Below are 115343 nucleotides of genomic sequence, written 5' to 3' on the forward strand. Positions count from 1 at the left end.
GGGCGCCCGGGTGGTGCGGGTCCCGGGGGCGCCCGGGGGGGGGGGGGCCGCCGGGGGCCCCCCCGGGGCCGGGGGCCCCGTGCCGGCCGCCGCCGGCGCGGCCGCCGCCGGCGCCGGCGCCGCCGGCGCGGCCGCCGCCGACGATGCCTGGGCCCACGTGCCGAATCGCGCGTAGGAGGTCGAATCGCGCGTAGGAGGTCGGAAGTTCCGACTGCCTACGCGCGATTCCACTTTCCAGCGCGCGCGTGATGGGAACCTTCGCAACCACCCGACGGGAGGCGCGGTGCCAGCCGGCACCGAGCCTCCCGTCAGCCGTTTGGCCGCGCCCACCGCGTCTGCTACAGTTCTCGAAGCCAAAGACCGCCGGATGTCGTCATGCTCGCATGACGGTCGAAGGTCCTCACTCGTGAGGCATCCCGCGCAGGTGTTCAGAACGACTCCCGCCATTCTGGTGGAAGCAGCTCCGAGCCTCTGCGCCGGAGCTTTTTTCATGTGTGCGGACCTGGGGCTACCGGCAAGACCCCCAAGGAGAACCATGGCGAACAAGGAAGCTGCGGTCGCCGAGCTCACGGAGTCCTTCCGTAGCTCGAACGCCGTTCTGCTCACCGAGTACCGCGGTCTCACGGTCGCGCAGCTCAAGGAGCTCCGCAACTCGATCCGTGAGCACGCCACGTACGCCGTGGTGAAGAACACGCTGACCAAGATCGCGGCGAACAACGCCGGCATCTCGTCGTTCGACGACGAACTCGCCGGTCCGTCCGCTCTCGCCTTCGTCCACGGTGACACCGTCGCCGTCGCGAAGTCGCTGCGTGCATTCGCCAAGGCGAACCCCGAGCTCGTGGTGAAGGGCGGTTACTTCGACGGTAACCCGCTCACCGCGACCGAGGTGGACAAGCTCGCCGACCTCGAGTCCCGTGAAGTTCTGCTCGGCAAGCTCGCCGGCGCCTTCAAGGCCTCGCTGTTCGGTGCTGCGTACCTGTTCAACGCACCCCTCTCGCAGGCCGTCCGCACGGTGGACGCCCTCCGCGAGAAGCAGGAGTCCGCGGCCTGATCAGGCACGCGTTCCACAACCACATCACGTACTGAGTAGTAGGAGAAAATCATGGCGAAGCTTTCGCAGGACGAGCTCATCGAGGCCTTCAAGGAGCTCACGCTCATCGAGCTCTCGGACTTCGTGAAGAAGTTCGAAGAGGTCTTCGAGGTCACCGCGGCCGCCCCGGTCGCCGCTGCCGCTCCGGCCGGCGCTGCCGCTCCGGTCGAGGCCGCTGAGGAGAAGACCGAGTTCGACGTCATCCTCAAGTCCGCTGGTGACAAGAAGATCCAGGTCATCAAGGAGGTCCGTGGCCTCACGTCGCTCGGCCTGGGCGAGGCCAAGGCGCTCGTCGAGACCGCCGACGCGAAGATCCTCGAGGGTGCGAACAAGGAGACGGCCGACAAGGCGAAGGCTGCCCTCGAGGCCGCTGGCGCCACGATCGAGCTCGCGTAGTAGCTCTGCTACTGTCCACGCTCGCTCGCGCACGGGTTGCTCCGTCAGGATCGCCCATCGTGTGAGAGATCGCGCAAAGCGACAGTGCTCGGCCGGATTCCGGTCGGGCACTGTCGCTTTTCCGTACCCGTTGACGCCTGAGCCGCGTCGCGGCTGGGTTGTGGACGGAGTGCGTTGTCCACAGGCACGGTGGCCACGCCCCGTGAGACGGGGCCGGGCGGCAGGGTGCTCGTGTGCATCCCGCGAACGCGATCCTCCTGGTCCGAGTCGACGAGCTCGATCGTGCTGCGGCACGCCGGCATCAACGCCGTCGATCCGCCGGTGAGCTCGAGCGCGTGCGACACGGTGTCTACGTCCCGCGCGCGGAGTGGGAAGCGCTGGGGCCCGCTGCACGGCACCTCGTGCGGATGCGAGCCGCTGCGCCGGCGCTCCCATTCGGAGCAGTGTTCTCTCACGACTCGGCGGCGGCGGTGCTCGGAATCCCGCGGCTGTCGGCGTGGCCGTCCCGGGTGCACGCGACCCTTCCGTCGGCAGCAGCGGACAGTCAACGCGTCGGACTGACGCTCCACGCCGGCCCGGTCGACCTCGACGGAGGAGCCTTCCACGGCGTGCCGTTCGCCGCGCTGCCGGTGACGGCGGTGATGCAGGCTCGGCGCGCCGACTTCGCCGAGGCGGTCGTCGTGCTGGACCACGCCGTGCGGAGGGGCGTCGATGCCGACGCGCTCCGGCAGCTGCTGGACGACGGGCCGCGGTGGGGGACCGCTCGCGCGCTCGAGGCGCTGGACGTGTGCGACGCGGCCCACGAGTCGGTCGGGGAATCCTTCGCCGCCGCGCGGTTCCGGCAACTGGGCATCCCGCCGGTGGTCCCGCAGGCTGAGTTCGTGATCGGCGGGTCGGTGCACCGCGTGGACTTCTGGATGCCCTCACTCGGCGTCGTCGTCGAGTTCGACGGGCGGCAGAAGTACGAGGACGCCTCCATGCTGCACGGACGAACGGGAGCGGATGCGCTCTGGGCGGAGAAGCTGCGGGAGGACCAGCTCCGCGCGCTCCCGGTCGTGCGGGGGTTCATCCGCGTGACCTGGTGGCACCTCGTCGAGCCGGAACGGCTGCGCGCGCTGTTCCGCGTGCACGGGGTGCCGTGCCGGTGACAGCGGACGGTGCTCGCACTGGTCGGAAGGTCGGGCCTGGCTCGCGCTGGGCGGCGCAAACGGAGAAGTCCAGGAAAGCGACAGCGGTGAGGTGGGCAGCACGGGAGGACTGTCGCTTTGCCGCACCGCTTCCGGACACTGCGGAGGGCGGCAGGGTCAGGGCAGCGTGCTGTGGCGGCGGCCGTAGAGCGCGTAGAGGGCGGCGCCGGCGAGCATCCAGATGGCGAATGCGATCCACGTGCCCGCGCCGAGGAACACCGCGAGCAGGGCGCAGCTGAGCGTGCCGAGGATCGGGACGACAGGGAAGAACGGGACGCGGTACGAACGCTCGAGCCCGGGCTGCGAGCGACGCAGGATGATCACGGAGACGTTCACCAGCGCGAAGGCCACAAGGGTGCCGATGCTCGTCGCGTCCGCGAGCTCGCCGAGGGGCACCAGCGCGGCGACGATCGTCACGACGACACCGACGATCAGGGTGTTCGCGATTGGGGTCCCGGTTCGGTGCGAAACCCGGCCGAAGACCTTCGGCACCAGTCCGTCGCGCGCCATCGTCAAGAGGATCCGTGTCTGGCCGTAGAGCACGGTGAGCACCACGCTGGCGATGGCGATCACGGCGCCGATCGAGAACACCAGCGCGACGAGCGGCTGCCCCGTGACGTCGACGACGATGCGGACCAGCGACGCCTCGGTGGAGGAGAACGACGTCCACGGCCGGGCACCGATCGCGGCGATTGCGACCAGGATGTACAGCGCCGTGATGAGCGCGATCGAGCCGATGATCGCGCGGGGGAGGTCACGGCGGGGGTTCTTCGCCTCTTCGCCGGCGGTGGACGCGGCGTCGAACCCGATGTAGGAGAAGAAGAGCCGGGACGCGGCCGCGGTGACGCCCGCGGCACCCATGGGTGCGAGCGGCTCGAAGTTCCCCGCGCGGAACGCACTGAACGCGACGATGACGAAGAACACGAGGAGCGCGATCTTCACCATCACCATCAGGGTGTTGACCCAGGCGCTCTCGCGGGCTCCCGGCAGCAGGACGGCGGTGGCGATGAGCACGAGAGCCGCTGCTGGCAGGTTGACGACGCCGCCGTCACCCGGGGGCGCCGAGAGCGCGGCCGGCAGGTGCAGCCCGAACACGCGGAGAGTCTCGTCGACGTACTCGCTCGCGCCGACGGCGACCGCGGCGACGGACACCGCGTACTCGAGCACGAGGCACCAGCCGCACACCCAGGCGATGCCCTCGCCCATGGTGGCGTAGGTGTACGAGTAGCTCGACCCGGACGTCGGGACGGCTCCGGCCATCTCGGCATAGGACAGTGCGGAGAGCAGGGCGGCGACCCCGGCGACGACGAACGAGATCCAGACTGCGGGCCCGGCGAGCGGGACGGCGGTACCGAGGACCACGAGGATGCCGGTGCCGAGCGTGGCACCCACGCTGATCATCGTGAGGTGCCAGACGCCCAGGGTCCGTCGGAGCGGCTCGCCGTCCACACCCGAGGCCGCTTCGCTCTGCAGCTGGTCGATCGGCTTGCGGCGCGTGAGCTGGTGCCGGAGCGACGTGACGGTGGACGGGTCGGGGCGGGACGGCGCGGACGGCATGGGACCTCGTGGTGCGTGGAACGGGACGGGTCATGCTCGCACGGCCCCGAACAGGGGTCAATTCCACAGATCGGTCCAGCGGAGGGGCCGATGTCCCACGGCGGGGCTACATTTGCTCGGGTGAGCGGACCGTCCGGGTCGCGCCGGGCGGAAGGAGCTCGCATGAGCATGCCGGGGATGCGTGGCGGTGGCGGTGGTGGCCGCGGCGGCCGGATCTCGAGCGGTGACTTCGACGCGCAGAAGGCGGCGAACGCCGAAGCTCCGCAGATCCCGCACCTGCTCAAGCGGATCGCCGGGCTGTTCGTCCCGCACCGTCGGGCGATCATCTTTACGACCGTGCTGGTGCTCATCGGTGCCGCGCTGTCCGTGATCCCACCGCTCCTGACGCAGAAGGCGTTCGACCTCGGGCTGTTCCCGAAGTCCGGCACGCCGGACGTCCCGGTGCTCGCCGAGCTCGTCACCGCGATGGTGGTGCTCTGGATCGCGAGCGCCGGGGTGGGCGTGTGGCAGACCTACCTGACGGCGACGGTCGGCAACAAGGTGATGGGCGCCATGCGGATGCGGCTCTTCGCGCACCTGCAGCGCATGGAGCTGGCGTTCTTCACCCGTACGAAGACCGGCGTCATCCAGTCCCGCCTGCAGAACGACGTCGGTGGGGTCGCGAGTGTCCTGAACAACACGATCTCCTCGGTGCTCGGCAACACCGTGACGGTCATCGCCGCGGTCGTCGCGATGCTGCTGCTGAGCTGGCAGATGACCCTCGTCGCGGTGGTCCTGCTGCCGCTTCTCGTCATCGCCCAGCGGAAGGTCGGGCAGGTCCGCGCCAAGATCGCCGGACAGACGCAGGAGTCGCTCTCCGACATGACCGCGATCACGCAGGAAGCCCTGAGCGTCTCGGGGATCCTGCTCGCGAAGAGCTTCAACCAGCAGCGCAGTGAGACGCACCGGTACGGCGACGAGAACCGGAACCAGATCGCGCTGCAGGTGCGCCAGCAGATGTCCGGGCAGTGGTTCTTCGCGATCGTGCAGATCTTCCTGTCGATCATCCCGGCGATCATCTACCTCGTTGCCGCGTACCTGATCCTCGGCGGCATCCCGATAACGGCCGGCACGATCGTGGCGTTCACGACCGTGCAGTCCCGGCTGCTGTTCCCGACGGTGGGGCTCCTCCGGGTCGTCCTCGACCTGCAGACCTCGGGTGCACTCTTCGCCCGCATCTTCGAGTACCTCGACCTGAAGCCGGCGATCACCGACTCGCCGACCGCGCGCAAGGTCGACGAGTCCCGGGTGGGACACGTCGCCTTCGACGACGTCACGTTCACCTACCCGGACGGCGAAGCCGACAAGCCGACGCTCCGCGGGGTGTCCTTCGAGCTGCAGCCGGGCCAGTTCGCGGCGTTCGTCGGACCCTCCGGCGCGGGCAAGACGACGGTCTCGTACCTCGTTCCGCGACTCTACGAGGCGACGCGGGGCTCGGTCCGCTTCGCCGGCGCCGACGTCCGGGACCTCGAGCACGAGGACCTGATGCGGCACGTCGGCATCGTCTCCCAGGAGACGTACCTGTTCCACGCGACGATCGGTGACAACCTCCGGTACGCCAAGCCCGGCGCCACGCTCGAAGAACTCGAGCGCGCCGCGCGGGCGGCGAACATCCACGAGACGATCGCGTCCTTCCCCGACGGGTACGACACGATCGTGGGGGAGCGCGGCTACCGGCTGTCCGGCGGCGAGAAGCAGCGGATCGCCATCGCGCGCGTGATGCTCAAGGACCCACCCGTGCTCGTGCTCGACGAGGCGACGAGTGCGCTGGACTCGATCTCCGAGCGCGTCGTGCAGACCGCGCTCGACGCGGCCGCACGTGGGCGGACGACGATCTCGATCGCGCACCGGCTCTCGACGATCCGCGATGCCGACGTCATCTTCGTGCTCGACCACGGGCAGATCGTGGAGCAGGGCACGCACGACGAACTCATCGCACGGGACGGCACGTACGCGACGCTGCACCGACAGCAGAACGCACCGGTCGACGCCCTGGACGCCTGACGCGCCGGGGGAAGGGGCGGGGCGGGCGCGGGCCGAGCCTCCAGGCCGAGCCGGACCCGACCCGGCGGACCCGGACCCGCGGACCCGGACCGGCGTATCCGGACGCGCGGACCCGGACCGGCGGATCCGGACCGGCGGACCCACCTGCGGACCCGGACCGGCGGATCCGGACCGGCGGATCCGGACCGGCGGACCCGGACCGGCGAGCCCGGACCTCCCCGCCACCCGCGTCGAGGCCGGCGACCACATCGGGCAGACGGCACTCACCCGGGAGGCACTGCTCACCACCGCCGTCGCCCTCACCGAGGTCGCGGCGCTGGTCGTGCCCGCCACCGCCCTCGACCAGATCGTGCGGTCCACCCCCGCGCTGGCGCGCGACATGGGCGACGTCATCGACCGGCGTCGCGCCGAGGTCTCGGCAGCGGTGACGGCCCACGTCGCGCCCACAGGGGCGCCCTCCTCGCTCGCGTCGTAGCCGCCCGTCACGCTCCGGAGGGACTCGGGTGCGCCGCCTAGACTCGTCCGCGTGCGTTACGCGAACTCCGTCGTCGACCTCGTCGGCGACACCCCGCTGGTCAAGCTGAACCGTGTCACCGAGGGTGTCCGGGCCACGGTGCTCGTCAAGGTCGAGTACCTGAACCCCGGTGGCTCCTCGAAGGACCGCATCGCCACGCGGATCATCGACGCCGCCGAGGCGTCGGGTGACCTGCGTCCGGGCGGCACGATCGTCGAACCCACGTCGGGCAACACCGGCGTCGGCCTGGCGCTCGTCGCCCAGCAGCGCGGCTACCGGTGCGTCTTCGTGCTGCCGGACAAGGTCGGCGAGGACAAGCGCAACGTCCTCACGGCGTACGGCGCCGAGATCGTGGTCACGCCGACCGCGGTCCCGCCGGAGCACCCGGAGTCCTACTACTCGGTGTCGGACCGTCTCGTGCGGGAGATCCCGGGGGCGTACAAGCCGAACCAGTACGCGAACCCGAACGGGCCGCGCAGCCACTACGAGACCACCGGTCCGGAGATCTGGCGCGACACCGAGGAGCGCATCACCCACTTCGTCGCGGGTGTCGGCACGGGCGGCACCATCTCGGGGACCGGCAAGTACCTGAAAGAGGTCTCGAACGGCGGCGTCCGCATCGTCGGCGCGGACCCGGAGGGCTCCGTCTACTCCGGTGGCACCGGTCGCCCGTACCTCGTCGAGGGCGTCGGCGAGGACTTCTGGCCGACCGCGTACGACCCCGAGATCCCGGACGAGATCATCGCCGTGTCGGACGCCGACTCGTTCGCGATGACCCGGCGGCTCGCCCGCGAAGAAGGGCTGCTCGTCGGCGGCTCCAGCGGCATGGCGGTCGTCGCGGCGCTCCGAGCTGCACGCGACCTCACGGAGGACGACGTCGTCGTCGTGCTCCTGCCGGACGGCGGCCGCGGGTACCTCGGCAAGATCTTCAACGACCGGTGGATGCGCTCCTACGGCTTCGCCGAGACCGACGACGCCCGCACCGTCGGGTCGCTCATCGCCGGCAAGGACGGCCGCCTGCCGGACCTCGTGCACGCGCACCCGTCCGACACGGTGCGCGAGGTCGTGGACATCATGACCAAGTACGGCGTCTCGCAGATGCCCGTCCTCAGCGCCGAGCCGCCCGTCGTCATCGGTGAGGTCATCGGCGCGGTCGCCGAGAAGGACCTGCTCGAGCAGGTCTTCACCGGGGCGGCGAAGATGGCGGACGCGCTGACCGGCTTCGTCGGCGACCCGCTGCCGCTCATCGGCGTCGGCGAGTCGGTGTCCGCCGCTCGTCGCGCACTGGAGAGCGTGGACGCGCTGCTCGTCGTCGAGGACGGCAAGCCGGTGACCGTGCTCACCCGCCACGACCTGCTCACCTACCTGTCCGAGTAAGCCGACCAGTCCGAGTAAGCCGACCTGTCCGAGTGAGCGCGGCAGCGCACCCAGCGAGCGGTGCGCGACCGACGCGATCCGAGCCTCCCGTCCGACCTGGAGAACGCACCATGACCGAGTTCAGCACCCGAGCCGTCCACGCCGGACAGGAGCCCGACGGCGCCACCGGCGCCGTGATCCCGCCGCTCCACCTGACGTCCACGTACGTGCAGGACGGCATCGGGGAGATGCGGGGCGGCTACGAGTACTCCCGCTCCGGCAACCCGACGCGGGACTCGCTGCAGACGATGCTCGCGGACCTCGACGGCGGCGTCGCCGCGTACTCGTTCGCCTCCGGCCTCGCGGCCGAGGACGCACTGCTCCGTGCCACCCTGTCACCAGGTGCCCGCGTCGTGATGGGCAACGACGTCTACGGCGGCACGCACCGCCTGGTGAACCGGCTGCACGTGCCGTGGGGCGTCGAGCTCGTCGTCGTCGACATGAGCGACCTCGACCTGGTCCGCGCCGCACTGCAGGACGCACCGGCGCAGACCGTGCTCTGGGTCGAGACGCCGACGAACCCGCTCATGAAGATCGCGGACATCGAGGCGCTCGCCGCCCTCGGGCACGACGCCGGCGCGCTCGTGGTCGTCGACAACACCTTCGCCTCGCCGTACCTCCAGCAGCCCCTGTCGCTCGGCGCCGACGTCGTCGCGTACTCCACCACGAAGTACCTGGGCGGCCACTCGGACGTCGTCGGTGGCGCAATCGTCCTGCGCGACCAGGAGCTCGCCGACAAGGTGGCGTTCCTGCAGTTCGGCGGCGGGGCGATCTCGTCCCCCTTCGACGCCTGGCTGACGATCCGCGGCATCAAGACGCTGCCGATCCGGATGGAGCGGCACTCGCAGAACGCGCAGGCCGTGGCCGAGGCGCTCGTCGGCGACCCCGCCGTCGAGCGCGTCTACTACCCGGGCCTCAGCGACCACCCGGGGCACGACGTCGCGGCGAAGCAGATGCGCGGCTTCGGCGGGATGCTCTCGGTGGCGCTCGCCGGCGGGCCCGACGCAGCCAAGCGGTTCGCGGAGTCCACCGAGCTGTTCGCGCTCGCCGAATCGCTCGGCGGGGTTGAGTCGCTCATCGGGTACCCGAGCGAGATGACGCACGCGTCGGTGAAGGGCACCGAGCTCGCCGTCCCGGAGAACGTCGTGCGGCTGTCGGTCGGCATCGAGGACGCCGGCGACCTGGTCGAGGACGTGCGACAGGCGCTCCGCCGCTAGCCTCGTGCGGTGGAACCGGCGGGCGCGGCGGCCCGCTCCGCCGCTAGCCTGATGCGGTGACCACGACGGCGACGAGGACGACCCTGTTCAGCAGGGGGTACGCCCTCCCGACCATCGGGATGGTCGCCATCGTCGCCGTCGCCGCGTTCCAGAACCTCGCCATGACCACGGTCATGCCGGAGATCAGCCGGGACCTGCACGGCGAGACCCTGTACTCGCTGAGCTTCGCCGCGCCCCTGGCCGCCGGCGTGCCCGGGATGGTGCTCGCCGGCAACTGGACGGACCGAGCCGGAGGCCGGGTGGTCGCATGGGTGTCCGCCGCGCTCTTCGCCGTCGGCACGGCGATCGTGATGCTCGCCCCGACGATGCCGGTGTTCCTCGCCGGGCGTCTGGTCGAGGGCTTCGGCGCCGGCGCGATCGACGTCGTCCTCTACGTGCTGGTCGCCCGGATCTTCCCGGAGGACCTGCACGGCCCGGTCTTCGCCGGGTTCGCCGCCGCCTGGGTGGTGCCCGCTCTGATCGGTCCGGCGCTCGCCGGCTTCGTCACCGAGCTCGCGAGCTGGCACTGGGTGTTCGCGGGGGCCCTCGTGATCGCCGTCGTCGCGTTCTCCCTGCTCGTCCCGACGCTCCGGCACCTGCACGCGCCGGCCGCCGCGCTCCGGCCACCGTGGCAGCGGAGCCGGATCGTGTGGTCGGTCGCTGCCGCCGTGGCCGTCCTGCTCCTCAACGTGGCGCCGGACCTGCCCGTCGCCCTGGGTGCCGTCGCGATCGTCGTCGGGCTGGTCGGCGCGTGGTTCGCACTCCGTCCGCTGCTGCCACGCCGCACGTTCACCGCCGGCCCCGGGCTGCCGTCCGTGGTCCTGCTCCGTGGGGTCCTCGCCGCCGGGTTCTTCGGCAGCGAGGCCTACGTTCCCTTCCTGCTCCAGGCGCAGCACGGGCTCTCACCGTCCGCCGCCGGGCTCGCGCTCACCGTCGCCGCGCTCAGCTGGGCCGGTGCGAGCTGGGTGCACGGGCGGATGGGGGAGCGCCGGCTGACCGCCGCCCGTGCCTTCGGCGTCGGACTCGGGCTGGTCCTGGTCAGCCTCGTCGCCGCTCTGGCCGTGGCAGTCGCGGACCTGCCGGTGTGGGTGCTCGTCGCGGGCTGGTTCGTCGGCGGTGCCGGGATGGGCGTCGCGTACCCGCGGACGTCGATGCTGACGCTCCGGTTCTCCAGCGAGGGCGACGACGGGTTCGCCAGCTCCGCCCTGACCATCGCGGACGCCTCCGGCAGCGTGGTCGGGCTCGCGGTCGCGGGGATCCTGTTCACGGCGGTCGGGGGCCGTGAAGACGCGCTCGCGTTCGCGTCGGTCTTCGCCGCGATGATCGTCATCGCGCTCGTCGGGCTGTTCGCGGTGCGGCGGCTCGGGCCGGTGCCGCCGCCGTCGTCGGGCGCGCCGTCGTCGGGCGGGCCGTCGTCGGGCGGGCCGTCGTCGGGCGCGCCGTCGTCGGCCCCGCCGTCGTCCGCTGCGACGACCGGGTAGCGTGGCAGACCCGTATCGAGGAGGAACCGTGCGCCGCATCCTGGCCGCCGCCGCACTGGCGGTGAGTGCCGTCGCCGTGCTGGCCGGGTGCACCGGCACCACGTCGCAGGCGCCGACGCCGGTCAAGAGCACGGACCTCACCAGCTCCGACGGCGGGTTCGACCAGCACGCCGTGGTCGGTGTGGTCCTGCAGGCCTCGGACGCGGACACCCTGCCCGCGGAGTTCCGCACCGAGCTGACCGAGGCCGGCTTCCGCCCCGACGTGCGCGTCGCCACGGCCGCCGACCCGGTCGCGTCGCAGCGCACGGCCGTCCGGGAACTCGTCCGCACCGGCGCGAAGGCGCTGCTCGTCCAGGCCGAGGACGCCTCGGCACTGACCGGGGAGCTCCAGACAGCGCACGACGCCGGAGTCGTGGTCGTCGGGCTCGGAGACCGGTTGCCGGCGAGCGGCACCGGCGGGGACGGCGTCTCCGCGGACTACCGCGTCACGGGGGACACCGACGCGGCGCTCGTGGAGCACTCCGTCGACGCGGTCACCGCACTGCAGCGGGGCGAGAAGCCGGCCGACGGCTGACGCGACCCGGGTGCACTGGTCGCGCCCCGGGCTGACGCGACCCGGGTGCACTGGTCGCGCGCCGGGCTGACGCGACCCGGGTGCACTGGTCGCGGTCCCACCGGACGGGAGGCTCGTGTCGGCCCGGCACCGCGCCTCCAGGCCGCTGACCACGCGCGTTCGCACCCATCACGCGCGCGCTGGAAAGGGGATTCGCGCGTAGTCGGTCGAAAGAAGCGACTGCCTACGCGCGAAACAACTGCCTACGCGCGGAAGGACTTCCTACGCGCGGAAGGACTTCCTACGCGCGGAAGGACCGCCTACGCGCGGAAGGACTGGCTACGCGCGGAAGGACTGCGCGCGGGTCAGCTCCACCAGGCGGGGAAGGACCGCGTGATGGTGTCGACCAGGGCCTTCCGGGAGCGCCGCGTGCCCGCGAGCCAGGCCTCGATCGCCCCGACGAAGCCCTGCGCGACGAAGCCCGCGGCGACGTCGTCGAGGAGCTCGGGCCGGGAGGCCGCGTCGAGCTCCCGGATGTGCAGCGCGCTCGACACCGTGAAGTGCTCCACGAGCAGCCGGTGCAACGAGGCGTCGTTCGGGTCGGGGAGTGCCCGGACGTAGATCTCGCGGTGCAGCACCACGTGTTCGACGACGGCGTTGATGCCCTTGCGGGTGATCGCCGCGAGTTCGTCACGGTCGGCGCCGCGCTCGTACGCCGCCCGGCGTGCCTCGGAGTCGTCGTCACGGATCCGGTCGAGTTCCGGGGTGAGCACGTCGGCGAGGAGCGACCCCGGCGACACGGCGTGGGAGTAGAAGGTCGCACGGTTGATCCCGGCGGCGCGCGTGACGTCCGCGACCGTGATCTCGGAGACGGGACGGTCCGCGGCGAGCCGGAGGATCGCCTCGCGCAGCGCTGCCGTCGTGTGCAGGATCCGAGCGTCCACCATGACGCCCACCCCCTCTTCCGTGCTGATCCGCCCGGAGCCCCGAGCCCTCCGACGGTACCGCAGGTGCACGCCCCGCGAGCAAGCCGGGGAACCGACACGCGGCAACGCCCGGCAACGGGTGTCGGCGCGGCTCGCTGTGGCCCGTAGGATGATCGCGCGGACGAATCGATTCGAGCGATCCCGCGATCACCCCTCCCCACCGCCCCTCATCGTCGAAGGACCCTGTTGTGACCGCGCCCGCGACCACTGGTTCGCTCACCGTCATCCTGCACCCCGGGGACTCCCTGTCCCGGGCGCAGCGCCTCGTCTACGTCTTCGTGCTCGGAGCGCTCACCGCGCTCGGTCCGTTCACGATCGACCTGTACCTGCCGGCGTTCCCGTCGCTGAAGGAGCAGTTCGGCGTCACTGACGGCGCCGTCCAGCTCACGCTCACTGCCACCACGCTCGGCTTCGCGGTCGGGCAGCTGCTCGTCGGCCCGTGGAGCGACAAGGTCGGCCGGCGGCTGCCGCTGATCATCGCCACGTCCGTGCACGTCGCCGCGTCGATCTGCGCCGCGATGGCCCCGAACATCGAGGTCCTCGCGGTGTTCCGCGTGCTGCAGGGCATGGGCGCAGCTGCCGGCGGTGTCGTCGCGATGGCAACGGTCCGCGACCTGTTCGGCGGCAAGCCCCTCGTGCTGATGCTGTCCCGTCTGGCGATGGTGAACGGCCTCGCGCCGATCCTCGCCCCGCTCATCGGCTCGCAGATGCTGCGGTTCGTCAGCTGGCGCGGCATCTTCGTCTTCCTGGCCTGCTACGGCCTGGCGGTCGTCATCGCGTCCATCCTGCTCATCGTCGAGACGCTGCCGCCGGCACGCCGCCACGAGGCCGGGCACGCCACCATCGGCCAGCGGTACCGGGCGCTGTTCTCGGACCGGATCTTCGTGGGGGTCGCGCTCATCGGGGCGATGGTCTTCAGCGGACTGTTCTCGTACCTCAGCGCGTCACCGTTCCTGTTCCAGGACGTCTTCGGGCTCGACGCGCAGCAGTACGGGCTGCTCTTCGCCGTGAACTCCGTCGGGGTCGTGGTCGGGGTGCAGATCTCCTCCCGGCTGGCGCAGCGCGTCGGGCCGCAGTGGATCCTGGCGTGCTCGACGGCGACGCTGTTCCTGGCCGCGACGGCGATCATCGTGCTGGACCTGCTCGGGGCAGGGCTCGTCGGGGTCCTCGTGCCGCTGTGGTTCTTCATCGCGGCGTGCGGGTTCTCGTTCCCGCTGGTCCAGGTGATCGGCCTCGCGGCGCACGGGAAAGAGGCCGGGACCGCCGCATCGGTGCTCGGCGCGCTGAACTTCGGCGTGGCAGGGCTGATCTCGCCGATCGTCGGGTGGCTCGGCATCTCGCAGGCGGCGCCGATGGCCGCGGTGATGGCGTGCACCTCGGCGGTCGCGATCCTGCTCCTGTGGTTGGTCGTCCGCCCGCGGTCGGTGCCGGCGCTGACGCACTGACGCGGGGCGCGGCGGTGACTGACTCGGAACGACGAGGTCGCTGTCGTACGACGACGATGTCGTCGTTCCGAGTCGGTCGGTCTCGTGGTGGACCCCGGACGGGGAGCGTCCGCGTCCATAGGCTGTGCCCATGAGCGACGCGGTGGAGCAGGCACGGGCGGCAGCCGAGGCAGCACGGGTCGCCGCCGAGGAAGCGCGGCGCCTCGCGGACGAAGCCGCCGCGCGCGCCGAGGAACTCGCCGCGGCACTGGCGCAGACACCCCTCGTGCCCGACGCGGAACCGGCGGTCGCAGCGTCGCCGGCTCCCTCCGGCCAGGAGGCACCACTCGCCCCCGTCGCGGAACCCGCCGTCGCGGACGTGGCGGCAGCGGGGCCGGCTGACGCGACCGCCCCGGGGCCGGCGGCGGCTTCGACGACCGGCACCGAGCCTCCCGGCGGCGTGGAGGCTCCCAGCGGCGTGGAGGCGACCGGCGGCGCGGACCCGACCAACGGCGTGGAGGCGACCGGCGGCGCGGACCCGACCAACGGCGTGAGCGGCCCACTCGGGGATGCGGCGATCGCCGCGATCCGGGACGGCTACGCCGTGGAGGGCAGCGCCCTCGAACTCGGCGCCCTGGTGAACGGGGACGCACGCCCCGACGTGCAGGTGCGGATCCCGCTCGGGATGCTGAACCGGCACGGGCTCGTCGCCGGCGCGACCGGCACCGGCAAGACCCGCACGCTCCAGGTCCTCGCCGAGCAGATCGCGGCGAACGGGGTGCCGGTGTTCGCCGCGGACATCAAGGGGGACCTGTCCGGGCTCGCCGTCGCGGGGCAGGGCAACGAGAAGCTCCTCGCCCGCACCGCCGGCATCGGGCAGGACTGGACCCCAGCCGCGAGCGAGGCAGAGCTGTACTCGCTCGGCGGGCAGGGCACGGGCGTGCCGATCCGGGCGACCGTGTCGGGCTTCGGACCGCTGCTGCTGTCGAAGGTCCTCGGGCTGAACGACACGCAGGAGTCCTCGCTCGGGCTGGTGTTCCACTACGCCGAACGGGCCGGACTGCCCCTCGTCGACCTCGCGGACCTGCGGAGCGTCCTGACGTTCCTGGTCAGCGACGAGGGCAAGCCGGAACTGGCGGAGCTCGGTGGCCTGTCGAAGCAGACGGCGGGGGTGATCCTCCGCGAGCTCATCACCTTCGCCGACAAGGGCGCCGACGCGTTCTTCGGCGAGCCGGAGATCGACACGCAGGTGTTCCTGCGGACCGCTCCGGACGGCCGCGGGATCGTGAGCCTGCTCGAGGTGCCCGGGGTCCAGGACCAGCCCGAGGTGTTCTCGACGTTCCTGATGTGGCTCCTCGCGGACCTGTTCAACGAGCTGCCGGAGGTCGGCGACCAGGACAAGCCGAAGCTCGTGTTCTTCTTCGACGAGGCGCACCTGCTCTTCAGCGGGGCGTCGAAGGACTTCACCGAGCAGATCGTCCGGACCGTGCGGCTCATCCGGTCGAAGGGCGTCGGGATCTTCTTCGTCACGCAGACCCCGAAGGACGTACCGAACGACGTGCTGGCACAGCTCGGCTCCCGGATCCAGCACCAGCTCCGCGCGCACACCCCGGACGACGCGAAGGCGCTCCGCGCGACCGTGTCGACGTACCCGACGAGCGACTACGACCTCGGCGAGGTCCTCACGTCCCTGGCCACCGGCGAGGCGATCGTCACCGTGATGAACGAGAAGGGCGCACCCACCCCGGTTGCGTGGACCCGGCTGCGCGCGCCGCAGGGGTCCATGGACCCGATGCCGTCGGCCGCGATGGAGGCCCGGGTCGCCTCGTCCCCGCTGCTCGCCACCTACGGCACCCGCGTCGACCCCGACTCGGCGCACGAGATGCTCGCCCGCCGGATGGAGGCCGCCGCCGCGCAGTCCGCCGCCGCCGAGGCGCAGGAGGCCGCCGCGACCGCAGCGGCGGACGCCGAGAAGGAGGCTGCGCGTGCCGCCGCCGCGGCCGCGAAGGAAGCGGCAGCGCAGGCGAAGCAGGAGGAGCGGGAGCGTGCGGCGGCCCAGAAGGAGTACGAGCGGACGCAGCGGGAGTTCGAGAAGGCCGAGCGCGCGGCGCAGTCGCGGCGGTCGCGGACGACCTCGACGCGGCGGACGACGTCATCGCGGAAGGCGGACGACCCGCTGTCGGACCTGCTCGGGGGAGGACTCGGCGGCACCATCGCGAAGGAGGTCGTGCAGGGGATCTTCTCCACCCTGCGACGGCGACGGTAGCGCGCTGCCCGGCGCAGCGTGGCGGCGACGGTTCGTGGGTGCGACGGCTAGTGGGTGCGGCGGCCGGGGAGGTACCGGCGGGCGAAGTCCCGCGCCGGCATCGGCCGGGTGATCTCGGTGACCTGGACGCCGAGGGCGTCGACGACACGGTCGAGCCCCTGGTCGCCCCAGACGTCGCCGCGCATCCGGAAGAGCACGTGCTCATCGGCGTCGAAGGCCACGAGCTCGCGGGCGGTGCGGTCCACGGAGCTGCCGAACGTGGTCGCGAGGACGATGCTCGACACCTGCTCGCGGGAGAAGGTCCGGCGTGCCGCGACGACACCGCGCACCGTGACGCCGTCCGGGCCGAGGCCGACGAAGGCCGACCGGAGCCGGACGAACACCAGGCCGACGACGATCGCGATGACGACCACCACGGACGCGACGAGCGCCCACAGCCGCAGCGGGAACGACATCCAGACGAGGGCGACGGCGAGCGGCACGGCGGAGAAGACGATGCTCAGCGCAGTGGAGCGGACCAGCGCGGCACGAGGGCGCAGGACGACGTCGTACGTCATCCGATCACTCCTCGCCGTCGCCGGCGCGGTCGCTTCCCCCACGGCCGTCTCCTCGTCCCCTCGGGTGCCCGGGCACGCCGAAGGACGTCCCACAGGACGGCGCCCCTGCCGTCGATGCACTCGGCTCGACCGTCGTTCGGGCGTGCCGTGCGGTCAGCATAGGGGACCTCGGGGCGATCGCGACAGGTCTGTCCACCCTTTCGGGTCCGTCCACGGCGAACGGGGTGCAGACGGGTCCGCAGGGTGGGGGACCGGTGACGTGTCAACCCGGCGGATCCGCTCAGGAACGGCGAAAGCGCACGGTCCGGGGGACTCGTGCGCTTTCGGGTGGTGCTGGTTTCGATCGGGCCGTTGTGCTTGGTTTCGATCGGGCCGTTGTGCTTGGTTTCGATCGGTACGCGGAGAATGGGGGATTCGAACCCCCGAGGGCTTGCACCCAACACGCTTTCCAAGCGTGCGCCATAGGCCACTAGGCGAATTCTCCTGGTGCCATCTCTCGATGACGACACCCCATGGTACAGGTCTTCGCGGGTGTGGATGACCACGGTCGTCCACAGGTGTGTCCGTTCCCAGTGGGCGCGACGTGGCCGTGGCTACCCTGGAACCGTGTCGACCCGCATCTACATCACGTCAGCAGAAGGACACACGGGCAAGAGCACGGTCGCGCTCGGTGTCCTCGAGACCCTCGCCCGCACGGTCGGACGCGTCGGCGTGTTCCGCCCCGTCGCCCGCTCCGTGGAAGAACCCGACTACGTGCTCGAGCTGCTGCTCCAGCACACCGGCGCGAACCAGTCCTACGACGACGCCGTCGGGGTGACCTACGACGACGTGCACGCGGACGCCGACGCAGCACTCGCCACGATCGTGAGCCGCTTCGCCCAGGTCGAGCGGCAGTACGACGCGGTCGTGGTGCTCGGTTCGGACTACACCGACGTGGGCAGCCCCACCGAGCTCTCGTTCAACGCCAAGGTCGCCACGAACCTCGGGGCGCCGGTGCTGCTGGTGCTCGGCGGTCGGAACGCCGCCGACCGCGCCGCCCGCAGCGCGGAGGAGATGGGCCAGGTCGCCGACGTCACCACGAGCGAACTCCGGAGCGCGCACGCCCAGCTGCTCGGCATCGTGGTGAACCGTGCCGACCCGGACGCGATGCCCGCCATCTGCGCCAGCGTCTCCGCCGCGGTGCAGGACGACCACCCGGACACCCCGGTGTGGGCCATCCCCGAAGACGCCGTGCTCGTCGCACCGACCGTGCGGGCGCTGCTCCAGGCCACGGACGCCACGTTCGTCCGCGGCGACGAAGCACTGCTCGACCGTGAAGCCCTGGGCACCGTCGTCGCCGGCATGAGCATGGAGAACGTGCTCCCGCGGCTGATCGAGGGCGGGATCGTCGTGGTCCCCGGTGACCGCAACGACGTCCTCATCGCCACGCTCCTCGCCAACCAGTCGGAGACGTTCCCGAGCCTGGCGGGCGTCATCCTGAACGGCGGGTTCGAGACCGCGCCGCAGATCACCCGCCTGCTCGAGGGCCTGTCGAGCTCGCTCCCGATCGCGACGAACCACCTCGGCACGTACGACACCGCGCTCCGCATCACCCAGACGCGCGGTCGGCTCGCGGCGGACTCCCCGCGGAAGGCCGACCTCGCGCTGTCGCTGTTCGAGCGGCACGTGCAGGCCGACGAGCTCCTCGCACGCCTGCAGGTCACCCCGTCCGGCGTCGTCACGCCACTGATGTTCGAGCACGGGCTGCTCGACCGGGCGCGCGAGTACGGCAAGCGCATCGTCCTGCCCGAAGGCGACGACGACCGCATCCTCCGTGCCGCGTCGACGCTGCTGCAGCGGCAGGTCTGCGAGCTCACGATCCTCGGCGACCCGGCCGCCATCCGCGCCCGGGCGACCGAGCTCGGCCTCGACCTCGACGCCGCACAGCTCGTCTCGCCGTTCGACTCGGACCTGCGGGAGCGCTTCGCCGAGGAGTACACGAAGCTCCGCGCCCACAAGGGGATGAGCATCGAGCTCGCCCGCGACACCGTCACCGACGTCTCCTACTTCGGGACGATGATGGTCCAGCTCGGGCTCGCGGACGGCATGGTCTCCGGCGCGAAGCACACGACCGCGCACACCATCCGACCGTCGTTCGAGATCATCAAGACCCGTCCGGACACGTCGATCGTGTCGAGCGTGTTCCTGATGGCACTCGCCGACCGCGTCCTGGTCTACGGCGACTGCGCGGTCATCCCGGACCCGACGAGCGAGCAGCTCGCCGACATCGCCATCTCCTCCGCCGAGACCGCGACACAGTTCGGCATCGACCCCCGCGTCGCGATGCTCAGCTACTCGACCGGCGACAGCGGCTCCGGCGCCGACGTGGACAAGGTCCGTGCCGGCACCGCGTTCGTCCGCGAGCGTCGCCCCGACCTGCTCGTCGAGGGCCCGATCCAGTACGACGCCGCCGCCGACCCGACCGTGGCGAGCACGAAGATGCCGGACTCGCCGGTCGCCGGGCACGCGACGGTGTTCATCTTCCCGGACCTCAACACCGGCAACAACACCTACAAGGCCGTGCAGCGCTCCGCCGGCGCGGTCGCGATCGGCCCCGTCCTGCAGGGCCTCCGCAAGCCGATCAACGACCTGTCCCGCGGGGCGCTCGTCAGCGACATCGTGAACACCGTCGCGATCACGGCCATCCAGGCCGGCACCGCGTCCGACGCGGCCTGACCGCCGGACGCACCCCGAGCCTCCAGACCGGCTCTCCCGAGCCATCCACAGAAAGCGAGCCACCGTGACCGCCGCACTCGTCGTGAACTCCGGATCGAGTTCGTTCAAGTACCAGCTCATCGAACTCGAAGGGGAGCGCACCCTGGCGTCCGGACTCGTCGAGCGGATCGGTGAGTCGAACGGCGCCTGGAAGCACACGAACGCGCTGACGGGGGAGTCGTCGTCGAACGACGCCGCATCGGTGCCGGACCACGCTGCCGGGTTCCAGGCGATGATCGACGCGTTCGCGAAGGTCGGGCCGTCCTTCGACGAGCACCCGCCGGCGGTCGTCGGACACCGCGTCGTGCACGGCGGGACCACCTTCGACACGGCCACCGTCGTCACCGACCAGGTCGAGCAGCAGATCGACGACCTGTCGAGCCTCGCGCCGCTGCACAACCCGGCGAACCTCGAGGGGATCCGCGCGGCGAAGCAGGTCTTCTCCGACGTGCCGCACGTGGCCGTGTTCGACACCGCGTTCCACCAGACGATGCCGCCGCACGCGTACACCTACGCGATCCCGGCGGACCTCGCCGCGAAGTACGGCGTCCGCCGGTACGGCATGCACGGCACCAGCCACAAGTACGTTTCCGAGCAGGCCGCGGTCTTCCTCCAGCGTCCGCTGTCCGAGCTGAAGACGATCGTGCTGCACCTCGGCAACGGTGCGTCCGCCGCGGCGATCGACGGCGGTCGCTCGATCGAGACCTCGATGGGACTGACCCCGCTCGAAGGGCTCGTGATGGGGACCCGCTCCGGCGACCTCGACCCGGCCGTCCTCATCCACCTGCACCGCGAAGCCGGACTCTCGTTCGACGAGCTCGACGACATGCTCAACAAGCAGTCCGGGCTCCTCGGGCTGACCGGCAACGGCGACATGCGGGACGTCCAGGCGAACGCGATCGACGGCGACGAGACGGCGGAGGCGGCGCTCGCCGTGTACCGGCACCGGATCCGTCGCTACGTCGGGGCGTACACCGCGCAGCTCGGCGGGCTCGACGCCGTCGTGTTCACCGCGGGCGTGGGGGAGAACAACGCGCTGCTGCGTCGGCGGGTCCTGGCGGGCCTCGGGCACCTCGGGATCGAGGTCGACAACGACCGCAACGAGCTGCACTCGAAGGACGCCCGGCTCATCTCGACGGACTCGTCCCGGGTCGCGGTGCTCGTCATCCCCACCAACGAGGAACTCGAGATCGCCCGGCAGTCCGCCGCGGTCGCGCTGTAGCAGGGCGGGGCGGGCTGGCGCTTGCGCGGAGAGGTCCCGGAAAGCGACAGTGCTGCGACGTCTGACCGCCGCGAACTGTCGCTTTCGCCGAGTTCTTCCCGCGCGCTGGTCAGCCGAGGGCGCCGAGGGCCGCCGGGATCGGGGTGTTGCCGCTCGTCACCTCGAACTGCGCGCTGAGCGCGGTCTCGTCGAGGAGCGCGTGCATCACGACCGCCGCCACGTCGGCGCGGGGGATCGAACCGCGCGGGACCGTCGTGCCGACGGTGACGGTGCCCTGCGGCGGGGTGTCGAGGAGGCCACCCGGGCGGACGATCGTCCACCGGAACCGCCGCGACCGGATGCTGGCGTCCGCTTCGGCCTTGGCACGCAGGTACACCTGGAACACGGCGGCGTCGTTCTTCGCCGGGACGACGGCGAGCTCCGGGTCGTACGCGTCCGCACCCATCGCGGAGATCATCACGTAGCGGTCGATGCCGAGGCGCACGGCGGCGTCGGCGAGCAGGATCGCCGCGTCCCGGTCCACCGAGAGCTTCCGCTCGGCGCCGCTGTTCGGGCCGGCCCCGGCGGCGAACACCACGGCGTCGACGCCACGCAGCCGGAGCGCGAGCTGGTCGTCGTCGAGCTGCTCGAGGTCGGCGACGATCGCGGTCGCACCGGTCTGCTCCACGTCGGAGACGTGGGCGGGGTTCCGGACGATGCCGACGGCTTCGTGTCCGGCGTCGACGATGAGACGGGCGAGGAGGAGGGCGATCTGGCCGTGTCCTCCGGCGATGGCGATCTTCATGTGTTCGATGATGCTCCTCGTGTCCGGTAGACTCTTCCGCGGCTCCTCACGTGACGCCATCCAGGCCAACTCCCCCAGGGCGGAAACGCAGCAAGGGTAACCGGGCTCTGGCGGGTGCGTGAGGAGTCTTTTCGTTGTGCGGGTAACCGGGGCAGCGCTGATCCACGCGGGGTGCGTGAGGAGTCTTTTCGTTGTGCGGGTAACCGGGGCAGCGCTGATCCACGCGGGGTGCGTGAGGAGTCTTTTCGTTGTGCGGGTAACCGGTTCCGCTGCGGGAGAGTTCCGGACGGCGGTGTCGGCGGTCCCGGCTACCCTTGTCGCGTGGTCACCGCCCTGTATCGCCGTTACCGGCCTGAGAACTTCGCCGAGCTCATCGGGCAGTCGCAGGTCACCGACCCGCTCCGCACCGCCCTCCGGACCAACCGGGTCAACCACGCGTACCTGTTCAGCGGGCCGCGCGGCTGTGGCAAGACGACCTCGGCGCGCATCCTCGCGCGCTGCCTGAACTGCGCAGAGGGACCGACCGACACCCCGTGCGGCGTCTGCCCGAGCTGCGTCGAACTCGCGCGCGGCGGCAGCGGCTCGCTCGACGTCATCGAGATCGACGCCGCCAGCCACAACGGCGTGGACGACGCGCGTGACCTCCGCGACCGCGCCGTGTTCGCCCCGGCGCGCGACCGCTACAAGATCTTCATCCTCGACGAAGCGCACATGGTCACGCCGCAGGGCTTCAACGCGCTGCTCAAGCTGGTCGAGGAACCGCCGGAGCACGTCAAGTTCATCTTCGCGACGACCGAGCCCGAGAAGGTCATCGGCACGATCCGGTCCCGCACCCACCACTACCCGTTCCGGCTCGTCCCGCCGGCCGTGATGCTCGAGTACGTCGAGCAGCTCTGCGGGCAGGAGTCCGTGTCCGTCGCGCCGGGTGTGCTGCCGCTCGTCGTCCGTGCCGGCGGCGGGTCCGTCCGCGACACCCTGTCCCTGCTCGACCAGCTCATCGCGGGCAGCGAAGACGGCGCGATCGCGTACGACCGTGCCGTCGCGCTCCTCGGCTACACGGACAGCGCGCTCCTCGACGACGTCGTCGACGCGCTCGCCGTGGCCGACCCGGGTTCCGCGTTCGCGGCGATCGACCGTGTCGTGCAGACCGGCCAGGACCCGCGGCGCTTCGTCGAGGACCTCCTCGAGCGTCTCCGCGACCTCATCGTCGTCGCCGCCACGAACGAGAGCGCCGGCGCGGTCCTGCGTGGAGTGTCCCCGGAAGAGCTCGACACGATGACGCGGCAGGCCGGGGTCTTCGGCGCGAACGGGCTCTCCCGCGGTGCCGACATCGCGAACCGTGCCCTCACCGACATGGCCGGAGCGACCTCGCCCCGGCTGCACCTCGAGCTGATGATCGCGCGGATGCTCGTCCCCGAAGCGGACGACACCCAGCGCGGCGCACTCGCCCGGGTCGAGCGGCTCGAGCGTCGCGTGGGCGTCGGCGACGCCGGTGGGCACCACGAGACGGCGCCGTCGCGTCCGGTCGAGTCGACGCAGTCGGCGCGCACGGCTCCTGCGGCGCAGGCACCGTCGCCGATCGCAGCCACGGCACCGCGAACCCCGGCGCAGACGACGTCCGCGCAGGTTCCGGCGGCCCAGGCACCGGTGACGCCCGCGCCGACGGTGAACGCACCGGCCACGAACGCGCCGGCGACGAACGCGCCGGCGACGAACGCCCCCACGAAGAACGCCGCGCAGGACGCAGCAGCCTCCTGGGCGGCCGTCGCGCCGAGCGCTCCCGAAGCCCCGGAGAGCCCGGAACGCCAGCAGCCGGCTCCGGAACGGACGGCGTCCGAGCCGAGCGAGCACGCGGCGGCATCCTCGACCGGGCAGGGCACCGTCATCGGTTCCGAGCCCGTCGTGCAGCCGATCGCCGCCGTCGGGCTGCAGCAGATGCGGGACACCTGGCCGCAGGTGCTCGAACACGTCCAGCGTGCCAAGCGCTCCGCGTGGACCGTGGTCGTGACGGCGCAGGTCACCGCGCTCCGCGACGACGTGCTCACGCTGACGTTCCCGAGCCAGCAGGACGTCGCCTCCTTCAAGGAGATGTCCGACCCGACCACGAGCGTCAGCGAACTGGTGCGCGCCGCGATCCAGGACCTCCTCGGCTTCCGCGTGAAGTTCGTCGCGCGCGGCCCCGGTGGTCCGGGGGGAGCAGGCCAGCAGCGTCCGGCCGTCCCGCAGAACGACGCCCCGAGCCAGCCCGCGCCGCAGCAGGCCGCGCCGACGACGACCGCGCCGAGCCAGGACGCCCCGGTGACGGCCGCGCCGGATCAAGCCGCGCCGACGCCGACGCGGGTAGCCGCAGACCAGGCGCCGCCGCGCCAGTCCGCCGCGCCCGAGGACGCGCCGAAGCAGGACGCCCCGAAGCAGGACGCACCGAAGCAGGACGCGCCGAAGCAGGACGCGCCGAAGCAGGACGCACCGAAGCAGGACGCACCGCAGCAGCCCGCGCCGAGCCAGGCCGCGCCGAACTCGGACGCGCCCCAGCAGGACCGTGCGCCCGCACCGGAAGCACCGGCCCCCGCGCCGAGTGCCTCCTCGGGTCCCGTCACCGAGTGGGCCGTCGCCACGATCCCCGCGACCGACCCCACCGCGGGCGCCGTACCGGACGATGTGGAGCCCACCTGGGCTGCACCGATGGGCTCGACCGCCCCCGGCGACACCGTCGCTCCCGCGGGTGCACCCGCCCAGACCCCGGTCCCGACCTCGGGCCCGGTGGCCGACGTGCAGGCGGCGATCGACGCCCTGCAGGCCGGCAAGCGCCCGGCGCAGGTTGCACCGCCGGCGCGGGACGAGCCTCCCGTCCCGATCGACGACTACCCGCTCGACGACGCACCGTTCGACGACGGCGCCCCGTTCCCCGATCCCGGCCCCGGCGGCGCCCCCGCGCCGACGCAGCCAGCGCAGCAGCAGCCTGCCCAGCAGCAGCAGCAGCAGCAGCAGCAGCAGCAGCAGCAGCAGCCTGCCGAGCGGCAGCAGCAGCAGCCAGCCCGGCAGCAGCCGCCGTCCCAGCAGCAGCAGGTCCGCCGCGCCCCGGTCCCCGGCCGCTACGGCGAGGCCGTGGTGCGTGAGATCCTCGGCGCGCAGTTCATCGAGGAGACCTCCCTGAGCGAGGGCAGCTGATGTACGACGGCATCGTCCAGGACCTCATCGACGAGTTCGGCCGCCTCCCCGGCATCGGCCCGAAGTCGGCGCAGCGCATCGCGTTCCACATCCTCCAGAACGAGTCGTTCGACCCGTCCCGGCTCTCCGAGCTCCTCGCGGACGTCAAGGAGCGGGTCCGCTTCTGCGAGATCTGCGGCAACGTGACCGAGTCGGAGCGCTGCAGCATCTGCCGCGATCCCCGCCGCCAGCCGGCCACCATCTGCGTGGTCGAGGAAGCGAAGGACGTCGCCGCGATCGAGCGCACCCGCGAGTTCCGCGGGCTGTACCACGTGCTCGGTGGCGCGATCAGCCCGATCGACGGCGTGGGCCCGGACGACCTCCGCATCCAGCAGCTGATGACGCGTCTGGCCGACGGCACCGTGGAAGAGGTGATCATCGCGACCGACCCGAACCTCGAGGGGGAGGCCACGGCGACCTACCTCAGCCGGTTGCTCGTGCCGATGGGCATCCGGACCACGCGTCTCGCGTCGGGCCTGCCGGTGGGTGGCGACCTGGAGTACGCGGACGAGGTCACCCTCGGCCGTGCCTTCGAGGGCCGCCGGCTCGTCGGCGGCTGAGGCAGCGCCGACACCGGAGCGAAACCGGAGCCGAGGACCCCACGCAGGATCGTTGCGTGCAGGGCCGCTCAGACGCAACATCCCCGAAACACCGTCTACGATTGTCGAAGCCGCGCTCGGTCGCGGACCCGTCCTCCAGGAGTACCCGCCCGTGGCCTTGATCGTGCAGAAGTTCGGTGGATCGTCCGTCGCGGACGCCGAGAGCATCAAGCGCGTCGCCAAACGGATCGTGGAGACGAAGAAGGCCGGCAACGACGTCGTCGTGGCGGTCTCCGCGATGGGTGACACGACCGACGAACTCGTCGACCTGGCGCACTCCGTCACGCCGATCCCGGCCGGCCGTGAACTCGACATGCTCCTCACCGCGGGGGAGCGCATCTCGATGGCGCTGCTCGCGATGGCGATCAAGAGCCTCGGGGTCGAAGCCTCGTCCTACACGGGCAGCCAGGCGGGCATGCTCACCGACGCGCAGCACGGCAAGGCGCGCATCGTCGACGTCACGCCGAAGCGTGTCCGTGAAGCACTCGATGCCGGGCACGTCGCGATCGTCGCCGGGTTCCAGGGCTTCAACCGCACGACGGGGGAGATCACGACGCTCGGCCGTGGTGGCTCCGACACGACCGCCGTCGCCCTCGCCGCCGCGCTCGACGCCGACATCTGTGAGATCTACACCGACGTCGACGGCATCTTCTCCGCCGACCCCCGCGTGGTGCCGAAGGCGCGCAAGATCGACCGCATCACGAGCGAGGAGATGCTCGAGCTCGCGGCGTCCGGCGCCAAGGTCCTCTACATCCGTGCCGTCGAGTACGCCCGTCGGCACGGCGTCACCCTCCACGTCCGCTCGTCGTTCAGCAACGCCGAGGGCACCATCGTCTACAACCCTGCGAAGGGGGAAACCGTGGAAGAACCGATCATCACCGGCATCGCCGGAGACCTCTCCGAGGGCAAGATCACCGTGGTCGGCGTGCCCGACCAGCCGGGCAAGGCGGCCGAGATCTTCACGATCGTGGCCCGCTCCGGCGCGAACATCGACATGATCGTGCAGAACGTGTCGGCGGCGTCGACCGGGCGCACCGACATCTCCTTCACGCTGCCGAAGGACCAGGGCCAGAACGTCCTGACCGCGCTCGGCGTCGCGAAGGCGGACATCGGCTTCGAGAGCATCCAGTACGACGACCAGATCGGCAAGCTCGCCCTGGTCGGTGCCGGCATGCGGACGAACGCCGGTGTCTCCGCCGAGCTCTTCCGTGCGCTGCACCAGGCGTCGATCAACATCGAGATGATCTCCACGTCGGAGATCCGCATCTCGGTCGTCACCCGCGCCGACACCCTCAACGACGCGATGCGCGTCGTGCACGAGGCGTTCGGCCTCGACGCCGACAACGAAGCCGTCGTGTACGCCGGCACCGGCCGCTGAGCCGACGAGAGCAGGAGCACCCATGTCCGACCTCACCATCGCCGTCGTCGGCGCCACCGGCCAGGTCGGCGCCGTGATGCGCCGTCTGCTCGAGGAGCGCGCGTTCCCCGCCACGACGGTCCGCTTCTTCGCGAGCGCCCGGTCCGCCGGCACGACCCTGTCCTTCCGCGGGCAGGACATCGTGGTGGAGGACTCCGAGACCGCCGACCCGTCGGGCGTCGACATCGCGCTGTTCTCGGCCGGTGCCACCGCGTCCCGTGCGCTGGCGCCGAAGTTCGCCGCTGCCGGTGCGCTCGTGATCGACAACTCCAGCGCCTGGCGGATGGACCCCGAGGTCCCGCTCGTCGTCAGCGAGGTCAACCCGCACGCCATCGACCAGGCGGGCAAGGGGATCATCGCGAACCCGAACTGCACGACGATGGCGATCATGCCGGTCCTGAAGGTGCTCGACGCCGAGGCCGGTCTCCGTCGTCTCGTCGCCACCACGTACCAGGCGGTCTCGGGCTCCGGTCTCGCCGGCGTCGACGAGCTCCTCGGACAGGCCAGGGCCGCGCTCGAGCAGGACACGGCACGTCTGACCCACGACGGTTCCGCGGTGACCTTCCCGGACCCGGTGAAGTACGTCCGCCCCATCGCGTTCGACGTCGTCCCGCTCGCGGGCAGCATCGTCGAGGACGGCCTGGGCGAGACGGACGAGGAGAAGAAGCTCCGCAACGAGAGCCGCAAGATCCTCGAGCTCCCGGACCTGCTGGTCGCCGGCACCTGCGTCCGCGTGCCGGTGTTCACGGGGCACTCGATCTCGGTGCACGCCGAGTTCGCCGAGCCGCTGTCCGCTCGGCGCGCCACCGAGATCCTGGCGAGCGCCCCCGGTGTGGAGCTCTCCGACGTGCCGACCCCGCTGCAGGCGGCCGGGCAGGACCCGACCTTCGTCGGCCGGATCCGCGCCGACCAGTCCGCGCCCGAGGGGCACGGTCTGGCGCTGTTCGTCAGCAACGACAACCTGCGGAAGGGTGCGGCGCTGAACGCCGTGCAGATCGCCGAGGTCGTCGTCGCACGTCGCGCGGTCGCGGCGTAACCACCCGACCGACGGGAGGCCCGGTGCCAGCTGGCACCGGGCCTCCCGTCCGTTTGGCGGGAGCGTCGACGACGCGACGCCAGTAGGATCGTCGGGTGGCAGTGAAGCAGGTGGACCCCATCGACGTCGTCCTCGTCGGGGGAGGGATCATGAGCGCGACGCTCGGTGCGATCATCCACCGGCTCGAGCCGAGCTGGAAGATCCGCGTCTACGAGCGGCTCGGCAGTGTGGCGCAGGAATCCTCGAACCCGTGGAACAACGCGGGGACCGGGCACTCCGCCCTCTGCGAGCTGAACTACACGCCCGAGCTGCCCGACGGCCGCGTCGAGATCACCAAGGCCGTCAACGTCAACGAGCAGTTCCAGGTCTCCCGCCAGTTCTGGTCGTTCCTCGTCGAGACCGGCACGCTGCCCGACCCGAAGAGCTTCATCAACCCGACGCCGCACATCTCCTTCGTCTGGGGTGCGGAGAACGTCGAGTACATGCGTGCCCGGTACGAGGCGATGAAGGACCACCCGCTCTTCGCCGGCCTCGAGTTCAGCGACGACGCCGAGCAGATCCGGAAGTGGGCGCCGGCGCTCATCCCCGGTCGCAAGAAGGACCAGCCGATCGCGGCGACGTACTCCGCAGCCGGTTCGGACGTCGACTTCGGGTCCCTCACCCGGCAGCTGTTCGACCAGCTCGAGGTGGACGGCGTCGAGTTCGAGCCGAACCACCAGGTCACCGCGATCAAGCGTGGCAAGGAGTTCGACGGCTGGGCGCTCGAGGTCCTCAACGAGGTCGGCCGGTCGAAGCAGAAGATCGCGGCGAAGTTCGTGTTCGTGGGCGCCGGTGGCGGTGCCCTGCAGCTGCTGCAGAAGTCCGGCATCCCGGAGATCCGCGGGTACGGCGGCTTCCCGGTGTCGGGCGAGTTCCTCCGCACCGACGACCCCGAGGTGGTGCAGAAGCACTCCGCGAAGGTCTACGGCAAGGCCAGCGTCGGCGCTCCGCCGATGTCGGTGCCGCACCTCGACACCCGCATCGTCGACGGCAGCGCGTCCCTGATGTTCGGTCCGTACGCGGGGTTCAGCCCGAAGTTCCTCAAGCAGGGCTCGATGCTCGACCTGTTCCGCTCGATCCGCCCGCACAACCTGCGCCCGATGCTCAGCGTCGCGTTCTCGAACTTCGACCTGGTCCGGTACCTCGTCGGTCAGCTGCTCGCCTCGAAGTCGACGAAGTTCGACGCCCTGCGGGACTTCATGCCCGCTGCGCAGCCGGAGAACTGGCACAAGATCATCGCCGGGCAGCGGGTCCAGGTCATCAAGCCGGACAAGGACAAGGGCGGGGTCCTGCAGTTCGGGACAGAGGTCATCACGGCTGCGGACGGGTCCATCGCGGGTCTGCTCGGCGCGTCGCCGGGGGCCTCGACCGCGGTGCCGATCATGCTCGGGCTGCTGCGGAAGTGCTTCCCGGACCGGTGGGACCGCTGGGAAGACGCCGTCCGCGTGATGGTGCCGACCTACGGCCAGGACCTCGGCGAGGACGCAGCGCTGGCGGACGCCACGCTGGAGCGCACGGCGAAGGTGCTCGGCCTGCACCACTGACCCCGTGGTCGTCTTGCGCTCGGTTCGAACGTGTGTTCGAATGAGGGCATGCGATGGGACGGGCAGGCGATCGACGCGTCGGGGGCGGACATGCTCCCGGGGCTCGAGTCGAACAGCGGGTTCGTCCGGAGCGTGACGACGCCGGAGTTCGCCGGTGTGACCTTCCACGAAGTCCTCGCGAAGTCGGCGCTGAACCGTGTCGGCGCGATCGACGGTGGCACGTGGGGGATGACGATCAACCCGTACCGCGGCTGCTCGCACGCCTGCGTGTACTGCTTCGCACGGCCGACCCACACCTACCTCGAGTTCGACGGCGGCTCGGACTTCGACCAGCAGATCGTCGTGAAGACCAACGTCGCCGACGTCCTGCGGCGTGAGCTCGCGAAGCCGAGCTGGGACCGGCACCCCGTCGCGCTCGGGACCAACACCGATCCGTACCAGCGGGCCGAGGGGAAGTACCGGTTGATGCCGGGCATCATCGCGGCCCTGGCGGAGTCCGGCACGCCGTTCAGCATCCTGACCAAGGGGACGCTCCTGCGGCGGGACATCCCGGCACTGGTGGCAGCGTCGAAGGTGGTGCCGGTCGACCTCGCGATGTCGATCGCGGTCTACGACGACGAACTCCAGCAGTCCGTGGAGCCGGGTACCCCGACCACGACGGCGCGGCTGGCGACGGTCCGGGCCGTGCGGGACGCCGGTCTGTCGTGCTCGGTGTTCCTGATGCCGGTGCTGCCCTACATCACCGACACCACGGCGCACCTCGACGACGCCATCGGCCGCGCCGCTGCGGCCGGTGCGACGAGCGTGATGTACTCGGCGCTCCACCTCAAGCCGGGCGTGAAGCCCTGGTACATGGACTGGCTGGCGCGGACCCACCCGGACCTCGTCGCGCGGTACCGGGCGATGTACCTCGACAACACGTACCCGCCGAAGGACTACCGGCGCTGGCTCGGGGAGCGGGTGCGGCCGATCATGCGGGCGCACGGGGTCGGGCTCGGCCGTGTCGATCCCGCGACGGGGTCGATGGGGTTCAGCGAGGGGAGCGGCCCCGGGACGGACCCCGCGTCGGGTCCCGGGAGCGATCGCGCCGCGGGCATCTCGCCGCTCAAGCGCGCAGACCGGACATGGGACGCCCGCCACGACGTACGGACCGCCGCCCTGCGGCCCGCCGCGCGTGCGGGCATCACGAACGGCGTGCCCACGCTGTTCTGAGGACCCGTCGGTCCGCGTTCGGGGGACACCGGACCCCGTCCGTGGCCGGTATCATCGACTCTGTCGTCGCCCGGTGCCCGATCCGGGGTACACGGCCTCTCCGTTGGTGGTTTGATCGTGGGCGGCGCCTCCTGGCTCCCCGGAAGGACCACCACCGTGCTCGGCATCCCCACGCACCTCGCTCCGCGAGTGAACGCGTGGTCGACGGTCCGGGCCTTCCACGCGGCGGCGATCGGCTCGCTCGGCGCCGCGGTCGTCGCGCTCCTGCTCTTCCGGATCGCCGACCCCGACGTGCACGTGATCGGTGCCGTCGCCGCGCTCCTCCCGATGCTCGGCATGATCGGCGTGCACGTGCAGTTCGGCACCTGGCGGTCCGCGGTGGCCTTCCTCGTCGTCGGCGGGGTGTGCGCCTGGTGGTTCGCGCTCGTGGTCGCGCGGGAGATCCCCGAGCCGTGGGCGACGTCGTACCTGATGTCCCTGGTCGTCGTGCCGCTCGTCCTGGTGGGCGGTGCGGGTGCGGTGCCCGGACGGGTGGTGCTCTGGTCCATCGCCGGCTTCGGGGTCGGGCGACTCGCGACGACGATCGCGAACATCCAGTCCGGCGACTCGTACCACCCGCTCGTGCTCGCCTGGGTGACCCTGGCGTTCGTGGCGGCCATCGTGCTCGCGGCCGGACGGAGCACGGCGCGGTCGCAGCGCGTCCAGCCGGAGCTCCTGCGCTCCGCGCGGGAAGAGCACGTGTCCGCCTACCGTGCCGGCGTCGAGGCCGAGGCCGCCGCGATCCTGCACGACACCGTCCTCAACCACCTCGGCGCGATCGCGCTCGCCCCGGACGGTCCCATGGACGAACAGCTCGCCCGCACGGTCGAGGCCGACGTCGCGATGCTCACCGGCAAGGAGTGGCTCGCCGCCGAACCGGCCGGGGCCACGGGTGCCGCGGTGCACGCGTTCGAGCACGTGGTCGAGGAGCACCGGGCACTCGGCCTCGACGTCACGGTCACCGGCGACCCCGCCGCGGTCGGACGACTCGACCCCGCGGCGGTGACGGCACTGGTGCGCGCCGTGGGGCAGTGCCTGGCGAACGTCCGGAAGCACGCCGGGACCGACTCGGCCGAGGTGAGCGTGTTCGACGACGGTGTCGCCTGCACCGTGATGGTGGTGGACGACGGCCGTGGGTTCGACGAGCAGGAGACCGGCGCGGACCGGATGGGACTCCGCAACTCGGTGCGGGAGCGCATCGGCCGTGTCGGCGGTGACGTGCAGGTGTGGTCCTCGCCCGGCACCGGGACCAGCGTGATGATGTCCGTGCCGTACCCGGCGCTGACCGGTTCGGTGCCGACGGCCGGCCACGGCGACGGAGCGGCATCGTGACCGGGCGGACCGCCCAGCAGTACGACCCCCTCGGCGTGATGGGGTCCCGGCCGCTGGCCGTCGTCCTCGGCGCCGTCGGCCTGGTCTGGGCGATCGCCGTGTCCGTCTTCGACCGCGACGTCGTCGGCAGCCCGACGCTCAGCGCGCTCACCGTGCTGTTGCTCGCCGCCTCGACCGCGGTGGTCGTCACGGCCTCGAGCCCGTTCCGCGCCCCGTTCCCGCGATGGGCGTTCGCCGCGCACGTCGCCCTGCTCGCGGTGGCCGCCGTCACGAGCGTCGCAGCGCAGTGGGGCCCGGACCGCAGTGCCATGAACGACTTCATGTCCCTGCTCACCGCGACCGGCATCGTCATGGTCGCGCCGTACCGGCCGTGGGGCGACCTGGTGGTCGGCGGCGTCGTGCTCGCGGTGGTCGACGGTGTGGCGTGGGGGCTCGCGGCGTCCGTGTTCCCGCACGACGTCCCGTTGTCGGTCTCAGCCTTCCTCGCGGCGGCGCCGACGCTCGTCCTGACCGCCGCGTCCGGTGTGTTCGCGTGGACCTTCGCCGGCCTGGCCGAGCGTGTGCAGATCCGTGCCGGCTCGTACTCCGTCGAGCGCGCGGAGCGTGACGGCATCGCGGCGAGCGTGCAGCAGGACCGCTCGACGATCCTGGCGCGGGACGTCGCCCCGTTCTTCGCCGAGCTCCGCACCCGTGAGACCATCACCGACGCCGACCGTGCCCGTGCCCGTGCGATCGCGGACGGCATCCGGCGCGTGATGGTCGCCGACGCCGACCGGACGTGGTTCGAGCACGCGGTCCGGGTCGAGGGTGGCCCGAGCGCCAGGGTCGACGACCCGGACGGCCTCATCGCGACGCTCGACGCCGACCAGCGCACCGTGCTCCGCACCTTCGTCCGGGCGGTGCTCCGCGCCTCCACCGTCGACCCGGCGGGCTTCTCCGCCGCGGTCACACGGAGCGCCGACACCGGCCCAGGGGACGCGGCCGGCCGCCGGGTCTCGGTCGCGTTCGACGTCGCCGTCGCGGACTCCGACATCGGCATCCACCGGACGTTCGACCCCTACTTCGCCGTCCTCCGCGTCACGTTCCCCGACCTCGACGTCTCCGTCCGACCATCCTCCCTCGCACTAAGGTTCTCGTATGACCAGCACTGACCCGAACAGGCTGACGGAGGGCTCGCCCGCCCTGCCGAACCCCGGATCACGCCGGGTGCGTCTGGCCATCCTCGACGACCACGAAGTGCTGCTGGACAGCCTGTCGAGCTGGATCGCCGTGAACGCGTTCGACTTCGACCTGGCCCTGACCGCGCACTCCTGGCTCGAGATGGTGCACAGCGACAGCTTCCCGACCGACCTGGTGTTCCTCGACTTCCAGCTCAAGGAACCCGTGTCGATCGAAGCCCGTGTCCGCACCTGCCGCGCCGCCGGTGCGAAGGTCATCGTGCTCTCCAGCCTCGACACCCGCGAGTCCCGCGACCGCGCCCTCGCCGCCGGTGCTGCAGCGTTCCTGTCGAAGTCCCTCCCCATGCGTGAGGTGATGGACGTCGCCCGTGACGTCATGGGCGTCGAGCGGGAGACCCCGTCGCAGCGCGAGTGGCGCCCGCTCCCGACCGGTGCGACGGCGCACCAGCGGCCGAAGCTCAGCCACGGCGAGGAAGAAGCGCTCCGCCTGTACGTCTCGGGCTACTCCACGAACGAAGTGGCATCGCAGATGAACGTGCAGTACGAGACCGCGAAGACCTACCTGCGGCGTGTGCGTGAGAAGTACGCCAAGGTCGGTCGTCCGGCGTCGAAGAAGTCCGATCTGATCCGTCGTGCGGCGGAGGACGGCTTCCTCTCCTAGTGGCGAAGCTGTACTTCCGCTACGGGGCGATGAACAGCGGCAAGAGCACCGGGCTGCTGCAGGCCGCGTACAACTACGAGGAGCGCGGGCACCGGGTGCTCCTCGCGAAGCCGTCCGTGGACACCAAGGGCGACCGGGAGATCGTGTCCCGGCTCGGCGTGACGCGGCAGGTCGACATCGTGTTCGCCGCCGAGGACGACGTCCGCGCGGCCGTGACGACAGCGGGCGCCCGGGATCCCGAGTCGGAGCGGCTCGACGGCATGGTCCGCTCGGTGAGCTGCGTGCTCGTCGACGAGGCCCAGTTCCTCAGCCCGCGCCAGGTCGACGACCTGCTCCGCATCGCGGTGCTCGACGAGGTCCCGGTGATCGCGTACGGCATCCGCACGGACTTCCGGACCGAGGCGTTCCCGGGCAGCCGGCGGCTCCTCGAGCTCGCGCACTCCCTCGAAGAGCTCAAGACGATCTGCCGCTGCGGCCGCAAGGCGGTCTTCAACGCGCGGAAGGTCGACGGACGGTTCGTGTTCGACGGGTCGCAGGTCGCGATCGACGGCGTCGACGTGGAGTACGAGTCGCTCTGCGCGAACTGCTACCTGACGGAGTCCGGCGGCCGGCTCGACGGCGACCTGGCCTGACGGGCCCGACCCCGGCCTCCCGTCCGGGTCGACGCACCACGGAATGAACGCCGGCCGGGCGGCGTTGGCGACCACATGAGCGACGCATCCGTGCACCTGTCCGTCCTCGACCTGGCCACCCGTGAGTACGGCCAGTCCAACACCGAGGCGCTGCAGGGCTCCATCGACATGGCGGTGCACGCCGAGAAACTCGGCTACGAGCGCTTCTGGGTCGCCGAGCACCACGGCATGCCCGGCATCACCTCGTCGGCTCCCGCCGTGCTCCTGAGCGCCGTGGGCGCCGCCACGAACACGATCCGCATCGGCTCCGGCGGCGTGATGCTCCCGAACCACGCGCCGCTCGTCGTCGCCGAGCAGTTCGGCACGCTCCGCGCGCTCTACGGCGACCGCGTCGACCTCGGACTCGGCCGTGCGCCGGGCACCGACGGCGCGACCGCGATGGCACTCCGCCGCACCGACCGGCTCGACGTCGACGACTTCCCCGAGCGGCTGGCGGACCTGATCGGGTTCTTCACCGGGATGGACGCGGAGAACCCGCTCTCCCGCATCCGTGCCGTGCCCGGCTACGGGGACGTCCCGGAGTTCTGGCTGCTCGGCTCCTCCGGCTACAGCGCTCAGGTCGCGGGTGCGCTCGGCATCTCGTTCGCGTTCGCGCACCACTTCGCGTCCGACAACACCGAGGCGGCGCTGGCGCTCTACCGGGACTCGTTCCGGCCCTCCCGCTTCCGCTCGGAGCCGAACGCGCTCATCGGCGTGCAGGTCGTCACGGACGAGGACCCCGCGGTGATCGAGGAACAGAGCGCCCCGGGGATGATCTCCTTCATCCGGATGCGCCAGGGTGCGAAGCCCGAGCCGGTCTCCATGGAGGAGGCGCGGGCCTACGAGTTCTCCGACCTCGAGCGCCGGTTCATCGCGGCCCGCACCGAGCGACAGGCGTACGGCTCGGCCGACCAGGTCGCGGACAAGATCAACGCGCTGCTGGAGTCCACGGGCGCGAACGGCGTGATCGTGGCGCCGGGGGCGGCGCAGGCGCGGTACCGGCACCAGGCGCTCGACGTGGTCGCGTCGCTGCACGAGGCGGGTCGTCTCGTGCGGCCGTCGGTCGCGGTGGGCTGACGCCGGCGGCGCGGGCGGCGCTCGCGCTGGTTCGGGATCGAGTGCGCAGGAGACGTCGAGTATGGGGACGCAAGTCCGCGTTGTCTGCGCACTCGATGGTCGCGGCGTCGATCCGACGCGGCGTCGCGCCGGCCTTCCGGCGATCCGGCCTGGAGGCTCGGGTCAGCCGAGCAGGCCGAGTCGCGTGGCCGTCGCCACGGCCCCGACCCGGCTGGTCACGTCGAGCTTCCGGAACACGTTGTAGACGTGGCGCTTCACCGTCCCGACCGCGAGGCCGAGATCGCCGGCGATCTCGGCGTTCGAGCGTGCCGCCGCGACGAGGCGGAGGACCTCGACCTCTCGGTCGCTGAGCGGTGACCCGGCACGGGCGTCGGTGATCACGTCCACGGGGAACGTCACGGGGGCCGCCGGTCCGGTGCTCGCCCGGACGATGCGCTCGACGAGTTCGCGGCTCGGGGTGTCCTTCGTCACGAAGTCCACCGCGCCGGCGTCGAGGAGCGCACGGCGGAGGACCGCGTCCCGGTGCATGGTCAGGACCACGATGGCGATGCCCGGGTGGTTCCGCCGCACGGTCGCGATGGTCGTGCGGGCCGGGGGACCGTCGAGCTCGACGTCGAGGAGCAGCACGTCGACGGCGGCGGCCTCGGGCCCGTCCAGCACGTCGGACGGGCGCTCACCGTGCGCGACCACCCGGATCGTCGGGACGGACGCCAGGATCGTGGCGAGGCCCTCGCGGAAGAGCCGGTGGTCGTCGACGATCGCCACGTGGGTGATCGAACCCGCACCGCTCACAGCGTGCTCCGCGGGACGACGAGCGTCACCGTGGTGCCGGTGCCGGGCGCGCTCGCCACGTCGAGGCCGGCGCCGATGAGGGCCGCCCGCTCCCGCATCGTGGACTGACCGAGGCGGCCCTCGGCGTGCGTGGTGCCGTCGAAGCCCGGGCCGTCGTCGTGCACGGTGACCGTGAGCCTGTCCGGCTGCCAGTCGAACCGGACGTGCGCCGCGGCGTCACGTGCGTGCTTCCACCAGTTCGTGAGCGCCTCGAGGAGGATCGTCAGCGACTCCTCGGCCCGCCAGTTCACGAGGACCCCCGGCGTGCCGTGCGATGCGATCGTGACGCGCTCGGTGTCCGGGAACAGGTCCGCGACGTGCCGTGCCAGCGCGGCGTCGAGCAGGTCGTCGCCGACGCGGGCGTGCAGCGCGACGGCGAGGTTCTGCACGTCCCCGAGCGCCCTCCGGAGCTGCGCTGCGGCCGCCTCGAGCTGCGCCGTGCGCTGCGGCGCCGGGGGATCGGTGAGGAGCGCGAGGTCGATGCGCTGCAGGCCGGCGAGGATGCCGTGCGCGACCCGGTCGTGCAGGTCGCGGGCGATGTGCGCCCGGGAGTCCAGGTTCGCCGTCGTGACGCGTTGGCGGAGCGCCTCCGTGTACGCGACCGCTCCGGCCGGGAAACGGCTCCAGATGCCCGCGTGCAGCGCCCTGGAGGCACGGAGCAGCTCGGCGGGGGTCGTCGCGCCGACCTCGTCGACGAAGACGGGCAGGTACTCGTCGAAGAGCACCTCGGCAGCGAGCATCGCGCCGGCGGGGTGCTGCATGTGCTCGGCGTGCAGGGCGCCGGTTGCCAGGTGCTCGTCAGCGAGGAGCTGGCCGCTCGTGATGGACGACTCCTGCCCGGCGGCGTAGCGGCGGTGGGCGTCGGTGAGCATCGACGTGACGTTCTCGAACAGGCTCGCGGCCATCACGGGGTCGTCCCGGAGCTCGGGGAACATCGCACCGATCCGGACGAGGACGGGCGTGAGCTGGTCGGGGATCTGCATGGCGCTGCCAGGCTAGCGGGGGAGCCGTCCCGGCAGGTCCGGGCGCCGTGCCGTGTGTCCTCGGACGTACGTCACACCCGCACCCCAGCAACGGCGAAGGCCCGGATCCGTGTGGATCCGGGCCTTCATCTGTCGGGGTGACAGGATTTGAACCTGCGACCTCCTCGTCCCGAACGAGGCGCGCTACCAAGCTGCGCCACACCCCGAGGTGTGTTGGCCACTCCGTGAAGCGACCTGCAGAAGTCTAGCGGATGTTCGGGGGTGCTCACGCCACTTCGTCGTCAGCCGGGCGAGTCGCCCCCGAACCCCGCGCCGGAGCGCCCGATGGCTCAGGCGGTCCGGGCGGTCAGCGTGACGACGACGGCCTCGGGACGGACGGCGAACCGCACCGGCGCGTAGATCGACGTGCCGAGGCCCGCGGAGACCTCGAGCCAGGACCAGTGCGTCCGGTTCTGCCAGCGGTGCAGTCCGCTGGCGTACTCGCGGGGGAGGTCGCAGTTCGTGACGAGCGCGCCGAAGCCCGGGACGGCGACCTGGCCGCCGTGCGTGTGGCCGGCGAAGACCACGTCGGCGCCCTGGCGCACGAATGCGTCGAGCACCCGGCGGTACGGGGCGTGCGTGACGCCGATCGACACCGGTGCGGGGCCGTCCTCGTCCTCGGACCAGGGGACCTCGCCGCGCATCTCGTCGACGTTCGTCGGGAGCAGGTCGAGGCGGTCCCAGTCGCGGTGCGCGTCGGACGTGCCGAAGAGCTCGAAGCGGGACCCGCGGACCTCGATCGCGTGCGCCTTGTCGTTGAGGTCGAGCCAGCCGAGCGACTCGAAGTACGCCGTCTGCCGCTCGACGTCGAGGTCGACCGGCTTCGCCTTCGCGTGCATGCTGCTCGGGCCGCCGAAGTACTTCAGCGGGTTCCGGGGGGAGGGGCCGTAGAAGTCGTTCGAGCCGTACACGAACGCACCGGGGACGCCGCGGAACGGCTCGAGCGCGTACTCGACCGCGGCGTTCGCCGTCGGGTGCCCGAGGTTGTCCCCGGTGTTCACCACGAAGTCCGGCTCGACCAGGCTGAGGTCCCGCAGCCACTGCTGCTTGTCCGCCTGCCACGGGGCCATGTGGATGTCCGAGAGGTGCAGGACCACGACGTCACGGGAACCCGGCGGCAGGACCGGAACGGTCTCCCAGCGGATCCCGAAACGCCGGCGTTCGACGAGCGACCCCCATGCGGCCGCGGCCGCACCGGTGACCGCGCCGGCAGCGAGGACCCCCGCTGCAGCGCGACCGCCTCGGGTCACTGGCACTTCTCCGGTGCCTTGCCGTCCTTGTCGCCGAAGAGCGTCACGGTGACCTCGGCGGACTTGGCGGCGTTCGAGCCGACACCAGGGTCGACCGAGGCGACGCGGCACTCCTGCTTGCCGTTGCCCTTCTGGTACGAGTCGGACACCGCCACGTTCGTGAAGCCAGCGTCACCGAGCTGCGACCGGGCGTCCTCGACGGACTTGCCGGCGACGTTCGGCACCGCGGCCTGCGATCCGTCGGTCGTGTAGACCGTCACGCTCGACCCCTTGGACAGGAGCGAGCCCGACGCCGGGGAGGTCGAGGAGACGGTCCCTGCCGTTCCGGCACCGGCCTGCGTGCCGCCGTCGACGTAGGTGAAGCCGGCGGACGCGACGAGCGAGCGTGCTTCGTCCGTGGTCTTCCCCGCGAGGTTCGGCACCGCGACGCTGTTGCCGCGGATCGCGCTGGCAGTCGGGGCCGGGAAGGCCTCGCCCGGGTACTGCGCGTTGATCGGGGTCATCGCCTGTCGCCAGACATCGGCACGCGCGCTGGCGTAGGAGCCGCCGGCGCCGCTGTAGTAGTGGCGGAGGTTGGTCTTCCCACCGTCGGTGTTGCCCTGCCAGTACGCGGTCGCGACCTTCGTGCTGCCGCCGACGAGCCAGATCTGGTCCGCTTCGTCGGTGGTGCCCGTCTTCGCGAACATCTGCGTGCCGTCGGCCGTCTGCGCACCGACCGCGGTGCCGTACTGGATCGTGCCACGCATGGCGTAGGCAGCGGTCGCGGCGACGGTCGGGTCGAGGACCTGCGAGCACTCCTTCGGCTGGCCGCCGAGGCTCTTGCCGTTCGCGTCGGTGATGTTGTCGATCGCGATCGGCTTGCAGTAGGTGCCGCCGTTGGAGATCGTCGCGTAGGCGGACGCCATGGTCAGCGGCGCGATCTCGTTGATGCCGAGGACCGAGGTCGGGTTCGACTTCAGCTCGCCGCCGTCGGCGCGGTGCACGCCGAGGTCTTCGGCGGTCTTCTTGATGTCACAGAGGTCGAGCTTCTGCGCCATGTTGAGGAACGCGACGTTCACGGAGAGCGCGGTGGCGCGGGCGACGGTGTAGTTGCCGTTCTCACCCGGGCTGTCGTTCTTCGGCGTGTACCCGCCGGCGTAGTAGGGCTGGCCGCACTCCGTCCACCCGGAGGACATCAGGCGCGGTGCGCCGCTCACGCTCTCGTTGAGGCCGTGGCCTTCCTTGAGCCAGTCGAGCAGCGTGAAGACCTTGTACGTCGAGCCGGTCTGGAAGCCGCCGGAGCCGCCGTACTTGTAGTCCGTCGCGTAGTTGATCGAGGTCGACGTCGACGCGGACTTCAGCGCCTGGTCGTAGTCCTTGTTCTGCGCCATCGTGAGGATGCGCCCGGTGGACGCCTCGACCGAGTTCATCGTCGAGCCGAGCGCGAAGGCCGTCTCGGTCTTCGGGTCGTGGACGTTGAGCAGCTGCTTCTGCTGCGCGTTCAGTCCGACGTCGAGCGTGGTCTGGATCTTGTAGCCGCCGTTGCGCCACGCGGTGGCGCGTTCCTTCGCGGAACCGCCGAGCTGGGACATCTCCTTGACGACCTTGACGGCGTAGTCGCAGAAGAAGCCGGCACCGTCACCGACGGCGGCCTTGCAGCCCTGCGTCGGCTCGGTGAGGTGCACGTAGTCCGCCGGCTTCGAGGCGATGGCCGCGTCGTACTCCGCCTTCGTCAGGTGCTTCTGCGCGTACATCGACTTGAGGATGACGTTCCGGCGCGCGACGTTGGCGTCGTAGTACTTCGGGTCCGACAGGTTGCGGGTGTTCGGCGACTGCACGATCGCGAGGATCGACGCGGCTTCCTGCGGGGAGAGGTTCGTGGCGTCCTTGTTGAAGTAGTGCTGCGCCGCGGCCTGCACGCCGTAGGTCCCGTCACCGAAGAACGCGATGTTCAGGTACCCGGTGAGGATCTCCTTGTGCGTGTACTTCTTCGCGAGGCCGATCGCGAGCTTCATCTCCTCGAGCTTGCGGGGGATGGTCTGCTCGACGGCGTCGTTGTAGGCCTTCTCGCGCTCTTCCTGCGTGGGGAGCTCGAGGGCCTGCTGCATCTTGATGTTGCGGACGAGCTGCATCGTCAGGGTGGAGCCACCACCCGACTCGCCGAGCCCGCCGGCCAGGCTGCCCACACCGGCACGGACGAGCGAGGTCATGTCGACCCCGCCGTGGTCGTAGAAGCGCTTGTCCTCGCCGTCGATGGCGGCGTTCTTCAGCTGGTCGCTGATCTGGTCGAACTTGAGTTCCTGGCGGTTCTGGTCGTAGACCGTCGCCAGGCGCACCGACTTGCCGTTCTGGTACGCGTACAGCTCGTTGCGCTGCGGGAGGTCACCGATCTCGATGTACTCCGGCAGGGACTCGAACACGCCGATGGTCGACGTCGTCGTGACACCGGCGACCGCGATCGCGGGGGTGACACCGATCGTGACCAGCAGGCCGGCGAGCACGCTGAAGCCGACGAATCCGATGAAGGCGCCGACTGCAGAGACGGGCTTGGTCCGCGAGGCAGACGTCTTCTGGGCAGACATAGGATGCAGCCTAAACGACACCCCCGACTCGAAGGCTGGCAAGGAACCGCATGACGCGCTGGGAATACCTCACGACCCCGTTGATCATCCACAACACCACCGCCATCCTCAACAACTTCGGGGAACAGGGGTGGGAGCTCGTCCAGGTCGTCACCGGCCCCGAAGGCGGGCTCGTCGCCTACCTGAAGCGCCCGGCGGCAGACGCGTGAGCATCGCGGACCGGCTGACCGAACTGGGCCTGACGATCCCGGCCGTCGCCGCCCCGGTGGCCGCGTACGTCCCCGCGGTCGTCACCGGCTCGTACGTCTACACGGCCGGCCAGCTGCCGTTCGTCGACGGTGCGCTGCCCGTCACCGGCAAGGTCGGTGCGACCGTGGACGCCGAGACCGCCACGGCACAGGCCCGACAGGCGGCGCTCAACGGGCTCGCCGCCGTGCAGTCCGTCGCGGGCTCGCTCGACCGGGTCGCCCGCGTGGTCAAGGTGACGGTGTTCGTCGCGTCCGACCCGTCCTTCACCGGCCAGCCCGGCGTCGCGAACGGCGCGTCGACCCTGGTCGGCGACGTGTTCGGCGACGCCGGCATCCACGCGCGGAGCGCGGTGGGCGTCGCGGTGCTCCCGCTGGACGCGCCCGTGGAGGTCGAGCTGGTGGTGGAGCTCACCGCCTGACGGACCGGCAGCAACGCGTGTGACGTGCGTGGGGCCTCCCTCCGGATCGGACGGGAGGCCCCACTCACGTTCCGCGGTCTACATGAGATCCGCGATGGTCGCCATGATCGTCGGGTCGGCCAGCGTCGTCGTGTCGCCGATGCGACGGCCCTCCGCCGCGTCGCGGAGCAGCCGGCGCATGATCTTGCCCGACCGCGTCTTCGGCAGTTCCGGCACGATCACGATCTGCCGGGGCTTCGCGATCGCCCCGATCCGCTGTCCCACCCACGAGCGGAGCTCCGCGGCCACGGCGTCACGGTCGACGCCCTCCGCGGCCTCCGCGGTGAGGATCGCGAACGCGACGATCGCCTGCCCGGTGGTCTCGTCCGCGGCTCCGACGACGGCCGCCTCGGCGACGCCCTCGTGCCCGACCAGCGCCGACTCGATCTCGGCGGTCGAGAGCCGGTGACCCGACACGTTCATCACGTCGTCGACGCGGCCCTGCACCCAGATGTCGCCCTGACCGTCGAGCCGCGCGCCGTCGCCGGCGAAGTAGCGGCCCTCGAACCGGGACCAGTACGTCTCGACGAAGCGGTCCGGGTCGCCCCAGATGCCGCGCGCCATCGACGGCCACGGCTCGGTGATCGTGAGGTAGCCGCTCTCGCCCGGGTCGGCGCGGTTGCCCTCCTCGTCGACGATCTCGGCGACGATCCCCGGCAGCGGCGTCTGCGCGGCACCGGGCTTCAGCTTCGTCACCCCCGGGAGGGCGGAGATCATGATCGCGCCGGTCTCGGTCTGCCACCACGTGTCGACGATCGGCGTGCGGTCGTGGCCGATCACCTGGCGGAACCAGTGCCACGCCTCGGGGTTGATCGGCTCGCCGACGCTGCCGAGCAGGCGGAGGCTCTCGAGGCTGTGCTCGTCCGGGACCTTGCGACCGGCCTTCATCGCCGCGCGCACCGCGGTCGGTGCCGTGTAGAGGACCGTCACCCCGTAGGCGTCGACGAGGTCCCACCAGCGGCCGGGCTTCGGCTCGTCCGGCGTGCCCTCGTACAGGACCTGGGTGACGCCGTTGGCCAGGGGGCCGTAGACGACGTAGGTGTGCCCGGTGATCCAGCCGATGTCGGCGGTGCACCAGTAGACGTCCTTCTCCGGGTGCATGTCGAACACGTTCTTGTGCGTGTACGCGGCCTGCGTGAGGTACCCGCCGGACGTGTGCACGATGCCCTTCGGCTTCCCGGTCGTGCCCGAGGTGTAGAGGATGAAGAGGGGGTTCTCCGCGGGGAAGGCCTCGGCCTCGTGGTGCGGGTCCGCCTGCTGGAGGGCGTCGTGCCACCACAGGTCGCGCTCGTCGTCCCAGGCGATCTCGTTGCCGCCGCGCTTCACGACGAGCACGTGCTCGACGCTGTCGGTGCCCTCGCCCTGCAGGGCCTCGTCCACCGCCGGCTTCAGCGGGGACACGGCCCCGCGACGCCAGCCGCCGTCCGCGGTGACGACGAGCTTCGCCTCGGCGTCCTCGATGCGGGCGCGGAGGCTCTCCGCGCTGAACCCGCCGAACACGACGGAGTGCACGGCGCCGATGCGGGCGACGGCGAGCATCGTGACGACGGCCTCGGGGATGAGGGGCATGTAGACGACCACGCGGTCGCCCCGCGTGACGCCGAGGTCCTGCAGCATGTTCGCCGCACGCTGGACGTCGGCGGTCAGCTCGGCGTAGGTGATCCGCCGGGTGTCGCCAGGGGCACCCTCGAAGTGGATCGCGACCCGGTCGCCGTTCCCCGCGCGGACGTGCCGGTCGAGGCAGTTCTCCGCCACGTTCAGCTCGCCGTCGGCGAACCAGCTCGCGAACGGGGCGTTCGACCAGTCGAGCGTCTGTGTGAACGGCGTCCGCCAGTCCAGGAGCGTCCGCGCCTGCTCGCCCCAGAAGGCCGGGCGGTCGGTGCTCGCGGCCTCGTGGAGGTCCTCGTGCGCGACGGCGTCGGCCACGAACTCCGGGGGTGGCGGGAACGTCGGGGCCTCTGCTGCTGCGCCGTCGTTGTTGGGGTCGACCGTGGTCGGAGTGGACATCGATGTCCTTTCGCGTCGTTGCGTCCTTCGTTGCAGTCGGAGACTACCCCTCCGGGTCCGCCGGGATTCGCTCTGGGCGGACGGCGGATCCGGCGCGCCGGGGTTGCCCTGGTGGTCGTGTTGTGGGGTACAGTGGTTCCCGCCGGACTCGTTTCCGGTGGCATCGGATCGGATTCCCCCCAATCCTCCGTTGTCTTGGCGGCACCTGTTCCCCCCAACCGGTGCCGCCTCTTCTTTTTCCCGGGCCGGTCGCGCTGACGTCATGACGTCGGCGGCCGGCCCGTTGTGCGTCCGATCCGCGTGTCCGTGCGGCAGCGCGGCTCCGTGTCCGCCCTGTGGTGGACAGACCGGTCCATGCTTTCGTATGGGGATCGCGCACGCTCGGAGTCGGCATCGGCCGGCGGTACGGCTGCCGTCCGGGCCGTTCCACACCGCAGGCGGGACGTCGCCCCGGTGTGGAGGAGCGGGGTACGTCGGCTCCGATCGGGGGACAAAAGTGCGCACTGCTGGGGACGGGAGGTCCTCGTCCCCAAGAGACGGCGTCCCGGTCGATCGGCTCGCGCTGCGCCCTAGCGTGCTCCGGATGCACCGTCACCGCGCATCGTCGTCGCCGTTCCTCCCTGTTCCGGCTGTTCCCGGCATCCCGCACGGGGTGCGCAGCGCACGCGGGGAGCGCGGCGCGCGGGGTGTCCGTGCCGCCGTCCGGATCCGGCCGGGCGTCGACCTCGTCGAGTTCGAGGAACTCGCGCACCTCGTCGCCGACGACACGGTGACGGATGTCCTGGTGCAGGGCGGCGCCGGCGTCTGGGCGGACCGCGGCGACGGGCTCGTCGACGGTGGGATCGTCCTCGGCGAAGCACGCACGCGGGAGCTGGCTGGCCGGCTCGTCGCATCCGGGGGCCGACACGTCGACGAGACGACACCGATCGCGGACGTCCGGCACGGCGACGGCATCCGGGTCCACGTCGTCCTCGCGCCGATCGCCGTCCGTGGCACCGCGATCTCGATCCGGCTCCCACGCGCGGAGCGGCCGACCATCGCCGACCTCGAGCGCTCCGGGACCTTCGACCGGGTCGGACCGGGCATCGTGGCGGACGCCGTGCGTGAGCGCCACAACGTGCTCGTGTCCGGTGCGACGGGCAGCGGGAAGACGACGCTGCTCGCGGCGATGCTCGCGCTCGTGCCGCACGACGAGCGCATCGTCACCGTGGAAGACGTCGCCGAGCTCCGGATCGACCACCCGCACGTCGTCGCGCTCGAGTCCCGGCAGGCCAACACCGAGGGGGCGGGCGCGCTCGGGCTCGACCGGCTCGTCCGGGAGTCCCTGCGGATGCGACCGGACCGGGTCGTCGTGGGGGAGTGCCGCGGCGCCGAGGTCCGCGAGCTCATGTCCGCGCTGAACACCGGGCACGACGGGGGCGCCGGCACGCTGCACGCCAACGGGATCGAGGACGTGCCGGCGCGGCTCGAGGCGCTCGGCGCGCTGGCCGGCCTCGAGCCGTCCGCCCTCGCCCGGCAGGCGGTGAGCGCGTTCGACCTCGTGCTGCACGTCGAGCGGCGGCGCGGGGTGCGGCAGCTGGTGGCGGCCGGGAGGCTCGTGGTCGACCCGGCCGGGCAGCTGGCGGTCGAGCGGGTGGCGGGGTCCGCGGGCGGTGGCCGGGTCGCGGGCGGTGGCGGGTTCGCGGCGGCGCGGCACGGGTGATGGGGCATGGGCGCGGGGTCCGCTCGGTCTCCGGTGTTCGACGCGGTCGGTGCTGCGCGGGTCCTCGACCGGGTGGCCGCGCTGGTCGCGGCGGGGGTGCCGCCGCCGCGGGCGTGGGTGTTCGTCGGTGCCGGTGCCGGTGTCGTTGCTGGTCTCGGTGCCGCTGCTGGTGCTGCTGCTGCCGGTCCGGGGTCGGGTGCCGGGGATCCTGCTCGGGCGGACGTCCGTGCGGTGTTGGCGGTCGCCGCGCGGACCGGTGCGCCGACCGCGCCGACACTCCGTGCGCTCGCCGCGGCGCTCCGACGCGCGGCCGCCGGGGAACGCGCCGTCCGGGTGGCGCTCGCCGGCCCCCGCACCAGTGCGAACGTCGTCCTCGCGCTGCCCCTGCTGGGGCTCGTGCTCGGCGCGCTGTGGGGGATCGACACCGCCTCCGTGCTCCTCGGGTCCCCGGTCGGGTGGGTCTGCCTCCTCACCGGCGCGGCACTCGTCGCCGTCGGCCGTGTCTGGTCCGCTCGCCTGGTCCGCGCCGCCGAGCCCGACGGTCGCATCCCCGGTGTCGTCCTCGACGCGTGGGCGGTGGCACTGTCCGGCGGCGGCGCGTGGTCCGGGGCGCGCTCGGCCGTCGAGGACGCGTTCGGTGACCGCCCGCTCGGTGCCGCCGAACGACACCGGCTCGCGGAGACGCTCGGCCTGGCGCGACGGGCCGGTGTCCCTGCGGCCGCCCTGCTCCGTGCAGCGGCGGAGGACCTGCGGGACGACGACGCGGCGGACGCGCTCGCCGCGGCGGAACGGCTCGGCGTGCGGCTCGTCGTTCCCCTCGGGGTGTGCGTCCTGCCCGCGTTCGTCCTGGTCGGGGTGGTGCCGGTCGTGATCGGCATCCTCTCCTCCACCGTCGTGGGGTTCGGCTGACCTCTCCACTGGTCTCGTTCCCGCCCGGTCCGGCGGCGCGCCGACCGCGAGGCTCGTGTGCACCGACAAGAACGAGAAAGGGACACCGCCCATGGCACTGCAACCACATCCTCCGCTCCTCCTGCACCGGCTGCGCACGCGGCTCTCGGACGACCGCGGGTCCGCCACCGCCGAGTACGCCGTCGTGATCCTGGCCGCCGTCGCGTTCGCCGGCGTGCTCGTCGCGGTGATGCGCTCGGGAGAGGTCCAATCGATCCTCACCGAACTCGTCCGCGGTGCGCTCACCTCGTGACCGCTCGGTGCCGTCGCGCCGCGGGGGCGCGGACCGGGACGCTGACCGCGGCGCTGACCGGGCCGCTGACCGGGGCGCGGTCACGGTCGAGTTCGCGGTCGCGCTGCCGGCGGTGGCCGTCGTGCTCACGCTCGCCGTCGCCGGGGTCCTCCTCGTCGACGCGCAGGGCCGGCTCCAGGTCGCGGCCGCCACCGCGGCGCGCGCCTGGGGCCGGGACGACGACGCCGCCGGACGATCAGCCGTCGATCGCCTCGCACCGGGGGCGGTGGTCGGGGTGACGCGTTCCGACGGGCTCGTCTGCGTGACGGTCACGCGCGGCACGGGGTCGGGGCCGTTCGCCGGGCTCACGCTGCGCGGCACCGGCTGCGCGGCCGATGGAGGGGGCTGACCGTGGCGCGGACGACGGCCACGGTCACGGTCACAGCGCCGGCGAGGGCGACGGCGACGGCGACGGCGGCGACGGCGGGGATGCGCGAGCGCGGGTCAGCGGGGACGCGCGAGCGCGGGTCGGCGGGGACGCGCGAGCGCGGGTCGGCGACCGTCGTGGTCGTCGCGCTGGTCGCGGTCGTCTCGCTGGTGCTCGGGTCGGTGCTCGCCGCAGCGGCGGTCCGGACGGCGTCGGTGCGCGCTCACGGCGCTGCCGACGCGGCAGCGCTCGCCGGTGCCGCGGCCGCGGCCGGGCTGCTCCCCGACGAGGTGTGCGTGGCCGCGGCCCGTGTGGCCCGCGGCAACGGCGCGGTCCCGGGTGCGTGCGAGCGCTCCGGGGCGGTCGTCCGCGTCGCGGTCGTCGCCCGCTCCGGTCCGTTCGGCGTCCGGGCGGTCGCCGTCGCCGGTCCTTCCTCAGAACCGCAGGTGCCCGGACGGCCGTCTTCCCGCGGGCATCCCCGACACTGTGTGTATGGTGTGCCTGTCGGCCCGCCGGTCATCGATGTCCCGGTCGACCCGGATGCACGTCGTCCCAGGGCCGACAGCACCATCGATCAAGGAGTCACGTGCCAGGCACGAAGAAGCTCGTGATCGTCGAGAGCCCCGCGAAGGCGAAGACGATCGCGCAATACCTCGGTGACGGATACGAGGTCCAGGCGTCAGTCGGGCACATCCGTGACCTCATCGAGCCCAAGAACCTCCCCGCCGAGTTGAAGAAGGGTTCGCTCGGCAAGTTCTCCGTCGACGTCGACAACGGGTTCGAGCCGTACTACGTCGTGTCCGACGCGAAGAAGAAGACCGTCGCGGAACTCAAGCGTGCCCTGAAGGACGCCGACGAGCTCTACCTCGCAACTGATGAGGACCGCGAAGGCGAAGCCATCGCGTGGCACCTCCTGCAGGTGCTGAAGCCGAAGGTCCCCGTCAAGCGGATGGTCTTCCACGAGATCACCAAAGAAGCGATCCAGCGAGCGCAGGAAGCGACGCGCGAGCTCGACACCGCGCTCGTCGATGCGCAGGAGACCCGCCGCATCCTCGACCGCCTCTACGGCTTCGAGGTGTCGCCGGTCCTCTGGCGCAAGGTCGGTCCCGGCCTCTCCGCCGGCCGCGTGCAGTCCGCCGCCACCCGGCTCGTCGTCGACCGTGAGCGCGAGCGCCTGGCGTTCGTCTCCGCGAACTACTGGGACCTGACCGCCCGGTTCGAGAAGACCGGCGAGGGCGCCTTCCCGGCACGCCTGGCCCGGATCCACGGCACCCGCGTCGCGTCCGGTCGTGACTTCGACGACCGCGGCAACACCACGTCCGAGGCGGTCCGCCTCGACGAAGCGTCGGCGACCGCGCTGACCGGTGTCCTCGAGCGTGCCGGGGACGCCGTCGTCCGCAGCGTCGACTCGAAGCCGTACACGCGTCGCCCCGCCGCACCGTTCACCACGTCGACCCTGCAGCAGGAAGCGGCGCGCAAGCTCCGGTTCTCCGCCAGGCAGACGATGAGCGTCGCGCAGTCGCTCTACGAGAACGGCCACATCACCTACATGCGAACCGACTCCGCGTCGCTCTCGCAGCAGGCGATCGCAGCCGCCCGGAAGCAGGCAGCGGACCTCTACGGCGCCGACACGGTGCCGGACAAGCCCCGCAGCTACGCGGGCAAGAGCAAGAACGCCCAGGAAGCCCACGAGGCCATCCGTCCCGCCGGTGACGTGTTCCGCACGCCGTCGCAGATGGAGAAGGTGCTCCGCGGCAACGACTGGAAGCTCTACGACCTGATCTGGAAGCGCACGGTCGCGTCGCAGATGGCCGACGCCAAGGGCTCGACCGCCTCGGTCGTGCTCGGCATCACGTCGTCGGAGTCCGTCGAGGGCATCGCGTCGACCGCCGCCGGCACCGACGTCGAGTTCACCGCGTCCGGCACCGTCATCACCTTCCGCGGCTTCCTCAACGCCTACGAAGAAGGCCGTGACGAAGAGCGTCACGAGGGCGCATCGGCGGCTGCGGACGCCAAGGACACCAAGCTCCCGTCGATGACCGAGGGTGACCACCTCGGTGTCGACGAGGTCGAGGCGAAGGGCCACGACACGTCGGCGCCCCCGCGCTACACCGAGGCGAGCCTGGTGAAGACGCTCGAGGAGCTCGGCATCGGCCGTCCCTCGACGTACGCGGCGATCATCTCGACGATCGTCGACCGCGGCTACGTCACCCCGCGCGGCACCTCGCTGGTCCCGAACTGGATCGCGTTCAGCGTGGTCCGGCTGCTCGAGGACTACTTCGGCGACCTGGTGCAGTACGACTTCACCGCCGAGATGGAGAACGACCTCGACCGCATCGCCAGCGGCGAAGAGGACCGGGTCGACTGGCTCAAGGAGTTCTACTTCGGTGGCGGCGACCAGCGCGGGCTCCGCACGGTCATCGACAACCTCGGTGAGATCGATGCGCGCGAGATCAACTCCGTCGAGCTCTCCCCGGGCCTGACGCTCCGCATCGGGCGCTACGGGCCCTACATCGAGACGCCGAGCGACGACCCCGAGAAGCCGCGCCGCGTCAACGTGCCGGAAGACCTCGCACCGGACGAACTCACCGCCGAGAAGGCGCGCGAGCTCGTCGAGGCACCGGTGGTGAGCGACCGCGTCGTCGGGATCAACCCGGCGACCGGCAAGGAAGTCCTCGCGAAGGACGGCCGTTTCGGGCCGTACGTGACCGAGCGCACCCCGGAGCCCGAGCCGACGGCCGACCCGTCCACCGGTGAGGTCATCGAGCCCGCCGCGACGACGACGACGAAGGCCAAGGCGACGAGCAAGACCGCCACGGCCGTGGCCGACGCACCCGCGAAGAAGAAGACGACGAAGAAGGCCGCGGCGCCGAAGGAGCGCACCGCGTCCCTCTTCAAGTCGATGGACCCGCAGAGCGTCGACCTCGAGACGGCGCTGAAGCTCCTCGACCTGCCCCGCACCGTCGGGACCGACCCGGAGTCGGGCGCCGAGATCACGGCGCAGAACGGCCGGTACGGGCCCTACCTCAAGAAGGGCACCGACACCCGGACGCTCCCGAGCGAAGACGCGATCTTCGACGTCGACCTCGCCGGCGCGCTCGAGCTCTTCGCGCAGCCGAAGTACGGCGCGAAGCGTGCCGCGAGCGCCGCGCTCAAGGAGTTCGAGGCCGACCCCGTCTCCGGCAAGCCGATCAAGGTCAAGGACGGCCGGTTCGGTCCGTACGTGACCGACGGTGAGACCAACGCCACCATCCCGCGTGGTGAAGAGGTCGAGACGGTGGACTTCGAGCGTGCGGTCCAGCTGCTCGCGGACAAGCGCGCCAAGGGTCCGGTCAAGAAGAAGACCACGACCACCCGGCGCGCTCCGGCCAAGAAGAAGTGACCGGGCGCTTCATCACGCTCGAGGGCGGTGACGGCGCTGGGAAGACCACCCAGGCCGAACTGCTCACGGCGTGGCTCGAAGCGAACGGCCGAACCGTGGTGCGGACGCGTGAGCCCGGTGGCACCGACCTCGGGCTCCGCATCCGCGAGATCGTGCTGCACGAGCGCGGCCACGTGTCAGCGCGTGCCGAGGCGCTGCTCTACGCGGCCGACCGGGCGCACCACATCGAGGCCGTGGTCCGACCCGCCGTCGCCCGCGGCGACATCGTGCTGCAGGACCGCTACATCGACTCGTCGGTGGCGTACCAGGGGGTCGCGCGCGGCCTCGGTGCCGAGCAGATCCGCAGCGTCTCCGACTGGGCCGCGGACGGACTCGTCCCCGACCGCACGGTCCTGCTCGACCTCGACGTGACCGAGGGACGTGCCCGCGTCGCCGCCGCCCGGGGCGACACGTTCGACCGGCTCGAGTCCGAGGCGGCGGCGTTCCACGAGACCGTCCGTTCGGCGTTCCTCGGGATGGCCGACGCGGAGCCGTCGCGGTTCCTCGTCGTGGACGCGGCTGCCCCGGCGGACGACGTCCAGCGGGCGATCCGCGCGGGCCTCGCACCGCTCGTCGGGATCGACGCGTGACGGACCCGCGTCCGTGCCCGCACCGTGGTCGTGGCACGTCGGTGGTCCCTGACAGGATGTCCTCGTGAGCGTGTGGGACGGCCTGACCGGGCAGGAAGAAGCGGTCGCCGCGCTCCGGAACGCCGCTGAATCACCGGACGGCACCGGCGGGATGACCCACTCGTGGCTGATCACCGGCCCGCCCGGATCCGGACGCTCCAACGTCGCGACCGCGTTCGCCGCGGCCCTCGTCGGATCCGGCCCGGACGACGACCACACGCTGCGCCAGATCACCGCGCACACCCACCCCGACGTCTCCGTCCTGACCACGCAGCGCGTCATCATCACCATCGACGAGATCCGGCAGCTCGTCACCTCCTCGTACTACTCACCGTCGGTGGGCCGCTGGCGCGTGGTGATCATCGAGGACGCCGACCGCATGACCGAGCGCACCTCGAACCTGCTGCTCAAGGCGCTCGAGGAACCGCCGGAGCGCACGGTGTGGATCCTGTGCGCGCCGAGTGAAGCGGACCTCCTCCCGACGATCCGGTCCCGCGTCCGTTCGGTGCGCCTCCGGGTACCCGGCATCGAGTCCGTCGCCGACCTCATCGTCGCCCGCACCGGGGTCGACCGCGCCCTCGCGACGGACGCCGCGCGGCAGGCCCAGAGCCACATCGGCATGGCGCAGCGCCTCGCGACGAGCTCCGACGCACGCGACCGCCGACGCCGCACCCTGCAGACCGTGCTCCGCATCCGGAGCGTCGGGGAAGCCGTGACGGCCGCAGCCGAGCTCCTCGCCGTCGCGGACGAAGACGCCAAGGCGATCACGCAGGAGCGCGACTCGGAGGAACGCGACGCCGCACTCCGATCGCTCGGCGTCGAACCGGGCGGTACGATCCCGCCGGCGCTGCGGTCCCAGCTGCGCGCGATGGAAGAGGACCAGAAGCGTCGCGCCACCAGGAGCCTGCGCGACGGGCTGGACCGGATCCTCGTCGACGTCTCCTCGCTCTACCGCGACCTCCTGCTGCTCGGGCTCGGCGCACCGGGCGAACCGGTGAACCTCGCGATGCAGGACGACCTCGACCGGGCGCTCGGGTCGGTCCCGCCGGCCGCTGCGCTCGAGGTGCTGGACGCCGTCGCCCTCGCGCGGACCCGCATCGCCGCGAACGTCGCCGCACTGCTCGCCCTCGAAGCGCTGCTCGTCACGATCGTCCGCGCACTGCGCTGAGCAGGGCCGCCCAGGCACAGCGCCGCCACGCGCGCCGAGCGACGCGGTCCGGGCGCGCTGCGGGGCCGGCGTGCGACAATCGCCCCATGCCCGATGCAGAACCCGGCCTGCGTGAACGGAAGCGACGCGCCACCCGACTCGCCATCCAGCAGGCTGCGCTCCGCATCGCGGTCGAAGGGGGCCTCGCGGCCGTCACGGTGGACGAGATCTCGCGCCGCGCGGACATCTCCCCGCGGACCTTCTTCAACTACTTCCCGACCAAGGAGCAGGCGATCCTCGGGGACGACCCGACGCTGCCGGCCGACGATGCGCTCGATGCCTTCGCAGCCGGTGGTCCCTCGGGGAACCTCCTCGCCGACGTCGGTGCACTCCTGGTGCACTCGACCGAGGAACTGATCGAGGAACGCGGTCTGATCGAGGAACGCCAGCAGGTCCTCCGCGCCAACCCGGAGCTGTTCAGCCAGCGGATGGCGTCGATGAAGGAGTTCCAGGCGGAGCTCGAGGACGTCATCGCCCGGCGGCTCACCCGCGACGACCCGACCCTCGCCACGGACGAGCGTGCACTGCGTCGTCGGGCGCGGCTGGCGTCCCTCGTGTCGCTCGCGACCCTCCGGCACGCGTGGTGGGAGTGGTCGGAGTCACCGGCCGAATCGCACCTCGTCGACGACCTCCAGCGGTCCTTCGACGAGCTCGGCGCGCTCGTTTCGCGCTCGCTGGTCTGAACCTGTATAGTCGTGTCCCGTGCCGCTCCGGGAACGGAGCGTCCGCCGCCTTAGCTCAGTCGGTAGAGCGATTCACTCGTAATGAATAGGTCGTCGGTTCGATTCCGACAGGCGGCTCCACGAAGAAGGGCCCCGATCCGCTTGCAGAAGCGGATCGGGGCCCTTTCCCGTGGTCAGGTCGCGGCGGCCATCGCCCGCTCGACCGCGGCGATCGAGAACGCCACGTCGTCGTCATCGGTGGACCAGTTGCTCACCGAGATCCGCAGGACGTCCCGGCCCTGCCAGCGCGATCCGGACATCCAGACCGCGCCCTCCCGGATGAGTTCCTGCGTGACGGCCCGGGTGTGCTCGTCGGACCCGAACGTCAGGCAGACCTGGGTGAAGACGACGTCGTTCAGCACCGCGACGCCCGGCAGCCGGGACAGTCCGGCGGCGAGGGCCTGCGCGTTCGCCACGAGCCGCTCCACCAGGTCGACGACCCCGCTGCGTCCGAGCTGTCGGAGTGCCGCCCACACCGGCACCCCGCGGGCGCGGCGGGACATCTCCGGGACCAGGTCGAACGGCTCCGACGCGTCGGAGGGGTCGCGGATCAGGTAGGCCGTCTGCGTCCCGAGCGCCGCACGCGTGACCGACGGCCGCGCGACGATCGCCAGACCGCAGTCGTACGGCACGTTGAGCGTCTTGTGGGCGTCGGTCGCCCAGGAGTCCGCCGTCTCGACGCCGTCGAGCATCGGCCGCAGGGTGGGGCTCGCGGCGGCCCAGAGCCCGAACGCCCCGTCGACGTGCACCCAGGCGCCGTGGTCGTGCGCCACGGCGACGGCTTCGCGCATCGGGTCGAAGGCGCCGGAGTGCAGGTTGCCGGCCTGGAGACACACGATGACCGGTCCCTCCACCGACTCCAGGTGTGCGCGGAGCGCCGGGACGAGGATCCTGCCCTGGTCGTCCGCGTCCACGAGCGTCGGCGCGCCGAAGCCCAGGTACCGGAGCGCGAGGTCCAGCGAGGTGTGCCGTTCCGCGCCGACGAGCACCGTCACCGGGGGAGCGCCGATCAGCCCGGCGACGTTGACGTCCCAGCCGACCGCGTCGAGGACGGCTGCGCGGGCCGCGGCGAGGCCGGTCCAGTTCGCCATAGTCGCCCCCGTGGTGAACCCGACGTCCGACCCCGCCGGTAGCCCGAGCACGTCGAGCAGCCATCCACCGGCCACCTCCTCGATGGCGGCGGTCGCGGGAGCCGGGTACCGCATCGCGGCGTTCTGGTCCCACGCGCTGACGAGCCAGTCCGCGGCCATCGACGCCGGGAGGGTCCCGCCGATCACCCATCCGAAGAACCGGCCGGACGGCATCGCCATCAGTCCGGGCTCGGCGAGGGTCGCGAGCTCGTCGACGACGTCGGCCGCCGCGGTCGGGCCGTCCGGCAGGGGACGACCGAACGCCGCCGTCATCGCGTCGACGTCCTGCGACGGGGCGACCGGGCGATCGGGGAGGCTCTCGATCCACGCGAGCGCGTGCGCCTGGGCCCGTGCGAGTGCGGCCCGATGGTCGTCCGGATCGATGTCCATGCGGTGATGGTCGTCCCGTTCGGTCACACCCGCAAGCCCCTTCCGATGCGGACCGGCCCAGAATCCGGCCACCCACCGGACGGGAGGCGCGGTGCGGGGCCGTCCCGAGCCTCCAGGCCGGTTCTGGTCGCGACCAGGCCACGGACTGGTGCAAGAAAGCGACAGTGGTCGAGCGCTGCGCTCCCGACCACTGTCGCTTTCTGGTGGTGCTCCTCGCGGCGTGCTCAGACGTCGCGAGCGCGCGCGACCGCGATGGCGGCCGCGCCGACGGCGACGACCTCCGCGGCCAGCACGGCGAACCCGCCCCAGCCGTTCAGCACGAGCCCCGTCGTGGCACCGGTCTCGGCGGCCGGCGAGGCGTACGTGAAGAGCTGTCCGCCGGCATCCGACGGCAGGAACCGGCCGACGTCGGCGATCCACTGCGCACCGGTCAGCCCGGCGAAGATCGACAGGATGACGGGCAGCACCAGGAGGATGCCGAGGGTGATCGCGATGCCGCCGGCGCTCGACCGGACGAGCAGCCCGATGCCGTACGCGAGGAGTGCGAGCAGCGTGACGTAGACCGACGAGCCGAGGATCGGCAGGAAGACCGCCGGGTCGGCGAGGTCCGGGCGGATCCCGTTCGCCGCCTGCAGCGGCGTCGCGATCAGCACACCGATCCAGGTCGACACGACGCTCACGACGAAGGTCGCCAGCGCGAGCACGAACGCCTTCGCGAGGATCACGCCGATCCGACCCGGGTCGGCCGTGAAGGTCGAACGGACCTGTCCGGTGCCGTACTCGCCGGTGATGATGAGGACGCCGAGGACCCCGACCACCAGGGCCGTGATCGACACGCTCGCGGTGTTGACGCTCACCGTGGTGGCGTTCGCGGCGTCGGTCGGCATCGCGGCACCGTCCTGGTTCACGAACGTGCCGATGAGCACCGCCATCGCGATGGTCAGGACGACCAGGATGGCGTAGCACCAGACCGTGGACCGGATGCTGCGGAGCTTGATCCACTCGCTCCGGACGAGGCGGGGGAAGCTCAGGCCGGTGTTCGCCGGCAGGGTGGTGGTGGCGGTGGTGGCGCTCATCGGGTGCCCTCCGATCGGTACTCGACGTCGTCGCGGGTGAGGGCCATGTACGCCTCTTCCAGGCTCGCGCCCACCGGGGTGAGCTCGTGGAGGACGACGCCGGCCTGCGCGGCGATGGTGCCGACGGCGGCCGCGTCCGGGCCGACGACGAGGAACGAGCCGTCGTCACGCGGGGTGACCGCGGAGGCGGCCGGGCCGATCGCCGCGAACAGCTGGTCCGGCATCGGGGTGCGGACCACGACGCGGGAACCGCCACCGCCGGCGGTGCCGGCTCCGGCGACGAACTCCGCGATCGGGGCGTCGGCGAGCACCCGCCCGCGGCCGAGGACGACGACGCGGTCGGCGGTCTGCGCCATCTCGCTCATCAGGTGGCTCGAGAGGAAGACCGTGCGGCCGTCGGCGGCCATGCGCCGGGCGAGCTGCCGGACCCACACCACACCGTCGGGGTCGAGCCCGTTCACCGGCTCGTCGAGGATGAGGGTGCGCGGGTCACCGAGGAGCGCCGCGGCGATCCCGAGTCGCTGCCCCATGCCGAGCGAGAACCCGCCGACGCGCTTGCGAGCGACCGAGTCCAGCCCGGTCATGTCGATCACCTCGTGCACGCGGGACTTCGGGATGCCGTGCGTCGCCGCGAGCGAGAGCAGGTGGTTGTACGCGCTCCGTCCGGAGTGCACCGCCTTCGCCTCGAGCAGCGCCCCGACCTGGCGGAGCGGGTCGCGGAACTCCCGGTAGGGACGCCCGTTCACGGTGGCGCGACCGGCGGTCGGCCGGTCCAGCCCCATGATCATGCGCATCGTGGTGGACTTCCCGGCGCCGTTCGGGCCGAGGAAGCCGGTCACGCTGCCCGGCCGTACGACGAACGAGACGTCGTCGACGGCGAGCTTCGGACCGTAGCGTTTGGTGAGATGGTCGACTTCGATCACGGCGGCCACGGTACGGCAGCCCGCCGGGGCCGCACGTCCCCCTCGGGATGGAGATCCCGCCGCTGTGTCAGGCCGGGCCGAACTCGTGCACGCGGGCTTCCCACGGCCGGAGTTCGCCGGCGAATTCCGGTCGGCCGAGGTTGCCGAGCACGAGCGTCTCGAGCCGGCTGCCGATCGCGGCGGGCAGCATCACGACGGACGACGACAGGTTCGCGACCACGACGAGCGGCGGTTCGGACTCGTCGACGAGCGTCCGGGTGAACGCCCAGAGCGACGGGTGGTCGGGCTCGAGCAGCGCGAACTCGCCGAGCCGCACCGTCCGGGACGCGTGACGGAGGTCGATCAGCCGACGGTGGTGGTCGAACACCGAGCGGTCGCCGGCGGCTCGGTCGGCCGCGACGGTGATCGACGGCCAGCCCTGCCCCATGCCGATCCACGGGGTGACGGCCGAGAATCCGCCTGCGGGCGCGGAGTCGTCCCAGGGGATCGGCGTCCGCGCGTTGTCCCGACTGCGGAACGCGAGCGCGTCGAGGGCGTCCGGGATGGACGTCCCGCGCCCCACGGCGCCTCGGAACCAGTTCAGCGACTCGATGTCCCGGTAGTCCTCGATCCGCTCGAACCCTGCGTTCACCATGCCGATCTCGTCGCCCTGGTACACGTACGGGGTGCCGCGGTGCAGGTGCAGGACGGTGGCGAGCAGGGTCGCGGACTCGTACCGGAGCGTGAACGGATCGGCGTCGAACCCGGCAGCGGCGGCGACCGCGGCGGCACCGAACCGCGAGACCGGGCGGGGCTGGTCGTGGTTGGCGAGGTAGAGCGAGTTCCAGCCGGACTCCGCCAGCCCGGTCTGCCAGCGGGCCAGCGAGGTCTTCAGCGCCGGCAGGTCGAACGGACGGTTGTCGAACTTCGTGTCCGGGCCGTGGTCGAGGCCGACGTGCTCGAACTGGAACACCATGTCGAGTTCACGGCGTTCCGGGTCGGTGAACAGTGCCGCGTCCGCCACGGTGACGCCGGGCATCTCGCCCACGGTGAGGAGCGCGTCCCGCCCGGCGAACACCCGCTCGTGCATCTCCTGCAGGTGGTCGTGGATGCGGGGCTGCATCACGTAGCCGGCGCTGCCGTCCGACAGCGACGCCGGGTCCTTCGCGATGTGGTTGATGACGTCCATCCGGAAGCCGTCCACACCGCGGTCCAGCCAGCCGTTCATCATGGCGTAGACCGCGGCGCGGAGGTCCGGGTTGTCCCAGTTCAGGTCCGGCTGCTGGGGCGTGAACATGTGCAGGTAGTACTGCCCGGTGCCGGGGTCCCAGCTCCACGCCGGGCCACCGAACGCGGCGCGCCACTCGTTCGGCTCGTGGCCGTCGACGGGGTCCCGCCAGATGTACCAGTCGTGCTTCGGGCACGCGCGCGACAGCTTGGCGGCGCGGAACCACGGGTGCTGATCGCTCGAGTGGTTCACGACGAGGTCCATCACCAGCTTCATCCCGCGGCGGTGCACCTCGACGAGCAGCGCGTCGAACTCGTCGATCGTGCCGAACAGCGGATCGATGTCCTCGTAGTCGCTGATGTCGTACCCGTTGTCGGCCTGCGGGGACCGGTAGACGGGGGAGAGCCAGATCACGTCGACGCCGAGGTCAGCGATGTGGTCGAGGTGCTGCCGGAGCCCGGCGAGGTCCCCGACTCCGTCGCCGTTGCCGTCGGCGAAGCTCCTCGGGTAGACCTGGTAGACCACTGCGTCCGTCCACCACGGCTCTGGACCACTCACTGCTGACGCCTCCTCGCGCTCGCCCTCCCCGTCTCGTCCGACGCTACGACTGCTCAGGGCAGGTAGTACGTCGGGTTCGGCAGTTTCACGGCTCGGTCCGCTGAGCCGCCCAGCAGGTCGCTGTACTGGTCGCCCAGGTTGGCGACGACGTCGTAGTGTCCGCCGCTCCGGGATTCGATGTGCGCCCGGGTCTGCGACTTGTACTCGACCGTCGTGCACTTCGCCGTGGCGCAGGTGACGTACGACGGCTGCGTGCTCGTGCCGACCCCCGTCCACTTCGTGTAGTACGTCTGCGTGCCGTGCTGCTCCGCGGCGAACTGCGGGTACCCGACCTTCTGCAGGTTCGCGATGGTCGTCGCCTTCTGGTCGTCGTTCCGTCCGGTCAGGCCGATGACGGTGCAGCCGGAGCGCTGGGCGATCGACACGAGCGAGGTCATCGACGGGGTGGCGGGGAAGCGCTGGTCCTGCACCCAGACGTCCTGCTCGGCGGTGTCGAACACGAAGTGCATGTCGCCCACCTCCATGTCGTAGGTCCAGAGGGTGGTGTCGTCGGCGTCGAGCACGATCGCCGGGTTCCGGTGCTGGTGCCGGCCGACGGCGCACTGCGCGGCGATGACCGGCGCCTGGCGTTCGACGATCGAGCGCAGTTCGCGGATGTAGGGGGAGTCGGTCGTGTTCGCGATGCCGGTGCCCGGGTCGCCGTAGTACGTCGCGATCGTCTTCTTCACGGAGTCGATGTTCGGGATGCCCTCACCGCCCTGGTTCGCACCCGATGACCCGTCGGCCGCCATGGTGAAGTGCGTCCGCGGGGACAGCGACGGCTCGGAGACGCCCGGCAGGTCCGTCGAGGGCAGGTAGTACGTGGGGTTCGGCAGCTTGAGGCTCCGGTCCGCGTACCCGCCCTGCAGGTCGCTCCACTGGTCGCCGACGTTGAGCGTGATGTCGTAGCCGAGGTCCTGCTCGATGTGCTTGCGCGTGAGGGCCTTGTACTCGACGGTGGTGCACGACGCGGCGGCGCACGAGATGTAGGACGGCTGCGTGCTCGCGCCGACCCCGGTCCACTTGGTGAAGAAGTTGGCGCTCGTGAAGCCCTGGTACCCGACCTTGGTCAGGTTCGCGACGGTGGCGGCCTTCTGGTCGTCGTTCCGGCCGGTCAGCCCGAACACCGTGAAGCCCATCTTCGCCGCGGTGTTCACGAAGCCGACCATCGACGGGGTGGCGGCGAAGCGCTGGTCCTGCACCCAGACGTCCTGTTCCGCGGGGTCGAACACGAAGTGCATGTCCGCGACTTCCATGTCGTACGTCCACAGGGTGGTGTCGTCGGCGTCGAGGACGATCGCCGGCTTCTCCCCGCGCCGCACCGCACGGTCGTGGATCTGCCGCAGCTGCTTCGTCTGCCGGTCCACGATGGACCGCATCTCGCGGATGTAGGGGGAGTCGGTCGTGTTCGCGATGCCGGTGCCCGGGTCGCCGTAGTACGTCGCGATCGTCTTCTTCACGGAGTCGATGTTCGGGATGCCCTCCCCGCCCTGGGTGGTGCCGGAGGAGCCGTCGGCCGCCATCGTGAACGAGGTCCGCGGCGTCAGCCCGGCATCCGGGTCGTGCCCGTGTCCGGGGGAGCCCCACCCGTGTGCCGATGCGGGAGCGGCACCGACGACGGTCGACGTCACGACGAGGGCCGCGCCAGCGGCGGCGATGGAGAGGAACCGGGAAGTGGACGCGAGTCGGCGCATGGGTTTCCTGATCTGGGAGCGGCGACCCCCGGTCGGGGGACGTGGCAGCACGCTAGCTGGCAATCAGCAGTGGAGTCCATAGCGAACCGCTGCATGTGGACAGACGACGGTGCGGCAGTGCTGTGGAGGAGCGGGCTGGTAGACAGGGGACATGACGGTTCGATGGGGAGTCATCGGGACGGGCGGCATCGCGCGTTCCTTCGTGGGCGACTGCACTGCGGCGGGCGTCGAGTTCGTCGCCGTCGGCAGCAGGACGCAGGCGAGCGCCGAGTCGTTCGCCGCCGAGTACGGCATCCCGCGGGCGCACGGCAGCTACGAGGACCTCGTCGCCGACCCCGACGTCGACGCGGTGTACGTCGCGACGCCGCACGCGCGGCACGCGGACGACGCCCTGCTCGCGATCGAGGCCGGCAAGCACGTGCTCGTGGAGAAGGCGTTCACGATCACCGCGGCGGAGGCCCGCCGCGTCGTCGACGCCGCTCGCCACCGCGACGTCGCCGTGATGGAGGCGATGTGGACGCGCTTCCTCCCGCAGATGACCATGATCCGCGAACTCGTCGCGGAGGGCCGCATCGGTCGGCCCCGCGTCGTCGAGGCCACCCACCACCAGGACCTGCCGCGCGACCCGTCGCACCGGCTGAACGACCCGGCGCTCGGCGGCGGGGCGATCCTCGACCTCGGCGTCTACCCGGTCTCCTTCGCGGTCGACGTGCTCGGTGCGCCGGTCGCCGTCGCCGCAGCGGGCACGCTCAGCGACCAGGGGGTCGACACGCAGATGGGCATCGTGATGACGCACGAGGGCGGGACGCAGTCGACGGTGCACTTCGCGCTCGACGTCCGCAGCCCGAACACCGCGTCGATCATCGGCGAGGACGGCCGGATCGACATCGACGCGACCTGGTACACCCCGACCACGTGGCGGCTCCGCGACCGTGACGGCGCCGTCGTCGAGGAGTACGACAGCCGGGAGGAACTCGCTGGCTACGCCCACGAGGTCCGCGCGTTCGAGTCGATGATCGCGTCCGGCGACCGCTCCGGCGGTGCGATGCCGATCGCGCAGACGATCGCGGTGATGGCAGCCATGGACGAGGCCCGTCGCCAGGTCGGCGTCCGGTACGCGGCGGACGACTCCTCCACAGCCCGGTAGCGCGGGTCGCGGTTCCACAGTCGGCAACCCGGCCTGGAGGCTCCTCCCGCAGTTCCGTAGGATCGCTTCCGATGTCTCCGCAACCGTCCCTCCCCGACCGCTTCCGCGGCGCGTTCACCGCGATCCGCGGCTCGATCGCGCGCAAGCCGATGCCGTGGGCGATCGGCGCCCTCGCAGCCGTCCTCGTGCTCGGGTCCGGGGGAGCGGTCGCGGTCGCCGCTGCCACCGCCCCGACCGCCACTGAGTCACCCGTCGCGGCCGCGTCGCCGAGTGCGTCGAGCACGGCCAAGCGCAGCGCGACACCGAAGGCCACGCCCTCCGCGACCGCACCGGCACGCGCCGTGCCGACCGACGCCCCCGGGCCGTCCGCGCTCCGCACGTGCTCGATCGCGGGCGTCGCGTCGGCCGCGGGCCTCGGCAAGTTCGAGGGCTACGTGATGAACGCCAGCACCGGGGAGATGCTCTTCTCCCGGAACGGCGACACCGCGGCCCAGACCGGCAGCGTGATGAAGACCCTCACGACGGCGACCGCGCTGGCCGTGCTCGGCGGCAGCCACACGATCCCGACCACCGTCACCGACGAGGGCAACGGCACGATCGCCATCGTCGGGCACGGTGACGCCACCCTGTCCGTCGGCGGTGCCACGGTGTACCCGGGGGCGCCGACCCTCGCCCAGCTCGCCCAGCAGGTCAAGGCGAAGCTCGGCAGCACGCCGGTGAAGTCCATCGTCACGGACGACACCTACTGGAACGACGCGGACGCCTGGGACCCGACGTGGCCCGTCAGCGAGCGGACGATCGGGTACCAGCCCGAGGTCACCGCGCTGATGGTCGACGGCGACCGCGCAAACCCCGCCGCTGCGACCTCGCCCCGGTCCGAAGACCCGGTCGGACGTGCCGGCACGGCCTTCCGGACGGCGCTCGCCAACGCCGGTGTGGTCGGCGCCGCCAACGCCACCATCGTGAAGCGTGCGACCACCAGCCAGACCACCATCGCGCAGGTGTCATCGCAGCCGGTCTCGACGCTCATCGGGCAGATGATCCCGAACTCGGACAACACCCTCGCCGAGATGCTCGCGCGGATCTCGTCCAAGGAGTCCGGCTCGAACGGGTCGGCGGCCTCGCTCACGGGCGTCTACCAGAAGGCCCTCGCCACCTACGGCACGAACCCCACGGGCATCGTGATCAAGGACGGTTCGGGCGAGAGCGCGTCGAACGCGGTCTCGCCGAACTTCGTCGCGCACCTCATGGTGCAGGTCGCGTCCGGCGCGAAGGGGCTCGGCACCCTGGCGCAGGCGCTCCCGGTCTCCGGGGTGTCCGGCACCCTCGCGAGCCGGTTCACGGGCGCCAACGCCGTCGCCCGCGGCAAGGTGCACGCCAAGACCGGGTGGATCGACAGCGCGAACACCCTCGGCGGGTACATCGACGCCGCCGACGGCACGAAGCTGACGTTCGCGTTCTACGCCATCGGGTCCTCCCGGGCGGCGGCACTGCCCGCGCTCGACGCCGTCACCGCGGCGACGTACTCGTGCGGAGCCAAGCTCACCAACAGCTGACCGGGGTTGGATCGGAGCATGACCAGGGCACTCATCGTGGTGGACGTGCAGAACGACTTCACCGAGGGCGGTGCGCTCGCCGTGGCGGGCGGCGCCGCGACGGCAGCACGGATCACCGCCTTCCTCGGCCGGCACGCCGAGGAGTACGACCTCATCGTCGCCTCGCGCGACTGGCACCACGGCGACGACGACAACGGCGGACACTTCGCCACGGTCGACGCCCCCGACTTCGAGACCACCTGGCCGGTGCACTGCGTCGCGGGTACCCCCGGTGCGGACTACCACCCCGACCTCGACACCGAGTCGGTCGACGTCCACGTGGTGAAGGGGCAGGGCGAGCCCGCGTACTCAGCGTTCGAGGGCACGACGGAGTCCGGGGAAGACCTCGCCGACGTCCTCTTCGACCACCAGGTCCACGAGATCGGGGTCGTCGGCATCGCCACGGACCACTGCGTGCTCGCGACCGCGCAGGACGGCCTCAGTGCCGGACTCGACGTCGTCGTCTACACGGACCTGGTCGTCGGGGTCGACCCTGCGCGGAGTGCCGCCGCGCTCGAGGAGATCCGGGCAGCCGGTGGACACGTCGAACCGAGCGACATGGACGAGGGACTCGCGAACCCCGGCGGCGCCCAGCTCTGAGCCGGGCGCGCACCGGGCCGGCAGCGGCGGACGGCCGTCGCGGCTGACGGTGTTCGTGCGTGTCAGACGAGGAGCTGGTGCTTCGCCAGGTCCCGGTAGAGCGGCGTCGACTCGACGAGCTCCGAGTGGGTGCCGATGCCGACGACCCGTCCGTGCTCGAGCACGACGATGACGTCCGAGTCGACGACGGTGGACAGCCGGTGCGCGATGACGAGCAGGGTGCGGTCCTCGGCCACGGCGTCGATCGCCAGGCGCATCTTCTGCTCGTTCACCCCGTCGAGGGAGGACGTGGACTCGTCGAGCAGCAGGATCGGGGGAGCGGCGAGCAGCGCCCGGGCGATGGCCATGCGCTGACGCTCACCGCCGGAGAGCATCACGCCGTCCTCGCCGACCTGGGCGTCGAGGCCGCGGGGGTCGCGGTGCAGGACCTCACCGAGGTTGACGGCCTCGAGCACCCGGACGCAGTCGTCCTCGGTGGCGTTCGGCGACCCGAGCAGCAGGTTCGCGCGGATGGTGCCGGCGAGCACGGGGGCGTCCTGCTCGACGTAGCCGATCTGGGCACGGAGCTCGTCGCGGTCGAGCCCGCGGACGTCGATGCCGCCGAGGCGGATCACGCCGTCCGTCGGGTCGTAGAAGCGCTCGATGAGGGCCAAGGTCGTCGACTTGCCGGCGCCGGAGGGGCCGACGAGTGCGACACGCGCGCCGTGCGGGACGCGGAACGACACGTCGTGCAGCACCGCCTGCTCGGTGTCAGCGGCTTCGTCGAGGCGACCAGGGCCTCCCGGCCGCTCGTCGGTCGAGGACGACGCGACCGCACCGTCGGGGCCCGACGCGCCGGACCGGGCGTACCGGAACGACACGTGTTCGAACGTGATGGCGTCGTCGGTCGCGACCGCTGCGGCCGGTCGGACGGCCGCGTCGTCCTGGTCCTCGGTCGGCAGGTGCAGGATCTCCTCGATCCGGCCGAGCGCGCCGAGCGCCTGGGCCACGGCGACCGCAGCGCCCATCGCCTGGCCGAGCGGCATGATCATCATGAAGAGCAGCAGGATGAACGTGATCAGCGTGGCGATCGTGATGGTGCCGGCCGCGACCTGGGCGCCGCCGACGCCGAGGACGGCGATGAATGCCACCTGCATCACGATGCTCGCGACGGGGACGACGAACGCGGACATCTTCGCGATGTCGAGGCCGCGCTTGTACGCCTCTGTCGCGTGGGTGTCGACCTCGCGCACCTCACGCTCGGTGGCACCGGCGGCGCGGATGGTGCGGACGGCGCCGATGCCCCGCTCGACGGCCGCGGTGAGGTCGCCGACCTTCTCCTGCGCGGCCTTCGAGGCGATGCGGATGCGGCGGCTGAGTCCGCCGACGACGACGATCGCGACGATGACGATCGCGACGGTGATGCCGAGGAGCAGCGGGTCGATGATCGCCATCGCGATGATCGCGCCGAGGAAGGTGAGGATGCCGCCGATCGACTCGATCAGCCCCTGCGTGAGGACCGCTCGGAGGAGCGTCGTGTCGCTGCCGACCCGGGACACGAGGTCACCGGTGCGACGCGTGTCGAACTCGGAGATCGGCAGGTTGAGGATCCGCGCGATGAGCTTGCGGCGCGTCGAGAGCACCACGCCCTCACCCGCACGCTGGAGCAGGAAGTGCTGCACGCCGTTGAGGACACCCGACACGATCACCAGGACCACGAGCGCCCACACGAGCATGCTCAGCGTGTTGCCGTGCTGCACGGCCGTGACCACCTGGTTCACGAGGAGCGGCTGCGCCAGGGACGCGCCCGCGCCGAGGATGCTCAGCACGATGATGACGACCATCGCGGGCTTGTTCTCGAACAGGTAGGACAGCAGGCGGCCGAAGGTGGCGCGGGGTCCGTCGGTCTTCTTCGGGCGGGCGAAGGGGGAGCTCATCGTGTCCTAGTTTCTGCCGTACTTCTTGTGCACTGCCTGTCGGCTGACACCGAGGAGCGTCGCGATCTCCTGCCACGAGGCGCCGGCGTTCCGGGCGCGGCGGGCGGCGAGTTCCTCGGTCCGGTCGAGTTCACGACGCAGTTCGCGCACGCTGGCCAGCGCGGAGAACGGGTCGTCTCCTGCCGCCCCTGCTGCGAGGTTCGTGATCGTCGGCCGGTCCATGCGTGTCAACCTACATTGACGCGCCGACGTCTGTCAACCTGAGTTGACGCGCAGGGTGGGGGCGGGCGCGTGCGCGGCGCGGGCGCGGTGCGGACGGGTTCGCGGGCGCATGCGCGGGCGCGGCGCGGCGCGGGCGCGGTGCGGACGGGTTCGCGGGCGCTTTCCGACACGGCATGCGTCGATCGACTTCTGCGGTGTCGAATCATGCGGAAGCAGCGTGTGCGTGCGCATGGTCCGACACGACGGGAGTCGATCGACTGGTGCGGTGTCGCAAGAGTGGCGCGGACGCGGACGCGGGCGCGGGGCGCTGCGCGGGCGCGGGCGGGCGCGGGGCGGGCGCGGGGCGGGCTGCGGGCGCGGCGCGGCGCGGGCGGCGGTGGCGGGAGGTGCCGACTCGGAACGACAGCACCGTTGTCGTACGACAGCGCCTCTGTCGGTGCGGGGACCGCGCAACAGACCGCCCGAGCAACGGACGACAGCACCGTTGTCGTACGACAGCGACGTTGTCGTTTCGAGTCGGGACGGAACGCGGGCAGGCGGGCAGGCGGGCACGCGGGCAGGCGGGCGCGGCAGGCGGGCAGGCCGCGGCAGGCCGGCCGGCGGGCGGACGGACGGGAGGCCCGGTGCCAGCTGGCACCGGGCCTCCCGTCCGCGGGTGGGCGCGACTACGGCGCGAGGCTGCCGGACGTGTGCACGTGGCCGTCCGACGCGCCGGCGTCGGCGGGGACCCCGGCGTGTGCGGCCCCGGTGTCGCCGAAGTCGCTGCCGCGGGTCTCGCGGATGAAGAGCAGCGCGACGAGGGTGACGACCGCCGCGATGGTGAGGTAGAGCCCGACGAGGAAGATGTTCCCGTCCGGCTTCCACAGCGCCAGGGCGATCGTCGGCGCGAGCGATGCACCGAGGATCGACGCGACGTTGTACGCGATCGCCGAACCGGTGTAGCGGACGTTCGTCGGGAACAGCTCGGGGAGCAGGGCGCCCATCGGACCGAACGTCAGGCCCATCAGCGAGAGCCCCACGATGAGGAACGTCACGACGGTGATCGGTCCGGTGGAGGCGGCGAACCAGAACTGGAACGTCAGGCCGAACAGCGCGATGCCGATCGTGGTCGGGATGAGGGTCTTCCGGCGGCCGAACTTGTCGGCCAGGATGCCGGCGATCGGCGTGAAGATGCCGAAGAACACGACGCCGATCATGAGCAGCGTCAGGAACTCACCGCGGGAGTAGCCGAGCCCGACCTTGGGGACGAGTGCCGACGCGGTGGAGCCGGTGGTGCCGTAGGACAGCGTGAACGTGGTCATGAAGTAGAAGAGCACGTAGGTGGCGACCATGCCGAAGGTGCCGACGATGAGCGCCTTCCACGAGGTGCGGAACACCCGGCCGAGCGGGACCTTCGCGACGGTGCCGGACTCCTGCACGCCACGGAACACCGTCGACTCGACGAGCCGGAAGCGCACGTAGAGGCCGACGAGCACGAGCACGGCGGAGAGCAGGAACGGCAGGCGCCAGCCCCAGGCCTGGAACTCGGGGTTCGGGCTGCCGTCGGCGCCGGCGGGCATCGCGGCGTTGATCGCGATGAACAGGCCGTTGGCGAGGAGGAAGCCGATCGGGGCGCCGAGCTGCGGCATCGACCCGAAGACGCCGCGCTTGCCCTTCGGCGCGTTCTCCGTCGCGAGGAGCGCCGCGCCGGACCACTCGCCGCCGAGGCCGACACCCTGGGCGAAGCGCATCACGGCGAGGAGGACCGGGGCCCAGATGCCGATCGAGTCGAACGTCGGCAGGCAGCCGATGAGGAACGTGGCGGTGCCCATCACGAGCAGCGACGCGACGAGGGTGGTCTTGCGACCGATGCGGTCACCGAAGTGGCCGAAGATGACCGACCCGACGGGACGGGCGAAGAACGCGAGCGCGAACGTCACGAACGACGACAGCTGCGATGCGGTGGGGTCCTCGTTCGGGAAGAAGAGCGTCGGGAAGACGAGGACCGCGGCCGTCGCGTAGACGTAGAAGTCGTAGAACTCGATCGAGGTGCCGATGAGGCTCGCGACGACGACGCGGGAGCGCGGGTTCGTCTTCGGGGCGGGGGCGTGCGCTGAGGCGGGTGCTGCCGGTGAGGCGGACATGAGGCGGGGAGGACTCCGAACAGTGCGTCGTCGGACGACGCGAGCGGTACCGAACTGCGGACACCGATTCGGTTCGCGGGGTGGCGCGACGGGTCGATCGGGTGCGTTCGGCTGGTGGTGGACCGCTTGTGACGGGAGGTCAACAGTGTACGACGGATGTCGCGAACCTGCGAATCAGTTGTGTGCGCCCGCTTCGAGGTGTGCCGGCAGCGTGTGGCCCATCCGGTCGCGCTTGGTGTCCAGGTACCCGGCGTTCTGCGCGGAGATGCCGACGACGAGCGGGACGAGGGCGTCCACGACGATGCCGTGCTCCTCGAGCTGCCGACGCTTCTCCGGGTTGTTGGAGAGCAGCCGGACCCGCCCGATGCCGATGTCGGCGAGGATGCCGGCTGCGCCACCGTACGCACGCGAGTCGGCGGGGAGCCCGAGCGCGAGGTTGGCGTCGAGGGTGTCGAGCCCGTCTTCCTGCAGGCGGTAGGCCTTGAGCTTGTTGATCAGGCCGATGCCCCGGCCTTCCTGCCCGCGGAGGTAGACGACGACCCCGCCCTCGGTCGCGATGGTGTCGAGCGCGGCGTCGAGCTGCGGGCCGCACTCGCACTTCAGCGACCCGAACGCTTCTCCGGTGAGGCACTCCGAGTGCACGCGCACGAGCGCACCGTCGGTGGGCGCGGACCCGTCGGGCAGCGCGCCGATGATGGCGACGTGCTCCGCCCCGGTCACGAGGTCCCGGTAGGCGCGCATCTCGAACGTGCCGTGGGTGGTCGGCACGTTCGTGGACACCTCGAACTGGACCGGACTGCCCGGGGTGGGGGAGGTCAGCGCGTCGGTCATGGGGTACTCCGGTCGTTACGGGCCCCGTCGTCAGCGTGCTCGCCGTGACGTCGAGCGGGGTCGGCGTGGACGGGTCGTGCGCGCACCAGCAGGTCAGGGCCGAGGCTGGTGGTCGATAGTACGTCCAACCGCCGACGCTCGTTCATGCTTCCCACGCCGATGTCACCGAGCGCAACACGGGGGCCGCCGAGGAGCACGGGTGCGACGTAGACGAGGACCTCGTCGACGAGTCCGGCGGCGATGAAGGCCGAGGCGACCGTCGGGCCGCCCTCGACGAAGACGGTCCGGATGCCCTGCTCGCCGAGCGCCCGGAGCGCGGCGTGGAGGTCGTGTCCCGGGAGCTGGAGGAAACCGCGCGGGTGCCGGCGGACCGCGGCGTCGGCGGGCACCGGGCGGTCGCCGAGCACGACGGCGAGCGGCTGGTCGGCGAGCAGTTCGCCGGCGTCGCCGCGTGCGGTGAGCGAGGCGTCGTCGGCGAGCACGGTCCCGGTCCCGACGACGATCGCGTCGTGGGCGGCACGCTGTTCGTGCACGTGCTGGCGAGCGGCGGCTCCGGTGATCCACTTGCTCGAACCGTCGGCCGCGGCGGCGCGGCCGTCCAGGCTCGAGGCCCACTTGACGGTGACCCACGGACGCCCATGGCGGACCGAGGCGAGCCAGCGTTCGAGGAACGCGGCCGCCTGGTCCGCGAGGACACCAGAGACGACGTCGACCCCGGCGGCGCGCAGCCGGTCGGCGCCCCCGTGCACGGCCGGGCCCGGGTCGTCGATCGCGTAGACGACCCGACCGACGCCGGCCTCGATGAGGGCGACCGAGCACGGGCCGGTGCGTCCGGTGTGGTTGCACGGTTCGAGGGTCACGACGACGGTCGCGCCGCGGAGCTCCTCGGGGGCGACCTTCGCCATCGCGTCGACCTCGGCGTGCGGGGTCCCCGCGCCCTTGTGCCAGCCCTCGGCGAGGGTCTCGCCGTCGGGGGAGAGGACGACGGCGCCGACGCGCGCGTGGTCACCGAGCACGGGACCGAGCGCCGCGAGCTCGAGCCCGCGTCGCATCGCCCGCACCTCGGCTGCGGATGCGGAGCTCATGCGAGACCCCCACCCGCGGCGTACGACTCCGCCGGCCACGGCAGGTCGGACGCCGGGGCGCCGTCGGCACGCCGGAGCCCCTTCCACGCCGTCGCCGGGGAGCCGTCCCGGTTCGGGATGTTGGCGTCCCCGGTGCCGGTGTACGCGAACCCCGCCCGCCGTGCGACGTTCGCCGACGCGGTGTTCCCCACGTAGCACTCCCAGTACACGTCGGGAGCACCTTGCGCGAACGCCCAGTCCACGACGAGCGACACCGCATCGTGCACGAGCCCCTGCCCGCGGGCGGACGGCGCGAGCCAGAAGCCGATGTCCCGCCGCTCGGTGCGGTACGACACGACCCCTTCGAGCCAGGTGGACCCGTGGCGACGGATCGCCCACGTGTACTCCCGGTCGGACGCCCACCCCGGCCCGACGAGCGCATCGACGAACGCGTTGGCGTCCTGCGGACGGTACGGCGTCGGGATGGTCGTCCAGCGGATGACGTCCGGGTCCTGGCACCCGTCGGTGATCGCCACGGTGTCGGCGCGCGTCGGGACGTCCAGGCGGACCCGGTCGGAGGTGAGCGTGACGGGCAGCACGGTCAGCGCCGGGGACGCGGCACGAAGCCGATGCGGTCGTAGACGCGGGCGAGCGTGTCCTCCGCGATCGCCGACGCCCGGTCGGCCCCGACGGCGAGCAGCCGGTCGAGTTCGGCCGGGTCGTCGAGCAGTTCGAGCGTGCGGGCGCGGACCGGCTCGAGCTCGGCGACGACGGCGTCCGCCACCTCGCCCTTGAGGTCGCCGTAGCCCTTGCCCGCGAACGAGGCCTCGAGCGTGGTGACGGGCGTCCGGGTGAACGCGGACAGGATCGAGAGCAGGTTCGTGACGCCGGGCTTCTCCGCGCGGTCGGCGCGGATCTCCCGCTCGGTGTCGGTCACCGCGGACTTGATCTTCTTCGTGGTGCGCTTGGGCTCGTCGAGCAGCAGCACGAGCCCCGAGTCGGACGCGGCCGACTTGCTCATCTTGCTGGTCGGGTCCTGCAGGTCGTAGATGCGCGCGGTGTCGCTGAGGATCCGGGCGTCGGGGACCACGAACGTGTCGCCGAACCGGGAGTTGAAGCGGTTCGCGAGGTCACGGGTCAGCTCGACGTGCTGGCGCTGGTCGTCCCCGACGGGCACCACCTGCGCGTCGTAGAGCAGGATGTCCGCGGCCATCAGCATCGGGTAGGTGAAGAGGCCGACCGAGGCGGACTCCGCACCCTGCCGCGCCGACTTGTCCTTGAACTGGGTCATCCGGCTCGCCTCGCCGAAGCCGGTGATGGTGTTGAGCACCCAGGCGAGCTGCGCGTGCGCCGGCACGTGCGACTGGACGAACAGCGTCGACTTGGTCGGGTCGATCCCCGCCGCGATGTACTGCGCCGCGGTGCGCCGGGTGTTCTCGCGGAGCGCTTCCGGGTCCTGCGGGGAGGTGATGGCGTGCATGTCGACGACGCAGTAGATCGCGTCGTGCTCGTCCTGCAGGTCCCTCCACTGCATGAGGGCGCCGATGTAGTTGCCGAGGTGGAGGGATCCGGCGGAGGGCTGGATGCCCGAGAAGATGCGGGGCTTGGTCATGAGGTGGTCCTGAACTGCTGGAGGAGACGTGTGGGGAGGGTCAGAGCTCGTAGTCGACGACCACGGGGGCGTGGTCGGACCATCGCTGGTCGTACGCCGCTGCGCGGTCGACCGTGTACGAGCTCACCTTCGCGGCGAGGTCGGGCGTGGCCATCTGGTAGTCGATGCGCCAGCCGGTGTCGTTGTCGAAGGCCTGGCCGCGCCAGGACCACCACGTGTACGGGCCGTCCACGTCGCCCGCCTGCGCACGGCCGACGTCGACCCAGCCGAGGCCCGGGCCCGTCGAACCGTCAGCACCGCTCACCGGCTCGCCGTCCGCCCCGAAGAAGCGGCTGAAGTACGCGCGCTCCTGCGGCAGGAAGCCGGCACGCTTGACGTTGCCCTTCCAGTTCTTGATGTCGCGTTCGTCGTGGCCGACGTTGAGGTCACCGACGACGACCGCGAGCGGGTTGTGCGCACGGACCTTCGGCAGGCGTTCCGTCATGGCGTCGAGGAACTTCCACTTCTCGTCCTGCTTCTCGGTGCCGACCTCGCCCGAGTGCACGTACGTGGAGACGACGGTCACCAGGGTGCCGCCGATCTCGTAGTCCGCTTCGAGCCAGCGGCCGGCGGAGTCGAACTCCGTCGGACCGAGCTCGACGCGGTGGATGTGCGCCTTGTGCTTCGAGGCGATCGCGACGCCCGCGCGGCCCTTCGCCGTGGCGGGGTCGTGCACGACGTCCCACTCGTCGCCGAGGAGCGCGGTGATGTCGTCCGTCGACGCACGGACTTCCTGCAGGGCCAGGACGTCGACGTCGCGCGTGGCCAGCCAGTCGCCCATGCCCTTGCGGAAGGCGGCACGGATGCCGTTCACGTTCACGGATGCGAGGCGCAGGCGAGTCATGCAGAACACCCTATCGGCGGGTGCCGACAGGCCCCGACCCGGCCGGGCGCGGCCCGGGACCAGACCGGGCGCGGCCGTCGACACGGCCACGGAACGGACGGGAGGCCCGGTGCCAGCCGGCACCGGGCCTCCCGTCCGGTCGTGGTCGCGACCGGTGCGCTCAGGCCGCGTCGTGGTCGCGACCGGTGCGCTCAGGCCGCGTCGTGGTCGCGACCGGTGCGCTCAGGCCGCGTCGTGGTCCGTCTTCAGGAAGTCGACCAGGCTGTCCGCCGTGGTCTCGGCGTCGTCGCCGGAGACGGTCAGCGTCACCTCGTCGCCGTTCTCGACGCCCAGGCCGAGGAGCCCGAGGATGCTGCCGGCGTTCGCCGACTTGTCGCCCTTGGCGATCGTGACCTGGTGGCCGGACGCGGTGACGGTCTGGACGAACAGCGACGCCGGACGGGCGTGCAGACCGGATCCGCTGGCGACGGTGACGGTGCGGGTGGCTTCGGACATCGATGAACTCCTTCGATGGGGTGGTTGGCTCATGGTAGCGAGCGGGTGGTCACGGGGACCGGGACGGTCAGGGTCGGCCGGGCCAGAAGACCTCGGTGCCGGCCGCTTCGACCTCGCGGACGAGGTCCAGGTTGACCGCCGGATCGGTGATGATCGTGTCGATCGCGGCGAGCGGTGCGACGCGGCCGAACTCCTCGCGGCCGAACTTCGTGTGGTCGGCGAGCAGGATGCTCCGGCGCGCGGCCTTGATCATCGCGGACTTCACGGCGGCCTCGGCCATGTTGTGCGTCGTCAGGCCGCGCTCGGGCGTGATGCCGTTGATGCTGATGAAGGCGACGTCGACGCTGACCATGCCGATCAGCTGGTGCGTCCACGTGCCGACGCCGGCGAGCGAGTCGCTCCGGATGTTGCCGCCGAGCAGGTGCAGGTCGATGCCCGGGCGGTTCGCGACGGCCATCGCGACCGGGAGCGAGTGGGTGACCACGGTGAGGCCACGGTCCGGCGGGAGCATCTCGGCGAGGCAGATCGTGGACGTGCCGGCGTCGATCATGATCGAGCCGTTCTCCGGCAGTTCCTCGAGCGCGGCCTCGGCGATCACCATCTTCTCGGCCTGGTTGATCCCGCCGCGGTCGCCGACGCCCGGGTGCAGCGTGATCCGCTCGACCGGGATGGCGCCGCCGTGGGCGCGACGGACGAGTCCGCGACGCTCGAGCGAGGTGAGGTCGCGGCGGATCGTCTCCGGGGTGACCTCGAGGAGCTCGGCGAGGTCCTTGACGTCGACCCGGCCGGCGGCGCGCGCCTGCTCGACGATGCGCTGGTGGCGCTCTGGTGCGTACATCGGACCTCGGTGTCTCGGAGGGGTGTCGTGTGGGGTGCTGTCCGCAGGTGTACTCGGAACCGAACGGACATGGACGGAGGAGAACCGGTCGGTCGACGCCCGAAGTGGGGGCCGGTCAGACGAAAACGGGCATCCGTTCGTGCATTTTTATCCCCGGATGTGTTTGTTTGTCAACGCGGATCGATGTAGTGTGCTGCTCAGCCGCACGGACGTGGTCCGTTTCGTGTCGCATCTGCACCGAACCGAACCACCCCACCGCAAGCGCGCGTGAGATGAAGGAGTCTCGAATGTCCGAACTGCTCGGAACCGGCGTCGGCCGCGGCGTCGCCCACGGCCCCGTGCTCCGGATGGCGGACCCGCTCGGCGAACCGTCGACCGCGGCGCTCGAAGGCTCGGCGGACGACGCGAAGCAGGCGGTGCACGCCGCGCTCGCCGCGGTGGCAGAGGACCTCAACAAGCGCGGACAGCTCGCCGGCGGTGACGCCCAGGCCGTGCTCGAAGCGCAGGCGCTGATGGCGCAGGACCCGACGCTCCTCGACGACGTGCACGCACGCATCGACGGCGGCACCAACGCCGAGCGTGCCGTGTACGAAGCGTTCGCCCAGTTCCGCGACCTGCTCGTCTCGATGGGCGGCTACATGGGGGAGCGCGCGGCGGACCTCGACGACGTCGCCCAGCGCATCATCGCGAAGCTCCGCGGCGTCCACGCACCCGGCGTCCCCGAGTCGGACACCCCCTTCGTGCTCGTCGCCCGCGACCTCGCGCCGGCCGACACCGCACTCCTCGACCTCGACAAGGTCCTCGCCCTCGTCACCCGTGACGGCGGCCCGACCTCGCACACCGCGATCCTCGCCCGTGCCAAGGGCATCACCGCGATCGTCGGTGTCACCGGTGCCGACGACCTCACCGACGGCGTCGCCGTCGTGGTGGACGCCGCAGCGGGCACCGTCGTCACCGACCCGTCCGCATCGCTCGTCGCGGACGTCGAACAGCGCATCGCCGACCGCCTCGCCGCAGCCGCCGCACCGCTCACCGCCGGTGCCCTCGCGGACGGTCACGTCGTGCCGCTCCTGGCGAACCTCGGCAGCCCGGCCGACGCCGGCGGCGCCGTCGCTCTCGGTGCGGAGGGCGTGGGGCTCTTCCGCACCGAGTTCCTCTTCCTCGACTCCCCGAAGGCCCCGACGGTGGACGAGCAGCAGGAGTCCTACCGGCAGCTCCTCGCCGCGTTCCCGGGCAAGAAGGTCGTCGTCCGCGCGCTCGACGCCGGTGCCGACAAGCCGCTGCCCTTCCTCACCGACAAGGACGAGGAGAACCCGGCGCTCGGTCGCCGCGGACTCCGCGCCCTGCGGAACCACCCCGAGGTGCTCCGCGACCAGCTCACGGCGCTCGCCCGGGCGGACGCCGAGACCGAGGCGGACCTCTGGGTGATGGCCCCGATGGTCGCCGACGCCGAGGAGACCGAGTACTTCGTCGACCTCGCGCGGGAGCTCGGGATCCGGACCGCCGGCGTGATGGCCGAGGTCCCCTCCCTCGCACTGATGGCCGAGCAGGTGTTCCAGTCCGCCGACTTCGTGTCCATCGGCACGAACGACCTGACCCAGTACACGATGGCCGCCGACCGCATGCTCGGCACCGTCGCGTCCTACCAGGACCCGTGGCACCCGGCCGTCCTGCGCCTCGTCGCGCAGCTCGGCAGCGCCGGTGCCGACGCCGGCAAGCCCGTCGGGATCTGCGGTGAGGCCGCGGCCGACCCGCTCCTCGCGGTCGTGCTCGTCGGCCTCGGCGCCACCACCCTCTCCATGACCCCCGCGGCCCTCGCCGACGTGCGTGCCGAACTCGGCAAGCACACCCTCGACGAAGCCCGCGAGATGGCACGGGCGGCACTCGCCGCGTCCACGGCGGCGGCCGCCAAGTCCGCCGCCGCGGCCGCGCACGCCGCCTAGGCCCCCTGCTCCACAACCCGTCCCCTCCACGCAGCAGCACCACCACACAGAAAGTCACCGCACATGACAACGTCGTCCGTTGCAGCGCCCGACGCCCCCGCCAAGTCGCGGGGTGGCGCACGCGTCGCCGTTCAGAAGTTCGGCACGTTCCTCTCCGGCATGGTCATGCCCAACATCGCGATCTTCATCGCGTGGGGCATCATCACCGCCTTCTTCATCGAGACCGGGTGGACGCCTGTCGGCATCCTCGGCGGCTTCGGTGAGACGGGCGGCGTCGCGAACGTCGGCCTCGTCGGCCCGATCCTGACCTACCTCATCCCGCTCGCGATCGCGATCCAGGGTGGCCGGATGGTCTACGAGACCCGCGGCGCCGTCGTCGGGTCGATCATGACCATGGGCGTCATCATCGGCGCCTCGGGCACCACGATGATCCTCGGCGCGATGATCTGCGGGCCGCTCGGCGCGTACCTCATCAAGCAGATCGACCGCATCTGGGACGGCAAGATCAAGCCCGGCTTCGAGATGCTCGTGAACAACTACGCGGCCGGCATCCTCGGCTTCGTGCTCGCGATGATCGGGTTCTTCTGGCTCGCGCCGCTGTTCAAGCTCATCGCCGAGGGCCTCGGCGACGCGGTGAACTTCCTCGTGCAGCACTCGCTCCTGCCCCTCGCCAGCGTCATCATCGAGCCGGCGAAGGTCTTCTTCCTCAACAACGCGATCAACCACGGCGTGCTCGACCAGCTCGGTGCGCAGCAGGTCCAGGAGTCCGGCAAGTCGATCCTGTTCCTGCTCGAGGCGAACCCCGGCCCGGGTCTCGGCATCCTCCTCGCCTTCACCTTCTTCGGTGTCGGCATCGCCCGCTCGACCGCTCCCGGCGCGATCATCATCCAGTTCCTCGGCGGCATCCACGAGATCTACTTCCCGTACGTGCTGCAGAAGCCGATCCTCTTCATCGCCGTCATCCTCGGTGGTGCGACCGGTGTCGCGACGAACGTCGCGTTCCACTCCGGCCTCGTCGCCCCGGCTTCTCCCGGTTCGATCTTCGCGGTGCTCGGTGCGACGGCGAAGGACAGCTTCGTCGGCGTCATCCTGTCCGTGATCTTCTCGGCGGCCGTCTCCTTCGCGGTGGCGTCCTTCTTCCTCATCGCGACCCGCAAGCGCGACCTGGCGACCGGTGGTGGCGACATGACCGCCGCGTTCGACAAGATGCAGGCCACCAAGGGCCGCGACGCCAACGCCGCGACCGCCGGTCTGTTCGGCAACAACAGCCCCGCCAACGAGCAGGAGTCCGAGGCCGCCCTGGGCGGTGTCGGCGCCGGCACCGCGACGACGACCCGCGTGGAGAACGTCGTGTTCGCCTGCGACGCGGGCATGGGCTCGAGCGCCATGGGTGCGAGCGTCCTCCGCAACAAGATCAAGAAGGCCGGCATCGAGGGCGTCACCGTCGTCAACAAGGCCATCGCGAACCTGTCGGGTGACGAGGACCTCATCATCACGCAGGAAGAACTGACGGACCGCGCCAAGCAGAAGAACCCGAACGCACAGCACGTGTCGGTCGGCAACTTCATGAACGCGCCGCAGTACGACCAGGTCGTCGACCAGCTCAAGAACCAGTAACGAAGTGCAGTATCGGAGGGGGCGGGCGAAGGCCCGCCCCCTCCACCACGTCCACGAACCAAGGAGAACACCGATGCCCGTCCTGCAGGAGAGCCAGATCCGGATCCACACCGAGGACACCGCGCCGACCAAGTCGGAGGCGATGAAGGAGGCCGCCGAGATCCTCGAGGCAGCAGGCGCGGTCACCGGCGAGTACTACCCGGCGATGCTCGAGCGTGAGAAGAGCGTCTCGACGTACATGGGCAACTTCCTCGCCATCCCGCACGGCACGAACGACGCGAAGGACGCGATCAAGTCCTCGGCGCTGTCGTTCATCCGGTACGCGTCCCCGATCGACTGGGACGGCAACGAGGTCCGTTTCGTCGTCGGCATCGCCGGCGTGAACAACGAGCACCTCGACATCCTCTCGAAGATCGCGATCGTGTTCTCCGATGAGGACGAGGTCCAGAAGCTCACCGACGCCCCCGACACCGCCGCGATCCTGGCGATCCTCGGCGAGGTCAACGAGTGACCTCCACCGACCAGCGCACCGCCGTCCACTTCGGCGCCGGGAACATCGGCCGCGGCTTCGTCGGACTGCTCCTGCACGAGGCGGGCTACGAGGTCGTGTTCGCGGACGTCGCGGCGCCCCTCATCGACGCGCTGGCCGCTGCCGACTCCTACACCGTGCACGAGGTCGGTGCCGGCGCGCAGGACCACGTGGTCTCGAACTTCCGCGCGTTGAACAGCGCGCAGGACGAGCCCGCCGTCGTCGCCGAGATCGCCGCCGCCGACATCGTCACGTGCGCCGTCGGACCGAACGTCCTGAAGTTCATCGCCCCGGTGATCGCCGCAGCGCTCCAGCAGCGCGACGCCGACGCGGCCCCGATCGCCGTGATGGCGTGCGAGAACGCGTTGAACGCGACGGACCGCCTCCGCGAGTTCATCGTCGACGCGCTGCCCGCCGACGTCCGTGACGCCGCGCTCGCCAAGGCCGTGTTCGCGAACACCGCCGTTGACCGCATCGTCCCGGCCCAGCCCGAGGGCGCCGGCCTCGACGTCACCGTCGAGACCTACTTCGAGTGGGCGATCGACCGCACCCCGTTCGGCGGGACCGAGCCGGAACTCCCCGGCGCGCACTACGTCGACGGGCTCGCCGCGTCCATCGAGCGCAAGCTCTTCACGGTGAACACCGGGCACGCCACCGTCGCGTACCACGGCTTCGTCGCCGGGGCGGAGAAGATCTCCGACGCCATCGCGATCCCCGCGGTCCGGTCCGAGCTCGAGTCCGTGCTCGCCGAGACGAGCGACCTGCTGATCCGTCGGCACGAGCTCGACCCCGAGGTGCACCGCGCCTACGTCCAGGCGATCATCGCCCGGTTCGAGAACGTGCACCTCCCGGACACCGTCACGCGCGTCGGCCGGCAGCCGCTCCGCAAGCTCTCCCGCGACGAGCGCTTCGTCTCGCCCGCTGCCGCCCTCGCCGAGGACGGCACCGAGCCGATCGCGCTCCTCGACGCGATGGGCGCGGCGCTCCGCTTCGACGTCGCGGACGACGAGCAGAGCGTCGAGCTGCAGGCGCTGCTCGGCTCCGACAAGTCCGACGCGGACGTCGTGACCGAGATCACCGGTCTGGGTGCGGAGCACCCGCTGCACGCGGCGTTCGCCGAGCGGGTGCGTTCCGCGCGCTCGTAGCGTCCACCCCTCCGGACGGGAGGCCCGGTGCCAGCTGGCACCGGGCCTCCCGTCCGTCGTGGTGGTGGCGTCCACCGCCGCGAGACGCCGCTCGCCACGCGAGACGCCGCGGTCATCGGCGGCGTCTCACACAGGCTGCGGCGTCTCGCGCACGCTGCCGGCGCTACCAGCCCAGGAGCGTCAGGAGGTCGCGGACCGCCGCCGTCGTGGCCGGGGCGAGCCGCTGCGCGGACACCCGGCCCGGGCGCGCGAGGTGCTCGTCGCGACGCAGGACCACGACGGACGCACCGGCGTCGCGGAGGACCCGGTCGTCGACGCCGGCGGCACGGGGAGCACGGTCGACGACGACGGCCACGGGCTGCGACGCCGGTGACCCCGCGGCGGCGAGTGCCTCGAGGCCGGTCTCGATGCCGTCCGGCGTGGCGGCCATCACCACGACGACCGCGTTCTCGGACGGTGCGGCGAGTGCGGCTGCCGCGGCGGGGTGCACCCCGATGTCGTGGACGCCGTGCCGCGACGTCGCCTGGTCGAGCGTCGCGATCCGTGCCGCGAGGTCGCCGGTGGCGTGGTCGCTCGCCTGCACCACGGCGCCGATCCGACCACCGATCGCGTCGACGAGGAGCGCCGCGACCGTGGTGGTGCCGACCCCGCCGGCGGCACCGGTGATGATCATCGTGCGCGACCGGGCCGCTGCGGCGCGCCGGGAGCCGGGCATCGGGGGCAGCGGCGCGGAGGTCGGGGGCAGGTCGCTCACGAGCCGTCCTCCACGACGCAGCGGCCGCCGATCGCGTCGGCGAAGGCGCGTGCCACCCGGACACCGACGTCGCCGGCGGGGCCCCACGGCGCCCACGCTTCGGTCCACCACACCGGGTCGTCGGTGGTCGCGGGGAGGAGCCGGGCGGGTTCGCCTGGAGCCTCGAGCAGCTCCGGGAGCGCGATGCTCAGCACGGCGGTGCCGGACCGGTCGACGATCTCGGTCACAGCGGCGCCGTCGAGGGTGCGCAGTCGCAGGTCGGGGGCGATGTCGGCACCGGCCACGACGAACGCCGCCAGGTCGGGTGCCGCGTGCGAGACGATCACGAGGTCACGGGGCATCGGTGCCGCCTCTCTGGTCGGCCGTCGGGAAGTGCGCCACCTGGATGATGCGCGGCGCGGTGCCACGGCGGACCAGACGGCCGCGGCCGGCGGGGAACTGCTCGGCGTACACCTTCGGGTAGATCTGGCCCTCCGAGCGTTCGCCGCTCATCACGAGCCCCGTCGCGCCGGCGTCCCGGACGGACTGCAGGACGGTGTCGTACATCGCACGTGCGGCGCCGGCCACCGGGCGGGTGAGCACCACGTGCAGCCCGAGGTCCCGGGCCGAGGGCAGGTAGGGCAGCAGCGGGGAGAGCGGGTCGGTGCCCGCGGACGCGACGATGTCGTAGTCGTCCACGAGCACGACGATCCGGGGACGTGGGCCCGTGGTGGTGCCGGCCGCGCGGGCCTCGAGCTCGCCGGCGATCGCGGTCGCGAGGGCCCGGGCGTCCCGGCCGTTCGCGGCGTGGCCGCCGAGGTACTCGTCCGGGGTCCCGGCCGCAGCGCCGCCGCGCACGTCCATGAACGCCAGGACGAGTTCGTCCGGTGTCGCGCGGTCCATGAACCCCGCGGCGAGACCACGGAGGAGCGCCGTCTTGCCGCTGGCGGTGTCGCCGAACACGAGCAGGTGCTGGTCGAGCGCCGGGTCGAACGCGACGATGCCCATCGTGTCCTGCCGCAGCGCGAACGGCACGGTGTCCGGGGTGTCCAGCGGATCGGGCAGTTCGGCGGGGTCGAACGACTCGGGGAGCAGCCGGATCGGCGCTGCGGCCGGGCCCTCCCACGACGCGGCGGCACGGCGGGCGAGGGCGTCGAGCTCGTCCCCGATGTCGTCGTCGTCCACGTCGTCGAGGAGCGGGAGCGCGATCTGGGCGAACAGCTCGTCGCCGGTGAGCGCACGGCCCGGCTCGCCGGCCTTGAGCGTCGCCGCCGCCGCACGGGCGATCGTCGAGTCGGCGGGGTCGTTCAGCCGCAGCTCGAACCGCTGCCCGATGAGCGGCTGGACGGCGAGCCGCAGCTCGTTCCAGCGGGTGAGCGCGACGACGACGTGGATGCCGAAGCTGCCGCCGCGCTGCAGGAGGTCCCCGAAGGCGTCCTCGAGCTCCTCGAACTCGGTGCGCATCGCGGAGAAGCCGTCGACGAGCAGGACGACGTCCGCGGAGCCGAGCTCGGGGACGCGACCCTCGGCGTGGCGTGCACGGAGCATCGGCAGCGAGTCGATCCCGTGCACGCGGAACACGGTCTCGCGCTGCCGGATCATCGCCTGCAGTTCCTCGATGAGCCGCAGCAGCCGGTTGCGGTCCGACCGGGTCGCGACGCCACCGACGTGGGGGAAGCCCTCGATGCGGGAGAGCCCACCGCCGGCGAGGTCCATGCCGTAGACGCTCACCTGCCGCGGGGTCTTCGTCAGGGCGATCGACGTCGCGACGGTCCGGAGGAACGTGGTCCGACCGGAACCCGGCGCCCCGATCACGGCGGCGTGCCCACCGCCGAGCGTCAGGTCGACCTGCCAGGCCGCCTGCCGCTGCCGGACCGGGTCGTCGAGCAGCCCGAGGGGGAGCCGGAGGCCGGTCGTGTCCGCGGGCGCGTTGGCGTCGAGCACGGCGCCGAGCGCCAGCCGGGTCGGCAGCGGCGGGAGCCACACGGGCGTGGTGCTGCCCTCGCCCTCACCGAGGCGCTCGACCGCTTCGTCGACGACGCTGCGACCGACGTCGGGGGAGTCCAGGGCGGCCTCGGCCGGTGAGTCGTCCTCGACCGTGAGCGTGTTGTAGACCGGCAGCTCGAACGGCTCCGGCGTCGTCTCGACGTCGTTCGGCGACGGCGCGGCGTCCTCCACGGGACCCGACACGTAGCCGGCGCGGAAGCGCGTGTAGACGCTGGTGTCGACCTTGAGGTAGCCGTACCCGGGGACCGCCGGCAGGTGGAACGCGTCGCCGGTGTCGAGCACGACCTGGCTCTCCGCCTCGGAGAACGTGCGGAGGCCGAGCCGGTAGGACAGGTAGGTGTCGAGCCCGCGGAGCTTGCCGGCCTCGATGCGCTGGCTGGAGAGCAGCAGGTGGATGCCGATCGAGCGCCCGATGCGGCCGATGGTGAGGAGCAGGTCGACGAAGTCGGGCTCCGCCGTGAGCAGTTCGCCGAACTCGTCGATGACGAGCACCAGGTGCGGCATCGGCGGCAGCTCCGGGCGGCGCGTGCGCAGCTCGCGGTAGTGCGTGATCGACGGCGACGACCCGGCGTCACGGAGGAGCTCCTGACGGCGACGGACCTCGCCCGCGATGCTCGAGCGTGCGCGCCGGGTCAGCTGCGGGTCGTCGGCGAGGTTGTCGATGAGCCCGGCGACGTGCGGCAACCGGGCGAACGGGGCGAACGCCGCGCCGCCCTTGTAGTCGACGAGGATCATCGTGAGGTCCTCGGGCGGGTGCGAGACCGCGAGCCCGAGGACGAGCGTCCGGAGCATCTCGCTCTTGCCGGAGCCGGTCGCGCCGATGCAGATGCCGTGCGGTCCCATGCCGAGCTGCGCCGACTCCTTGAGGTCGAGCAGGAGCGGCGCACCGAAGTCGTCGACGCCGATCGGCACCCGCAGGAAGTCGCGCGGCGCCCGCGGACGCCAGGTCCTGGCGGTGTCGAGCGCGGTGACGTCGTCGGTGCCGATGAGCTCGGCGATGCCGATGGCGGCCGAGGACTCGGTCCGCTCCTCGGCGTCGGCGGACAGCCGGAGCGGTGCGAGCCCGCGTGCGACGGCGGTCATCACCGTGGGCTCGACGCGGTCGCACACGGCGGACTGCACCGGTGCGGGCTCGCCCTCGGCGACGTCGCGGGCGTCGACCACGTGCAGGTCGGTCCGACCGTCCTCGGTGCTCGTCGCGGTGATGCGCACCCGCACGTCGGAGGGTTCGTGCAGGCGGTCGGACACCAGGTGCACGACGGTGGTCCGGAGGTCCTCCGGGCGGGACTCGCCCTCCGGCAGGGGCAGCGGGACCGCGACGTCACCGTGCTCGTCGGCGAAGACGACCAGGCGCGGCATGTCGCTCCGCTTGGCGGACTCGCCGGAGCGGCGCCACATCGCGGCGGTCCGGGCCCGTTCGCCGAGCTCGGCGCCGAGCACCCGGGCGAGCGCCGTGACGTCCGGAGCGACGCGGCGCGCGTGCAGCGGGCCGTCGAAGGTGCGGTCCATCCGGGTGTGCGGCAAGAGGTCGAACCACGCCCAGTCCTCGTCGCGGTCCGCGGGGAACGCGGCGGCGAGCTGGAGGTCGTCGGGGGAGTGCATCGCGGCCAGCTGGGCGGCGAGGGCGCGGGCGACGTCGAGCACGGCGGCCCGGTCGCCCACGACCGAGACGTCCCCGGCGTCGTCGAGCGCGACCGACACCGGCATCGCGCGGACGGTGCCGTAGTGCTCGGCGACCTGCTCGAGCTCGACGAGCATCAGCGGGTCGAGCGGCTGCACGGGGTTCTGGTCGGCGGGCACGGTGAGGTCGAGCCACCGCACGTCGCCGGTGCCGACCCGGGCACGCAGGAAGTCCCCGTGCTGCCGTCGGCGTTCCCAGAGCCGGGCGGGGTCCCGCACCAGGCGGGTGAGGGTCTCCGGCGCGGGGTCGACGTGCTCGGCGCGTTCACGGACCTCGCGGGCGCGGTCCCGGAGGTCGCTCCGCAGCTCTTCGAGGTAGTCCAGGTAGCGCTCGCGCTGGGTGCGACGGTTGCGCACGGCGTTCCCGCGCTGGGTGAACGCCATGCCGAGCCCGCCGACGAGCGCCACGACGAAGACCAGTGCTGCGACGACCATGAGCACCGGGTTGTTCCCGCGGAGCACGACCATCATGACGACGGACGACACCGCGCCGACCACCGGCAACAGGGACTGCAGCGGTAGCCCGCCGCTCGGACCCTCGGGGAGCTGGGGCGGCGGCGCGAGCTGTTCGGCGTCGGGGCGGACGAGCGGCGTCGTGATCCGCGCCGGGCGGTGGACGATGCGGTTCACCGGGGTGCTCCCGTCGGGCGTCGGGTGGCGTCGACGGCCGCGTCGACGAGTGCGGCCGTCAGGTGGACGAGACCGGTGCGGAGCGCGGCGGACCGGACCCGGCGCGGGTCGGTCACGGCCGGGTCGTGCGGCACGGGGAGCACACGGACGTGGTCCCATGTCTCCGCGGTGCGGGCGGCGCGCTGTCCCTCGCCGGTGACGTCGACCGGGACGACGACGACCTCGGTCCCCGTGGCGTGGGCGCGGACGGCGTCTGCGTGGGACACCGCGGCCTCGATCGCGGCACGGTCGGCGGCGCAGACGAGTGCGACGACGTGTGCGTCCTCGGCCACGGCGCCGAGGTCGACGAACGGCGACCGTCGGCCCCAGTCACCGACGACGACGTCGAAGAACCGGGCGATCGGGTCGACGGCGTCGGCCCACTCGTCGGGCGAAGCTGCCCGGTCGGGGAAGGCCCCGCGCTCGGGCGTGGCTGCCCGGTCGGGGAAGGCCCCGCGCTCGGTCGAGGCCGCCCGGTCGGGGAAGGCTCCGTGACCCGGCCCCACGCCGCCGACCCGCAGCACGTGCAGTCCGGACGGCGCGAGCGCCAGCCCGTCGGTGGCCTCCCACGACGCACGGGCCCCGGCCCGGAGCGCAGACGGCGGCGTCGCGCCCTCGAGCGGTGTCCCCGCGTACCGGGCGAGCGACCGGTTGCCGGCGGCGCCGTCGACCCCGAGCACCCGCCCGGGACGCCGCCGCGCGAGCACCGTGGCGACGGCGGCCGCGGTCGCCGAGCACCCCGTCCCGCCGGCGAGCGAGGTGAACGCGATCCGGCGGCTGGTGGGCACGCCCTGCCGGATGGCCCGGTGCGCGTCGTCGAGTTCGCGGGCGCCCCCGGCGGTGCTGCCGAAGAACGCCCGGACGAGTGCGGGGCCGGCGTCGCGGAGGTCGACCATGCTCAGAACGTCTCCAGGAGTGCGGCGAACAGCCCGAAGGTCCCGAGCAGCAGCGGGAGCGCCACCACGACGGCGATCGTCTCGAGCGCGTTGCCGATGGAGCGGAGCCGTGCGCGCTGGTGTGCGGCGGGCCGGATGCCGGCGAGGAGCGCGGCCACGACGGCCAGCCCCGCGAGCACCAGCACGACGATCGTCGGGGACGCCGTCGCGTGGTCGAGGAGCCCCACGACCGCGGCGACGGTGACCGCGGACCACAGCAGCACACCCTGCAGCGCGAGCGGGAACGCCCGGGTGCGGAGCGCGGTCACGACGACCGTGACGACACCGAGCGCGATCGCCCACGGGTCCTCGGCGCCGAGGAGTGCGGCACCCGCCATCGCGAGCGGTGCGGCGACGGCGGCGGTCACCCAGTCGAGCGAGCGGTAGGCGTCGTCGAGCGCGGAGACGACGCGCGGGCGACCGACGAGCCCGCCGGCGCCGACCTGGTCGTCGAGCCCGGTGAGCCCGGCGGAGGACATCGCGGCGGACGGCAGCAGGCCGCAGGCGACGAGGGAGGCCACGGCGACGACGCCCCAGCCGGCCGCGGGCACGGCCGGGGTGAGCCACGTGAGGACACCGACGGCGGGGAGGACCACGCCGACGACCGCGGCGAGCCCGACGGTGCGCATCCGCTGTCCGATCCCGAGGCCGATGCCGAGCGCGATCCACGCCCAGATGACCACGAACGCCGCGAGCATCGCCGCGCTGTCGGCGGCGCGGGCCATCAGCGGCGCACCGGCGAGGCCGACGGGCAGCGCCATGCCCGCGGAGGCAGCCGTCAGGACGATCCCCGTCCACCGGGCACCGGCACGCCCGGCGACGACGGCCGCGAGCGCGAGCACGAGCGCGGCACCGAGGACGACCGCGGGCAGGACGACGGGCGACGGGACCTGGTCCTGTGCGGCACGCAGCACCCACCGCGCGCTCAGCGCGATGACCGCCAGCGACCCCAGGAGACTCGATGCCGTGCCGACGGCGGCCGCGGCGACGGACTGCCGTGCGGCGTCGCCCCAGGTGTCGTCCCGGCGACCGAGCGACTCCGCGACCACGTCGGTGACGTCGCTCACCTCGGGTGGCGGCGGTGCGTCGGCGCGACGGACCAGGTGCAGGACCTCACCGTCGGCCACCGACTGGTCGGATGCGCCGGCGCCGAGCGAGAGTTCCTCGCCGGTGATGCGCACCAGGGTGACCGGGTGCGCGCTGTCCGCCACCGGCTCGTCGAGGATGTCGACGAACCGGGGGAGCAGCCCCGCGAAGGGCTCGTCGGACGCGACGACGACGTCGGCACGGCGAGCGGCCCCGACCACGGTCACTCGGGTGAAGTCGGTCACGGTGCCTCCGGGGCGTCGGTGCTGGTCGGGTCGGTGCTGGTCGAGCCGGTGCTGGTCGACGTCGACGGGGCGGTCGAGCTGACGATGCCGCTCGTCGTCGCCTGCTGCGCGGCCTGCTTCGCGAGGGCGGTGGTCACGAAGGAGTACCCGAGGCACCCGACCCCCACCACCGCGGCGAGCACGACGCTGCCGATGAACCGCCGGACGTTGTCGTTGACCTGCCGGCGGTCCGCGAGCCGCCCGAGCACGAAGGCCTGCCGGAGCCGCCGACGGTGGGTCGCGACGCTCTCCAGCAGGACGGCGTCACTGTTCCGTGGCACGGTGCACCCGCTCTCGTGTCGTCTGGTCCATCTCGGTCGCGTCCGCCACCCGGCTGAACCCGATGTCGTCGAGCACGTCGGCCAGCTCGCGCACCGGGTCGCGGTCGGAGCGCCGGCCGAACGGCAGCACGAGCGCCGGGATCCGCGGGCGTCCGGCGACGACGGCGCCGAAGCGCTCCGCCATCGCAGCGGGGTCGAGGCCGAGGTCGCGGACGGCCGGCGCGCCGAGGAGCATCGCGACCGGAGCCGGCGGCGCCTGCAGGACGGGGGACTGCAGCAGGTCGGAGCGTCCGGGGCGCCGCATCACGAGTGCGAACAGCGGGAGCTGCGTCGCCGCGAGGCGCCCGAGCACCTGCGGCACCGCGGCGATCCGCATCGCGGTCACGGGGTCGCCGATCGGCCCCGCGGACACCAGCCCGGTCGTCAGCTCCTCGACCCCGTGGTCGGTGCGCTGCGCGGTCACCGTCGACGCCGAGCCGGGGCCGATCACGACGAAGCGCGTCGAGGTCGGCATCCGGTCGCGCGCCGCCGCGGTCAGGTCGTGCCGGCTCCACGGTCGACCGGCCGGTTCGTGCGTGCCCCAGCCGGTGGGCGCTGCGCCGGCGAGCTCCGTCGCGACGAGCTCGGCCGTGCTGCCGAGGATCGTCTCCGCTGCCGCACGGTGCCGCACGGACACCGAGACGACGAGCTGTTCCGCGTCCGCCGGTTCCGGCCGGAGGTACGGCACGGCGACGTCGTCGACCGACGTCGGCGGTCCGAGGACGACGGCGTCGGTGAAGGCGTCGAGCCGCCGACCGTCGAGGCCGTTGCGCAGCCCGTCCTGCCCGCGCACCACCCAGGCACCGCCGGTGTCGACGAGGTACTGCCGGAACGGTTCGGTGAGCCGGGAGAGCCCGTCGGTGACGAGGATCGGGCGAGCGCCCTCGGCCGCCGCCCGGCCGAGCAGGTCGAGCCGCCCGACGCCGAGGTGCACGATCGCCGCGCGGCTCTCGATGCGCACCGAGCCGTCCCCGACCGAGTCGGCGAGGGGGTGCTTCGCGACCAGGTGCGCGTCCGGGTCGTGCCCGCGTGACCGGCTCATGCGGCACCACCGACCCGGTCGAGCCGGAACGCGTGGTCACCGATCCGGACGGTCGCGCCGGGTTCCAGCACGACGTCCGCTCCGGGGACGAGGTCGTCGAACGAGCCGTCCGTGTGCACGACGGTGGTGCCGTTGGTGGACGCCAGGTCACGGATGCGGACGACACCGTTCTCCTGCACGAGCGCGGTGTGGGTCTTCGAGAGCGTGCGGGACAGGTCGGGCACCGCGATCGTCGTCACGCCCGCTTCTGCCTCGGGGTTCCGGCCGACGACGCAGGTCGTGCGGAACCAGTGCACGGCACCGGTGTCGAAGGTGAGCACGGTGGCGTCCAGCGGGACGGGGTCGGCGTCGACGCCGGAGGTGGGCACGGACGGGACGGGACCGCCCGCGAGACGCGTGGCGTCGAGACCGACCGGCACCGGTCCTCCCGTCGGGGTGGGCGTGTGGGGCCGGACCCCCGCAGCCGCCGCTGCCCCGTACGTCATGCCGAGCTGGTCGAGGGCCGGCGACAGCGGGTCGCGACCCGCACGGAGCGACGCGGTGACGGTGCCCGTGGCGCGGGCCCACGGGCCCCCGCCACGGGGTCGGTGCCGACCGCGCAGCCGTCCGACGGCGGCAGCCGGGCCGCATGCGAGCGCGTCGTCACCGTCGACGACGCGGGTCGCCATCACGAGTCCGCCGGGTCCACGACCCGTCCTGGAGGCTCGGATCACCACCGCGACGGCCGTCACGACGAATCCGAGGACGGCTCCGGCGATCGAGGTGCCGACCGCGTCCGAGCGGGGGACCGCCGTGTGGGCGAGGAGGAAGAGGCCGGCGCCGAGCGCCGCCGCGATCAGGCAGACGAGCACGTCGAGGCCGCGCGCCGCCGCGACCGCGCCGGCGGACGCGGGGACCACACCGCGGAACGGGTCGAACTCGACCGACCCGACGGTCCGGCCGATCAGCACGCCGCAGTCCGTGCAGAACCGCTGCCCGTGCGTCGTCGCCGCCCCGCACCGGCCGCACGTGAGGACCGGTACCACGGTCTCCACCACGATCGTCGACATCGCCCCCACCTCCCATCGGCTCGTCCGATCATGGCAGAGACCGGCGACCTCCGGGATCGAGAACGGTGTCGGGTGCAACACGCCCGGTGTTGGTCTAGGCTGCGTTGCATCCGGCGTCCCCCGGACCGGGGGTGGGGAACGACAGAAAGAGGCATGCGATGAAGTTCGCGATGGGGGCTCAGGTGCTCACCAACCTGACCAAGCAGACGTCCAACGCATCCGGCGACCTGGGCACGCTCGTGCACCGGCTCGCGGATTCCGCCGAGCCGCTCCAGGGCCGGTTCAACGGTGCCGGTCGCGCCGCCTTCGACCGCTTCAAGGGGCAGACCGACTCGATCGCGAACGAGCTGAACGGCGCGCTCGCGAGCGTCCTGCAGGGTGTGTCCGGCATGGACCGTTCCTTCCAGGAAGGCGACCAGGACATGGCCCAGTCGACGACGTCGGCCGAGGGCAGTGCCAACTTCGACGCGGCCCGCTTCAGCGGCCGCGCCTGATCTCACGAGGGGAAACAGATCATGAGCAACGGTGGCAACCAGGCAGACCGTCGTGACTACGACGTCGCCGCATCGCAGAACGCCCAGGACAACTTCAACGCGGTCGCGTCGCAGCTCGAGTCGCTGATCGCCCAGCGCGACAGCGACGTGAAGGCCGCGATGGCCGACTACCAGGCCGACGGCGTCTCGGACGAGTACCACGCGAAGGAACAGCGCTGGAACTCCGTCGCGAACGAGGTCAAGTCGATCATCGCGACGCTCCGCAGCTCGCTGCAGTCGAACGACGAGTCGGCGCAGTCGGCGATCAGCAAGGCGAAGTCCGCCGTCGGCAACATCGGCTGACGATGGCGAACGGATGGCGGGTCGACCCCGCGGGGGTCGAGCGTGTCCTCACCGCGGTCGCCGACCGGACGACGACGATGTCGACTGCGCTCGGCGGCTCCGAGGACGGATCGGTCAAGGGCGTCGACACGGTCGTGCAGGCGGCGGCGACAGCCGCGCAGTCGCAGGTGATCGGCGAGGCCATCGCGGGGTTCTTCGAGCACCGCAAGGCCACGCTCACCGGCATCCAGAACCGGGTGCGCGCATCGCTCCTCGGGGCTTCCGGGGCGACCGCCGCCATCAACGAGGGCGACGAGGCCATGGCGGCCACGACGCAGTCGAACGCCGTGTCCGCGGCGTCGAACGGGGACTTCTCCGCGTTCGACGGCGCTCCGGGCGCGAACTAGCAGGGGGAACCACAGCGCGATGAGCGGACTCGTCAAGGTCGGGGAGATCCCGTACACCGACGTCGACCTCTCCGGGATCACGGCGGGAGCCGGGAACCTGCGGACCGTCGCGTCGGCGGTGCGCGACGGCACGGCCGACATCCACAGTGCGTGGACGCCGATCTCGCAGTCGTACGAGGGGCCGGCTGACCAGCAGCTCTTCGACGCGATGAACCCGATCGTGCCGCAGGGCACCGCGTTCGGCGACGACCTGGACACCGTGGCGAAGGCCCTCGACGACTTCGTGACCGAGGTCACCCCGATCGTCGCGAAGCTCAAGACCTACGTCACGCGGGGCAACCAGCTGCACGCCGACGTCAAGCGGCACGACGGCGCCTGGGACGAGGACGAGACCCTCAACGGCGAGAACAACGACATCATCAACGGCGTCGCGAACCAGGTCGTCGCCTACCAGGCGGCTGAGCGCACCTGCGCGAACACGATCCGCGGACTCTCCGGCCTGGCCGCGCTGCACGCGATGACGGGCAACGACCCGGACGACAAGCTCGGCTACGGGTACAAGGAACTCCCGATGGGCACGGAGCTGCCGTGGGGGACCGCCGAGGCCCGGAAGGAGAGCTGCGGCGAGAAGACGCTGTACTTCGTCCCGCACCTGCTGCAGGGCGTCGTCGTCGACGGGATCTGGGGCACGGTCCAGGGCCTCGGACAGCTCGTCGGCATCGACGGCACCGGGTGGCACCTCGACACCCTCACCAGCGCCTGGAAGGGCATGGGCTCGCTCATCGGCTACAGCGCCGCGGACAACTCGTGGAGCTGGGGCAACGCCGGTGACGCCTGGAAGGGCCTCGGCAAGGCCACCGTCGGGTGGGACGCCTGGGCGGACGACCCGGGCCGCGCTGCGGGACAGGCCGTGTGGGGCATCGGCTCCCTGCTCATCCCCGTCGCGGGCGAGGTCGGCAAGGTCGGTGCGCTCGGCAAGGTGGGCGAAGTCGCCGGCACCGTCGGCAAGGCGGGCAAGTTCCTGGACCTCGTCGACGCGGGCGCCTGGGCGTCGAAGGGGCTCACGTCGGTGCTGCCGAAGCTCGGCGACCTCAAGGGCCTGGTGTCGTCCGGGCTCGGCGACATGTCCGGCTTCACGGGCAAGATCGCGGACTTCAAGACCGGACTCGGGGACTTCCTGCACGGGCACCACGGCAGCGACGCTGAGGTGCCGCCGGTGCGGTCGGAGCCGAGCGTCGAGGCGCCGGTGAACGCCCACAACGGTGGGTCCACGGTCGAGGCCCCGCCGGTGCGGGAGCCGGAGCTCGTGGGTGCCGGTGGGCACGGGGAGTCGGGGACCGCGACCGAGCACGGCGGCGGGTCGGACTCCGGGTCCGGGTCCGGATCGGGCTCGTCCGGTGGGCACGGGGGTGACTCCGGCAGCAGTGGTGGTTCCGGGCACGGGACGGATGCCGAGCACGGCGGTGGCAGCGGTCACGGGGCCGATGGCGACGGTGCTGGCACTGGACACGGTTCCGATGCCGACGGCGGCGCCGGGCACGGCTCGGACGCGGACAGTGGAACGGGACAGGACCACGATCCCGGCACGGGCGACGGCACGGGCGACGGCACGGGCGACGGCACGGGCGCCCACGGCGACCCCACGGCTCCTCCCGCGCACCACTACGACCGGTCGACCGACCCGGTGTTCTCCGACGACGCGAGCGGTCCCGGCTGGGAGCGCGACGAGTCGGTCCGCGGCAACCCGGAGCGGGCGGACTACGGCGATCCGCACCTGCACCTCGATGATCTCGGCTCGAAGTACCGGGCGCCGGACGACCCGACCTACACCGGTGCAGGGATGAGCGACGACGTCCGCGCACTCGTCGACGACTGGGGCAACCCGAACGGCCTCTACGGCAAGGACGCCGACGGCAACTACCTCACGCGAGAGGACTGGGAGGACCGCTACGTCGACTGGAACGACGACTGGAACTCCTACGCTCCGGAGTACCCGGGCAACGGCGGTGCCGTCGCGGGCCACCGTGTCGACTGGACCGATCCGGACGCGTTCGTGCAGCAGTACGGATCACAGCTCGATCGCCTCGGCAAGGACTCCGGCGACTTCCTGTCGTTCCCCGGGAACTCGTTCGAAGAACGTGCGCTGCCACCGTCGAACCTCAGCGACGCGTACTCGAAGTTCGACTTCGACGCTGCTGCGTTCGAGGGCCATGGTCTGAAGATCGAGGTCAGCGAGATCGCACCGGCGTTCGGACACCCGGGAGGCGGCCTCCAGGTCCGCTTCTTCACGCCCGGGGACCCGCCGACGTTCGTCTCCGTCTCCGAACTCAAGCGACTGAAGATCCTCCTGTGACCGAATCTGCCCTCGTCGAGTTCTCGGAACTCGATCTCATGCGCGACGTCCTGTCGCGAGCCGAATTCGATCGAGTCCAGGTCGAGCCCGACCGGGTCGAGTTCGGTGACCTCGAGACGCTCGACCGGTACACCCTCACTCCTGACGGCGTGGTCGAGTGGAGAGGCGACCGTGGCGCCGGCCGCGACACGGGCACGGTCTTCAACGACGTCTCCGATGCGGAACGGTGGATCGTGACGGTTGCAGCCGAGGCGCTCCGGGCCCGATCGGGGCTCGGGCTCGGGGACTGGTTGTTGAACCGGGAGCGCGAACTCCCGGCGGGGTTCACCGCGGTGCCCGAGGGGCGCACCGTGCTCGTGCGCTGGACTGTCCGCGGGGAAGAACACCGCGCTCGGTTCGGTGGGGCGCTCCCCATGGCCCGAGCGGTGCAGTTCGCAACCGTCGCGCGCGTACCGATCGACCGGATCGAACCGTGTGCCCTCGACGAGGACTCCCGCGGCGCGTTCGCTGCCGCCTCGCTGTCCGCCTGAACCGGATCCGGCCGACCGGCCCGGTCCGGCCGCCCGAGCGTCCGCTCGGCTTCGACGTCAGTTCCGGTCTGAGCCGATCTGGATCTTCCGGAGGGAGCCATCGACCAGGAGATCACGGATGGTGGCGCCCTCGTCTGCGATGGTGAACCGGATCGCACCGCCGGGCTGGCCGAACCAGGGCAGCGTGAGCTGTGCCCCGACGAGGACGTCACGTTCGGTGACGAACTGGTGGACCGTCGACGGAGCCGAGAGCGCGGTCGGTGGCAACGACCTCGACTCGAACGAGGCACCGAACGGATTGAGCAGCCAACCGTCCGGACCACCGATCCGGTCGACGGGGATCATCGGGGGGATCTGGATCAGGACGCGTCCACCGGACGAGCGGATCCGGTCCGTGAGCTCTGGCAGGTACCGCTCCGAATTGCTCACGAGGCGGTCGAACTCGTCCCGCTCGAAGATGCGCGGAGCAGGAACGGGACGCCTGAGGAACGCCCGCACGAGTTCGGCGGCGCCGAGCTCGTCGGACGCGTGACCGATCGTCCGGGCTTGTCCGTAGTCGACGCTCTGGAGCTCGAAACCGGTTTCGACCGGCTGGACCCGGAGAGCCCCCTCGAGCGGCGGGAGCGGACGCTCGTCGCCCGGAAGCGACACGAATTGTGTGGAGAATCCGGACCGATCGAGATCGGCTCGAAGCGAAGCGAAGGTCACGCTTCCAGGCTATCGGTGGCCAGCCTGGTCGCGGTCGTTGCTGACGGCGAGTGCCCAACCCTCAGCGCTTCGGCCGGACACCGCACTCCTTCGCGGCAGGGACGTGTTCGTCGCGCAGATGCGGGAGCGGCATCCCGAACTCGATCCGGAGGCGCTCGCGGCCCTCGGCTGGAAGTTCTCGTGGGACTGGCGGTGAGCGGGACTACCATCCGGTCCATGACGAAGCAGTGGGTTGCGCCGCGTCCCGGCGGCAGCGAGGTCCTCGAGTACATCGACACCGACGTCCGTCCGCCCGGCCCGGGCGAGGTCACGATCGCGGTCCGAGCTGCCGGGATGAACCCCGCCGACACGAAGCACACTCGGGCAGCGCAGGCCGACGCGTACCCGATGCCGATCGGCTACGAGGTCGCCGGGGTCATCTCGGCGATCGGCCCGGACACACAGATCGCGTCCGGCGGCGGAGCCGTCGGCGACGAGGTCCTCGCGTTCCGCGTCTCCGGCGGCTGGACCGAGGAACTCACGGTGCCTGCCGCCGACGTGTTCGCCAAGCCGGCCTCCCTCGGCTTCCCGGAGGCGGCGAACCTGCTGCTGGCAGGCACGACCGCAGCTGACGTGATCCGGGTGACCCGAGCCTCCGGACGGGACACCGTGCTCCTGCACGGCGCATCCGGCGCGGTCGGCGTGAGTGTCCTGCAGCAGCTGCGCCCGCTGGGCGCGCGCGTGATCGGCACGGCTTCGGAACGTGGTGCGGACACCGTCCGCCGGTACGGGGGCGAGTGGATCGCCTACGGCGACGGACTGGAGGCTCGTCTCCGTGATCTCGCACCCCACGGCATCGACGTGGCCATCGACGCCGTCGGCACGGACGAGGCGGTCGACGTCTCGTTGGCACTCGTGGCGGACCGCGACCGGATCGTCACGATCGCCGCGCCGGGCCGGGCCGCGGCCGACGGCTTCGCCGCCGTCGGGGGAGTGCAGCCGGAGAGCAAGGCGTTCCGCGACTCGGTGCGGCAGCGGCTGATCGACCTGGCGGCGGCGGGGCAGCTCGAGGTGCCGGTCGCCCGGACGTTCCCGCTCGCGGACGCCCGCGATGCCGCCGAGCTCCTGGAGTCCGGACACCCCGGCGGGAAGCTCGCGCTCATCCCCTGACCTCCGACCTGCCAGACTGGACGCCGACGATCGGGGGAGGCGCTGATGAGCGACGACGGGACCAACCAGGGCTGGGGCAACGGCCGGCCGAACGGGCAGCAGCCGCCGCAGCCGCAGTGGTCCGGGCAGCAGGGCTGGGCGCAGCAGGCGCCGGGTGGGCAGCAGGCGCCGGGCGGCACGCAGGCGCCGGGGTGGCCGCAGCAGCAGCAGGCGCCCGCGTGGCAGCAGGGCCCCGGGTGGCAGCAGCAGCCCGGGTGGCAGCCGCCGCGTCCGATCCCGCTCGACGAGGCCGGCGTCCCGCCGCTCTGGGCACCCTGGTACGGCGCGGGCATCGGCGACGCGATCGGCCGGTTCTTCCGGAAGTACGGCCGCTTCGACGGGCGTGCCAGCCGCAGCGAGTTCTGGTGGTGGTTCCTGACGAACGCGATCATCGCCGCGATCCTCGGTGCCGCGGTGGCGGTCATCGTCACGACGACGGGCACCCGCGAGATGAGTACCGACGTGTACGGCCGGACGACCAGTCAGCTCGACACGGATTCGATCTGGTGGCTCATCCCGATCTGGCTCTGGGCAGCCTGGTTCCTCGGCACGGCGGTCGGCAACATCGCGCTGATGGTCCGTCGGCTGCACGACGTGAACCTCAGCGGGTTCTTCGCGTTCTTCTTCGTGAACACCCTCGGCTGGATCGTGCTCTGGGTGATGGCGATGCTGGCGCCGAACCCGAACGGGCAGCGGTTCGATCGTCCGCAGGGATGACGATCGGGGCGGCAGGGGTGTGGTTGACTCTGTGCGTCTCATCAGGTGATCGACGAAGGGCTTCCCCGTGAGCGACCAGTACGGCGGACCGAACCAGTACGGCGGACAGAACCCGTCCGGGCAGCCGAACGGACAGAACCCGTACGGGCAGCCGAACGGCCAGAACCCGTACGGGCAGCCGAACGGCCAGAACCCGTACGCGCAGAACCCGTACGGGCAGCAGCCGCGTCCGCCGCAGGGTGAACCGCCGCTCTGGGCGCCCTGGTACGGCATCGCGTTCCCGAAGGCCTTCGTCCGGTTCTGGAAGAAGTACGTCCGCTTCGACGGACGCGCGAGCCGCAGCGAGTTCTGGTTCTGGTCCCTGTGGTGGGTCATCGGCAACGCTGCGCTCGGCATCGTCGGCGGCGCGTTCGACGGCATCGCGGGCACGGGCAACGTCGGCGACGACGGCCTGTTCGACGGGCTGTTCACCGGAGCCTGGGCCCTCGCGACGCTGGTCGGCTGGATCGCGCTCCTGGTGCGCCGGCTCCACGACGCGAACTACAGCGGCCTGCTCGCCCTGCTGCTCATCATCCCGGTGCTCGGGTGGATCGCGTGCGTGATCCTGTCGCTGATGCCCTCGAACCAGCAGGGCCAGCGCTACGACCGACCGGACCTCGGGTAGCCGGAAGACTCGAGCGGTCCACCGCGACCCCGTTCTGATTGACTCTGCAAGGAGTATCCGTCGACGAGCAGGGGGTCACCGTGAGCGATCAGTATCCGTCCCAGAACCCGTACGGGCAGCAGCCCGAACCGGGGCACACGCCACAGTACGGCGCGCCTGCGCCGACCGGGCCCGGAGGCGAGCCGCCGCTCTGGGCACCGTGGTACGGGATCTCGTTCGGCAACGCCGTCCGACGCTTCTTCAAGAAGTACGCCCGGTTCGACGGGCGTGCCAGCCGCAGTGAGTTCTGGTGGTGGGCGCTCGCGAACGCCATCGTCTACATCGTGCTCGGGATCCTGCTGGGGATCGGCATCGCGACCTCCGACCGCACGACGGTCTCGACCGGGTACAGCGTCTCGACGGTGATCGACCGACCGTCGGCGCTGTACATCATCGCCGCGATCCTCTTCGCGATCTGGGGTCTGGCGGTCCTGGTGCCGGGCATCGCCCTGTACTGGCGGCGGCTGCACGACGCGAACCTCGCGGGGCCGTTCTGGTTCCTCGGGTTCGTCCCCGGTGTCGGCGGGATCATCCTGCTCGTCTTCTCGCTCCTGCCGCCGAAGCCGGAGGGGCAGCGCTTCGACCAGCCCGGCCGCGGCTGAGCGGAAGCACCCACAACGCGCGCGATGGGAAGCGAGAACGCGCGTCGGCAGTCGGAACTTTCGACTGCCGACGCGCGTTTCGACTTCCTTCGCACGAATCGTGCGGGCGTGCGGGCGCGCGGGCGCGCGGGTCGCGCGGGGCGCGCGGGCGCGCGGGGCGCGCGGGGCGCGCGGGGCGCGCGGGCGCGGGCGCGGGCGGCGCCTGCGCGGGGAGCGTCAGACCGCGCGGACGCGGACCAGGGCGCCGTCGACGACCAGGTCGCGCACCGTGAGCGAGGGGTCGGCGATCTGGAACCGCAGCGCACCACCGGGCTGGTCGAACCACGGCTGCACGAACCGCACCGTCACGAGGAACGGGCGGTCGACGACGTAGCGGTGCACCTCGGGTGCAGCGGCGACGTGCGGCGGGAGCGAGCGCGACGGCATCGGGGTGTCGAGCGGGTGCAGCAGGTAGCCGTCCGGGCCACCGATGCGGTCCACCGGGACACCGGCCGGGATCTGGATCGTCAGTCCGTCGGGGCCGGCCTGCGCGACCTGCTGTGCGAGCTGCGGGTACGTCGAGGCGGCGCGCTCGCGGAGCCCGTCGAGCTCGTACCGCTGGATGTCCCGCGGCGCCGGGAACGGCCGGTTCAGGAAGCGGCGGAGCATCTCGACGGCGTCGGCTTCCCCGCGCGCGGTCGCGAGACGACGGGCCGTGCCGTAGTCGACGACCTCGAGCGCGAAGGTGTCCGGGGCGTCGGCGGGGACGATGCGGAGCGCACCTTCCACTGGCGGCTCGTGCAGGGTCTCTCCGGGGAGCTGCACGTACCGGATCGTGTAGCCGAGCTGGTCGAGGATGGGGCGCGTGTCCGCGAACGTCATGAGCGGGAGCCTAGTGGTCGGACCTATGCCGTTCCTGGTCTCCTGGCCGTCTATGCCCGACCGCGCATGACGGCCTGCTTGACCTCGGCGATGGCCTTGGTGACCTGGATCCCACGCGGGCAGGCGTCGGTGCAGTTGAAGGTCGTGCGGCAGCGCCACACGCCTTCCTTGTCGTTGAGGATGTCGAGGCGCACGTTCGCGGCGTCGTCGCGCGAGTCGAAGATGAAGCGGTGCGCGTTGACGATCGCGGCCGGACCGAAGTACTGGCCGTCGGTCCAGAACACCGGGCACGAGGACGTGCACGCGGCGCAGAGGATGCACTTCGTGGTGTCGTCGAAGCGGGCACGGTCGGCGACGGACTGCACGCGCTCCTTGCCGGGCTCCGGCGCCTTCGCGGGCTGGAGGAACGGCTGGACCTCGCGGTAGGACTTGAAGAAGGGCTCCATGTCGACGACGAGGTCCTTCTCGAGCGGCAGGCCCTTGATCGCCTCGACGTAGATCGGCTTCGACACGTCGAGGTCCTTGATCAGCGTCTTGCACGCCAGACGGTTGCGGCCGTTGATGCGCATCGCGTCCGAACCGCAGACACCGTGCGCGCAGGAGCGACGGAAGGTCAGCGACCCGTCCTGCTCCCACTTGATCTTGTGCAGGGCGTCGAGGATGCGGTCGGTCGGCAGCATCATGACGTCGAAGTCCTGCCAGCGCGGCTCGTCGTCGACGTCCGGGTCGAAACGCCGGATGATCACGGTGACGGGGAAGGAGCCGGGAGGGGCGTCCACCGCATCGGTGCGGGGTGCGTCGGAGACCAGGGTGTCGGTCATCAGTACTTCCTCTCCATCGGCTCGTACCGCGTCACGACGACCGGCTTCCAGTCGAGTGTGATGTGGTCGTCGGCGAGTGACGAGTGCGGATCGCCCGTCAGGTACGCCATGGTGTGCTGCATGTAGTTCTCGTCGTCGCGCTTCGGGTAGTCGTCGCGCATGTGGCCGCCGCGGGACTCCTTGCGGTTCCGGGCGGAGTAGACGACGACCTCGGCGAGGTCGAGCAGGAACCCGAGCTCGACGGCTTCGAGCAGGTCGGTGTTGAACCGCTTGCCCTTGTCCTGCACCGAGACGTTCATGAACCGGTTGCGGAGCGTGTGGATCGTCTCCGTGACGCGGGCGAGGGACTCGTCGGTGCGGAACACCTGCGCGTTCTTGTCCATCTCCTCCTGCAGTTCCTTGCGGAGGGCGGCGACCCGCTCGGTGCCGGTCGAGGCACGCAGCTGCTCGAGCATCCCGCGGACGTTCGCGGCGGGGTCCTCGGGGAGGGGGAGGAACTCGGCGGTCTGCACCCACTCGGCGGCGTTGTTGCCGGAGCGCTTCCCGAAGACGTTGATGTCGAGCAGCGAGTTCGTGCCGAGGCGGTTCGACCCGTGCACCGAGACGCATGCGCACTCGCCGGCGGCGTACATGCCGGGGACGACGGTGTCGTTGTCGGAGAGGACCTCGGCGTTGGTGTTCGTCGGGATGCCACCCATCGCGTAGTGCGCGGTCGGCATCACCGGAACGGGCTCGACCACCGGGTCGACGCCGAGGTAGGTGCGCGCGAACTCGGTGATGTCGGGGAGCTTGGTCTCGAGGACCTCGGCACCCAGGTGCGTGCAGTCGAGGAGCACGTAGTCCTTGTTCGGACCGGCACCCCGGCCCTCGGCCACTTCCTGCACCATGCACCGGGCGACGATGTCACGCGGTGCGAGGTCCTTGATGGTGGGGGCGTACCGCTCCATGAAGCGCTCGCCAGAGGCGTTGCGGAGGATCGCGCCCTCACCACGGGCGCCCTCGGTGAGGAGGATGCCGAGGCCCGCGAGCCCGGTCGGGTGGAACTGGAAGAACTCCATGTCCTCGAGCGGGAGGCCGGTGCGCCAGACGATCCCGACGCCGTCACCGGTGAGGGTGTGCGCGTTCGAGGTGGTCTTGTACATCTTGCCGAAGCCGCCGGTCGCGAAGATCATCGCCTTCGCGTGGAACACGTGCAGCTCACCGGTCGCGAGCTCGAACGCCACGACGCCCGCCGGCTGCTTGCGGGTGACGCCGTCGTCGCCGACGACGTCCACCATGATGAGGTCGAGGGCGTAGAACTCGTTGAAGAAGTTCACGCCGAGTTTCACGCAGTTCTGGAACAGCGTCTGCAGGATCATGTGGCCGGTGCGGTCCGCGGCGTAGCAGGCCCGGCGCACCGGCGCCTTGCCGTGGTCACGGGTGTGGCCGCCGAAGCGACGCTGGTCGATCTTGCCCTCTGGCGTGCGGTTGAACGGCAGCCCCATGTTCTCGAGGTCGATGACCGCGTCGATCGCTTCCTTCGCGAGGATCTCGGCGGCGTCCTGGTCGACCAGGTAGTCGCCGCCCTTGATCGTGTCGAAGGTGTGCCACTCCCACGAGTCCTCTTCGACGTTCGCGAGCGCTGCCGCCATGCCGCCCTGCGCCGCACCCGTGTGGGAGCGCGTCGGGTACAGCTTCGAGATGACGGCGGTGTTCGCCTTCGGCCCCGCTTCGATCGCGGCCCGCATGCCGGCGCCTCCCGCGCCGATGATGACGATGTCGAACTGGTGGTGATGGACGGTGATGTCGGTCACGGTGTCTTTCCGTTGGGGAGCGGGTGCGGGCTGCGGTGCTGGGCCGGGGCTACTGCGCGGGGCAGAACGACGGCAGGTCCGCGGCGGCGGCGCCGGCGGGGCACGGGTCGAAGGTCCAGCACACCAGGGTGCCGAGGACGATGAGCAGCACGCACGCGACGAGGATCGCGATGAGCAGGGTCTTCCGGACGGCCGGCTTCGACACGTAGTCGTTGACGATGGTGCGCATGCCGTTCGAGCCGTGGATCAGCGCGAGCCACAGCATCAGGGTGTCCCACACCTGCCAGAAGGGGCTCGCCCACTTGCCGGCGACGAACGCGAAGTCGATCTGCTTGACGCCTTCGCCCGCCACCATGTTGACGAAGAGGTGGCCGAAGATCAGCACGACGAGCAGGACGCCCGAGCCGCGCATGTAGATCCAGCCCCACTTCTCCCAGTTGGTGGTGCGGCGTGCGGCCTCGGCACTGCGAGGGGGCGCGATGGTCTGCGTGGTCATGGTCAGCCCCTGATCAGTGGAAGTCGGCGACGAGGTTCATGAGCTGGCGCGGCAGGAAGCCCGCGATCGCCACGGCCCAGAGCACGATGACGATCCAGAACATCGCCCGCTGGTACTTCGGCCCCTTGGACCAGAAGTCGATCAGGATGATGCGCAGCCCGTTGAACGCGTGGAAGACGATCGCCATCACGAGGGCGATCTCGCCGAGGTTCATGATCGGCGTCTTGTACGTCGAGATGACGGCGTTGTACGCCTCTGGGGAGAGGCGGACGAGGGCCGTGTCGAGGATGTGCACGAGCAGGAAGAAGTAGATCGCGACACCGGTCACGCGGTGCAGGACCCAGGACCACATCCCGGTGCTGCCGCGGTACAGGGTGCCCTGTGGCGTCCGTGATGCGCGCGGCGCATCGATCGTCACCTGCGGGGCGGCTGTCGCCGTACCCCCTGCGGTCTGCTCGGCCATGAGCTCGCCTTCCCGTAGGACAGGCCCGCCGATCGGCGAGCCGTTGCCGTCATGTTCGTGTGGAACACGTCCATCCTACGACCGCGCACTGACGTTCTCGTTCCACCCCGTGAGAATCCCGCGCCCCGCGGGCGGCGCGCCGATGGTCCTGGCGGTGTCGTGGTGTGCGAGCAGTTCGTCGCCGATCGCCTCCCACGTGGTGCCCTCGACGCGCAGCCGGCCGGCGGATCCCATCCGATCCGCGCGTGCACGGTCGAGGTGCAGCCCGACCACGGCCGCCCGGAGCGCCTGCGGCACGTCCGGGTCGTAGAGCTCGCCGTCGAGTCCGGGTGCCACGAGGTCGAGCGGGCCGCCGGCCGCCGGGGCGACGACCGGGAGCCCGGATGCGTGCGCCTCCTGCAGGGTCTGCCCGAACGTCTCGGCGGGGCCCGTGTGCACGAACACGTCGAGCGCCGCGTACACGTCGGCCAGCGGGTCGCCGCGCAGGGGACCGGTGAAGGTCGCGTCCAGGTGACGGAGCCGTCGCTCCAGAGCCGGACGGGAGGGTCCCCCTCCTGCGACCACGACCCTGATCCCGGGGATGCCACCGAGTTCGGCGAGCCGTTCGACCTCCTTCTCCGGTGCGAGCCGGCCCACGTAGCCCACGATGGTCTCCCCGTGCGGAGCGAGTCGCCGCCGCAGGGCGCGCACCGGGCCGGACCACCGTCGGTCCGGGTGGAAGAGGACGGTGTCGACGCCACGACCCCACCTGGCGACGCGCGGCACGCCGTCCGCGGCGAGCATCGCCGCGGTAGCGGACGACGGGGCGAGCGTCAGCGACGCCCCGGCGTGGATGCGCCCGAGCACCCGGCGGACCAGGGGCGTGGTCGCTGCCAGGCCGTTGCGGCGGGCGAACCCGGCCACGTCGGTCTGGAAGACGGCGACGGAGGGGATGCCGAGCCTCCCGGCTGCCGTGATCGCGCGCCCACCCAACAGGAACGGACTCGCGGCGTGCAGCACGTCGGCGCCGGAGGCGGCGAGGATGGTGTCGAGGACGGGGTGGGGGAGCGCGACCGGGAACTGCCGGTACGCGACGGCGGGGATCCGGTGGACGTCGAACCCGCGGTACCGCTCCAGGTCGGTCCGGGAACGACGGCTCGCGAGCCACGGGGTGTCCGGCGCGATCACGACCGCGCGGTGGCCCCGGCGCTCGAGGTGGTCCAGGACCGCGAGGACACTCGTGGTCACGCCGTTGAGGGTGGGCAGGAAGCTCTCGGTCACGACGGCGACGGTCCTCTGGGCCGAGCCGCGCTCCACGCTGCGTGCGTTCATGGCGGTGCCCATGCTCCGCGCGCCACGTGACGGTGCGGGGGACCCGACGGTGAACGGGACGGTGGGCGCGGGTGAACTCACCGTGCGGTTTGCCGCACCGGGCGCGCACCCGTCGGGCGATCCCGTCGTGCGCACCCAGGAACGACGACCCCCGACCGGTACGGTGAGCGGGTGGCAGCCCCCCTCGAAGACTTCTACGCGATCATCCCCGCCGGCGGGATCGGATCGCGCCTCTGGCCGCTCTCGCGCGCCGACGCCCCGAAGTTCCTGCACGACCTGACCGGATCGGGCACCTCGCTCCTCCGGCAGACCTGGGACCGGCTCGCACCGCTCGCGGGGGAGTCGCGGATCATGGTGGTCACCGGCCGCGCGCACCGCGTCGCGGTCGAGTCGCAGCTGCCGGGCATCGACGACCACAACGTCGTGCTCGAGAGCGAGCCGAAGGACTCCACCGCGGCGATCGGTCTCGCGGCCGCGATCCTCCGTCGTCGGGAGCCCGACGTCGTCATCGGGTCGTTCGCGGCCGACCACGTCATCGGCGACGCCCGCGGGTTCCGCCGGTCGGTGCGCGAGGCCGTGGCGGTCGCCCGTGCCGGGTACGTCACCACGATCGGCATCACCCCGACCGAGCCGGCGATCGGCTTCGGGTACATCCACGCCGACGGTGAGGGCCTGGGGGTCGATGGCGCCCCGAACGCCCACTCGGTGCGGTCCTTCGTCGAGAAGCCCGACCTGGACACGGCCCGGGGGTACCTGGAGGACGGCTCCTACCTCTGGAACGCCGGCATGTTCATCGCCCGGGCGGACGTCATCCTCGCGGAGATCGGTCGGGCCGAGCCGGAGCTGCTCGCCGGCCTCGAAGAGCTCGCCGCCGCGTGGGACACCTCGGCGCGCGGGGTCGTCGTGGACCGGATCTGGCCCGCGCTGAAGAAGATCGCGATCGACTACACGGTGGCGGAGCCCGCGGCGGCTGCCGGCCGGATGGCCGTGGTGCCCGGCGACTTCGACTGGGACGACGTCGGCGACTTCGCGTCCCTCGCGAAGCTGCAGTCCGGCGGCCGGACGAACAACCTCGCCGTGCTCGGCGACGGTGCCCGGATCCTGGCGGACTCCTCGAGCGGGATCGTGGTGTCGCACAGCCAGCGCCTGATCTCGCTCATCGGGGTCGAGGACATCGTGGTCGTGGACACCCCGGACGCACTGCTCGTGACGACCAGCGCGAACGCCCAGCGGGTCAAGGGGGTGGTGGATGCACTGAAGATCAGCGGCCGCGACGACGTCCTGTAGCGCTCCATCACCAAACCCCCACAACTGGGGTCCCGAGCACGTCGTCGCGTTACGGCCGCGTTACGGCGCGGTCGCGATCTCGTAACTGATCCACAGGCGGCTCCGAGGGCGTTCTGTACCGACCAGGCGGTCGTGTACTGTCGCCACGATCGCCCGGTGCGCAGTGACCGGGCCCTGCTCCCCGGAGGAACCAACCCGTGTCATCTCGTACCCGTCAGATCGCACTCAGCGGCCTCGCGCTCCTCGGCACCGTCGCCGTCCTGGCCGGCTGCTCCGCCGCTCCGTCCGACACCTCGTCGGCGAAGACCACCAGCTTCCGCCCCTGCATGGTGTCGGACTCCGGCGGCTTCGACGACAAGTCCTTCAACCAGCTCGGCTACGAGGGCCTGAAGGACGCCGCCAAGGACCTCGGCGCGACCTACAAGTCGGCCGAGTCGAAGGACTCCACGGTCTACGACTCCAACATCGAGCAGCTCGTCAACCAGAACTGCAAGCTCATCGTGACGGTCGGCTTCAACCTCGCCGACGCCACGAAGAAGCAGGCCGCTGCGAACCCCGACACCGACTTCGCGATCATCGACGACAACTCGATCGACGCCAAGAACGTCAAGCCGATCACGTTCGACACCTCGCAGGCGGCGTTCCTCGCCGGCTACGCGGCGGCGTCCTACTCGAAGTCCGGCGTCGTCGGCACCTTCGGCGGCATGCAGATCCCGACCGTCACCATCTTCATGGACGGCTTCGCGGACGGCGTGAAGTACTACAACGAGAAGAAGGGCAAGGACGTCCAGGTCAAGGGCTGGGACGTCGACAGCCAGAAGGGCTCCTTCACCGGTGGCTTCGAGGCCGGCACCCAGGCGAAGTCGGTCGCGCAGACCCTCCTCGACCAGAACGCCGACGTGATCCTGCCCGTCGGTGGCCCGATCTACCAGAGCGCCGCGGAAGCCATCAAGGACGCCGACAACGGCTCCGTCCTGATCGGTGCGGACAGCGACCTCTACGAGGCCGACCCGCGCTACAAGGACATCGCACTGACGTCCGTCGAGAAGGGCATGCGCCCCGCGACCAAGGACGTCGTCGAGCAGGCTGCCAAGGGCGACTTCTCGAAGACCCCGTACGTCGGCACGCTGAAGAACGACGGCGTCGGCATCGCGCCGTTCCACGACTACGCGTCGAAGGTCGACTCGGGCCTGTCCAAGGAGCTCGACACGATCAAGGCCGGCATCATCGACGGCTCGATCAAGGTCGAGACCAAGGCGACCGTCAAGTAGCACCACCGATGCGGGCGGGGGAGTTCTCCTCCGCCCGCATTCCCATGCGCTCCGCAGCACCACGACAGAAATAGACTCCCGACATGAAGCTGGAACTCCGCGGCATCACCAAGCGGTTCGGCCCCCTGGTCGCGAACGACCACATCTCCCTCACCGTCGAACCGGGCGAGGTGCACTGCCTCCTCGGTGAGAACGGTGCGGGCAAGTCCACCCTGATGAACGTGCTCTACGGCATGTACCAGGCCGAAGAGGGCGAGATCCTCCTGGACGACGTCGTCCAGGACTTCGACGGCCCCGGCGACGCGATGCGCGCCGGCATCGGCATGGTGCACCAGCACTTCATGCTCGTGCCCGTGTTCACCGTCGCCGAGAACGTGATGCTCGGCCAGGAGCAGACCACGTTCGGCGGCCGACTCGACCTCGCCGGCGCCCGCAAGCGCGTCCGCGAGATCTCCGAGCGCTTCGGGTTCGACGTCGACCCCGACGCCCGGGTCGAGGACCTGCCCGTCGGCGTGCAGCAGCGCGTGGAGATCATCAAGGCACTCTCCCGCGACGCCTCCGTGCTCGTGTTCGACGAGCCGACGGCCGTCCTCACCCCGCAGGAGACCGACGAGCTGATGGGCATCATGCGCCAGCTCCGCGAAGCCGGCACCGCCATCGTCTTCATCACCCACAAGCTCCGTGAAGTCCGCGAAGTCGCCGACCGCATCACGGTGATCCGGCTCGGCAAGGTCGTCGGAGAGGCATCCCCGACCGCGACGAACAACGAGCTCGCCGCCCTCATGGTCGGCCGCGCGGTCTCCCTCGTCGTGGACAAGGAGCCCTCCGCCGGCGGCGAGGACGCGCTCGTCGTCCAGAACGTCACCGTCACCGACCCGTCCGGCATCGTGCTCGTCGACGACGTCTCCTTCACCGTCCGGCGCGGCGAGGTCCTCGCCATCGCCGGCGTGCAGGGCAACGGCCAGACCGAGCTCACCGAGGCGATCATCGGACTCGAGCCGATCCGCACCGGGCACGTCACGCTCGACGGCAAGGAGCTCACCGGCCGGAGCGTCAAGCAGGTGCTCGACGCCGGTGTCGGCTTCGTCCCCGAGGACCGCAAGGAAGACGGGCTCGTCGGCGAGTTCACCATCGCCGAGAACCTCATGCTCGACCGCGCCGACCACAGCGAGTTCGTCCGCGCCGGCACGATCCGGGCCGCGGAGCGCGACGCCTTCGCCGACGAGAAGATCGCCGAGTTCGACATCCGGACCCCCGGCCGCACCACCGCGGCCGGCCGGCTGTCCGGCGGCAACCAGCAGAAGATCGTCCTCGCCCGCGAACTCAGCCGCGACCTGCGTCTCTTCGTCGCGGCGCAGCCCACCCGCGGCATCGACGTCGGGTCGATCGAGTTCGTGCACAAGCGCATCGTCGCCACCCGCGACTCCGGCGTCCCGGTCATCGTCGTCTCCACGGAGCTCGACGAGGTCGTGGCGCTCGCCGACCGGATCGCGGTGATGTACCGCGGCGCGATCATCGGCATCGTCCCCGCGGACACCCCGCGCGACGTCCTCGGCCTGATGATGGCCGGAGAACTGCCCGAAGGAACGGAGCTGGCAGCGTGAGCACCCCCACGCCCCCCGAAGAGAACACCCTGCCCACCGACGACCGCATCCAGGACGTCGAGGGCGGCCCCCGCCTGATGACCGACTCCGCGGACGACACCGAGCGCCGCGCGGGCGACCGCACCGGCACCGAGCGCATGCAGGCCGCCCTGCAGGGCATCATGAACGGCTCCGTGCTCGTCACGGTCCTGGCGATCGTGCTCGCACTCGTCGCGTGCGGCATCCTCATCGCCATCACGGACCCCGCCGTGCAGCAGGCGGCCGGCTACTTCTTCGCCCGCCCCGGCGACACGTTCCGCGCGATCTGGACCGCGGTCGGCGGCTCGTACGCCTCGCTCTTCCAGGGCTCGGTCATCAACTTCGGTGCGAGCTCCTTCGCGCAGGCGATCGCCCCGATCACCCGCTCGATCGACTACGCCGTGCCGCTCATCGCAGCGGGTCTCGGCATCGCCATCTCGTTCCGCGCCGGCCTGTTCAACATCGGCGGCCAGGGACAGATCCTGATGGGCGCGGCCGCGGCCGGCTGGGTCGGCTTCGCCGTCGACCTGCCCGCGGCGATCCACATCCCGCTCACGATCATCGCCGGCATCGTCGGCGGCGCGGTCTGGGGTGGCATCGTCGGTGTGCTGAAGGCGCGGACGGGCGCGAACGAGGTCGTCCTGACGATCATGCTCAACTACGTCGCGCTCTACCTCGTCAGCTACCTCCTCCGGACCCCCGGTCTGCTGCAGGCACCGGGCAGCCCGAACCCGATCTCACCCGCCATGAAGGACTCCGCGGTGCTCCCGGCACTGTTCGGCCCGCGCTTCGGCATCGACCTCGGCTTCGTCGTCGCGCTCATCGCCGTGGTCGTCGTGTGGTGGCTCGTGAACAAGTCCTCGCTCGGCTTCCGCTTCCGCACCATCGGTGAGAACCCGCGTGCGGCTCGGGTCGCCGGCATGAGCGTGCCGTCGCTGACCATCTGGGTGCTCGTCATCTCCGGTGCGCTCGTCGGCATCGCCGGGGCGTACCAGGTGCAGGGTGCCGTCACGAGCGGCTTCACCTCGAACATCGACGCCGGCATCGGCTTCGACGCGATCACGGTCGCGCTCCTCGGCCGCTCGAAGCCGTGGGGCACCTTCTGGGCGGCGATCCTGTTCGGCGTCCTGAAGAACGGCGGCTACGCCATGCAGGCCGCGAACGGCATCCCGATCGACATCGTCGGTGTCATCCAGGCCCTCATCGTCCTGTTCATCGCGGCCCCGCCGCTCGTCCGCGCGATCTTCCGGATCCCGCAGCCGGGCGCGCGCCGCAAGAGCTCCAAGAAGTCCGAGCGGAAGGCAGTCGCCGCGTGAGCACCCTCAGCCCCACAGCGGCCATGCCCGCCCCGACGGCCGACCGCGCCGTCGAGTCCACCCGCAGCTGGAAGCTCCCGATCGCGTTCGCCGTGTTCACGGTCGTCGCACTCGTGTTCTTCGGGTTCCTGCACCGTGCCGGCGACGCCACGTTCCGGCTCGCGAACGCCGGCGACTTCGTGCAGCTGCCCGACGTGCCGCTGCCCGCCACCGGCACCGGCATCGTCGTCATCGTGGTGCTCGCCCTGGCCACCGTGTACGCGTTCGTCCAGGCCAGCCGTTACGAGAAGACCCCGCTCTGGGTGACCTCGCTGTTCGCGCTGTTCTTCGTGGTCGGGTTCCTCGCATGGGCCGCGGCCGGTGCGACGATCCCGGTGCCCGGGCTCCTCGTCGGTGCCCTCGGGCTCAGCGTCCCGCTGGTGTTCGGTGCCCTCGGCGGCGTGATCTCGGAGCGCGTCGGTGTGGTCAACATCGCGATCGAGGGCCAGTTCCTCGCCGGCGCGTTCGTCTCCGCGATGATCGGCTCGCTCACCGGCTCGGCGTGGGTGGGCCTCATCGGTGCCCTCGTCGCGGGGGTGCTCGTGTCGTTCGTCCTCGCAGCGTTCAGCATCAAGTACCTCGTCGACCAGGTCATCGTCGGCGTCGTCATCAACGCGTTCGTGTCCGGCCTGACCGGCTTCCTCTACTCGCAGGTGCTCTCGCCCGCCGAGCAGACGCTCAACGTCGGCATCCGGTTCCCGGTGCTGCCGATCCCGGTGCTGCACCAGATCCCGGTCATCGGCCCGGTGTTCTTCGAGCAGAACGTCATCGTGTACATCGCCTACGTCGCAGTGGCCGTCGTCACCTTCGCGCTCTTCAAGACGCGCTGGGGCCTGCGCCTCCGTGCGGTCGGCGAGCACCCGCAGGCCGCGGACACGGTCGGCATCAACGTGCTCAGCACGCGCTTCTGGAACGTCTCCCTGGCAGGCGCGATCGCCGGCCTCGGCGGCGCGTACTTCACGCTCGGCTCCGTCGGACCGTTCGCCAAGGACATGACCGCCGGCGCGGGCTACATCGCCCTCGCCGCCGTCATCTTCGGCCGCTGGGACCCGATCAAGGCGACGCTCGCGGCGCTGCTGTTCGGCTTCGCGTCGAACCTGCAGAACGTCCTCGGGTCGATCAACTCGCCCGTCCCGAGCGAGTTCCTGCTGATGCTGCCCTACGTGGTGACGATCTTCGCGGTGGCCGGCCTGGTCGGGCAGTCGCGTGGTCCCGCCGCGTCCGGCAAGCCGTACACCAAGAGCTAGCCGGGAGGCACGGCACATGACCGAAACGGGCCCTGCGGCCGACCACGCGGTCGCCGCCACCGCCGGGGAGGACCCCGCCACGAGCCTCCCGTCCGAACGCGACTGGGCGTCGCTCCGCGACGCGGCCACGGCTGCCATGCGGCACGCCTACGCGCCGTACTCGTCGTTCCCGGTGGGGGCAGCTGCGCTCACCGACGACGGCCGGATCGTGTCCGGCTGCAACGTGGAGAACGCGTCCTACGGCGTGACACTCTGCGCGGAGTGCTCGCTCGTCTCGCAGCTGCACATGACCGGCGGCGGCAAGCTCGTCGCGTTCACGTGCGTGGACGGCGACGGCGCGACCCTGATGCCGTGTGGCCGCTGCCGGCAGCTGCTGTTCGAGCACTCGGCCGAGGGCATGCTGCTGGAGACCGTCTCCGGCATCCGCACCATCGACGAGGTCCTGCCGGATGCCTTCGGACCCCGCACCCTCGTCACGTACCAGCAGGAGCACTGAACCATGGCCGTCGAACCGTTCGACACCGTCGACCTCATCCGCACCAAGCGCTCGGGCTCCGCGCTGAGCACGCCGGAGATCGACTGGCTCGTCGACGCGTACACCCGCGGGTACGTCGAGGACCCGCAGATGGCCGCACTCGCGATGGCGATCTTCCTGAACGGGATGGAGCGCCGGGAGATCAAGGACCTGACGCTCGCGATGATCGCGTCGGGGGAGCGGATGTCGTTCTCCTCGCTCGGCAAGACGACCGTGGACAAGCACTCCACCGGTGGGGTCGGCGACAAGATCACCCTGCCGCTCGCGCCGCTCGTGGCGTCGTTCGGGGTCGCCGTGCCGCAGCTCTCCGGGCGCGGGCTCGGCCACACCGGCGGCACGCTCGACAAGCTCGAGTCGATCCCGGGGTGGCAGGCATCGCTGTCGAACGACCGGCTCCTCGAGATCCTGGACGACGTCGGGGCCGTGATCTGCGCGGCCGGCTCGGGCCTGGCACCCGCGGACAAGAAGCTCTACGCGCTCCGCGACATCACCGGGACCGTCGAGTGCATCCCGCTCATCGCGTCGAGCATCATGTCGAAGAAGATCGCCGAGGGCACCGGTGCGCTCGTGCTCGACGTGAAGTTCGGGTCGGGGGCGTTCATGCCCACGTACGAAGCGTCCCGGGAGCTCGCGCAGACGATGGTCGACCTCGGCAAGGACGCCGGGGTCGCGACCTCGGCGCTGCTGACCGACATGGAGGTCCCGCTCGGGCTGACGATCGGCAACGCGCTCGAAGTGCGGGAGTCGATCGAGGTCCTCGAGGGCGGCGGCCCGGCGGACGTGGTGTCCCTGACGCTCTCGCTCGCTTCCGAGATGCTCCGCCTGGCGGGGCTGCCGGACGCCGACCCGGCTGCGGCGCTGGCCGACGGCCGCGCGATGGACACCTGGCGCCGGATGATCGGGGCGCAGGGCGGGGACCCGGCCGCCGCGCTGCCCGTCGCCCGCGAGCAGCACGTCGTCACGGCGCCGTCGTCCGGCGTGCTCGTCGAGCAGCAGGCGCTGCCGTTCGGTGTCTCCGCCTGGCGGCTCGGCGCCGGTCGTGCCCGTGCGCAGGACCCGGTGCAGGCCGGGGCCGGCATCGAGCTGCACGTCAAGCCCGGCGACACCGTGACCGAGGGGCAGCCGCTCTGGACGCTGCACACCGACGAGGAATCGCGGATCCCGCGTGCGCTCGAGGTGCTCGACGGGGCCTGGTCGATCGGATCGTCCGCTCCGGCGCGGGGGCCGATCGTGCGTGAGCGCCTGACGTGAGGTCGTCTGTCCACATGTAGGGAGCCTCCAGGCAGTTCTCCACGAACCTGTGGGACGTCGCCTGCGAGGCGGGGGTGACCACCGATAGCCTGGTGGACATGAGCGCCGACGCCGCACCCACGTACCGACTGCCCGACGCGGGCGCCGTGATCAACGACCTGCCCAAGGTCTCGCTGCACGACCACCTCGACGGTGGCCTCCGCCCCGCGACGATCATCGAGCTCGCCGACGCGGCGGGCATCGCGCTCCCCACCACCGACGCCGCCGAGCTCGGCCAGTGGTTCGCGGACCAGTCGAACTCCGGGTCGCTCGTCGAGTACCTCAAGACGTTCGACGTCACCACGAGCGTGATGCAGACGGCGCACGGCCTGACCCGCGTCGCGCGGGAGTTCGTCGAGGACCTCGTCGCCGACGGTGTCGTGTACGGCGAGATCCGGTGGGCGCCCGAGCAGCACCTGCAGGGCGGGCTGACCCTCGACGAGACGGTCGAGGCCGTGCAGGCCGGCATCGAGGAAGCGGTCGACGCCGCCGGCGGAGCGATCCGCGTCGGACAGCTCGTCACCGCGATGCGCCACGCCGACCGCGCGCTCGAGATCGCCGAGCTCGCCGTCCGCCACCGTGACCGCGGCGTCGTCGGGTTCGACATCGCCGGAGCCGAAGCCGGGTTCCCCGCCTCGAACCACCGCGCCGCGTTCGACTACCTCGCCTCCGAGCTCTTCCCCGTCACCGTGCACGCGGGTGAAGCCGACGGGCTCGCCTCGATCCGCTCGGCCCTCGTCGACGGTCGCGCGCTCCGCCTCGGCCACGGTGTCCGCCTGTTCGAGGACGTCACCCTCTCCGACGCCGGTGACGGCTCCACGCTGGCGTCCCTCGGGGAGATCGCCTCGTGGGTCCGTGACCGCGAGATCCCGCTCGAGCTCTCGCCGTCCTCGAACCTGCAGACCGGCGCGATCGCCGCGTGGGGCGACGACCTCGCCGACCACCCGTTCGACGTGCTCTACCAGCTCGGCTTCCGGGTCACCGTGAACACCGACAACCGCCTGATGAGCAACACCACGCTCACCAAGGAGCTGGCACTCCTCGCCGGCACGTTCGGGTACGACCTCGACGACCTCGCCGCGTTCCAGATCAACGCCGCCCTCGGCTCGTTCCTGCCGCTCGAGGACCGCGAGGAGATCATCGCGCTGATCACGTCCGGCTACGCGGAGGCCTGATCGCATGGGTCTGCCGCCGCTCTCCGACGACGCCGTCGTGCTCGGTGCGTCCGCGCCGACGTGGCGTGACGCGCTCCGGCTCGCCGGTGGCGCCCTCGTCGCGTCGGGAGCGGCGACGGACGCCTACACCGACGCCATGATCGCCATGGTGGAGGAACACGGGCCGTACATCGTGATCTCGCCCGGGCTGGCGTTCGCGCACGCACGGCCGGGATCGTCGGTGCTCCGGGACGGCCTCGCCGTCGTGACGCTGTCCACGCCCGTGTCGTTCGGGCACCCGCACAACGACCCCGTCTCGGTGGTGCTCGGGCTCGCCGTCGCCGGGGTCGGGACGCACCTCGAGTCCATCGGCGAGATCGCGAACCTGTTCAACGACGCCTCCGTGACGTCCCGGCTCGCCGCGGCCGGGTCCGCAGCGGAGATCCGCTCGATCATGGGGGTGTCGGCATGAAGATCGTGACCATCTGCGGCGCGGGCATCGGGTCGAGCGCGATCCTCAAGGTGAACGCCGAGAAGGCCCTGTCGGCGCTCGGGCTCACGGCAGAGGTCGTGGCGGCCGACGTCGCCTCGGTGCGCGCGGTGTCCGACGACGCGAACGTGATCCTCACCTCGCAGGAGTTCGTCGAGGCGATCGGGGACACCTACGCCGAGGTCATCGTGATCCGGAACCACTTCGACCAGAGCGAGATCACGGCCGCCGTCGAGCGGTCCTTGGGCGAGGCACCGGCGCCGTAGCGGGGCGCACGGACCTGCGCTGGGTGCCCCGGAGCGGGGCGCACGGCGCTGCGCTCGGTGACCCGTAGCATTGGCCCATGGCCAGCACGACCACCGACTCCAACCCGCTCAACGACCCCGCCGTCGACCCGTTCGACGTCGCCCGTGATGCCGCAGCCGTCATCGCAGCGAAGTCCGGCATCGAGCGGCACGACATCGCTCTGACACTCGGATCCGGGTGGGGGAAGGCCGCCGACCTCGTCGGCGAGACCGTCTCCGAGATCCCCGCCGCCGAGGTCCCCGGGTTCAGCGCCTCCGCCGTCCCCGGGCACTCCGGCACGGTGCGCTCGATCCGCCTGCCCGACGGGCGCCACGCGCTCGTGATCGGGGCCCGGACGCACTACTACGAGGGTCACGGGGTCCGTCGTGTCGTGCACAGCGTCCGCACCGCCGCCGCGACCGGTGCCACCACGATGGTGCTGACGAACGGTGCCGGCGGCATCAAGGAGCACTGGAAGCCGGGCACGCCCGTGCTCATCAGCGACCACATCAACCTCACCGCGGACAGCCCGCTCGAGGGCGCGACCTTCATCGACCTCACCGACCTGTACTCGGCGCGGCTCCGCGCCGTCGCCCGCACGATCGACCCGTCCCTCGACGAAGGCGTCTACACGCAGTTCCGCGGTCCGCACTACGAGACCCCGGCGGAGGTCCAGATGGCGAAGACCATCGGCGGCCACATCGTCGGCATGTCCACCGCGCTCGAGGCCATCGCCGCCCGCCAGGCCGGCATGGAGATCCTCGGGTTCTCGCTCATCACGAACCTCGCCGCCGGCATCCAGAAGACCCCGCTGTCCCACACCGAGGTGCTCGAGGCCGGGCGGGAGGCCGAGCCGGTGATCGCGGACCTGCTCGCACGCGTGGTGGCGGCGCTGTGACCTCGGACGTGCTCGACGTCGCGCGGGCGTGGCTCGCGCAGGACCCGGACCTCGAAACACAGGGCTCGCTCGACGCCGTGGTCGCGCGCGCGTCGTCGGGCGACGAGGAAGCCATGTCGGTCCTTGCAGAACGGTTCGCCGGGCGTCTGGAGTTCGGCACCGCCGGGCTCCGCGCCGAGCTCGGCTGGGGTCCGCTCCGGATGAACCGGGTCGTGGTGACCCAGGCGGCCGCCGGTCTCGCGCGGTTCCTCATCGACACCGGCCGGCAGCGGAGCGTCGTCATCGGGTACGACGGCCGGGTGAACTCGGACGTCTTCGCCCGGGACTCGGCCGAGGTGATGCGGGGCCTCGGCCTCGACGTCACGCTGCTGCCGTCCGCGCTCCCGACGCCCGTGCTGGCGTTCGCCGTCCGGCACCTCGACGTCGGTGCCGGCGTGATGGTGACCGCGAGCCACAACCCGCCGCGGGACAACGGCTACAAGGTGTACCTCGGCGGGGACGACGACGGATCGCAGATCGTGCCGCCGGTCGACGGCGCCATCGCGGCCGCGATCGACGCCGTCGCCGCGGGGTCCATCGCCGCCCTGCCGCGCGCGGCGGACTACACGGTCGCCCCGGCTGCCGTCCTCGACGCCTACGTGGCCGCCACGGCCGCGATCGTGCCCGCACCGGCCCTCCCGGTCGCATCGCAGCCGTCCGTCGTCTACACGGCCATGCACGGCGTCGGGTGGGAGACCGCCCGGGCGGTGTTCGCCGCGGCCGGGTTCGCCGAGCCGGCCGTCGTGCCGGAGCAGATCGAGCCCGACGGGGCGTTCCCGACGGTGTCGTTCCCGAACCCGGAGGAGCCGGGCGCGATGGACCTCGCGATCGCCCGCGGTGTCGCGGTCGGCGCGGACCTGGTGATCGCGAACGACCCCGACGCCGACCGGCTCGCCCTGGCGATCCCGGTGGGTGCCCCCCGGTCCGGTCCGCGCGAGTACCGGCGGTTGTCCGGCAACGAGGTGGGCTGGCTGCTCGGCTGGCGTGCTGCGTCGAGGGCGGTCGAGGCCGGGCGGTCCGGGGTGCTCGCGGCGTCGATCGTGTCGTCGCCGGCGCTGTCCCGGGTCGCTGCCCGGCACGGCCTCGGGTACCGGGACACCCTGACCGGGTTCAAGTGGGTCTCCCGCGTGCCCGACCTGCTCTTCGGGTACGAGGAAGCGCTCGGCTACCTCGTCGACCCGCAGGTGGTCCGCGACAAGGACGGCATCTCCGCGGCGCTCGAGCTGCTCTCGCTCGCCACGTCGCTGGCGGCATCGGGGTCGAGCATCGCCGGGCAGCTGGAGGCGTTCGCGGCGGAGTTCGGCGCGTTCGCGTCCGGGCAGGTGGCGACCCGCGTCGACGACCTGTCCCGCATCGGCGCGATCATGTCCGCGCTCCGGGACGCACCGCCGACGTCGCTCGGCGGCATCGAGGTCCTCGCCACGACGGACTACCAGTCCGGCGTGGAGGGCTTCCCGCCGTCCGACATCCTGCGATACGACCTCGCCGGGGAGGCGCGGGTCATCGTCCGCCCGAGCGGCACCGAGCCCAAGGTGAAGGTCTACATCGACACGGTCG

Annotated in this window: 101 protein-coding genes, 3 tRNA genes, 1 other RNA gene and 1 pseudogene (1 of these 106 running past the window's edge); 65 read left to right on the forward strand and 41 right to left on the reverse strand. The window is 71.5% G+C overall.

The window, feature by feature from the left end:
• Window positions 1-535: 535 nt before the first annotated feature.
• The 3 genes from rplJ (at window position 536) to EDF27_RS17025 (ending at window position 2634) form a co-directional block, all read left to right on the forward strand.
• A complete protein-coding gene (gene rplJ / locus EDF27_RS17015) occupies window positions 536-1051 on the forward strand; it encodes a 50S ribosomal protein L10 (protein ID WP_123655473.1) in 516 nt (171 codons plus the stop codon).
• A 51-nt stretch (window positions 1052-1102) separates the two neighbouring features.
• Window positions 1103-1486 (forward strand): 50S ribosomal protein L7/L12, encoded by a 384-nt coding sequence (rplL, locus tag EDF27_RS17020; RefSeq protein WP_123655472.1) that lies wholly within the window; start codon window positions 1103-1105, stop codon window positions 1484-1486.
• Window positions 1487-1929: 443 nt separating this feature from the next.
• Window positions 1930-2634: a hypothetical protein gene (locus EDF27_RS17025; RefSeq protein ID WP_123655471.1), complete on the forward strand. Its 705-nt coding sequence runs from the start codon at window positions 1930-1932 to the stop codon at window positions 2632-2634.
• Window positions 2635-2790: 156 nt separating this feature from the next.
• On the opposite strand, the gene EDF27_RS17030 is transcribed toward EDF27_RS17025, so the two are convergent.
• The gene (locus EDF27_RS17030) at window positions 2791-4230 is read right to left on the reverse strand and encodes an amino acid permease (RefSeq protein ID WP_132050157.1); all 1440 of its coding nucleotides are present in this window, start codon (window positions 4228-4230) and stop codon (window positions 2791-2793) included.
• Between the two features lie 168 nt (window positions 4231-4398).
• Between EDF27_RS17030 and EDF27_RS17035 the strand changes: the two genes are divergently transcribed.
• The 6 genes from EDF27_RS17035 to EDF27_RS17055 all read left to right on the forward strand — a co-directional run bounded on the left by EDF27_RS17035 (window position 4399) and on the right by EDF27_RS17055 (window position 11514).
• Window positions 4399-6273, forward strand: coding sequence for an ABC transporter ATP-binding protein (locus tag EDF27_RS17035; protein ID WP_123655973.1), 1875 nt, complete (start codon window positions 4399-4401; stop codon window positions 6271-6273).
• A gap of 322 nt (window positions 6274-6595) precedes the next feature.
• Window positions 6596-6748 (forward strand): hypothetical protein, encoded by a 153-nt coding sequence (locus EDF27_RS19850; protein WP_165931550.1) that lies wholly within the window; start codon window positions 6596-6598, stop codon window positions 6746-6748.
• A 51-nt stretch (window positions 6749-6799) separates the two neighbouring features.
• Window positions 6800-8164 (forward strand): cystathionine beta-synthase, encoded by a 1365-nt coding sequence (locus tag EDF27_RS17040; protein WP_123702326.1) that lies wholly within the window; start codon window positions 6800-6802, stop codon window positions 8162-8164.
• Window positions 8165-8274: 110 nt separating this feature from the next.
• Window positions 8275-9420 carry a cystathionine gamma-synthase gene (locus EDF27_RS17045; RefSeq protein WP_123655468.1) on the forward strand — a complete coding sequence of 382 codons (1146 nt, stop codon included), beginning with the start codon at window positions 8275-8277 and terminating at the stop codon, window positions 9418-9420.
• Window positions 9421-9476: 56 nt separating this feature from the next.
• Window positions 9477-10940, forward strand: coding sequence for an MFS transporter (locus tag EDF27_RS17050; protein ID WP_132050159.1), 1464 nt, complete (start codon window positions 9477-9479; stop codon window positions 10938-10940).
• Window positions 10941-10968: 28 nt separating this feature from the next.
• Window positions 10969-11514 (forward strand): substrate-binding domain-containing protein, encoded by a 546-nt coding sequence (locus EDF27_RS17055; RefSeq protein WP_123702332.1) that lies wholly within the window; start codon window positions 10969-10971, stop codon window positions 11512-11514.
• Between the two features lie 344 nt (window positions 11515-11858).
• Here the strand turns inward: EDF27_RS17055 and EDF27_RS17060 are convergent, their stop codons facing one another.
• Complete coding sequence (locus tag EDF27_RS17060; RefSeq protein ID WP_123655465.1) at window positions 11859-12440, reverse strand: TetR/AcrR family transcriptional regulator; 582 nt, start codon at window positions 12438-12440, stop codon at window positions 11859-11861.
• Between the two features lie 227 nt (window positions 12441-12667).
• Between EDF27_RS17060 and EDF27_RS17065 the strand changes: the two genes are divergently transcribed.
• Together EDF27_RS17065 and EDF27_RS17070 are read left to right on the forward strand one after the other, a co-directional pair.
• Window positions 12668-13924 (forward strand): multidrug effflux MFS transporter, encoded by a 1257-nt coding sequence (locus EDF27_RS17065; protein WP_123655464.1) that lies wholly within the window; start codon window positions 12668-12670, stop codon window positions 13922-13924.
• Between the two features lie 130 nt (window positions 13925-14054).
• The gene (locus EDF27_RS17070) at window positions 14055-16169 is read left to right on the forward strand and encodes a helicase HerA-like domain-containing protein (RefSeq protein ID WP_132050161.1); all 2115 of its coding nucleotides are present in this window, start codon (window positions 14055-14057) and stop codon (window positions 16167-16169) included.
• Between the two features lie 47 nt (window positions 16170-16216).
• On the opposite strand, the gene EDF27_RS17075 is transcribed toward EDF27_RS17070, so the two are convergent.
• On the reverse strand, window positions 16217-16726 hold the full coding sequence (locus tag EDF27_RS17075; protein WP_123656033.1) for a hypothetical protein: 510 nt from the start codon (window positions 16724-16726) through the stop codon (window positions 16217-16219).
• A 399-nt stretch (window positions 16727-17125) separates the two neighbouring features.
• Window positions 17126-17210, reverse strand: a tRNA-Ser gene (locus EDF27_RS17080).
• A 122-nt stretch (window positions 17211-17332) separates the two neighbouring features.
• Between EDF27_RS17080 and pta the strand changes: the two genes are divergently transcribed.
• Both pta and EDF27_RS17090 read left to right on the forward strand, forming a co-directional pair.
• Entirely contained in the window at window positions 17333-19441 is a 2109-nt protein-coding gene (gene pta, locus EDF27_RS17085) for a phosphate acetyltransferase (RefSeq protein ID WP_132050163.1), read from the forward strand.
• A gap of 64 nt (window positions 19442-19505) precedes the next feature.
• Entirely contained in the window at window positions 19506-20702 is a 1197-nt protein-coding gene (locus EDF27_RS17090) for an acetate kinase (protein WP_123656035.1), read from the forward strand.
• 109 nt (window positions 20703-20811) lie between these two features.
• Here EDF27_RS17090 and EDF27_RS17095 read toward each other — a convergent pair whose 3' ends face one another.
• Entirely contained in the window at window positions 20812-21486 is a 675-nt protein-coding gene (locus tag EDF27_RS17095; RefSeq protein ID WP_123656036.1) for an NAD(P)H-binding protein, read from the reverse strand.
• A gap of 37 nt (window positions 21487-21523) precedes the next feature.
• Here EDF27_RS17095 and ffs point away from each other — a divergent pair.
• The 12 genes from ffs (at window position 21524) to EDF27_RS17155 (ending at window position 35498) form a co-directional block, all read left to right on the forward strand.
• An RNA gene (gene ffs, locus EDF27_RS17100) (signal recognition particle sRNA small type) lies at window positions 21524-21620 on the forward strand.
• A gap of 187 nt (window positions 21621-21807) precedes the next feature.
• Entirely contained in the window at window positions 21808-24654 is a 2847-nt protein-coding gene (locus EDF27_RS17105) for a DNA polymerase III subunit gamma and tau (protein WP_243698406.1), read from the forward strand.
• A complete protein-coding gene (gene recR, locus EDF27_RS17110) occupies window positions 24654-25253 on the forward strand; it encodes a recombination mediator RecR (RefSeq protein ID WP_123656038.1) in 600 nt (199 codons plus the stop codon). The genes EDF27_RS17105 and recR overlap by 1 nt, the downstream gene beginning before the upstream one ends.
• A gap of 151 nt (window positions 25254-25404) precedes the next feature.
• Entirely contained in the window at window positions 25405-26670 is a 1266-nt protein-coding gene (locus EDF27_RS17115) for an aspartate kinase (RefSeq protein WP_123656039.1), read from the forward strand.
• 22 nt (window positions 26671-26692) lie between these two features.
• Window positions 26693-27745, forward strand: a complete 1053-nt coding sequence (locus EDF27_RS17120; RefSeq protein ID WP_132050165.1) for an aspartate-semialdehyde dehydrogenase — start codon at window positions 26693-26695, stop codon at window positions 27743-27745.
• Between the two features lie 95 nt (window positions 27746-27840).
• The gene (locus EDF27_RS17125) at window positions 27841-29328 is read left to right on the forward strand and encodes a malate:quinone oxidoreductase (RefSeq protein WP_123656041.1); all 1488 of its coding nucleotides are present in this window, start codon (window positions 27841-27843) and stop codon (window positions 29326-29328) included.
• Window positions 29329-29376: 48 nt separating this feature from the next.
• A complete protein-coding gene (locus EDF27_RS17130) occupies window positions 29377-30540 on the forward strand; it encodes an Rv2578c family radical SAM protein (RefSeq protein ID WP_132050167.1) in 1164 nt (387 codons plus the stop codon).
• A gap of 156 nt (window positions 30541-30696) precedes the next feature.
• A complete protein-coding gene (locus tag EDF27_RS17135) occupies window positions 30697-31911 on the forward strand; it encodes an ATP-binding protein (RefSeq protein WP_123702348.1) in 1215 nt (404 codons plus the stop codon).
• Window positions 31908-33062: a hypothetical protein gene (locus tag EDF27_RS17140; RefSeq protein WP_132050169.1), complete on the forward strand. Its 1155-nt coding sequence runs from the start codon at window positions 31908-31910 to the stop codon at window positions 33060-33062. The genes EDF27_RS17135 and EDF27_RS17140 overlap by 4 nt, the downstream gene beginning before the upstream one ends.
• Window positions 33049-33750 (forward strand): response regulator, encoded by a 702-nt coding sequence (locus EDF27_RS17145; RefSeq protein WP_243698407.1) that lies wholly within the window; start codon window positions 33049-33051, stop codon window positions 33748-33750. Before EDF27_RS17140 ends, EDF27_RS17145 begins: the two co-directional genes overlap by 14 nt.
• Window positions 33750-34382, forward strand: a complete 633-nt coding sequence (locus tag EDF27_RS17150) for a thymidine kinase (RefSeq protein WP_132050171.1) — start codon at window positions 33750-33752, stop codon at window positions 34380-34382. The genes EDF27_RS17145 and EDF27_RS17150 overlap by 1 nt, the downstream gene beginning before the upstream one ends.
• Window positions 34383-34457: 75 nt before the next feature.
• Window positions 34458-35498 (forward strand): LLM class flavin-dependent oxidoreductase, encoded by a 1041-nt coding sequence (locus tag EDF27_RS17155; protein ID WP_132050173.1) that lies wholly within the window; start codon window positions 34458-34460, stop codon window positions 35496-35498.
• A 162-nt stretch (window positions 35499-35660) separates the two neighbouring features.
• Here the strand turns inward: EDF27_RS17155 and EDF27_RS17160 are convergent, their stop codons facing one another.
• The 5 genes from EDF27_RS17160 to EDF27_RS17180 form a co-directional block, all read right to left on the reverse strand.
• The gene (locus EDF27_RS17160; protein ID WP_165931551.1) at window positions 35661-36263 is read right to left on the reverse strand and encodes a response regulator transcription factor; all 603 of its coding nucleotides are present in this window, start codon (window positions 36261-36263) and stop codon (window positions 35661-35663) included.
• A 23-nt stretch (window positions 36264-36286) separates the two neighbouring features.
• Window positions 36287-37312 (reverse strand): ATP-binding protein, encoded by a 1026-nt coding sequence (locus tag EDF27_RS17165; protein ID WP_132050177.1) that lies wholly within the window; start codon window positions 37310-37312, stop codon window positions 36287-36289.
• A gap of 132 nt (window positions 37313-37444) precedes the next feature.
• A tRNA-Pro gene (locus tag EDF27_RS17170) sits at window positions 37445-37518 on the reverse strand.
• A gap of 123 nt (window positions 37519-37641) precedes the next feature.
• Window positions 37642-38601, reverse strand: coding sequence for a metallophosphoesterase (locus EDF27_RS17175; protein ID WP_132050333.1), 960 nt, complete (start codon window positions 38599-38601; stop codon window positions 37642-37644).
• On the reverse strand, window positions 38598-41162 hold the full coding sequence (locus EDF27_RS17180; protein WP_123656049.1) for a transglycosylase domain-containing protein: 2565 nt from the start codon (window positions 41160-41162) through the stop codon (window positions 38598-38600). Before EDF27_RS17180 ends, EDF27_RS17175 begins: the two co-directional genes overlap by 4 nt.
• Before the next feature lie 50 nt (window positions 41163-41212).
• Here EDF27_RS17180 and EDF27_RS19855 point away from each other — a divergent pair, with 50 nt between their 5' ends.
• Together EDF27_RS19855 and EDF27_RS17185 are read left to right on the forward strand one after the other, a co-directional pair.
• Window positions 41213-41371 carry a hypothetical protein gene (locus EDF27_RS19855; RefSeq protein WP_165931552.1) on the forward strand — a complete coding sequence of 53 codons (159 nt, stop codon included), beginning with the start codon at window positions 41213-41215 and terminating at the stop codon, window positions 41369-41371.
• Window positions 41368-41829, forward strand: coding sequence for a RidA family protein (locus EDF27_RS17185; protein WP_123702363.1), 462 nt, complete (start codon window positions 41368-41370; stop codon window positions 41827-41829). Before EDF27_RS19855 ends, EDF27_RS17185 begins: the two co-directional genes overlap by 4 nt.
• 78 nt (window positions 41830-41907) lie before the next feature.
• Here the strand turns inward: EDF27_RS17185 and acs are convergent, their stop codons facing one another.
• The gene (gene acs, locus EDF27_RS17190) at window positions 41908-43875 is read right to left on the reverse strand and encodes an acetate--CoA ligase (RefSeq protein ID WP_132050179.1); all 1968 of its coding nucleotides are present in this window, start codon (window positions 43873-43875) and stop codon (window positions 41908-41910) included.
• A gap of 583 nt (window positions 43876-44458) precedes the next feature.
• Here acs and EDF27_RS17195 point away from each other — a divergent pair.
• The 10 genes from EDF27_RS17195 to EDF27_RS17240 all read left to right on the forward strand — a co-directional run bounded on the left by EDF27_RS17195 (window position 44459) and on the right by EDF27_RS17240 (window position 53244).
• Window positions 44459-45577, forward strand: a complete 1119-nt coding sequence (locus EDF27_RS17195) for a TadA family conjugal transfer-associated ATPase (RefSeq protein WP_123702652.1) — start codon at window positions 44459-44461, stop codon at window positions 45575-45577.
• A 33-nt stretch (window positions 45578-45610) separates the two neighbouring features.
• The gene (locus tag EDF27_RS17200) at window positions 45611-46486 is read left to right on the forward strand and encodes a hypothetical protein (RefSeq protein WP_132050181.1); all 876 of its coding nucleotides are present in this window, start codon (window positions 45611-45613) and stop codon (window positions 46484-46486) included.
• 91 nt (window positions 46487-46577) lie between these two features.
• Entirely contained in the window at window positions 46578-46778 is a 201-nt protein-coding gene (locus EDF27_RS17205; RefSeq protein ID WP_123702369.1) for a DUF4244 domain-containing protein, read from the forward strand.
• A complete protein-coding gene (locus EDF27_RS17210) occupies window positions 46762-47166 on the forward strand; it encodes a TadE family type IV pilus minor pilin (protein WP_132050183.1) in 405 nt (134 codons plus the stop codon). The genes EDF27_RS17205 and EDF27_RS17210 overlap by 17 nt, the downstream gene beginning before the upstream one ends.
• 2 nt (window positions 47167-47168) lie before the next feature.
• Complete coding sequence (locus tag EDF27_RS17215; protein ID WP_132050185.1) at window positions 47169-47795, forward strand: hypothetical protein; 627 nt, start codon at window positions 47169-47171, stop codon at window positions 47793-47795.
• Window positions 47771-50566, forward strand: coding sequence for a type I DNA topoisomerase (gene topA, locus EDF27_RS17220; RefSeq protein ID WP_132050187.1), 2796 nt, complete (start codon window positions 47771-47773; stop codon window positions 50564-50566). Before EDF27_RS17215 ends, topA begins: the two co-directional genes overlap by 25 nt.
• Window positions 50563-51195 carry a dTMP kinase gene (gene tmk / locus EDF27_RS17225; protein ID WP_132050189.1) on the forward strand — a complete coding sequence of 211 codons (633 nt, stop codon included), beginning with the start codon at window positions 50563-50565 and terminating at the stop codon, window positions 51193-51195. Before topA ends, tmk begins: the two co-directional genes overlap by 4 nt.
• A gap of 64 nt (window positions 51196-51259) precedes the next feature.
• Complete coding sequence (locus EDF27_RS17230) at window positions 51260-52402, forward strand: DNA polymerase III subunit delta' (RefSeq protein ID WP_123656059.1); 1143 nt, start codon at window positions 51260-51262, stop codon at window positions 52400-52402.
• A gap of 86 nt (window positions 52403-52488) precedes the next feature.
• Window positions 52489-53124, forward strand: coding sequence for a TetR/AcrR family transcriptional regulator (locus EDF27_RS17235; protein WP_132050191.1), 636 nt, complete (start codon window positions 52489-52491; stop codon window positions 53122-53124).
• Between the two features lie 44 nt (window positions 53125-53168).
• Window positions 53169-53244, forward strand: a tRNA-Thr gene (locus tag EDF27_RS17240).
• Between the two features lie 53 nt (window positions 53245-53297).
• On the opposite strand, the gene EDF27_RS17245 is transcribed toward EDF27_RS17240, so the two are convergent.
• The 5 genes from EDF27_RS17245 to EDF27_RS17265 form a co-directional block, all read right to left on the reverse strand.
• Window positions 53298-54683 carry a pyridoxal-dependent decarboxylase gene (locus EDF27_RS17245; RefSeq protein WP_132050193.1) on the reverse strand — a complete coding sequence of 462 codons (1386 nt, stop codon included), beginning with the start codon at window positions 54681-54683 and terminating at the stop codon, window positions 53298-53300.
• Between the two features lie 224 nt (window positions 54684-54907).
• A complete protein-coding gene (locus EDF27_RS17250) occupies window positions 54908-55759 on the reverse strand; it encodes an ABC transporter permease (protein WP_123702381.1) in 852 nt (283 codons plus the stop codon).
• The gene (locus EDF27_RS17255) at window positions 55756-56682 is read right to left on the reverse strand and encodes an ABC transporter ATP-binding protein (RefSeq protein WP_123656068.1); all 927 of its coding nucleotides are present in this window, start codon (window positions 56680-56682) and stop codon (window positions 55756-55758) included. Before EDF27_RS17255 ends, EDF27_RS17250 begins: the two co-directional genes overlap by 4 nt.
• Before the next feature lie 67 nt (window positions 56683-56749).
• Window positions 56750-58447 carry an alpha-glucosidase gene (locus EDF27_RS17260; RefSeq protein WP_243698408.1) on the reverse strand — a complete coding sequence of 566 codons (1698 nt, stop codon included), beginning with the start codon at window positions 58445-58447 and terminating at the stop codon, window positions 56750-56752.
• 53 nt (window positions 58448-58500) lie between these two features.
• Window positions 58501-60180 carry an HAD family acid phosphatase gene (locus tag EDF27_RS17265; protein WP_132050195.1) on the reverse strand — a complete coding sequence of 560 codons (1680 nt, stop codon included), beginning with the start codon at window positions 60178-60180 and terminating at the stop codon, window positions 58501-58503.
• 151 nt (window positions 60181-60331) lie between these two features.
• Here EDF27_RS17265 and EDF27_RS17270 point away from each other — a divergent pair, with 151 nt between their 5' ends.
• From EDF27_RS17270 to EDF27_RS17280, 3 genes are all read left to right on the forward strand, one after another.
• On the forward strand, window positions 60332-61327 hold the full coding sequence (locus EDF27_RS17270) for a Gfo/Idh/MocA family oxidoreductase (protein WP_132050197.1): 996 nt from the start codon (window positions 60332-60334) through the stop codon (window positions 61325-61327).
• A 71-nt stretch (window positions 61328-61398) separates the two neighbouring features.
• Window positions 61399-62883, forward strand: a complete 1485-nt coding sequence (locus EDF27_RS17275; RefSeq protein ID WP_132050199.1) for a D-alanyl-D-alanine carboxypeptidase — start codon at window positions 61399-61401, stop codon at window positions 62881-62883.
• Window positions 62884-62901: 18 nt separating this feature from the next.
• The gene (locus EDF27_RS17280) at window positions 62902-63522 is read left to right on the forward strand and encodes an isochorismatase family protein (RefSeq protein ID WP_132050204.1); all 621 of its coding nucleotides are present in this window, start codon (window positions 62902-62904) and stop codon (window positions 63520-63522) included.
• Between the two features lie 62 nt (window positions 63523-63584).
• On the opposite strand, the gene EDF27_RS17285 is transcribed toward EDF27_RS17280, so the two are convergent.
• From EDF27_RS17285 to EDF27_RS17330, 10 genes and pseudogenes are all read right to left on the reverse strand, one after another.
• Entirely contained in the window at window positions 63585-65438 is a 1854-nt protein-coding gene (locus tag EDF27_RS17285) for an ABC transporter ATP-binding protein (protein ID WP_132050206.1), read from the reverse strand.
• 6 nt (window positions 65439-65444) lie between these two features.
• The gene (locus EDF27_RS17290) at window positions 65445-65660 is read right to left on the reverse strand and encodes a hypothetical protein (RefSeq protein WP_123656074.1); all 216 of its coding nucleotides are present in this window, start codon (window positions 65658-65660) and stop codon (window positions 65445-65447) included.
• Window positions 65661-66325: 665 nt separating this feature from the next.
• On the reverse strand, window positions 66326-67783 hold the full coding sequence (locus EDF27_RS17295; RefSeq protein WP_123702391.1) for an MFS transporter: 1458 nt from the start codon (window positions 67781-67783) through the stop codon (window positions 66326-66328).
• A 174-nt stretch (window positions 67784-67957) separates the two neighbouring features.
• Window positions 67958-68581 (reverse strand): annotated as a pseudogene (ribA, locus tag EDF27_RS17300) (GTP cyclohydrolase II); the annotation flags it as partial.
• 29 nt (window positions 68582-68610) lie between these two features.
• Window positions 68611-69699 carry a bifunctional diaminohydroxyphosphoribosylaminopyrimidine deaminase/5-amino-6-(5-phosphoribosylamino)uracil reductase RibD gene (ribD, locus tag EDF27_RS17305; RefSeq protein ID WP_132050208.1) on the reverse strand — a complete coding sequence of 363 codons (1089 nt, stop codon included), beginning with the start codon at window positions 69697-69699 and terminating at the stop codon, window positions 68611-68613.
• Window positions 69696-70277, reverse strand: coding sequence for a GNAT family N-acetyltransferase (locus tag EDF27_RS17310; RefSeq protein WP_165931553.1), 582 nt, complete (start codon window positions 70275-70277; stop codon window positions 69696-69698). The genes ribD and EDF27_RS17310 overlap by 4 nt, the downstream gene beginning before the upstream one ends.
• 2 nt (window positions 70278-70279) lie before the next feature.
• On the reverse strand, window positions 70280-71290 hold the full coding sequence (gene trpS / locus EDF27_RS17315) for a tryptophan--tRNA ligase (protein WP_132050212.1): 1011 nt from the start codon (window positions 71288-71290) through the stop codon (window positions 70280-70282).
• 40 nt (window positions 71291-71330) lie between these two features.
• Window positions 71331-72173 (reverse strand): exodeoxyribonuclease III, encoded by an 843-nt coding sequence (locus EDF27_RS17320; RefSeq protein ID WP_123702401.1) that lies wholly within the window; start codon window positions 72171-72173, stop codon window positions 71331-71333.
• A gap of 222 nt (window positions 72174-72395) precedes the next feature.
• Entirely contained in the window at window positions 72396-72668 is a 273-nt protein-coding gene (locus EDF27_RS17325; RefSeq protein WP_123656081.1) for an HPr family phosphocarrier protein, read from the reverse strand.
• A 67-nt stretch (window positions 72669-72735) separates the two neighbouring features.
• Window positions 72736-73506 carry a DeoR/GlpR family DNA-binding transcription regulator gene (locus EDF27_RS17330; protein WP_123656082.1) on the reverse strand — a complete coding sequence of 257 codons (771 nt, stop codon included), beginning with the start codon at window positions 73504-73506 and terminating at the stop codon, window positions 72736-72738.
• A 287-nt stretch (window positions 73507-73793) separates the two neighbouring features.
• Here EDF27_RS17330 and ptsP point away from each other — a divergent pair, with 287 nt between their 5' ends.
• The 4 genes from ptsP to EDF27_RS17350 all read left to right on the forward strand — a co-directional run bounded on the left by ptsP (window position 73794) and on the right by EDF27_RS17350 (window position 78740).
• Entirely contained in the window at window positions 73794-75449 is a 1656-nt protein-coding gene (gene ptsP / locus EDF27_RS17335) for a phosphoenolpyruvate--protein phosphotransferase (protein ID WP_132050214.1), read from the forward strand.
• A 63-nt stretch (window positions 75450-75512) separates the two neighbouring features.
• On the forward strand, window positions 75513-77066 hold the full coding sequence (locus tag EDF27_RS17340) for a PTS mannitol transporter subunit IICB (protein ID WP_165931554.1): 1554 nt from the start codon (window positions 75513-75515) through the stop codon (window positions 77064-77066).
• 73 nt (window positions 77067-77139) lie between these two features.
• Complete coding sequence (locus tag EDF27_RS17345) at window positions 77140-77577, forward strand: PTS sugar transporter subunit IIA (protein WP_123656084.1); 438 nt, start codon at window positions 77140-77142, stop codon at window positions 77575-77577.
• Window positions 77574-78740, forward strand: a complete 1167-nt coding sequence (locus EDF27_RS17350) for a mannitol-1-phosphate 5-dehydrogenase (protein WP_132050216.1) — start codon at window positions 77574-77576, stop codon at window positions 78738-78740. Before EDF27_RS17345 ends, EDF27_RS17350 begins: the two co-directional genes overlap by 4 nt.
• Window positions 78741-78903: 163 nt before the next feature.
• Here EDF27_RS17350 and EDF27_RS17355 read toward each other — a convergent pair whose 3' ends face one another.
• From EDF27_RS17355 to EDF27_RS17380, 8 genes are read right to left on the reverse strand one after another with little or no spacing between them, the layout of a single operon-like run.
• Complete coding sequence (locus tag EDF27_RS17355) at window positions 78904-79494, reverse strand: hypothetical protein (RefSeq protein ID WP_132050218.1); 591 nt, start codon at window positions 79492-79494, stop codon at window positions 78904-78906.
• Window positions 79491-79835: a hypothetical protein gene (locus EDF27_RS17360; protein WP_132050220.1), complete on the reverse strand. Its 345-nt coding sequence runs from the start codon at window positions 79833-79835 to the stop codon at window positions 79491-79493. The genes EDF27_RS17355 and EDF27_RS17360 overlap by 4 nt, the downstream gene beginning before the upstream one ends.
• The gene (gene eccCa / locus EDF27_RS17365) at window positions 79825-83790 is read right to left on the reverse strand and encodes a type VII secretion protein EccCa (RefSeq protein WP_243698409.1); all 3966 of its coding nucleotides are present in this window, start codon (window positions 83788-83790) and stop codon (window positions 79825-79827) included. Before eccCa ends, EDF27_RS17360 begins: the two co-directional genes overlap by 11 nt.
• Entirely contained in the window at window positions 83787-84725 is a 939-nt protein-coding gene (locus EDF27_RS20150) for a hypothetical protein (RefSeq protein WP_243698410.1), read from the reverse strand. The genes eccCa and EDF27_RS20150 overlap by 4 nt, the downstream gene beginning before the upstream one ends.
• 2 nt (window positions 84726-84727) lie before the next feature.
• Complete coding sequence (locus EDF27_RS17370) at window positions 84728-86095, reverse strand: EsaB/YukD family protein (RefSeq protein ID WP_165931555.1); 1368 nt, start codon at window positions 86093-86095, stop codon at window positions 84728-84730.
• On the reverse strand, window positions 86092-86415 hold the full coding sequence (locus EDF27_RS19860) for a hypothetical protein (RefSeq protein WP_165931556.1): 324 nt from the start codon (window positions 86413-86415) through the stop codon (window positions 86092-86094). Before EDF27_RS19860 ends, EDF27_RS17370 begins: the two co-directional genes overlap by 4 nt.
• Complete coding sequence (locus EDF27_RS17375) at window positions 86399-87496, reverse strand: DUF6177 family protein (RefSeq protein WP_132050226.1); 1098 nt, start codon at window positions 87494-87496, stop codon at window positions 86399-86401. Before EDF27_RS17375 ends, EDF27_RS19860 begins: the two co-directional genes overlap by 17 nt.
• The gene (locus EDF27_RS17380) at window positions 87493-88545 is read right to left on the reverse strand and encodes an FHA domain-containing protein (protein WP_132050228.1); all 1053 of its coding nucleotides are present in this window, start codon (window positions 88543-88545) and stop codon (window positions 87493-87495) included. Before EDF27_RS17380 ends, EDF27_RS17375 begins: the two co-directional genes overlap by 4 nt.
• A gap of 158 nt (window positions 88546-88703) precedes the next feature.
• Here EDF27_RS17380 and EDF27_RS17385 point away from each other — a divergent pair, with 158 nt between their 5' ends.
• Genes EDF27_RS17385 through EDF27_RS17405 form a run of 5 tightly spaced genes read left to right on the forward strand, consistent with a single transcriptional unit; the run spans window position 88704 to window position 92650 of the window.
• Window positions 88704-89039 carry a hypothetical protein gene (locus tag EDF27_RS17385; RefSeq protein ID WP_123656093.1) on the forward strand — a complete coding sequence of 112 codons (336 nt, stop codon included), beginning with the start codon at window positions 88704-88706 and terminating at the stop codon, window positions 89037-89039.
• 21 nt (window positions 89040-89060) lie between these two features.
• Entirely contained in the window at window positions 89061-89381 is a 321-nt protein-coding gene (locus tag EDF27_RS17390; RefSeq protein WP_123656094.1) for a pore-forming ESAT-6 family protein, read from the forward strand.
• A 2-nt stretch (window positions 89382-89383) separates the two neighbouring features.
• On the forward strand, window positions 89384-89767 hold the full coding sequence (locus EDF27_RS17395; RefSeq protein ID WP_123656095.1) for a DUF6507 family protein: 384 nt from the start codon (window positions 89384-89386) through the stop codon (window positions 89765-89767).
• A 19-nt stretch (window positions 89768-89786) separates the two neighbouring features.
• A complete protein-coding gene (locus EDF27_RS17400) occupies window positions 89787-92120 on the forward strand; it encodes a TNT domain-containing protein (protein ID WP_132050230.1) in 2334 nt (777 codons plus the stop codon).
• Window positions 92117-92650 (forward strand): hypothetical protein, encoded by a 534-nt coding sequence (locus tag EDF27_RS17405; RefSeq protein WP_123702420.1) that lies wholly within the window; start codon window positions 92117-92119, stop codon window positions 92648-92650. The genes EDF27_RS17400 and EDF27_RS17405 overlap by 4 nt, the downstream gene beginning before the upstream one ends.
• Window positions 92651-92707: 57 nt before the next feature.
• Here the strand turns inward: EDF27_RS17405 and EDF27_RS17410 are convergent, their stop codons facing one another.
• On the reverse strand, window positions 92708-93301 hold the full coding sequence (locus EDF27_RS17410; RefSeq protein ID WP_123702422.1) for a TNT domain-containing protein: 594 nt from the start codon (window positions 93299-93301) through the stop codon (window positions 92708-92710).
• A 273-nt stretch (window positions 93302-93574) separates the two neighbouring features.
• On the opposite strand from EDF27_RS17410, the gene EDF27_RS17415 reads away from it, so the two are divergent.
• The 4 genes from EDF27_RS17415 to EDF27_RS17430 all read left to right on the forward strand — a co-directional run bounded on the left by EDF27_RS17415 (window position 93575) and on the right by EDF27_RS17430 (window position 96568).
• Window positions 93575-94507: an NADP-dependent oxidoreductase gene (locus EDF27_RS17415; RefSeq protein WP_132050232.1), complete on the forward strand. Its 933-nt coding sequence runs from the start codon at window positions 93575-93577 to the stop codon at window positions 94505-94507.
• A gap of 45 nt (window positions 94508-94552) precedes the next feature.
• Window positions 94553-95263 carry a DUF805 domain-containing protein gene (locus EDF27_RS17420; protein ID WP_132050234.1) on the forward strand — a complete coding sequence of 237 codons (711 nt, stop codon included), beginning with the start codon at window positions 94553-94555 and terminating at the stop codon, window positions 95261-95263.
• A gap of 67 nt (window positions 95264-95330) precedes the next feature.
• A complete protein-coding gene (locus EDF27_RS17425) occupies window positions 95331-95927 on the forward strand; it encodes a DUF805 domain-containing protein (RefSeq protein WP_123702427.1) in 597 nt (198 codons plus the stop codon).
• A gap of 80 nt (window positions 95928-96007) precedes the next feature.
• Window positions 96008-96568 carry a DUF805 domain-containing protein gene (locus EDF27_RS17430; protein ID WP_123656102.1) on the forward strand — a complete coding sequence of 187 codons (561 nt, stop codon included), beginning with the start codon at window positions 96008-96010 and terminating at the stop codon, window positions 96566-96568.
• A gap of 216 nt (window positions 96569-96784) precedes the next feature.
• Here EDF27_RS17430 and EDF27_RS17435 read toward each other — a convergent pair whose 3' ends face one another.
• The 6 genes from EDF27_RS17435 to EDF27_RS17460 form a co-directional block, all read right to left on the reverse strand.
• Window positions 96785-97429, reverse strand: coding sequence for a TNT domain-containing protein (locus EDF27_RS17435; protein ID WP_123702429.1), 645 nt, complete (start codon window positions 97427-97429; stop codon window positions 96785-96787).
• A gap of 50 nt (window positions 97430-97479) precedes the next feature.
• The gene (locus EDF27_RS17440; protein ID WP_123656104.1) at window positions 97480-98250 is read right to left on the reverse strand and encodes a succinate dehydrogenase iron-sulfur subunit; all 771 of its coding nucleotides are present in this window, start codon (window positions 98248-98250) and stop codon (window positions 97480-97482) included.
• Window positions 98250-100043, reverse strand: a complete 1794-nt coding sequence (gene sdhA, locus EDF27_RS17445) for a succinate dehydrogenase flavoprotein subunit (protein WP_123656105.1) — start codon at window positions 100041-100043, stop codon at window positions 98250-98252. Before sdhA ends, EDF27_RS17440 begins: the two co-directional genes overlap by 1 nt.
• 49 nt (window positions 100044-100092) lie before the next feature.
• Window positions 100093-100539 carry a succinate dehydrogenase, hydrophobic membrane anchor protein gene (sdhD, locus tag EDF27_RS17450; RefSeq protein ID WP_123656106.1) on the reverse strand — a complete coding sequence of 149 codons (447 nt, stop codon included), beginning with the start codon at window positions 100537-100539 and terminating at the stop codon, window positions 100093-100095.
• Window positions 100540-100552: 13 nt separating this feature from the next.
• A complete protein-coding gene (gene sdhC, locus EDF27_RS17455) occupies window positions 100553-101002 on the reverse strand; it encodes a succinate dehydrogenase, cytochrome b556 subunit (protein ID WP_123656107.1) in 450 nt (149 codons plus the stop codon).
• A gap of 75 nt (window positions 101003-101077) precedes the next feature.
• Entirely contained in the window at window positions 101078-102262 is a 1185-nt protein-coding gene (locus tag EDF27_RS17460; RefSeq protein ID WP_347812806.1) for a glycosyltransferase family 1 protein, read from the reverse strand.
• A gap of 222 nt (window positions 102263-102484) precedes the next feature.
• Between EDF27_RS17460 and EDF27_RS17465 the strand changes: the two genes are divergently transcribed.
• The 12 genes from EDF27_RS17465 to EDF27_RS17520 all read left to right on the forward strand — a co-directional run.
• Window positions 102485-103600 carry a mannose-1-phosphate guanylyltransferase gene (locus EDF27_RS17465; protein WP_123656109.1) on the forward strand — a complete coding sequence of 372 codons (1116 nt, stop codon included), beginning with the start codon at window positions 102485-102487 and terminating at the stop codon, window positions 103598-103600.
• Between the two features lie 197 nt (window positions 103601-103797).
• Complete coding sequence (locus tag EDF27_RS17470) at window positions 103798-104871, forward strand: BMP family ABC transporter substrate-binding protein (protein WP_123656110.1); 1074 nt, start codon at window positions 103798-103800, stop codon at window positions 104869-104871.
• Between the two features lie 83 nt (window positions 104872-104954).
• Window positions 104955-106475, forward strand: coding sequence for an ABC transporter ATP-binding protein (locus tag EDF27_RS17475; RefSeq protein ID WP_123656111.1), 1521 nt, complete (start codon window positions 104955-104957; stop codon window positions 106473-106475).
• Window positions 106472-107809, forward strand: a complete 1338-nt coding sequence (locus EDF27_RS17480; protein WP_243698411.1) for an ABC transporter permease — start codon at window positions 106472-106474, stop codon at window positions 107807-107809. Before EDF27_RS17475 ends, EDF27_RS17480 begins: the two co-directional genes overlap by 4 nt.
• Window positions 107810-107832: 23 nt before the next feature.
• A complete protein-coding gene (locus EDF27_RS17485) occupies window positions 107833-109095 on the forward strand; it encodes an ABC transporter permease (protein ID WP_123656208.1) in 1263 nt (420 codons plus the stop codon).
• Window positions 109096-109111: 16 nt separating this feature from the next.
• On the forward strand, window positions 109112-109591 hold the full coding sequence (locus EDF27_RS17490) for a cytidine deaminase (RefSeq protein WP_123656112.1): 480 nt from the start codon (window positions 109112-109114) through the stop codon (window positions 109589-109591).
• Between the two features lie 3 nt (window positions 109592-109594).
• On the forward strand, window positions 109595-110881 hold the full coding sequence (locus tag EDF27_RS17495) for a thymidine phosphorylase (RefSeq protein WP_123656113.1): 1287 nt from the start codon (window positions 109595-109597) through the stop codon (window positions 110879-110881).
• A 98-nt stretch (window positions 110882-110979) separates the two neighbouring features.
• Window positions 110980-112095 (forward strand): adenosine deaminase, encoded by a 1116-nt coding sequence (locus EDF27_RS17500; protein WP_123656114.1) that lies wholly within the window; start codon window positions 110980-110982, stop codon window positions 112093-112095.
• 4 nt (window positions 112096-112099) lie between these two features.
• Window positions 112100-112546: a PTS sugar transporter subunit IIA gene (locus EDF27_RS17505; RefSeq protein WP_123656115.1), complete on the forward strand. Its 447-nt coding sequence runs from the start codon at window positions 112100-112102 to the stop codon at window positions 112544-112546.
• Window positions 112543-112830: a PTS sugar transporter subunit IIB gene (locus EDF27_RS17510; RefSeq protein ID WP_123656116.1), complete on the forward strand. Its 288-nt coding sequence runs from the start codon at window positions 112543-112545 to the stop codon at window positions 112828-112830. The genes EDF27_RS17505 and EDF27_RS17510 overlap by 4 nt, the downstream gene beginning before the upstream one ends.
• A 77-nt stretch (window positions 112831-112907) precedes the next feature.
• Complete coding sequence (locus tag EDF27_RS17515) at window positions 112908-113747, forward strand: purine-nucleoside phosphorylase (protein WP_132050236.1); 840 nt, start codon at window positions 112908-112910, stop codon at window positions 113745-113747.
• A protein-coding gene (locus tag EDF27_RS17520) for a phospho-sugar mutase (RefSeq protein WP_132050238.1) crosses the window boundary here: on the forward strand, window positions 113744-115343 show its 5' portion. The gene runs 71 nt beyond the window's last position; the window shows 1600 of its 1671 coding nt (coding positions 1-1600); it begins with the start codon at window positions 113744-113746; its stop codon lies beyond the right edge, outside the window. The genes EDF27_RS17515 and EDF27_RS17520 overlap by 4 nt, the downstream gene beginning before the upstream one ends.

It is taken from the genome of Curtobacterium sp. PhB136 (assembly GCF_004346855.1).
Taxonomy (GTDB): Bacteria; Actinomycetota; Actinomycetes; order Actinomycetales; family Microbacteriaceae; genus Curtobacterium.

Coding starts and splice junctions, on each gene's coding strand:
- rplJ (WP_123655473.1), top strand. CDS start 536: ATGGCGAACAAGGAAGCTGCGGTCGCCGAGCTCACGGAGTCCTTCCGT.
- rplL (WP_123655472.1), top strand. CDS start 1,103: ATGGCGAAGCTTTCGCAGGACGAGCTCATCGAGGCCTTCAAGGAGCTC.
- EDF27_RS17030 (WP_132050157.1), bottom strand. CDS start 4,230: ATGCCGTCCGCGCCGTCCCGCCCCGACCCGTCCACCGTCACGTCGCTC.
- EDF27_RS17035 (WP_123655973.1), top strand. CDS start 4,399: ATGCCGGGGATGCGTGGCGGTGGCGGTGGTGGCCGCGGCGGCCGGATC.
- EDF27_RS17045 (WP_123655468.1), top strand. CDS start 8,275: ATGACCGAGTTCAGCACCCGAGCCGTCCACGCCGGACAGGAGCCCGAC.
- EDF27_RS17060 (WP_123655465.1), bottom strand. CDS start 12,440: ATGGTGGACGCTCGGATCCTGCACACGACGGCAGCGCTGCGCGAGGCG.
- EDF27_RS17070 (WP_132050161.1), top strand. CDS start 14,055: ATGAGCGACGCGGTGGAGCAGGCACGGGCGGCAGCCGAGGCAGCACGG.
- EDF27_RS17075 (WP_123656033.1), bottom strand. CDS start 16,726: ATGACGTACGACGTCGTCCTGCGCCCTCGTGCCGCGCTGGTCCGCTCC.
- EDF27_RS17095 (WP_123656036.1), bottom strand. CDS start 21,486: ATGAAGATCGCCATCGCCGGAGGACACGGCCAGATCGCCCTCCTCCTC.
- recR (WP_123656038.1), top strand. CDS start 24,654: ATGTACGACGGCATCGTCCAGGACCTCATCGACGAGTTCGGCCGCCTC.
- EDF27_RS17120 (WP_132050165.1), top strand. CDS start 26,693: ATGTCCGACCTCACCATCGCCGTCGTCGGCGCCACCGGCCAGGTCGGC.
- EDF27_RS17130 (WP_132050167.1), top strand. CDS start 29,377: ATGCGATGGGACGGGCAGGCGATCGACGCGTCGGGGGCGGACATGCTC.
- EDF27_RS17145 (WP_243698407.1), top strand. CDS start 33,049: ATGACCAGCACTGACCCGAACAGGCTGACGGAGGGCTCGCCCGCCCTG.
- EDF27_RS17155 (WP_132050173.1), top strand. CDS start 34,458: ATGAGCGACGCATCCGTGCACCTGTCCGTCCTCGACCTGGCCACCCGT.
- EDF27_RS17165 (WP_132050177.1), bottom strand. CDS start 37,312: ATGCAGATCCCCGACCAGCTCACGCCCGTCCTCGTCCGGATCGGTGCG.
- EDF27_RS17180 (WP_123656049.1), bottom strand. CDS start 41,162: ATGTCTGCCCAGAAGACGTCTGCCTCGCGGACCAAGCCCGTCTCTGCA.
- EDF27_RS19855 (WP_165931552.1), top strand. CDS start 41,213: ATGACGCGCTGGGAATACCTCACGACCCCGTTGATCATCCACAACACC.
- acs (WP_132050179.1), bottom strand. CDS start 43,875: ATGTCCACTCCGACCACGGTCGACCCCAACAACGACGGCGCAGCAGCA.
- EDF27_RS17195 (WP_123702652.1), top strand. CDS start 44,459: ATGCACCGTCACCGCGCATCGTCGTCGCCGTTCCTCCCTGTTCCGGCT.
- EDF27_RS17205 (WP_123702369.1), top strand. CDS start 46,578: ATGGCACTGCAACCACATCCTCCGCTCCTCCTGCACCGGCTGCGCACG.
- EDF27_RS17235 (WP_132050191.1), top strand. CDS start 52,489: ATGCCCGATGCAGAACCCGGCCTGCGTGAACGGAAGCGACGCGCCACC.
- EDF27_RS17245 (WP_132050193.1), bottom strand. CDS start 54,683: ATGGACATCGATCCGGACGACCATCGGGCCGCACTCGCACGGGCCCAG.
- EDF27_RS17250 (WP_123702381.1), bottom strand. CDS start 55,759: ATGAGCGCCACCACCGCCACCACCACCCTGCCGGCGAACACCGGCCTG.
- EDF27_RS17265 (WP_132050195.1), bottom strand. CDS start 60,180: ATGCGCCGACTCGCGTCCACTTCCCGGTTCCTCTCCATCGCCGCCGCT.
- EDF27_RS17270 (WP_132050197.1), top strand. CDS start 60,332: ATGACGGTTCGATGGGGAGTCATCGGGACGGGCGGCATCGCGCGTTCC.
- EDF27_RS17275 (WP_132050199.1), top strand. CDS start 61,399: ATGTCTCCGCAACCGTCCCTCCCCGACCGCTTCCGCGGCGCGTTCACC.
- EDF27_RS17280 (WP_132050204.1), top strand. CDS start 62,902: ATGACCAGGGCACTCATCGTGGTGGACGTGCAGAACGACTTCACCGAG.
- EDF27_RS17285 (WP_132050206.1), bottom strand. CDS start 65,438: ATGAGCTCCCCCTTCGCCCGCCCGAAGAAGACCGACGGACCCCGCGCC.
- EDF27_RS17290 (WP_123656074.1), bottom strand. CDS start 65,660: ATGGACCGGCCGACGATCACGAACCTCGCAGCAGGGGCGGCAGGAGAC.
- EDF27_RS17295 (WP_123702391.1), bottom strand. CDS start 67,783: ATGTCCGCCTCACCGGCAGCACCCGCCTCAGCGCACGCCCCCGCCCCG.
- ribD (WP_132050208.1), bottom strand. CDS start 69,699: ATGAGCTCCGCATCCGCAGCCGAGGTGCGGGCGATGCGACGCGGGCTC.
- trpS (WP_132050212.1), bottom strand. CDS start 71,290: ATGACCAAGCCCCGCATCTTCTCGGGCATCCAGCCCTCCGCCGGATCC.
- EDF27_RS17320 (WP_123702401.1), bottom strand. CDS start 72,173: ATGACTCGCCTGCGCCTCGCATCCGTGAACGTGAACGGCATCCGTGCC.
- EDF27_RS17325 (WP_123656081.1), bottom strand. CDS start 72,668: ATGTCCGAAGCCACCCGCACCGTCACCGTCGCCAGCGGATCCGGTCTG.
- EDF27_RS17330 (WP_123656082.1), bottom strand. CDS start 73,506: ATGTACGCACCAGAGCGCCACCAGCGCATCGTCGAGCAGGCGCGCGCC.
- ptsP (WP_132050214.1), top strand. CDS start 73,794: ATGTCCGAACTGCTCGGAACCGGCGTCGGCCGCGGCGTCGCCCACGGC.
- EDF27_RS17340 (WP_165931554.1), top strand. CDS start 75,513: ATGACAACGTCGTCCGTTGCAGCGCCCGACGCCCCCGCCAAGTCGCGG.
- EDF27_RS17345 (WP_123656084.1), top strand. CDS start 77,140: ATGCCCGTCCTGCAGGAGAGCCAGATCCGGATCCACACCGAGGACACC.
- EDF27_RS17360 (WP_132050220.1), bottom strand. CDS start 79,835: ATGCCCCGTGACCTCGTGATCGTCTCGCACGCGGCACCCGACCTGGCG.
- EDF27_RS20150 (WP_243698410.1), bottom strand. CDS start 84,725: ATGGTCGACCTCCGCGACGCCGGCCCCGCACTCGTCCGGGCGTTCTTC.
- EDF27_RS17375 (WP_132050226.1), bottom strand. CDS start 87,496: ATGAGCCGGTCACGCGGGCACGACCCGGACGCGCACCTGGTCGCGAAG.
- EDF27_RS17380 (WP_132050228.1), bottom strand. CDS start 88,545: ATGTCGACGATCGTGGTGGAGACCGTGGTACCGGTCCTCACGTGCGGC.
- EDF27_RS17385 (WP_123656093.1), top strand. CDS start 88,704: ATGAAGTTCGCGATGGGGGCTCAGGTGCTCACCAACCTGACCAAGCAG.
- EDF27_RS17390 (WP_123656094.1), top strand. CDS start 89,061: ATGAGCAACGGTGGCAACCAGGCAGACCGTCGTGACTACGACGTCGCC.
- EDF27_RS17395 (WP_123656095.1), top strand. CDS start 89,384: ATGGCGAACGGATGGCGGGTCGACCCCGCGGGGGTCGAGCGTGTCCTC.
- EDF27_RS17400 (WP_132050230.1), top strand. CDS start 89,787: ATGAGCGGACTCGTCAAGGTCGGGGAGATCCCGTACACCGACGTCGAC.
- EDF27_RS17415 (WP_132050232.1), top strand. CDS start 93,575: ATGACGAAGCAGTGGGTTGCGCCGCGTCCCGGCGGCAGCGAGGTCCTC.
- EDF27_RS17420 (WP_132050234.1), top strand. CDS start 94,553: ATGAGCGACGACGGGACCAACCAGGGCTGGGGCAACGGCCGGCCGAAC.
- EDF27_RS17435 (WP_123702429.1), bottom strand. CDS start 97,429: ATGACGTTCGCGGACACGCGCCCCATCCTCGACCAGCTCGGCTACACG.
- EDF27_RS17440 (WP_123656104.1), bottom strand. CDS start 98,250: ATGACCGACACCCTGGTCTCCGACGCACCCCGCACCGATGCGGTGGAC.
- sdhD (WP_123656106.1), bottom strand. CDS start 100,539: ATGACCACGCAGACCATCGCGCCCCCTCGCAGTGCCGAGGCCGCACGC.
- sdhC (WP_123656107.1), bottom strand. CDS start 101,002: ATGGCCGAGCAGACCGCAGGGGGTACGGCGACAGCCGCCCCGCAGGTG.
- EDF27_RS17475 (WP_123656111.1), top strand. CDS start 104,955: ATGAAGCTGGAACTCCGCGGCATCACCAAGCGGTTCGGCCCCCTGGTC.
- EDF27_RS17485 (WP_123656208.1), top strand. CDS start 107,833: ATGCCCGCCCCGACGGCCGACCGCGCCGTCGAGTCCACCCGCAGCTGG.
- EDF27_RS17490 (WP_123656112.1), top strand. CDS start 109,112: ATGACCGAAACGGGCCCTGCGGCCGACCACGCGGTCGCCGCCACCGCC.
- EDF27_RS17495 (WP_123656113.1), top strand. CDS start 109,595: ATGGCCGTCGAACCGTTCGACACCGTCGACCTCATCCGCACCAAGCGC.
- EDF27_RS17500 (WP_123656114.1), top strand. CDS start 110,980: ATGAGCGCCGACGCCGCACCCACGTACCGACTGCCCGACGCGGGCGCC.
- EDF27_RS17505 (WP_123656115.1), top strand. CDS start 112,100: ATGGGTCTGCCGCCGCTCTCCGACGACGCCGTCGTGCTCGGTGCGTCC.
- EDF27_RS17510 (WP_123656116.1), top strand. CDS start 112,543: ATGAAGATCGTGACCATCTGCGGCGCGGGCATCGGGTCGAGCGCGATC.
- EDF27_RS17515 (WP_132050236.1), top strand. CDS start 112,908: ATGGCCAGCACGACCACCGACTCCAACCCGCTCAACGACCCCGCCGTC.